The organism is Bradyrhizobium sp. UFLA03-84 (assembly GCF_002289535.1).
Classification (GTDB): Bacteria; Pseudomonadota; Alphaproteobacteria; order Rhizobiales; family Xanthobacteraceae; genus Bradyrhizobium; species Bradyrhizobium viridifuturi.
This window is the reverse complement of record NZ_NSJY01000003.1, coordinates 109,175-221,495: the sequence shown is the minus strand read 5'-3', so window position 1 is coordinate 221,495 and position 112,321 is coordinate 109,175. Positions and strand designations below refer to the sequence as shown.

Annotated in this window: 103 protein-coding genes and 2 pseudogenes; 71 read left to right on the top strand and 34 right to left on the bottom strand. The window is 64.6% G+C overall.

Going from position 1 to position 112,321, the window contains the following annotated elements; all coding sequences use genetic code 11:
* Positions 1–94: 94 nt before the first annotated feature.
* The 4 genes from aspT to xylB all read left to right on the top strand — a co-directional run bounded on the left by aspT (position 95) and on the right by xylB (position 6,116).
* Positions 95–1,783, top strand: coding sequence for an aspartate-alanine antiporter (aspT, locus tag CK489_RS01130; RefSeq protein ID WP_095730993.1), 1,689 nt, complete (start codon positions 95–97; stop codon positions 1,781–1,783).
* Positions 1,784–1,822: 39 nt separating this feature from the next.
* Complete coding sequence (locus CK489_RS01125; protein ID WP_095730992.1) at positions 1,823–3,418, top strand: bifunctional aspartate transaminase/aspartate 4-decarboxylase; 1,596 nt, start codon at positions 1,823–1,825, stop codon at positions 3,416–3,418.
* A 93-nt stretch (positions 3,419–3,511) separates the two neighbouring features.
* A complete protein-coding gene (locus CK489_RS01120) occupies positions 3,512–4,615 on the top strand; it encodes an asparaginase (RefSeq protein WP_245350214.1) in 1,104 nt (367 codons plus the stop codon).
* 55 nt (positions 4,616–4,670) lie between these two features.
* Positions 4,671–6,116 (top strand): xylulokinase, encoded by a 1,446-nt coding sequence (xylB, locus tag CK489_RS01115; protein WP_095730991.1) that lies wholly within the window; start codon positions 4,671–4,673, stop codon positions 6,114–6,116.
* 38 nt (positions 6,117–6,154) lie between these two features.
* On the opposite strand, the gene CK489_RS01110 is transcribed toward xylB, so the two are convergent.
* The gene (locus CK489_RS01110; protein ID WP_095730990.1) at positions 6,155–6,769 is read right to left on the bottom strand and encodes a glutathione binding-like protein; all 615 of its coding nucleotides are present in this window, start codon (positions 6,767–6,769) and stop codon (positions 6,155–6,157) included.
* A 254-nt stretch (positions 6,770–7,023) separates the two neighbouring features.
* On the opposite strand from CK489_RS01110, the gene CK489_RS01105 reads away from it, so the two are divergent.
* From CK489_RS01105 to CK489_RS01095, 3 genes and pseudogenes are all read left to right on the top strand, one after another.
* Positions 7,024–8,547, top strand: coding sequence for a sugar ABC transporter ATP-binding protein (locus tag CK489_RS01105; protein ID WP_095730989.1), 1,524 nt, complete (start codon positions 7,024–7,026; stop codon positions 8,545–8,547).
* Positions 8,540–9,577, top strand: a complete 1,038-nt coding sequence (locus tag CK489_RS01100) for an ABC transporter permease subunit (protein ID WP_095730988.1) — start codon at positions 8,540–8,542, stop codon at positions 9,575–9,577. The genes CK489_RS01105 and CK489_RS01100 overlap by 8 nt, the downstream gene beginning before the upstream one ends.
* 70 nt (positions 9,578–9,647) lie before the next feature.
* Positions 9,648–10,596, top strand: a pseudogene (locus tag CK489_RS01095) (ABC transporter substrate-binding protein).
* Between the two features lie 8 nt (positions 10,597–10,604).
* Here the strand turns inward: CK489_RS01095 and CK489_RS01090 are convergent.
* Positions 10,605–11,156: a sigma factor-like helix-turn-helix DNA-binding protein gene (locus CK489_RS01090; protein WP_095730987.1), complete on the bottom strand. Its 552-nt coding sequence runs from the start codon at positions 11,154–11,156 to the stop codon at positions 10,605–10,607.
* A 174-nt stretch (positions 11,157–11,330) separates the two neighbouring features.
* Here CK489_RS01090 and CK489_RS01085 point away from each other — a divergent pair, with 174 nt between their 5' ends.
* The 3 genes from CK489_RS01085 (at position 11,331) to htpG (ending at position 15,128) form a co-directional block, all read left to right on the top strand.
* A complete protein-coding gene (locus CK489_RS01085; RefSeq protein ID WP_245350213.1) occupies positions 11,331–12,311 on the top strand; it encodes an AraC family transcriptional regulator in 981 nt (326 codons plus the stop codon).
* A gap of 60 nt (positions 12,312–12,371) precedes the next feature.
* Positions 12,372–13,178, top strand: coding sequence for an MBL fold metallo-hydrolase (locus CK489_RS01080; protein WP_095730986.1), 807 nt, complete (start codon positions 12,372–12,374; stop codon positions 13,176–13,178).
* 84 nt (positions 13,179–13,262) lie between these two features.
* A complete protein-coding gene (gene htpG / locus CK489_RS01075; protein WP_095730985.1) occupies positions 13,263–15,128 on the top strand; it encodes a molecular chaperone HtpG in 1,866 nt (621 codons plus the stop codon).
* A gap of 55 nt (positions 15,129–15,183) precedes the next feature.
* On the opposite strand, the gene CK489_RS01070 is transcribed toward htpG, so the two are convergent.
* A complete protein-coding gene (locus CK489_RS01070; RefSeq protein WP_095730984.1) occupies positions 15,184–15,849 on the bottom strand; it encodes a DUF2278 family protein in 666 nt (221 codons plus the stop codon).
* Positions 15,850–16,104: 255 nt separating this feature from the next.
* Between CK489_RS01070 and zigA the strand changes: the two genes are divergently transcribed.
* Positions 16,105–17,310 (top strand): zinc metallochaperone GTPase ZigA, encoded by a 1,206-nt coding sequence (gene zigA, locus CK489_RS01065; RefSeq protein WP_095730983.1) that lies wholly within the window; start codon positions 16,105–16,107, stop codon positions 17,308–17,310.
* 140 nt (positions 17,311–17,450) lie between these two features.
* Entirely contained in the window at positions 17,451–18,599 is a 1,149-nt protein-coding gene (locus CK489_RS01060; protein ID WP_095730982.1) for a DUF3095 domain-containing protein, read from the top strand.
* 60 nt (positions 18,600–18,659) lie between these two features.
* Here CK489_RS01060 and CK489_RS01055 read toward each other — a convergent pair whose 3' ends face one another.
* From CK489_RS01055 to CK489_RS01045, 3 genes are all read right to left on the bottom strand, one after another.
* A complete protein-coding gene (locus tag CK489_RS01055) occupies positions 18,660–19,103 on the bottom strand; it encodes a DUF2147 domain-containing protein (RefSeq protein ID WP_095730981.1) in 444 nt (147 codons plus the stop codon).
* Positions 19,104–19,239: 136 nt separating this feature from the next.
* On the bottom strand, positions 19,240–20,625 hold the full coding sequence (locus CK489_RS01050; protein ID WP_095730980.1) for an MATE family efflux transporter: 1,386 nt from the start codon (positions 20,623–20,625) through the stop codon (positions 19,240–19,242).
* Between the two features lie 249 nt (positions 20,626–20,874).
* On the bottom strand, positions 20,875–21,405 hold the full coding sequence (locus CK489_RS01045; RefSeq protein WP_095730979.1) for a GNAT family N-acetyltransferase: 531 nt from the start codon (positions 21,403–21,405) through the stop codon (positions 20,875–20,877).
* 138 nt (positions 21,406–21,543) lie between these two features.
* On the opposite strand from CK489_RS01045, the gene CK489_RS01040 reads away from it, so the two are divergent.
* The 14 genes and pseudogenes from CK489_RS01040 (at position 21,544) to CK489_RS00975 (ending at position 37,399) form a co-directional block, all read left to right on the top strand.
* The gene (locus tag CK489_RS01040; protein ID WP_021078629.1) at positions 21,544–22,143 is read left to right on the top strand and encodes a superoxide dismutase; all 600 of its coding nucleotides are present in this window, start codon (positions 21,544–21,546) and stop codon (positions 22,141–22,143) included.
* Between the two features lie 163 nt (positions 22,144–22,306).
* A complete protein-coding gene (crcB, locus tag CK489_RS01035; RefSeq protein WP_050626116.1) occupies positions 22,307–22,693 on the top strand; it encodes a fluoride efflux transporter CrcB in 387 nt (128 codons plus the stop codon).
* 605 nt (positions 22,694–23,298) lie between these two features.
* The gene (gene tolQ / locus CK489_RS01030; RefSeq protein ID WP_016846954.1) at positions 23,299–24,012 is read left to right on the top strand and encodes a protein TolQ; all 714 of its coding nucleotides are present in this window, start codon (positions 23,299–23,301) and stop codon (positions 24,010–24,012) included.
* A 43-nt stretch (positions 24,013–24,055) separates the two neighbouring features.
* Positions 24,056–24,523, top strand: a complete 468-nt coding sequence (locus CK489_RS01025; RefSeq protein ID WP_016846953.1) for a biopolymer transporter ExbD — start codon at positions 24,056–24,058, stop codon at positions 24,521–24,523.
* Positions 24,524–24,553: 30 nt separating this feature from the next.
* The gene (tolA, locus tag CK489_RS01020) at positions 24,554–25,489 is read left to right on the top strand and encodes a cell envelope integrity protein TolA (protein WP_095730978.1); all 936 of its coding nucleotides are present in this window, start codon (positions 24,554–24,556) and stop codon (positions 25,487–25,489) included.
* 100 nt (positions 25,490–25,589) lie between these two features.
* A complete protein-coding gene (gene tolB, locus CK489_RS01015; protein WP_245350212.1) occupies positions 25,590–26,885 on the top strand; it encodes a Tol-Pal system beta propeller repeat protein TolB in 1,296 nt (431 codons plus the stop codon).
* Positions 26,886–27,072: 187 nt separating this feature from the next.
* Positions 27,073–29,403, top strand: a complete 2,331-nt coding sequence (locus CK489_RS01010; protein ID WP_050626064.1) for a putative bifunctional diguanylate cyclase/phosphodiesterase — start codon at positions 27,073–27,075, stop codon at positions 29,401–29,403.
* Between the two features lie 172 nt (positions 29,404–29,575).
* Positions 29,576–30,307: an N-acyl amino acid synthase FeeM domain-containing protein gene (locus tag CK489_RS01005; RefSeq protein WP_095730976.1), complete on the top strand. Its 732-nt coding sequence runs from the start codon at positions 29,576–29,578 to the stop codon at positions 30,305–30,307.
* 310 nt (positions 30,308–30,617) lie between these two features.
* Complete coding sequence (gene pal, locus CK489_RS01000; RefSeq protein WP_016846948.1) at positions 30,618–31,100, top strand: peptidoglycan-associated lipoprotein Pal; 483 nt, start codon at positions 30,618–30,620, stop codon at positions 31,098–31,100.
* 249 nt (positions 31,101–31,349) lie between these two features.
* On the top strand, positions 31,350–32,393 hold the full coding sequence (gene ybgF, locus CK489_RS00995) for a tol-pal system protein YbgF (protein ID WP_198960796.1): 1,044 nt from the start codon (positions 31,350–31,352) through the stop codon (positions 32,391–32,393).
* Between the two features lie 51 nt (positions 32,394–32,444).
* Positions 32,445–33,479 (top strand): tRNA lysidine(34) synthetase TilS, encoded by a 1,035-nt coding sequence (gene tilS, locus CK489_RS00990; RefSeq protein WP_095730974.1) that lies wholly within the window; start codon positions 32,445–32,447, stop codon positions 33,477–33,479.
* A 258-nt stretch (positions 33,480–33,737) separates the two neighbouring features.
* On the top strand, positions 33,738–35,660 hold the full coding sequence (gene ftsH / locus CK489_RS00985; protein ID WP_050626061.1) for an ATP-dependent zinc metalloprotease FtsH: 1,923 nt from the start codon (positions 33,738–33,740) through the stop codon (positions 35,658–35,660).
* A gap of 3 nt (positions 35,661–35,663) precedes the next feature.
* On the top strand, positions 35,664–36,077 hold the full coding sequence (locus CK489_RS00980) for a DUF3052 domain-containing protein (protein ID WP_095730973.1): 414 nt from the start codon (positions 35,664–35,666) through the stop codon (positions 36,075–36,077).
* 121 nt (positions 36,078–36,198) lie between these two features.
* Positions 36,199–37,399 (top strand): annotated as a pseudogene (locus tag CK489_RS00975) (ABC transporter substrate-binding protein).
* A gap of 137 nt (positions 37,400–37,536) precedes the next feature.
* On the opposite strand, the gene CK489_RS00970 reads toward CK489_RS00975, so the two are convergent.
* Positions 37,537–39,024, bottom strand: a complete 1,488-nt coding sequence (locus tag CK489_RS00970) for a hypothetical protein (RefSeq protein ID WP_095730972.1) — start codon at positions 39,022–39,024, stop codon at positions 37,537–37,539.
* A 443-nt stretch (positions 39,025–39,467) separates the two neighbouring features.
* Here CK489_RS00970 and CK489_RS00965 point away from each other — a divergent pair, with 443 nt between their 5' ends.
* Together CK489_RS00965 and CK489_RS00960 are read left to right on the top strand one after the other, a co-directional pair.
* A complete protein-coding gene (locus CK489_RS00965) occupies positions 39,468–40,142 on the top strand; it encodes a TetR/AcrR family transcriptional regulator (RefSeq protein ID WP_021078615.1) in 675 nt (224 codons plus the stop codon).
* 146 nt (positions 40,143–40,288) lie between these two features.
* Entirely contained in the window at positions 40,289–40,717 is a 429-nt protein-coding gene (locus CK489_RS00960; protein WP_050626058.1) for an OsmC family protein, read from the top strand.
* A 52-nt stretch (positions 40,718–40,769) separates the two neighbouring features.
* Here CK489_RS00960 and pyk read toward each other — a convergent pair whose 3' ends face one another.
* The gene (gene pyk / locus CK489_RS00955) at positions 40,770–42,206 is read right to left on the bottom strand and encodes a pyruvate kinase (RefSeq protein WP_050626057.1); all 1,437 of its coding nucleotides are present in this window, start codon (positions 42,204–42,206) and stop codon (positions 40,770–40,772) included.
* The gene (locus CK489_RS00950) at positions 42,203–42,817 is read right to left on the bottom strand and encodes a DUF1036 domain-containing protein (protein ID WP_095730971.1); all 615 of its coding nucleotides are present in this window, start codon (positions 42,815–42,817) and stop codon (positions 42,203–42,205) included. The genes pyk and CK489_RS00950 overlap by 4 nt, the downstream gene beginning before the upstream one ends.
* 197 nt (positions 42,818–43,014) lie before the next feature.
* On the opposite strand from CK489_RS00950, the gene CK489_RS00945 reads away from it, so the two are divergent.
* From CK489_RS00945 to CK489_RS00925, 5 genes are all read left to right on the top strand, one after another.
* Complete coding sequence (locus tag CK489_RS00945; protein WP_050626055.1) at positions 43,015–43,317, top strand: DUF1244 domain-containing protein; 303 nt, start codon at positions 43,015–43,017, stop codon at positions 43,315–43,317.
* A 174-nt stretch (positions 43,318–43,491) separates the two neighbouring features.
* Positions 43,492–43,764 (top strand): DUF2312 domain-containing protein, encoded by a 273-nt coding sequence (locus CK489_RS00940; protein WP_050422683.1) that lies wholly within the window; start codon positions 43,492–43,494, stop codon positions 43,762–43,764.
* 793 nt (positions 43,765–44,557) lie between these two features.
* Positions 44,558–45,082, top strand: a complete 525-nt coding sequence (locus tag CK489_RS00935; RefSeq protein WP_245350211.1) for a c-type cytochrome — start codon at positions 44,558–44,560, stop codon at positions 45,080–45,082.
* A gap of 170 nt (positions 45,083–45,252) precedes the next feature.
* Positions 45,253–45,753 carry a hypothetical protein gene (locus CK489_RS00930; RefSeq protein ID WP_095730969.1) on the top strand — a complete coding sequence of 167 codons (501 nt, stop codon included), beginning with the start codon at positions 45,253–45,255 and terminating at the stop codon, positions 45,751–45,753.
* 17 nt (positions 45,754–45,770) lie between these two features.
* The gene (locus tag CK489_RS00925) at positions 45,771–46,532 is read left to right on the top strand and encodes a S1C family serine protease (RefSeq protein ID WP_245350210.1); all 762 of its coding nucleotides are present in this window, start codon (positions 45,771–45,773) and stop codon (positions 46,530–46,532) included.
* An 89-nt stretch (positions 46,533–46,621) separates the two neighbouring features.
* Here the strand turns inward: CK489_RS00925 and CK489_RS00920 are convergent, their stop codons facing one another.
* On the bottom strand, positions 46,622–47,308 hold the full coding sequence (locus CK489_RS00920; RefSeq protein ID WP_095730968.1) for a CBS domain-containing protein: 687 nt from the start codon (positions 47,306–47,308) through the stop codon (positions 46,622–46,624).
* Positions 47,309–47,539: 231 nt separating this feature from the next.
* Here CK489_RS00920 and CK489_RS00915 point away from each other — a divergent pair, with 231 nt between their 5' ends.
* From CK489_RS00915 to CK489_RS00905, 3 genes are all read left to right on the top strand, one after another.
* Positions 47,540–48,187, top strand: a complete 648-nt coding sequence (locus tag CK489_RS00915) for a BON domain-containing protein (protein WP_050626114.1) — start codon at positions 47,540–47,542, stop codon at positions 48,185–48,187.
* Between the two features lie 65 nt (positions 48,188–48,252).
* Positions 48,253–48,903: a BON domain-containing protein gene (locus tag CK489_RS00910; protein WP_050626050.1), complete on the top strand. Its 651-nt coding sequence runs from the start codon at positions 48,253–48,255 to the stop codon at positions 48,901–48,903.
* A gap of 166 nt (positions 48,904–49,069) precedes the next feature.
* Complete coding sequence (locus CK489_RS00905; protein ID WP_095731176.1) at positions 49,070–49,546, top strand: nitroreductase family protein; 477 nt, start codon at positions 49,070–49,072, stop codon at positions 49,544–49,546.
* A gap of 153 nt (positions 49,547–49,699) precedes the next feature.
* Here CK489_RS00905 and CK489_RS40495 read toward each other — a convergent pair whose 3' ends face one another.
* Positions 49,700–49,903, bottom strand: a complete 204-nt coding sequence (locus tag CK489_RS40495) for a hypothetical protein (RefSeq protein WP_143278064.1) — start codon at positions 49,901–49,903, stop codon at positions 49,700–49,702.
* A 221-nt stretch (positions 49,904–50,124) separates the two neighbouring features.
* On the opposite strand from CK489_RS40495, the gene CK489_RS00900 reads away from it, so the two are divergent.
* Both CK489_RS00900 and CK489_RS00895 read left to right on the top strand, forming a co-directional pair.
* A complete protein-coding gene (locus CK489_RS00900; protein ID WP_095730967.1) occupies positions 50,125–50,586 on the top strand; it encodes a CBS domain-containing protein in 462 nt (153 codons plus the stop codon).
* Between the two features lie 116 nt (positions 50,587–50,702).
* Positions 50,703–51,488, top strand: a complete 786-nt coding sequence (locus CK489_RS00895) for a 3'(2'),5'-bisphosphate nucleotidase CysQ family protein (RefSeq protein ID WP_245350232.1) — start codon at positions 50,703–50,705, stop codon at positions 51,486–51,488.
* A 289-nt stretch (positions 51,489–51,777) separates the two neighbouring features.
* Here CK489_RS00895 and CK489_RS00885 read toward each other — a convergent pair whose 3' ends face one another.
* Positions 51,778–53,070, bottom strand: coding sequence for an MFS transporter (locus CK489_RS00885; RefSeq protein ID WP_095730964.1), 1,293 nt, complete (start codon positions 53,068–53,070; stop codon positions 51,778–51,780).
* A 257-nt stretch (positions 53,071–53,327) separates the two neighbouring features.
* On the opposite strand from CK489_RS00885, the gene CK489_RS40490 reads away from it, so the two are divergent.
* Genes CK489_RS40490 through CK489_RS00875 form a run of 3 tightly spaced genes read left to right on the top strand, consistent with a single transcriptional unit; the run spans position 53,328 to position 55,911 of the window.
* Positions 53,328–53,513 (top strand): hypothetical protein, encoded by a 186-nt coding sequence (locus CK489_RS40490; RefSeq protein WP_050626045.1) that lies wholly within the window; start codon positions 53,328–53,330, stop codon positions 53,511–53,513.
* Positions 53,510–54,526 (top strand): LOG family protein, encoded by a 1,017-nt coding sequence (locus tag CK489_RS00880; protein WP_095730963.1) that lies wholly within the window; start codon positions 53,510–53,512, stop codon positions 54,524–54,526. Before CK489_RS40490 ends, CK489_RS00880 begins: the two co-directional genes overlap by 4 nt.
* Positions 54,439–55,911: an MBL fold metallo-hydrolase gene (locus CK489_RS00875; protein WP_349626909.1), complete on the top strand. Its 1,473-nt coding sequence runs from the start codon at positions 54,439–54,441 to the stop codon at positions 55,909–55,911. Before CK489_RS00880 ends, CK489_RS00875 begins: the two co-directional genes overlap by 88 nt.
* Positions 55,912–55,972: 61 nt before the next feature.
* Here CK489_RS00875 and CK489_RS00870 read toward each other — a convergent pair whose 3' ends face one another.
* On the bottom strand, positions 55,973–56,692 hold the full coding sequence (locus CK489_RS00870) for a CBS domain-containing protein (protein WP_050626112.1): 720 nt from the start codon (positions 56,690–56,692) through the stop codon (positions 55,973–55,975).
* 183 nt (positions 56,693–56,875) lie between these two features.
* Between CK489_RS00870 and CK489_RS41190 the strand changes: the two genes are divergently transcribed.
* From CK489_RS41190 to ftsH (CK489_RS00855), 4 genes are all read left to right on the top strand, one after another.
* A complete protein-coding gene (locus CK489_RS41190) occupies positions 56,876–57,367 on the top strand; it encodes a hypothetical protein (RefSeq protein WP_157860858.1) in 492 nt (163 codons plus the stop codon).
* On the top strand, positions 57,343–57,642 hold the full coding sequence (locus CK489_RS00865) for a hypothetical protein (RefSeq protein WP_095730961.1): 300 nt from the start codon (positions 57,343–57,345) through the stop codon (positions 57,640–57,642). Before CK489_RS41190 ends, CK489_RS00865 begins: the two co-directional genes overlap by 25 nt.
* A 73-nt stretch (positions 57,643–57,715) precedes the next feature.
* Positions 57,716–58,063 carry a c-type cytochrome gene (locus CK489_RS00860; RefSeq protein ID WP_095730960.1) on the top strand — a complete coding sequence of 116 codons (348 nt, stop codon included), beginning with the start codon at positions 57,716–57,718 and terminating at the stop codon, positions 58,061–58,063.
* Positions 58,064–58,094: 31 nt separating this feature from the next.
* Positions 58,095–59,936: an ATP-dependent zinc metalloprotease FtsH gene (ftsH, locus tag CK489_RS00855; RefSeq protein ID WP_095730959.1), complete on the top strand. Its 1,842-nt coding sequence runs from the start codon at positions 58,095–58,097 to the stop codon at positions 59,934–59,936.
* 85 nt (positions 59,937–60,021) lie between these two features.
* Here ftsH (CK489_RS00855) and CK489_RS00850 read toward each other — a convergent pair whose 3' ends face one another.
* Entirely contained in the window at positions 60,022–60,756 is a 735-nt protein-coding gene (locus CK489_RS00850) for a CBS domain-containing protein (protein ID WP_095730958.1), read from the bottom strand.
* 478 nt (positions 60,757–61,234) lie between these two features.
* Here CK489_RS00850 and CK489_RS00840 point away from each other — a divergent pair, with 478 nt between their 5' ends.
* From CK489_RS00840 to CK489_RS00830, 3 genes are all read left to right on the top strand, one after another.
* On the top strand, positions 61,235–62,056 hold the full coding sequence (locus CK489_RS00840) for a universal stress protein (RefSeq protein ID WP_095730956.1): 822 nt from the start codon (positions 61,235–61,237) through the stop codon (positions 62,054–62,056).
* 242 nt (positions 62,057–62,298) lie between these two features.
* Positions 62,299–62,511, top strand: a complete 213-nt coding sequence (locus CK489_RS00835) for a YgaP family membrane protein (protein ID WP_050626111.1) — start codon at positions 62,299–62,301, stop codon at positions 62,509–62,511.
* A 16-nt stretch (positions 62,512–62,527) separates the two neighbouring features.
* Positions 62,528–62,788, top strand: a complete 261-nt coding sequence (locus CK489_RS00830; RefSeq protein WP_095730954.1) for a hypothetical protein — start codon at positions 62,528–62,530, stop codon at positions 62,786–62,788.
* Positions 62,789–62,806: 18 nt separating this feature from the next.
* On the opposite strand, the gene CK489_RS00825 is transcribed toward CK489_RS00830, so the two are convergent.
* Positions 62,807–63,037: a hypothetical protein gene (locus tag CK489_RS00825; protein WP_143278063.1), complete on the bottom strand. Its 231-nt coding sequence runs from the start codon at positions 63,035–63,037 to the stop codon at positions 62,807–62,809.
* 103 nt (positions 63,038–63,140) lie between these two features.
* Complete coding sequence (mgtA, locus tag CK489_RS00820; RefSeq protein ID WP_095730952.1) at positions 63,141–65,750, bottom strand: magnesium-translocating P-type ATPase; 2,610 nt, start codon at positions 65,748–65,750, stop codon at positions 63,141–63,143.
* 373 nt (positions 65,751–66,123) lie between these two features.
* Here mgtA and CK489_RS00815 point away from each other — a divergent pair, with 373 nt between their 5' ends.
* Complete coding sequence (locus tag CK489_RS00815) at positions 66,124–67,887, top strand: adenylate/guanylate cyclase domain-containing protein (protein WP_095730951.1); 1,764 nt, start codon at positions 66,124–66,126, stop codon at positions 67,885–67,887.
* Positions 67,888–67,908: 21 nt separating this feature from the next.
* On the opposite strand, the gene CK489_RS00810 is transcribed toward CK489_RS00815, so the two are convergent.
* The 3 genes from CK489_RS00810 to CK489_RS00800 form a co-directional block, all read right to left on the bottom strand.
* Entirely contained in the window at positions 67,909–69,519 is a 1,611-nt protein-coding gene (locus tag CK489_RS00810; protein ID WP_095730950.1) for a peptidoglycan L,D-endopeptidase MepK, read from the bottom strand.
* A gap of 265 nt (positions 69,520–69,784) precedes the next feature.
* Positions 69,785–72,064: a L,D-transpeptidase scaffold domain-containing protein gene (locus CK489_RS00805; RefSeq protein ID WP_095730949.1), complete on the bottom strand. Its 2,280-nt coding sequence runs from the start codon at positions 72,062–72,064 to the stop codon at positions 69,785–69,787.
* A gap of 307 nt (positions 72,065–72,371) precedes the next feature.
* Positions 72,372–73,862, bottom strand: a complete 1,491-nt coding sequence (locus CK489_RS00800) for a sigma-54-dependent transcriptional regulator (RefSeq protein WP_050626033.1) — start codon at positions 73,860–73,862, stop codon at positions 72,372–72,374.
* 142 nt (positions 73,863–74,004) lie between these two features.
* Here CK489_RS00800 and CK489_RS00795 point away from each other — a divergent pair, with 142 nt between their 5' ends.
* The 9 genes from CK489_RS00795 to CK489_RS41185 all read left to right on the top strand — a co-directional run bounded on the left by CK489_RS00795 (position 74,005) and on the right by CK489_RS41185 (position 83,115).
* The gene (locus tag CK489_RS00795) at positions 74,005–75,921 is read left to right on the top strand and encodes a M3 family oligoendopeptidase (RefSeq protein ID WP_095730948.1); all 1,917 of its coding nucleotides are present in this window, start codon (positions 74,005–74,007) and stop codon (positions 75,919–75,921) included.
* Positions 75,922–76,171: 250 nt separating this feature from the next.
* Complete coding sequence (locus tag CK489_RS00790; RefSeq protein ID WP_050626031.1) at positions 76,172–76,324, top strand: aa3-type cytochrome c oxidase subunit IV; 153 nt, start codon at positions 76,172–76,174, stop codon at positions 76,322–76,324.
* 143 nt (positions 76,325–76,467) lie between these two features.
* The gene (locus CK489_RS00785; protein WP_095730947.1) at positions 76,468–77,592 is read left to right on the top strand and encodes a Re/Si-specific NAD(P)(+) transhydrogenase subunit alpha; all 1,125 of its coding nucleotides are present in this window, start codon (positions 76,468–76,470) and stop codon (positions 77,590–77,592) included.
* 11 nt (positions 77,593–77,603) lie between these two features.
* The gene (locus tag CK489_RS00780; RefSeq protein WP_016841609.1) at positions 77,604–77,921 is read left to right on the top strand and encodes a proton-translocating transhydrogenase family protein; all 318 of its coding nucleotides are present in this window, start codon (positions 77,604–77,606) and stop codon (positions 77,919–77,921) included.
* Between the two features lie 44 nt (positions 77,922–77,965).
* Complete coding sequence (locus CK489_RS00775; RefSeq protein ID WP_095730946.1) at positions 77,966–79,363, top strand: NAD(P)(+) transhydrogenase (Re/Si-specific) subunit beta; 1,398 nt, start codon at positions 77,966–77,968, stop codon at positions 79,361–79,363.
* Between the two features lie 309 nt (positions 79,364–79,672).
* Complete coding sequence (locus tag CK489_RS00765) at positions 79,673–80,479, top strand: alpha/beta hydrolase (protein ID WP_095731175.1); 807 nt, start codon at positions 79,673–79,675, stop codon at positions 80,477–80,479.
* A gap of 54 nt (positions 80,480–80,533) precedes the next feature.
* Complete coding sequence (locus CK489_RS00760; RefSeq protein WP_095730944.1) at positions 80,534–81,631, top strand: calcium:cation antiporter; 1,098 nt, start codon at positions 80,534–80,536, stop codon at positions 81,629–81,631.
* 39 nt (positions 81,632–81,670) lie between these two features.
* Positions 81,671–81,955 (top strand): cupin domain-containing protein, encoded by a 285-nt coding sequence (locus CK489_RS00755; RefSeq protein ID WP_095731174.1) that lies wholly within the window; start codon positions 81,671–81,673, stop codon positions 81,953–81,955.
* Between the two features lie 251 nt (positions 81,956–82,206).
* Entirely contained in the window at positions 82,207–83,115 is a 909-nt protein-coding gene (locus CK489_RS41185) for a hypothetical protein (protein WP_095730943.1), read from the top strand.
* A gap of 27 nt (positions 83,116–83,142) precedes the next feature.
* Here CK489_RS41185 and CK489_RS00745 read toward each other — a convergent pair whose 3' ends face one another.
* Together CK489_RS00745 and rpsU are read right to left on the bottom strand one after the other, a co-directional pair.
* A complete protein-coding gene (locus tag CK489_RS00745; RefSeq protein WP_050626028.1) occupies positions 83,143–83,799 on the bottom strand; it encodes a tetratricopeptide repeat protein in 657 nt (218 codons plus the stop codon).
* A gap of 113 nt (positions 83,800–83,912) precedes the next feature.
* Positions 83,913–84,209: a 30S ribosomal protein S21 gene (gene rpsU / locus CK489_RS00740; protein WP_021078544.1), complete on the bottom strand. Its 297-nt coding sequence runs from the start codon at positions 84,207–84,209 to the stop codon at positions 83,913–83,915.
* 264 nt (positions 84,210–84,473) lie between these two features.
* On the opposite strand from rpsU, the gene aqpZ reads away from it, so the two are divergent.
* Positions 84,474–85,196, top strand: a complete 723-nt coding sequence (gene aqpZ / locus CK489_RS00735) for an aquaporin Z (protein WP_050626027.1) — start codon at positions 84,474–84,476, stop codon at positions 85,194–85,196.
* Between the two features lie 78 nt (positions 85,197–85,274).
* Here aqpZ and CK489_RS00730 read toward each other — a convergent pair whose 3' ends face one another.
* Together CK489_RS00730 and purE are read right to left on the bottom strand one after the other, a co-directional pair.
* Positions 85,275–86,381, bottom strand: coding sequence for a 5-(carboxyamino)imidazole ribonucleotide synthase (locus CK489_RS00730; protein ID WP_050626026.1), 1,107 nt, complete (start codon positions 86,379–86,381; stop codon positions 85,275–85,277).
* Entirely contained in the window at positions 86,378–86,866 is a 489-nt protein-coding gene (gene purE / locus CK489_RS00725; protein WP_095730942.1) for a 5-(carboxyamino)imidazole ribonucleotide mutase, read from the bottom strand. The genes CK489_RS00730 and purE overlap by 4 nt, the downstream gene beginning before the upstream one ends.
* A 145-nt stretch (positions 86,867–87,011) precedes the next feature.
* Here purE and CK489_RS00720 point away from each other — a divergent pair, with 145 nt between their 5' ends.
* Complete coding sequence (locus CK489_RS00720) at positions 87,012–87,728, top strand: GGDEF domain-containing protein (protein WP_050626024.1); 717 nt, start codon at positions 87,012–87,014, stop codon at positions 87,726–87,728.
* Between the two features lie 121 nt (positions 87,729–87,849).
* Here CK489_RS00720 and CK489_RS00715 read toward each other — a convergent pair whose 3' ends face one another.
* The 3 genes from CK489_RS00715 to CK489_RS00705 form a co-directional block, all read right to left on the bottom strand.
* Positions 87,850–88,101: a hypothetical protein gene (locus CK489_RS00715; RefSeq protein ID WP_050626023.1), complete on the bottom strand. Its 252-nt coding sequence runs from the start codon at positions 88,099–88,101 to the stop codon at positions 87,850–87,852.
* A gap of 18 nt (positions 88,102–88,119) precedes the next feature.
* Positions 88,120–88,341: a hypothetical protein gene (locus CK489_RS00710; protein WP_095730941.1), complete on the bottom strand. Its 222-nt coding sequence runs from the start codon at positions 88,339–88,341 to the stop codon at positions 88,120–88,122.
* 186 nt (positions 88,342–88,527) lie between these two features.
* Positions 88,528–88,734, bottom strand: a complete 207-nt coding sequence (locus CK489_RS00705; RefSeq protein WP_024583705.1) for a YdcH family protein — start codon at positions 88,732–88,734, stop codon at positions 88,528–88,530.
* Between the two features lie 240 nt (positions 88,735–88,974).
* Here CK489_RS00705 and CK489_RS00700 point away from each other — a divergent pair, with 240 nt between their 5' ends.
* Positions 88,975–89,160: a YdcH family protein gene (locus CK489_RS00700; RefSeq protein ID WP_050422666.1), complete on the top strand. Its 186-nt coding sequence runs from the start codon at positions 88,975–88,977 to the stop codon at positions 89,158–89,160.
* 92 nt (positions 89,161–89,252) lie between these two features.
* On the opposite strand, the gene CK489_RS00695 is transcribed toward CK489_RS00700, so the two are convergent.
* Complete coding sequence (locus tag CK489_RS00695; RefSeq protein ID WP_143278060.1) at positions 89,253–90,413, bottom strand: NAD(P)/FAD-dependent oxidoreductase; 1,161 nt, start codon at positions 90,411–90,413, stop codon at positions 89,253–89,255.
* 214 nt (positions 90,414–90,627) lie between these two features.
* Here CK489_RS00695 and CK489_RS00690 point away from each other — a divergent pair, with 214 nt between their 5' ends.
* From CK489_RS00690 to CK489_RS00680, 3 genes are all read left to right on the top strand, one after another.
* Entirely contained in the window at positions 90,628–93,315 is a 2,688-nt protein-coding gene (locus tag CK489_RS00690; protein WP_095730940.1) for a sensor domain-containing protein, read from the top strand.
* Positions 93,316–93,664: 349 nt separating this feature from the next.
* Positions 93,665–95,188: an ABC-F family ATP-binding cassette domain-containing protein gene (locus CK489_RS00685; RefSeq protein ID WP_198960795.1), complete on the top strand. Its 1,524-nt coding sequence runs from the start codon at positions 93,665–93,667 to the stop codon at positions 95,186–95,188.
* Positions 95,189–95,351: 163 nt separating this feature from the next.
* Positions 95,352–96,818 carry a glycerol-3-phosphate dehydrogenase gene (locus tag CK489_RS00680; protein WP_095730938.1) on the top strand — a complete coding sequence of 489 codons (1,467 nt, stop codon included), beginning with the start codon at positions 95,352–95,354 and terminating at the stop codon, positions 96,816–96,818.
* A gap of 7 nt (positions 96,819–96,825) precedes the next feature.
* On the opposite strand, the gene CK489_RS00675 is transcribed toward CK489_RS00680, so the two are convergent.
* The 3 genes from CK489_RS00675 to CK489_RS00665 form a co-directional block, all read right to left on the bottom strand.
* Positions 96,826–98,055, bottom strand: coding sequence for a tetratricopeptide repeat protein (locus CK489_RS00675; protein ID WP_095731173.1), 1,230 nt, complete (start codon positions 98,053–98,055; stop codon positions 96,826–96,828).
* A 293-nt stretch (positions 98,056–98,348) separates the two neighbouring features.
* Entirely contained in the window at positions 98,349–99,320 is a 972-nt protein-coding gene (locus CK489_RS00670; RefSeq protein ID WP_095730937.1) for an MBL fold metallo-hydrolase, read from the bottom strand.
* 54 nt (positions 99,321–99,374) lie between these two features.
* Positions 99,375–99,818: a nuclear transport factor 2 family protein gene (locus CK489_RS00665; RefSeq protein ID WP_198960794.1), complete on the bottom strand. Its 444-nt coding sequence runs from the start codon at positions 99,816–99,818 to the stop codon at positions 99,375–99,377.
* Between the two features lie 435 nt (positions 99,819–100,253).
* Between CK489_RS00665 and CK489_RS00660 the strand changes: the two genes are divergently transcribed.
* The 3 genes from CK489_RS00660 to CK489_RS00650 are packed head-to-tail and all read left to right on the top strand — an operon-like array spanning position 100,254 to position 103,080.
* On the top strand, positions 100,254–101,354 hold the full coding sequence (locus CK489_RS00660) for an ABC transporter ATP-binding protein (RefSeq protein ID WP_245350229.1): 1,101 nt from the start codon (positions 100,254–100,256) through the stop codon (positions 101,352–101,354).
* Complete coding sequence (locus tag CK489_RS00655; RefSeq protein ID WP_095730934.1) at positions 101,351–102,265, top strand: ABC transporter permease; 915 nt, start codon at positions 101,351–101,353, stop codon at positions 102,263–102,265. Before CK489_RS00660 ends, CK489_RS00655 begins: the two co-directional genes overlap by 4 nt.
* Positions 102,265–103,080: an ABC transporter permease gene (locus tag CK489_RS00650; protein ID WP_095730933.1), complete on the top strand. Its 816-nt coding sequence runs from the start codon at positions 102,265–102,267 to the stop codon at positions 103,078–103,080. Before CK489_RS00655 ends, CK489_RS00650 begins: the two co-directional genes overlap by 1 nt.
* Positions 103,081–103,147: 67 nt before the next feature.
* On the opposite strand, the gene CK489_RS00645 is transcribed toward CK489_RS00650, so the two are convergent.
* From CK489_RS00645 to CK489_RS00630, 4 genes are all read right to left on the bottom strand, one after another.
* On the bottom strand, positions 103,148–103,999 hold the full coding sequence (locus CK489_RS00645; RefSeq protein WP_050626015.1) for a carbohydrate ABC transporter permease: 852 nt from the start codon (positions 103,997–103,999) through the stop codon (positions 103,148–103,150).
* Entirely contained in the window at positions 103,996–104,865 is an 870-nt protein-coding gene (locus tag CK489_RS00640; protein WP_050422655.1) for a carbohydrate ABC transporter permease, read from the bottom strand. Before CK489_RS00640 ends, CK489_RS00645 begins: the two co-directional genes overlap by 4 nt.
* A 198-nt stretch (positions 104,866–105,063) precedes the next feature.
* Positions 105,064–106,449 (bottom strand): ABC transporter substrate-binding protein, encoded by a 1,386-nt coding sequence (locus CK489_RS00635; RefSeq protein WP_050626014.1) that lies wholly within the window; start codon positions 106,447–106,449, stop codon positions 105,064–105,066.
* Positions 106,450–106,651: 202 nt separating this feature from the next.
* On the bottom strand, positions 106,652–108,616 hold the full coding sequence (locus tag CK489_RS00630; RefSeq protein ID WP_245350208.1) for an AsmA family protein: 1,965 nt from the start codon (positions 108,614–108,616) through the stop codon (positions 106,652–106,654).
* A gap of 244 nt (positions 108,617–108,860) precedes the next feature.
* Here CK489_RS00630 and CK489_RS00625 point away from each other — a divergent pair, with 244 nt between their 5' ends.
* The 4 genes from CK489_RS00625 (at position 108,861) to CK489_RS00610 (ending at position 112,266) form a co-directional block, all read left to right on the top strand.
* Positions 108,861–109,568: a CoA transferase subunit A gene (locus tag CK489_RS00625; RefSeq protein ID WP_076861290.1), complete on the top strand. Its 708-nt coding sequence runs from the start codon at positions 108,861–108,863 to the stop codon at positions 109,566–109,568.
* 35 nt (positions 109,569–109,603) lie between these two features.
* Positions 109,604–110,254: a 3-oxoacid CoA-transferase subunit B gene (locus CK489_RS00620; RefSeq protein ID WP_021078521.1), complete on the top strand. Its 651-nt coding sequence runs from the start codon at positions 109,604–109,606 to the stop codon at positions 110,252–110,254.
* A 1-nt stretch (position 110,255) separates the two neighbouring features.
* Positions 110,256–110,900, top strand: a complete 645-nt coding sequence (locus tag CK489_RS00615; protein ID WP_050626013.1) for a GNAT family N-acetyltransferase — start codon at positions 110,256–110,258, stop codon at positions 110,898–110,900.
* A gap of 346 nt (positions 110,901–111,246) precedes the next feature.
* Entirely contained in the window at positions 111,247–112,266 is a 1,020-nt protein-coding gene (locus tag CK489_RS00610) for a GlxA family transcriptional regulator (protein WP_095730931.1), read from the top strand.
* Positions 112,267–112,321: the final 55 nt, after the last annotated feature.

Here is a 112,321-nt window from a genome sequence, read left to right as displayed (position 1 = left end):
GCGACGGGGCTGATGGTCGCGGCGAGCGATCCCCTCCGCAAACATGACCGACACCTTTGATCATGTCCGAACTTGAGTACCCCGGGAGGCGACGATGGAGTGGATACAAGAGAACCTGAAGCAGGCGCCGGAGATCCTGCTGTTCCTGTCGCTGGCGATCGGCTACTGGATCGGGCAAATCTACTACGGCAAGTTCCAGCTCGGCGGCGTCGCGGGATCGCTGCTGGCGGCGGTCGCGCTCAGCCTGTTCGGCGTCTCTGTCGACAATGGCGAGAAGGCGCTGCTGTTCGCGCTGTTCATCTATGCGGTCGGTTTTGAAAGCGGTCCGCAGTTCTTCAAATCGCTGGGCCGGCAATCGCTGCGCGAGATTTTCCTTGCGGTGTTCACGGCCGTCGCCGGGCTGCTCACCGTGATCGTGATGGCAAAGCTGTTCTCGCTCGACAAGGGTACGGCGGCGGGGCTTGCCGCCGGCGGTCTCACCCAGTCGGCGATCATCGGCACCGCGGGCGATGCACTGTCCCGCCTCGGACTCGATGCGGCGGAGGTGCAGAAACTGCAAGCCAATGTCGCGATCGGCTACGCGGTGTCCTACATCTTCGGCTCGCTCGGCGCGATCATCATCTGCGTCAACCTGTTGCCGCGCTTCATGGGCCGCGACATCCGCGACGATGCGCTGAAGGCCGAGGCCGAGCGGCTGAAGGGCGCCGTTGTGTTCGGGCCTGGTCAAGCGGCCGCGCTGCCGGAAGTCGTCGGGCGGCTGTACGAGCTCGGCAGCGGCGCCGGCAAGACGGTGGCCGCCATTGAAAGTGCGGCCGGCGATGCGACCATCACGGTCGAGCGCATCAAGCGCAATGATCAACTGATCCCGGTCACACCCGATGTCGCCTTGAAAGCGGGCGATATCGTGCTGGTGGTCGGCCGGAGGGCCGGCGTCGTTGCGGTCTCCGGCGGGCTCGGCGCCGAGCTCGAAAGCGTGCCGGGCATGGAGCTGGTGATGGATACGCAGGACGTGATCCTGCGCAATCCGGCCTATGACGGCAAATCGCTGGCCGAGATCAAGCGCTCCGCGACCGCGGCGCTCCGCCATGGCGTCTATCTGATCGGCATCGCCCGCGCCGGCGAGCCGCTTGCACTGAGTGACTCGACCGTTGTGAAGACAGGGGATGTGATCACCGCCTACGGCACCGACCAGGATCTCAAGCGCATGGTCGCCGAGGCCGGATCCCAGCTCTCGGTCGACATCAAGACCGACTTCGTGTTCCACGGCGCCGGCCTGGTGTTCGGCCTCCTGATCGGCTTGATCGTGATCCGCGCCGGATCGATTCCGCTGACGCTCGGCGCCGGCGGCGGCGCGCTGCTGTCCGGCCTGCTGTTCGGCTGGCTGCGCAGCCGGCACCAGACCATGGGCAACATGCCGGCGCCGGCCTCGCAGATCCTCAAGGATCTCGGCCTTGCCGGATTTGTCGCCGCGGTCGGCCTGCAATCCGGCCTCCAGGCGATCCACACCATCGCCAGCAGCGGTCTCACGCTGTTCCTGATCGGGGCCGTGGTGACGCTGGTGCCGCTGATCCTGGCCATGCTGTTTGGCCGCTACGTGCTGCGTTACGACAACGCCGCGGTGTTTGCCGGCGCATTGTCAGGGTCGCGCAGCGCCAATCCGGCGTTCGGCGGCGTGCTCGACAAAGCCGGCAATTCGATTCCGACAGCACCCTTCGCCATCACCTATGCGCTGGCGAATGTGTTCCTGACCTTGCTCGGCCCGTTGATCGTCGCGTTCGCGTGACGGCGCGCGCCGCGTTGCATCTGGAGAGGAGAACCGAAGATGGCCAAGATGGACTATTCGCAATACTCCAAGCTGAGCCCGTTCGAGCTCAAGGACAATCTGATCGCACTCGCATCGAGCCATGCCGATCGTCTGATGCTCAATGCCGGCCGCGGCAATCCCAACTTCCTGGCGACGGTGCCGCGCCGGGCCTTCTTCCAGCTCGGCCTGTTCGCGGTGTCGGAGGCGGAATTGTCCTTCTCCTACACGTCGGAAGGCATCGGCGGTCTGGCGCGGGCGGAAGGACTGGGCGCGCGCTTCCACACCTTCGTCGCCGCCAACACCGACAGACCGGGCGTGGTGTTTCTCGGCAAGGCGCTGTCCTATGTCCGCGACCAGCTCGGCCTGAACCCGGACGAGTTCCTGTTCGAAATGGTGGCCGGGGTGCTGGGCGCCAATTATCCGGAACCCGACCGGATGCTGAGGGTGAGCGAACGCATCGTCCGCGAATATGTCATTCGCGAGATGGGCGCCCGCAGCATGACCAATGATGAGGTCGATCTGTTCGCCGTCGAGGGCGGCACCGCGGCGATGGCCTACATCTTCAACTCAATGCGCGAGAACCGGCTGATCGCGCCGGGCGACAAGATCGCGATCGGGTCGCCGATCTTCACGCCCTATCTCGAAATCCCGGAGCTCAACGACTACCAGCTCAAGCAGGTGCTGATCGAGGCCGACCCGAAGGCCGGCTGGCAATATCCCGCCGCCGAACTCAGGAAGCTCGAGGATCCGGCGATCAAGGCGTTCTTCCTGGTCAATCCGAGCAACCCGCCGTCGGTCAAGCTCGACGATTCCGGCCTGAAAACGATCGCCGACATCGTCAGGAAGCGCCCTGACCTGATCATCCTGACCGACGACGTCTACGGCACCTTCGCCGACGATTTCAAATCGCTGTTTGCGATCTGCCCCCAGAACACCATCCTAGTCTACTCGTTCTCGAAATATTTCGGTGCAACCGGCTGGCGGCTCGGCGTCATCGCCATGACCCGCGACAATGTCATCGACCGGACCATCGCAGCCCTGCCGGAGGCGGCCAAGAAGGAGCTCGACACGCGCTATGCGTCGCTGACGACGGAGCCGCGCAAGGTCAAGTTCATCGACCGCCTGGTCGCCGACAGCCGCGCCGTCGCGCTCAATCACACCGCTGGGCTCTCGACCCCGCAGCAGGTGCAGATGGTGCTGTTCTCGCTGTTCAATCTGATGGATGCGCGCCAGGACTACAAGCAGGCGGTCAAGGCCCTGATCCGCCGCCGCGATGCCGCGCTGTACGACAAGCTCGGCGTTGCACAGAAGGACGACGCCGACAGCGTCGACTACTACACGCTGGTCAGCCTCGAGGACGTCGCGCGGGATCTGCATGGCGAGGAGTTCGCCGCCTGGGTGCTGAAGACCCAGAATCCGACCGAGATCCTGTTCCGCGTTGCCGACGAGACCGGCATCGTGCTGCTCCCGGGCAGCGGTTTCGGTGTCCAGCATCCGTCCGGCCGCGCCTCGCTCGCCAATCTGAACGAATATCAATACGCCGCGATCGGAACCGCGCTGCGCAAGCTTGCCGCCGAATATTACGACGACTACAAAAAGGCAGGCAAAGCGTAAGACGGCCGGCGGCACAGCTCACGTGACATCGTGACCGCCGGCGTTTCGCTTCGCGTCGGTGGTTTCGCTTCGACCTCAATGGAAGGACAAGAGATGATGCCGCGTTTGCTTCAATCAGGCCATTCCGTGCGCACGATCGTCGGCCTCGCCGCAGCCCTCGTGATCGGGCTGCTTGCGTCGCCGACATCAGCACAACAGGCGTCCAGCACCACGCTGGCCCGGGTGCTGGTGCTCGGCACCGGCGGCACGATCGCAGGGCAGGCCAATGCACGCGCCGGCAATGCCTATGATTCGGGCAAGGTCAGTGCCGCGAATCTAATCGCGGCCATTCCGGGCATCGACAAGCTCGCCCAGATCTCGGCCGAGCAGATCTCCTCGATCGGCTCGCAGGACATGAACGACAAGGTCTGGTTCGACCTCGTCAAGCGCATCCGCACGGCTATCGACAACAAGGAGGTCGACGGCGTCGTCATCACCCACGGCACCGACACGATGGAGGAGACCGCGTTCTTCCTGCAAAATGTGCTCGACACCGACACGCCGGTGGTGCTCGTCGGTTCGATGCGGCCCTCGACCGCGATCGGCGCCGATGGACCGGCCAATCTTTATGACGCGATGCGGGTCGCGTCGGCGCCGGAATCCCGTGGCCGCGGTGTGCTGGTGGTGCTCAACGACACCATCCACGGTGCGCGCTGGGTGCAGAAGACCAATACCACCAGCGTCCAGACCTTCCGTTCGCCCGATGCCGGACCGGTCGGCTATGTCGACACCGGTTCGCTTCGCTTCCTGCAACCGGCCGTTGCAACGAAGACTACGAAGCTGAAGCTGCCGGACGCGCCGCCGCTGCCGCGGGTCGACATCATCTATTCGCACGCCAACATGGATGCTGCGGAGGTCGAGGATGCGGTCAAGCGCGGCGCCAAGGGCATCGTGCTGGCCGGCGTCGGCGACGGCAACTCATCGAAGGGCGCGATCGATGCGCTGGCGGCCGCGGCCAAGCAGGACGTCGTGGTGGTGCGCTCGACCCGTGTCGGCTCGGGTTATGTCAACCGCAATGTCGAGGTCGAAGACGACAAGCTCGGCTTCGCGGTCTCGCTCGACCTCAACCCGCAGAAAGCGCGCGTCCTGCTCGAGCTCCTGATCGCCAACGGCATCACCGACCCCGGCGCGGTGCAGCAGGCGTTTGCGCGGCCTTGATCGAGCGGCGTCCGGTGAGCACACTCGTCGGACTCCCTCCTGGACACGAGGCACCATGTATCTCGGGATCGATCTCGGCACCTCGGCGGTCAAGACCGTTCTCGTCGACGAAGCGCAGCGCGTGGTGGCGAGCCGCAGCCGGTCGCTGACGGTGGTCGCGCCACGTCCGGGCCACAGCGAGCAGGATCCGGCGCAGTGGATCGATGCGACCTTCGCGACGCTGGACGCGCTGAAGGCAGATCATCCGGCCGAATTGGCTGCTGTCGAGGGCATTGGCCTGTCCGGCCAGATGCACGGCGCGACGCTGCTCGATGCCGACAGGAAGCCGTTGCGGCCGTGCATTCTCTGGAACGACGGACGCTCGGCTGCGGAATGCGGCGAGCTGGAGCAGCGCTGGCCGGCCTTGCGCGCGACGACCGGCAACAAGGCGATGCCCGGCTTCACGGCGCCGAAGCTGTTGTGGGTCGCCAGGCACGAGCCGGAGATCTTCGCGGCCACCAAACTGGTGTTGCTGCCGAAAGCCTATCTGCGCCTTGTGCTGACCGGCGAAGCGATCGAGGACATCTCGGACGCCTCGGGAACGCTGTGGCTTGATGCTGCGCGACGGGACTGGTCCGACGCGGCGCTCGACGCGACCGGCCTGTCGCGCCGCCAGATGCCGCGTTTAGTCGAGGGCTGCGCGCCGGCCGCGCGGCTCTCGCGAGAACTGACGCAGCGCTGGGGCATGCGCAAGCCGCCAATGATCGCGGGCGGCGCCGGCGACAATCCGGCGGGCGCCATCGGCATCGGCGCCATCGGCCACGGCTCGGCCTTCGTCTCGCTCGGAACCTCCGGTGCACTGCTGGCGCCGACCGGTACGATCGCCGCCAACCCCGAACGCGCCGTGCACACCTTCTGTCATGCGATTCCCGGGATGTGGATCCAGGCCGGCGCGATCCTCTCGGCGGCGTCTTGCCTCGCCTGGATTGCGCGGCTGCTGCGGACTCCCGAGGCCGAATTGCTGGCGCTGCTCGGAGAACGTCCGAAGGCGCCGTCGCCTGTCAGCTTCCTGCCCTATCTGTCCGGCGAGCGGACGCCGCATGACGATCCCGATGTGCGCGGCATGCTCGACGGCATCAGTCACGGCACCGATCGCGACGCCATCGTGCAGGCGGTGCTCGAAGGCGTCGCCTTCGCGCTGGCGGATTGCCGCGACGTACTCGCCGATAGCGGCATCGCGATCTCCGCGGTGGATGCCATCGGCGGCGGCTCGCGGTCGCGGTTCTGGCTTGCGGTGCTGGCGAGCGTCCTCGACATCCCGGTGCATCGCTTTGCCGATGGCGAAACCGGGGCCGCGTTCGGTGCCGCGCGGCTCGGGCGCCTCGCGGTCAGCGGCGAGGCGATCGAGGCTGTCTGCACGGCGCCTCACCGCGTCGAGACGTTCGAACCCGACCGCGCGCTGGTAGAGGCCTATGCTGAACGGCTGCCGAAATGGCGCAGCCTGTACCGGCCACGGCGCTGACGAAAGTCAGAGCGTCGTTGAAATTCAACGCCCGGAGGTTATGCCGGAACAGGTCCTTCGATCCTGTGAACTTCACGCACGGCGTCACGATTGGCGATCCGGGCGTGATGCGCAGCCAGGTTCGGGTAGGCGCCGATGTCGAAGCCGACGCGAGGCGTCCAGCCCGTCATCGCATAGAGGCCGACGTCGGCAATCGAGTAGCTCTCGCCCAACAGATAGGCACGCGTAGAGAGGTGCTGGTCAAGGAAGGCGAAGCGCGCCCTCAGCCGCTGGCGGAAAACGTCTTTCGCCCGTTCGTCCAGCGCGGTGTAGAACAACGGGCCGAGACCTCCCTTGTGCAACTCACTGGAGAGGAAGTTCAGCCAGGCCTGCAACCTGGCCCGCTCGACGGTTCCGTGCGATGGCGCGAGCTGTCCGGTCGGGCCGCGGTCCGCGATGTATTGGACGATCGCGGCTGCCTCGAGCAGGACGCTGCCATCATCGAGCACCAAAGCCGGTATGTATCCCAGCGGGTTTATGGTTCGATAGTCTCCGCCATCCGCCATCGTCTTGCTTGCTTCATCAACTCTGACGCCGACAAAGGAAAGACCGCTCTCGAGCAGGGCGACATGGGGCATCAGCGATATCGTCCCCGGCGCGTAGTACAGCTTCATGCCACCATCTTTCCTGCCTCCGGCGCCGCCGCATCAGGGGTACGGCGCGCCGTGCAAGGAGAATGGTCGAACGTTCGGCCGCGACGCAATCGCAAAAGATTCGCTTTGCCTTGCCGATCCGGTTCCCGGCTCGTGCCTCGGCCTGAACCTATTGCCCTGCGCCGCGGCCTTTTGTTTAATGCGCGCACGGGCGCGAGAAACCGAAAGCAACTTGCGGGTGCGACGCAACGCCGTCGGCGCGGTGGGGAGGCAAGATGATCGACCCGATCCTCGAGATGCGCCGGGTCTCGAAGTCCTTCTTCAGCATCAAGGCATTGCGCGGCGTCGACCTCACGGTCTATCCCGGCGAAATCCATGCGCTGATGGGCGAGAACGGCGCCGGCAAATCGACGCTGATGAAGATCCTGTCGGGTGCCTACCGGCCGGATCCAGGCGGCGAAATCCGCATCGAGGGCAAGCCCGTGCATTTCAACGGCCCGCATGCCGGCCGCGCGGCGGGCATCTCGATCATCTATCAGGAATTGTCGCTCGCGCCCAATCTCAGCGTCTCGCAGAACATCTATCTCGGTCGCGAGGTTTCGCGCTTCGGGATGCTGGCGCGCGAAGCGATGGAGGCAGGCGTCGGTCCGATCCTCGAACGGCTCGGCGCGGATTTCGCGCCGTCGACGCTGGTCGCAAGCCTGTCGATGGGCCAGCGCCAACTGGTCGAGATCGCCCGTGCGCTGCACGCCCGCTCCAAGATCCTGATCATGGACGAACCGACCACCGCGTTGTCGGCCGGTGAAAGCGAGCGGTTGTTCGGCTTGATCCGCCGGCTCCGCGCCGAGGGCCTTGCCATCATTTACATCTCGCATCGCATGGATGAGGTCTACGCGCTCGGCGACCGCGTCACGTTGCTGCGCGATGGCACGCTGGTCGGCTCGCTCGACAAGCCCGAGATCCGCGCCGATACTATCGTCCGCCTGATGGTGGGGCGCGATGTCTCGTCCTTCTACAAGAAGGAGCACGATCCCAACGCGGTGCCTGGTGCTCCGGTGCTCGCGGCCGTCGACCTCGCCGACGGACGGCGCGTCAAGGGTTGCTCGCTGGCCGTGCATGCCGGCGAGGTCGTTGGCCTCGCCGGGCTGGTCGGCGCCGGCCGTACCGAGCTGGCGCATCTGATCATCGGCGCCGCGGCAAAGATCGCCGGCCATGTCGAGATCGAAGGACGCACCGTCGATATCCGCAACCCCGGCGAAGCACTCGATGCGGGCATTGCTTACCTCACCGAGGACAGGAGGGCGCTCGGCCTGTTCCTCGACATGTCCTGCCTCGACAACATCAATCTCGCAGTGCTGGGCCGCGACGCGCGGCTTGGCGGAATCCTCGACCGCGACAAGGGGCGCGACCGGGCACGGAAGGCATTTGCAGCATTGGGCATCCGTGCCGCAGACGTCCGCGTTGCGGCAGGTAGCCTTTCCGGCGGCAACCAGCAGAAGGTGCTGCTGTCGCGCCTGCTTGCGACCACGCCGAAGGTGCTGATCCTCGACGAGCCGACGCGCGGCGTCGATGTCGGCGCCAAGTCCGAGATCTATTCGATCATCGACAACCTCGCGAAGTCCGGCACGGCGGTGCTGGTGATCTCGTCCGACCTGCCCGAGATCATCGGCATCTGCGACCGCGTCCTCGTGATGCGCGCCGGATCGATCGCCGGCGAGATCAGGCGGACGGCGACGGCGCCGCTCGACCAGGAGCAGATCATGGCGCTCGCAACCGGGATGGAGCAGCTCGATGCCTGACGACGGGGCTTCCGCCAAGGCCGCCGCCGCGCCCGGCCTCGTCGCCGCACACGAGACGAGGCGCCAGCGCACCCGGCTGTTGATCCGCTCGGCCGGCATGCTGCCGGTGCTGGTGTTGTTGTGCGTCGGCTTTCATCTGCTTTCGGACGGCCGATTCTTCACCGCGCAGAATCTCGGCATCGTGGTGCAGCAGGCCGCGGTCAACACCGTGCTGGCAGCCGGCATGACCTTCGTGATCCTGACCGGCGGCATCGATCTCTCGGTCGGCTCCATATTGGCGGCTTCGGCCATGGCCGGGCTGATCATCTCCAAACTTCCCGATCTCGGCGCGTTGTGGCTGCCGGCCGCGGTGCTCACCGGCGCGGCCTTCGGCATCCTCAATGGCGGCTTCATTGCGCTGCTGCGCCTGCCGCCCTTCATCGTGACACTGGGCTCGCTCACCGCGGTTCGCGGCGTCGCGCGCCTGCTGGGCGCCGACACCACGGTGTTCAATTCGGAGATTCCCTACGCCTTCATCGGCAACGGATCGCTGACGCTCATTCCCGGCGTGCTGTCGATCCCCTGGCTCTGGGTGATCGCGCTGCTGGTGATCTTTGCTGCGTGGCTGGTGCTGCGGCGGACCGTGCTGGGCGTGCATATCTACGCGGTCGGCGGCAATGAAAGCGCCGCGCGGCTCGCCGGCATCAAGGTCTGGGCCGTGCTGTTGTTCGTCTATGGCGTGTCGGGCCTGCTCGCGGGCCTCGGCGGCGCCATGCAGGCGGCGCGGCTTTATGCTGCCAACGGCCTGCAACTCGGCCAGTCCTACGAGCTCGACGCGATCACGGCCGTGATCCTCGGTGGCACCTCCTTTGTCGGCGGCATCGGCTCGATCTGGGGCACGTTGGTCGGCGCGCTGATCATCGCCGTGCTGTCGAACGGCCTCATCCTCACAGGCGTATCCGACGTCTGGCAGTACGTGATCAAGGGCCTCGTGATCATCGGCGCGGTGGCGCTCGACCGCTACCGGCTACAGGGCTCGGCGCGCACCTAAGCCACAGCAACAGTCCGTCGCGATCACTGGTCGACGTGGCGGAGCTTCAGATAGACCAGGGAGGAAGCCAATGTTGAAGTCGATCTCGCTTGCCGGTGCCGCTATCGCGCTCGTTCTGAGTTCCGCCCCGTCCTCGGCCAAGGAGTTAAAGTCGATCGGCATCTCGCTGGGCTCGCTCGGCAACCCGTTTTTCGTCGCCCTGTCGAAGGGCGCCGAGTTCGAGGCGAAGAAAACCAACCCCAATGTCAAGATCACGACGGTCGGCTTCGAATATGATCTCGGCAAGCAGGTGACCCAGATCGATAATTTCATCGCCGCCGGCGTCGATCTGATCCTGCTCAATCCCGGCGATCCCAAGGCGGTCGGGCCGGCGATCAAGAAGGCGCAGGCCGCCGGCATCATCGTGGTCGCGGTCGACACCGCGGCCGAAGGCGCCGATGCCACGGTCACCACCAACAACGTCCAGGCCGGTGAGATCTCCTGCCAGTACATCGTCGACAAATTGGGCGGCAAGGGCGATGTGATCATCGAGAACGGGCCGCAGGTTTCCGCAGTGATCGACCGCGTGGTCGGCTGCAAGAACGTGCTCGGCAAGAGCCCCGGCATCAAGGTGCTGTCCAGCGACCAGGACGGCAAGGGCTCGCGCGAAGGCGGCCTCACGGTGGCGCAAGGCTATCTGAACCCGCTTCGCCAAGATCGACGCGATCTTCGCCATCAACGACCCGCAGGCGATCGGCACCGATCTCGCTGCGCGCCAGCAGAACCGCAGCGGCATCGTCATCACCGCGGTCGACGGCGCGCCCGACATCGAGGCCGCGCTGAAGGATCCAGGCTCGCCGCAGATCCAGGCCTCCTCCTCGCAGGATCCGTTCTTCATGGCGCGCCGCGCGGTGCAGATCGGTGTCGGCCTGCTCAACGGCCAGAAGCCTGCCTCGACCGTCGAACTGTTGCCGTCAAAGCTGGTGACGCGCGACAACATCGCCGAGTACAAGGGCTGGACCTCGAACCGTTCGCAATAGCCGGCGGTTCAATGGGTGTTGGCGCGGGTGACCGTCGGTCTTGACGCGCCGCCAGTGGGTGGAACCTGGGACGCTTGTGCTGCTCGCCGCGCCGCGAGCAGCAGGCGGCGGGCCTCCGCGATCCGTGTCATCACCGTGGTGACGGGAACGCCGGTGACCTCGGCGATCTCCTTGTAGGAGAGATCGATCACTTCGCGCAGTACGATGACCTCGCCGAGCGGCGCGGGCAGGTCATCGACGAGTTGCCGGATTGTCGGGATGGCGCGTCGGCCGGACTGTTCCGTGCAGCCGACATCGTCCGTCGGGCGGCCGAGCGCTTCGCCAACCCTTTCCTGGCAGACAGTTTTGAGGATCGCGAGCAGCCACGGCCTGACGGCAGGACCGCGAAGGCCGTCGAACAGGCGCAGTGCGCGCTGGTAGCACTCCTGCACGGCCTGTTCGGCATCCGCCTCGGTCCGCATCAGGACCTGGGCGAACGCATAGGCATCGTCGAGCCAGGGCAGGGCCGCGTCACGAAACTGCTGCGCCGTTTTATTCCCGGCTTTCGCGCTTCGCATCATAGGGTTGCATCTCGTGAATAGCTTTACCGTCAAGCGGCGGAGTGGTATCAGGCTCCCCGCCGGAGTCGTGGACCGTCGCGCCAAGCGTAGGGACAGGAACGACATGCCAACGCCGGGCAGCAAGCGATCGATCGCGTCTGCGTCGTGATCGATCGGGCGTTCGGAGCACGGATCATGTCCGGGACACAGGTGCCCAACCGCTTCTCGATCTTCCATCACGGGCTGGCGAAAGGGCCGGCCTATGAGGCATGGCGCGAGGGCATTTGCCGCGGCTTCTGCCGGCTCGACGTCGGTCCGACCGACGACAACCGCATCGATTGCCACAACGAGTTCACGCTGCTGCACACGGTCGCCATTGCGACGCCGCGCGGCGGCTCGGCCCGCTTTGCGCGGACCCGCGCGCTTCTGGACGACGGTTGTGACGATCTGGTGCTGATCTTCGCAACCCGCGGCACGGTGCAGGTCACACAAGCAAGCAAGTCGATCGAGATTGCGCGCGGTCAGATGTGCCTCACCGAGATGAACATCGTCGGCACCGCCGATCTCACCCAATCCGGCAGCTTTACGACGACGCGGTTTCCGCGGCGGCTGCTGCTCCAGGTCGCGCCGTTGGCCGAGACGCAGCTGGCGCGCGCGCTCGGGCGCGATCCTGCCATGAGCGCGATGATCGAGCGTTATTCCGCGCTCTGCACCGAGCTCGCCGGCGATCTCGACGTGCCGGCCCAACAGGCGGCGGCGCAGCATCTGGCCGATCTGGTCGGTCTCGTGCTCGGCAGCGGTGCCGAGACGAAGGAATTGGCCGCAGGCGATGGCGTCGCGAAGGCGCGGCTCGATCTGATGAAGGCCGACGTCCTGAAGAATCTCGACAATGGCAAGCTCACGATCGAGACCGTGGCAAAGGCAAACGCACTGAGCACGCGGCAGGCGCAACGCCTGTTCGCGTCGGAAGGGACCACGTTCTCGGAATTCGTGCTCGAGCAGCGCCTGCTGCTGGCGCGCCGGCTTTTGCTGCACGGGCAGGGCGCCGGCCGCAAGGTCAGCGACATCGCCTATACGGTTGGCTTCAACGACCTGTCCTATTTCCACCGTTCGTTCCGCAGAAAGTTCGGTATCGCGCCCGCGGAGATGCAGGTGGAACTGGGGCGCCGGCATTGAACGGCTCCCGCTGCCGACGTAGAGCAGGAGTCCGGCTTCACTCCAACGCGTGTGCTCTCGATGCCCCTCTGGTCCTGCGAACAATGCGGCGCCCAATTTCCCGACACCGCGGCGCCGCCGCCGTCCTGCCCGATCTGCGAGGATGAACGGCAATATGTGAACTGGAACGGGCAGGCGTGGCTGACCCGCGAGCAACTCGCAGGGCGGCATAAGCTCGTCTGGCGCGACGATTTCGGCCTCGTCGGATTGGCGCTCGAGCCGTCGTTCGCGATCGGGCAGCGTGCGCTGCTGGTGCCGGATCGCGGCGGCTGCGTGATGTGGGACTGCGTGCCGCTGGCGACCGCGGAGGCGATTGCGCATGTCAGATCGCTTGGCGGGCTGAAGGCGATCGCGATCTCGCATCCGCATTACTATGGGGCGGTCGCCGACTGGAGCGCCGCGTTCGGCAACGCGCCGGTCTATCTGCATGGCGACGACGCGCAATGGGTGACGCGGCCCTGGCCTGCGATCGTGCCGTGGCAGGGCGACAGCCACCGCATCTCCGACGACATCCTGTTGCTGCGGGGCGGGGGGCATTTTGCCGGCGCCACCATGCTGCATTGGCGCAGGGGCGCGGACGGGCATGGTGCGCTGCTCACCGGCGACATCGCGATGGTCGCGATGGACCGCCGCTCGGTCAGCTTCATGTACTCGTATCCGAACTACATCCCGCTCAATGCATCAGCGGTTCGCCGCATCGCGCAAGTGGTCGCGCCGCTGGCGTTTGAGCGCATTTATGGCGCCTGGTGGGGCAAGAACATTGCCTCGGACGCCAAGGCGGCGTTCGACCGTTCGGTCGAGCGCTATATCGCGGCGATCTCGGGCTGACGGTTCCCCGGTTCGGCTTGCCAGCCGGCGCGATCGCGCTATATCAGGGCTTTCCCGCCACCTCAGGTTTGTCCGAGTTTCCGCATGACCACAACTGCCGCCGCCGAATCCCAGCCGTTCCAGGCCGAGGTTGCCGAATTGCTGCACCTGATGGTGCATTCGGTCTATTCCGAGACCGATATTTTCCTGCGCGAATTGATCTCGAACGCGTCGGATGCCTGCGACAAGCTGCGCTACGAGGCGATTGCCAATCCCGGCCTGATCACCGACGGCACGCCGCCGGAGATCAGGATCATCCCGAACAAGGCGGCCAACACGCTTGCCGTGGTCGATACCGGCATCGGCATGGAACGGGCCGAACTGATCGATAATCTCGGCACCATCGCGCGCTCCGGCACCAAATCGTTCCTGTCGAAGCTGACCGAGGCCAAGGACGGCGCCAATTTGATCGGCCAGTTCGGCGTCGGCTTCTACGCCGCCTTCATGGTCGCCGAAAAGATCGTCGTCACCAGCCGCCGCGCCGGCTCCGACGAGGTGTGGGTGTGGACGTCGGAAGGCGGCAGCGGCTTCGAGATCGCCCCCGCAAGCGAGGAGGCCGCTAGCCGCGTTGCGCGCGGCACCGAGATCGTGCTGCATCTGAAGAAGGACGCCGCCAAATATCTCGAGGCTTACGAGATCGAGCGCATCGTCCGCGAATATTCCGACAACATCCAGTTCCCGATCCTGCTGGTGCCGGAGGAGGGCGAGCCGCGCCAGATCAATTCGGCGAGCGCGCTGTGGCAGCGCTCGAAATCCGAGCTGAAACCGGGAGACTATGCGCAGGCCTACAAGCAGATCGCGGGCGCCTTCGACGGGCCGGCGATGACGCTGCACTACCGCGCCGAGGGCCGACAATCCTACGCCGTGCTGCTGTTCGCGCCGTCGCAAAAGCCGTTCGACCTGTTCCAGGTCGAGCGCAAGGGCAAGGTCAAGCTCTATGTCCGCCGCGTTTTCATCGCGGACGATGCCGAGCTGTTGCCCGCCTACCTGCGCTTCATCCGCGGCGTGATCGACAGCGAGGACCTGCCGCTCAACATCTCGCGCGAGATGCTGCAGAACAATCCGCAGCTCGCGCAGATCCGCAAGGCCGTCACCAGCCGCGTCGTCGGCGAGCTGGAGACGCTCGGCGAGAAGGAGCCCGAGACCTTCGCCAAGATCTGGGATGCGTTCGGCCCTGTCATCAAGGAAGGCCTGTGGGAGGATTTCGAGCGCCGCGAGAAACTCCTGGCGCTTTCGCGCTTCACCACGACGTCGGGCGAGAGCCGCTCGCTGAAGCAGATTGTCGACGACTTCAAGCCGAACCAGACAGAGATCTATTATCTGGTCGGCGACAGCGTCGAGCGGTTGAAGTCGAACCCGAAGCTGGAGTCGGCGCGCGCCCGCGGCATCGAGGTGCTGCTGCTCACCGATCCCGTTGATGCATTCTGGACCTCGGCGCCGATCGATTTCGGCGGCAAGCCGCTGAAGTCGCTGAGCCAGGGCGATGTCGATTTCGGCCTGATCCCGCTGGTCGGCGACAAGGCCGACGACAAGAAGGACGAGCCTGCGGCCGACGCCGCGACCACGATCGCCCTGATCAAGGATGCACTCGGCGAGCGCGTCTCCGACGTGCGCGCCTCGCAGCGGCTGACCTCGAGCGCATCGTGTCTGGTCGCCGGCGGCGATGCCCGCGACCGCGCGCTGGAGCGGCTGCTCGCGCAACAGAACCGCGGCGAGATCACCAAGCCGATCCTCGAGATCAATCTGCGCCATCCGCTGGTCGCGGCGCTCGCGACCGACGGGGCGCAGGCGAAAGATCTCTCGCTGCTGCTGTTCGAACAGGCGCAGATCCTCGACGGCGAGATGCCCGCTGATCCCGCCGCCTTCGCAAGCCGCATGAACCAGCTCGTGCTGCGCGGGTTGGGGAAGTAGCCGCACCGATAGCGCGGATGGAGCCAACGGGTCGCGCGAACGCGGGCCCGGCAGCTCAGCCGATCGTGGTCGCGTCCGGCTGCGCATTGCCGAGATCGTCGGTCGGCACCAGCTGCTGGGTGAAGGCCGAGACATAGGCTGCCCATTCCGGCTCGCCGAGATCGACCATGACCGCGCCGTCCTGCCAGATGTCGTTGTGGTCGTTGGAATCATCGCCCGGGCGATGGATGAAGCCTTTGCTCGAGCCCTGGTTGAGATGGACGTCGTGCAGGCCGTCGCCCTGCGCATAGAAGCGGCCGAAGATGTAGACGTCGCGGTTCTCCTGATGCGCGCGCGACAACAGCCGCTTCAGCGTCGCCGCCGGCTCGGTGTCGTCGGAGCCGTCCATCACGTCGCTGTCACGCCATCTGCCGGTATTGTCGAGCAGATTGCTGCGCAGAAAATCGAGGGCCGGCAATTTCCTTTGTCCGGTCAGATCCTGCGAACCACCCGCCGCGGCGGCAAGCGTCTGGATGATCGGATGGCGGAAGTCGAACACCAGCTTGTATTTCAGCAAATCATCCGCGTCATTGGTGCCGACATTGATGGCCACGTCCCATTGCTCGCCGTCGACGTCGAGGTTGCAGTGCAGGTGATATTGCGTCTCGTGCCCGTGGTGCGACGGCTTCAGCTTGGGCTCGGAGGTCACCTTGGTCTTGACGAATCCGTAGGCGAGGGTCACGGCGCGTTCCTTTCCGGTTCAGGCGGGCATTATCCGAAACCTACAACCTGAGATGAGACGCGCGCGTGAAGCGGCCCACATTGTGTGGCGCCTTTTCGTAACCGCGCCGGCGCGCGTGTGGAGGCCACCATCCCGGCTCAAGTCAGCCTCCATCTTGACAAGGCATCCGGTTGTTGATGTTATGTTATAACATTACATATAGGCGAATGCTGATGTCCCGCCGCCGCCCGTCCCTCCAGCAACTGTTTGATCTCGATGCAAAAACTCCCCGTCACCATCTTGTCCGGCTTCCTCGGGGCTGGAAAGACCACTTTGCTGAACCACGTCCTGAACAACCGCCACGGCCTGAAGGTTGCGGTGATTGTGAACGACATGAGCGAGGTGAACATCGACGCCGACCTCGTTCGCGATGGCGGTGCGAACCTGTCCAGGACTGACGAAAAACTGGTCGAGATGAGCAATGGCTGCATCTGCTGCACTCTGCGCGACGATCTCCTGAAGGAGGTGCGCGCGCTCGCCGAGAGCGGCCGGTTCGATTATCTGCTGATCGAGTCCACCGGGATTTCCGAGCCGCTGCCGGTCGCCGCGACCTTCGAGTTTCGCGACGAGGAAGGGCAAAGCCTGTCCGACGTCGCACGGCTCGACACCATGGTCACCGTGGTCGACGCCGCCAATCTGTTGAAGGATTACGCTTCGACGGATTTCCTCAGTGCGCGTGGCGAGGCGCTCGACGGCGATGAGCGTACGCTGGTCGATCTCTTGGTCGAGCAGATCGAGTTTGCCGACGTCATCGTGCTGAACAAGATCGATGCGGCGACGCCGGCGCAGCGCGAGGCCGCGGCCACCATCGTGCGCGCGCTCAACCCGGATGCCGACATCGTCGAGGCGAGTTTCGCGAACATTCCGTTCGACCGCGTGCTCGACACCGGCCGCTTCGACCATGAGCGCGCGCAGCAGCATCCGCTCTGGCACAAGGAGCTCTACGGCTTTGCCGAACACGTACCGGAGACCGAGGAGTATGGCGTCACGAGTTTCGTCTACCGCGCGCGGTGTCCGTTCGACCCGGTGCGCTTCCACGGCTTCCTGCGCGAGAGCTGGCAGGGCGTGATCCGCGCCAAGGGCCATTTCTGGATCGCGACGCGCCCCGATTGGTGCGGCGAGATGAGCCAGGCCGGTGCGATCGTGCGCACCGAAGGACTCGGCTCCTGGTGGGCGGCGATCCCGCGCGAGCGCTGGCCGGACCATCCGGACTGGCGCTTGATGATGCAGCGGAGCTGGAACGACCTCTACGGCGATCGCCGCCAAGAACTGGTCTTCATCGGCTCCGGGATGAGCGAAGACGACATTCGCCGCCGCCTTGATGCCTGCCTCGTCACCGGCAAGCCCGGCATGGACCCGCAGGCCTGGCAGAAGCTGCGCGATCCGTTTCCGCCGTGGCGGCGGGCGGGCGAGGCGGCGTGAGGCGGCGGCCGTAGCCTTCCATCTCCGTCATCCTGCCAGGATGACGGGACTTCGTCCGGCCTACGCTTCTAAAACCCGTCCCAATCGGCCGCGTATCTGCTAGAGAATCCTGCAGCAGGGGCGGAAACGGCGGCGTTGCGATGGCTGGCGGCAGCGAGATCTTCTACAGCGGCATTCCGGTGTTTCGCAGCTTCGCGCGCTTGATGGATCCGGCGCTGTATGCGCCGCTGCCCGATGACTGGACGGTCGGGGTCGCCGACATCGTCGAGTCGACCAAGGCGATCGCAGCGCAGCGCTACAAGGCGGTCAACATGGCTGGTGCCGCGGTGGTCGCTTCCGTCACCAATGCGCTGGATGGCCGCGAGTTTCCGTTCGTGTTCGGTGGCGACGGCGCAAGCTTCGCGGTCTCCCCCGCCGATCTTGATAAAGCGCGCGAGGCGCTCGCTGCGACCGCGCGTTGGGTGCGTGACGACCTCGATCTGGTGCTGCGGGTGGCGCTGGTGCCGATCACAGCGATCCGCGCCGCGGGCTTCGATGTGCGCGTCGCGCGTTTCGGGCCGTCGGCTAATCTCTCCTACGCGATGTTCGCCGGCGGCGGTCTGGCTTACGCCGATGCCGCGATGAAGCGCGGCGAGTTCGCGGTCGATCCGGCGCCGCCCGGTACGCAGCCCGATCTGTCGGGCCTGTCCTGCCGTTTCGAGGTGATGCCCTCAGCGCGCGGCGTAATCCTCTCGGTGCTGGTGCTGCCGGCGAAGGATGCCGATCCGGCTTCCTTCCGCAGGGTGATCGAGGACATCGTCGGACGCGTCGAGAAGAGTCCCGATGCCGGGCGGCCGGTGCCCGCCAATGGCCCGCCGCTGCGCTGGCCGCCGCAGGGGCTGGAATACGAAGCGCGCGCGCGGCGCGGCGGCTCGCTCGCGCTGCGACGAGCGGTCGTGCTCACTTTTACGCTGTGGGCCTACACGTTGATGCGGTTCAATATCCCGATCGGCAAATTCGTGCCGAAGGCCTATGTGCGGCAGCTGGTCGAGAATTCCGACTTCCGCAAGTTTGACGACGGCCTGCGCATGATCCTGGACTGCACGGCGGAGCTTGCTGCGGACATCGAGCAGCGCCTCGTCGCCGCAGCTGCGCAGGGCGTCGTGCGCTACGGCCTGCACGAACAGGATGCGGCGATGATGACCTGCTTTACCCCGTCGGTGATGCGCGCCGACCATGTTCACTTCATCGACGGCGCCCGCGGCGGTTACGCCTCGGCCGCTACCGTGCTGAAGGCACGCGCGGTTTAGCGTTGGTCTTGACCTCGCCCCGCAAGAACGGGGCGAGGAAGCGCAGTTCCTTGCGGCTACTTACTTCCCCACCCGCGTCCAGGTCTCGCCGCCGCACAGGGCGCCGACGCAGCCTTCGACGCGCAGTGTGCTCTCGCTGGTCACCGAGACGCTGCTCGCATAGGTGCCGCCGTCGTCGGCATTGTAGATCTGGCCGGACCATTTGCCTGCGGCAACCGGCTGCATGGCGGAGAACAGCGGCAGCCCGATGATCGGCCGGTTGGCCAGCGAGGGATTGGGATTCTTGTTGTCGACCTGCGGCTTGCCGGTCATCGGATCGATCGGATCGCGCAGGCTCACCACCACGCCGCAGATGCCGCCGCCGCATTTGCTGATCTTGACGCGAGCATCGCCCGCCTGGGTCTGCCAGACGCCGAAAGGCTCAGGCGCGCTCTGCGCATGCGCAGCCGGCGCGGCGAGTGCCGTCGCGATGATTGCGATCACGAGTCCGAGTTTGCAGGTCATTGGCAGTTCCCCAAAAGGTCGGCCTGCATAACAAGTCGAAAAATTTCTGCAACGTCATATTCGCGCGATCAGGCGCGTATGATTCAAAAAATCCTGTAGATTATTTCCAGGGTCGCCATGCTCACGCAAGGCGACGCTATCCCCAGCGGGTCAGCCGGATCGAGATGACGGTGGCGAGGCCGAAGGCCACCATCGCAGCTCCGACCAACGCAAACAGCGTCCATGCGGGGGCGCTCGCGGTCGCGAGCCACCAGCCGCCGATGCCGACCATGAGCAGACGGATGGTGCCGGCCAGCACGGGCCCGCCGACCTTGGCCGCGCCTTGCGAGGAGAAATAAAGACAAACGCCGACGCCGAAGAAGCCGAAACCCGGTCCGGCGAGCGCGAAATAGGAGGATGCGGCCGCGGTGACGCCGGGATCGCGGGTGAACAGCGCGATCCACAGCGTCGGCTTGATCGCGACCACCAGTCCGACCAATCCGACAACAAGTCCGGCGACCGTGCCGGCGGTCCACGCCACCTTGCGGGCCCGCGTGACAAGTCCCGCGCCGATCGCCATGCCGACCATCGGCACCGAGGCGACGCCGACCGCGAATGCGATCGGGATCAGCAGGAATTCGAGCCGCGAGCCCATGCCGTATCCGGCCAGCGTCTCGGTGCCGAAGCCGGCCAGGATCTTGGTGAAGATCAGGATGGTCAGCACGCTCTGCAGCGGCGACAGGCAGGAGATCGCGCCGACCTTGAGGATGTCGAGGAACATCGCGCGCTGGAAGCTGAAGGCCTTGAAGTCGAGCTCCAGGCGGCTACGGCCGGAGGCGAGATACCAGGCGAGGAAGATCGCGCCGCACGTGAAGGCCGTGAGCTGGCCTGCGGCGACGCCGCGCATGCCAAGGCTCGGTACCCCGAACAGGCCAAGACCCAGCACGCCGCCGACCGCGATCTGGACCATCGATACCGTGATCAGCGTCATCGAGGGGATCCGCATGTCGCCGGTGCCGCGCACGACGGAGGCGAGCGTGTTGACCAGCCAGATCGAGATCGCACCGGAAAACAGCACCTGCGAGTAATGCAAGGACTGATCGAGCACGCCGCCATGGCCGCCGAGCAGTGCATAGAAGCTGCGGCCGAAGCCCAGCATCATGGCGGTGAAGAACAGGCCGAGGCCGACCCCGATGATCGCCGCATGCAGCGCCAGGTCGGCCGCACGGTCACGGTCGCCGGCGCCGAGCGCGCGGCTGATCGCCGAGGAGACGCCGCCGCCCATCGCGCCCGCCGACATCATCTGGTTCAGCATCGCGAACGGAAACACCAGTGCGATGCCCGCCAGCGGCTCGGTGCCGAGCCGGCCGATATAGGAGGTCTCGGCGACCGCCACCAGCGTCGAGCCGAACATCGCGATGGTGTTGGGGACCGCGAGCTTGAGCAGCGTCGGCAGGATCGGTGCGGTGAGCAGATGATCGACCGGTACCGCGGGCGCGGCCGCAGCGGAGCGCGCGTCGTCGATCGAGGCTTCAATGGTCATGCGCTTGCTTCGCCTCTCCCGCTCGCGGGGGAGGCCGACGCGCGCGCAGCGCGTGGCGGGTGGGGGCTCTTTCCACGGAATGACTCGTGGATAGAGCCCCCCCCCCCAACCCTCCCCCGCAAGCGGGAGAGGGAGCCTGCTGCCGATGTGGCCACGACGGGACATCAACTGATCATCTCGGAATCAATAAATGATGACCGACATGCTAAAGCGCGCGGCCTGTTCAGGCCACCCGCGCCCGTGCAGGGGTCACCATGGCAGGCCGCATAGGTCGATCTTGCCCTGGCGCGGGGCGCGGACGATGTCGTTGACGAACGGCGCCATCGCCTCGAAGCGGATCTTCCCGGAGGACTGTTCGCACATGACTTCGCCGGTGAAGGGATGCCAGCCGCGCGCCTGGTAGAACGCGAAATTGTGCGGCTCGCAGAATAAGATTGCAAATTTCACCGCATCGTTGGCACGCATGGTGTGCACGGCGGCGTCGAGCGCGAGTGACGCATAGCCGCGCCCCCGGCAGTCCTCGCGGGTCGAGACCCCGCCGATGCCGCCGACATGCACCTTGTGGCCGTTCCAGGCGATGGTCCGGAAATAGATACCGACATGGCAGGCCAGCCCGCTGTCGTCGGGCGCGTCGAGCAGCACGCGCAGATCCGCGTGAGCCCATTTGATATCGGCCCAGCTCTTGTTCTGCATGACTTCAGGGCTCCAGACCGCGCGAAGCAGCGGCTCGGCGCGCTGCCATGACGCATCTCCGTTGAGAATGTCGATTTCGATGCTCATCGTCGCCGTCCTGGGTCTGCTTTGGGCTGTGCCGATCTGTCATACACGATCTGAAAATGCGGTGTTTCTCCGCCGTGGAACCTTCTATAAGGGGGACCCGTTAAGTGTAGTCTCCCACCCTCTGTTGGACATTACCCCATGACCTTCACGCTACCCGATCTGCCCTACGCCCACGACGCCCTTGCGCCCTACATGTCCAAGGAAACGCTGGAGTTTCACCACGACAAGCATCACCAGGCCTACGTCACCAACGGCAACAACGCGATCAAGGGGACCGAATTCGAAGGCAAGTCCCTCGAGGAGATCGTGAAGGGCTCGTTCGGCAAGAACGCGGCCGTCTTCAACAATGCCGGCCAGCATTACAACCACATCCATTTCTGGAAGTGGATGAAGCCGAATGGCGGCGGCAGCAAGCTGCCCGGCCGGCTCGAGAAGAAGATCAACGAAGACCTCGGGGGCTTCGAGAAGTTCAAGACCGACTTCGCCGCGGCTGGCGTCGGCCAGTTCGGCTCCGGCTGGGCCTGGCTGCAGGTCAAGGGCGGCAAGCTCGAGATCGCCAAGACCCCGAACGGCGAGAACCCGCTGGTCCACGGCGCGGTGCCGATCCTCGGCGTCGACGTCTGGGAGCACTCCTACTACATCGACTACCGCAACCGTCGTCCGGACTATCTGAAGGCGTTCGTCGACAGCCTCGTCAACTGGGACTACGTCGACGAGCTGTTCGGCAAGGCCGGCTAAGCCCGCACAATATCATTCCGGGCTCGGTCCTGCGGACCGCCCTCAGGTGCGCAATTGCGCACCGGGGAATGACGACGAGAGTGCTTTGGAAGAGGGCGGCAGGATCAACTGCTGCCCTTTTTGTTTCCTTGCAGCGGTTGCGGCCATGCGGCACAAAGCGCGCATGGGGCAACTGGCAAGCTATCTCCTCGTCTTCTTCGGCGGCGGTCTTGGCGCCACGCTGCGGCATCTGATCAACATCACCTGTGCGCGCTGCATCGGCACCGCGTTTCCCTGGGGCACTTTCATCATCAACATCACGGGATCGACCGTGATGGGGCTGATCGCAGGCTATCTCGCCTTCAAGGGCGAGGCCTCGCAGCCCTGGCGGCTGTTCCTGATGACCGGCGTCCTCGGTGGCTACACCACCTTCTCCGCCTTCTCGCTCGACGCCGCGCTGCTCTATGAGCGTGGCGAGCTCGGGCTGGCTGCGCTGTACGTCGCGGGATCGGTGGCGCTCTCGATCGCGGGATTGTTTGCCGGGCTCGCGCTCATCAGGCATTTGACGTGAGGCGACGTTAGCGAGGCGATCACTCTCCATCGTCATTGCAGGGCTCGCGAAGCGAGAGCCCGGGTCAAGCACCGCTGCCTCTGGAATACTGGGCGCGGGTGATGACGCCGGCGGTGTGTCAGTGGGATCGCGAACCATCCATCGCCGTCGTCCTGGCGAAAGCCAGGACCCATTACCCCTAAGTTCATTTGTTGCGCGACGCTGGGGCCACGATCCCGTTCGTCACCGGATTCGGTGGTTATGGGTCCCGGCTTTCGCCAGGACGACGCGGGGAGGGGGACCCGCGCTCTCTCCACCCGGCCGCAAACCGTTCATCCCGGGAACCCGCCAACCGGCTCGTCCGGCGGCATTTCCCGCCTCCAAATTTCCCTTTGGTAACCTCGCCTTAACCATGATTAGCGTTTGGTTAGGGTCGGAATGACGCGTGAAAAGCCCTCGTTTTGACATGTTGGCAGGGGAAGCAGGGCCCGGCTTTGGACGGGCCCCCCATGCGACAGATGTAAGAGGCTCTCGCGCAGTTTTGCCGCGCCGGGCGCGCGGCCGTGGAAGGGGTGCCGATTGGCGGCCCGCCGAATTGGGACACTTGCGTTGAGAGGATATTGCCGATGAATCCCGCCGATGTGGCTCAGTCGACGCTGCCACTGGCATCGAGCGATGTATCGCTGATCGCATTGTTTTGGCAGGCCCATTGGGTCGTCAAATGCGTGATGCTGGGACTTCTGTCCTGCTCGGTGTGGGTCTGGGCGATCGCAATCGACAAAATCCTGCTCTACGCCCGCACCAAGCGGGCAATGGACAAGTTCGAGCAGGCGTTCTGGTCCGGCCAGTCGATCGAGGAACTCTACCGGGCACTCTCGGCCAAGCCGACCCAGTCGATGGCGGCCTGTTTCGTGGCCGCAATGCGGGAGTGGAAGCGCTCCTTCGAGAGCCAGTCGCGGTCCTTTGCCGGGCTGCAGGCCCGGATCGAAAAGGTCATGAACGTCTCGATCGCCCGGGAAGTGGAGCGGCTGGAACGGCGCCTCCTGGTGCTCGCCACGGTGGGCTCGGCCGGCCCGTTTGTCGGCCTGTTCGGCACCGTCTGGGGCATCATGTCGAGCTTCCAGTCGATCGCGGCCTCGAAAAACACCTCATTGGCGGTGGTGGCCCCCGGTATCGCGGAAGCGCTGTTTGCGACCGCAATCGGCCTGATTGCCGCAATTCCGGCGACTATTTTCTACAATAAGTTCACCTCGGAGGTGAACCGGCAGGCCGCGCGCCTCGAGGGGTTCGCCGACGAGTTCTCGGCCATCCTGTCGCGTCAGATCGACGAGCGGGGCTGAGACTGATGATGGTCACGATGGTCACTCTTGTGAGCGCACGATCATGGCGATGAGCATGGCAGGGTCCGGCGGGGGCAGACGCCGCCGCGGCGGGCGCAAGCCGGTCATGGCCGAGATCAACGTCACGCCGATGGTCGACGTGATGCTGGTGCTCTTGATCATCTTCATGGTCGCGGCGCCGCTGATGACGTCGAACATCGATATCGATCTGCCGGTCGCGAGCGGCGGCAAGTCGATCTCGTCGAACCAGCCGCCGCTGACATTGTCGGTCAAGCGTACCGGCGGCGGCTGCAACTCGAATGTCGAACTCTATCTCGGCGACGCGCCGGTCACGGCCGCGGATTTTCCAGCCAAGATCAAGGCGATCGGCGATGCCCGGTCGGATGCCGAAAAAGTGGTCTATCTGCGTGGCGACAAGGACGTCTGTTACACGGATATGATGAAATTGCTCGGGGAAGTCCGGGCCGCGGGATTCAAGGCGAATATCGTCATCATCCCGGAAGGCGGATAACCACCATGCCAAGGCACGGGGAAGCCTGATTTGAAGGTCAAGGTCGACAAGACTCTGGCGGCATCGATTGTCCTGCACGTCCTCGTGATCGGGTGGGGCCTCGTGTCGTTTTCGACCAGGGCATACGTGATGCCTGAAGAGGAATCCGTTGCCGTCGACGTGATCTCCGCCGACCAGCTTTCGCACGTGATGACCGGCCAGAAAGACGGCAAGAAGGAAAATCCCAAGCCGCTGGTCGACAAGGTCGCCGAAGCCAAGCCGGTAGACGACACCGTCGGCAAGGTCGAAGAGAAGAAGCCGCCGGTCGTGACCGACACTGCGCCGGCGCCGACACCGAAGGTGGAGAAGCCGGAGGACAAGAAGCCGGATCCGCCGAAGAAGGTCGAGAACAAGCCGAAGGAAGAGCCGAAGCCGGTCGAGAAGAAGCCTGATCCGGTGAAGCCCGATCCGATCGCGGAAGCGATCAAGAAGGAAGAGAAGAAGCCACCGCCGAAGCCGGTTCAGCAGGCCGCCAAGCCGCCGCCGGAGCAGAAGCCAAAGGATCGCGTGTTCGACCAGAGCAAGATCGCAGCGCTGCTCGACAAGCGCGACCCGACCCGCGCGGCGGCGACCGGCGATGCGCTCAACGCCAACGCGGCGCTCGGTACCGCAAAGGGCAAGGCTGCCGACAACTCCGCGACCTGGGGCGCCATGTTCAGGCAGCAGGTGGAGCGCTGCTGGACGAACAAGCCTTACGGTGGCCTGGATGATCAGAGGCCGGAGGTCGCCTTCAATATTCGCCTGAAGCGCGACGGTGGACTGGAAGGCATGCCGGTGCCGGACGGCACGCCGCCAACCCCCTATGCCCGCGCCTATGCGGATAGCGCGTTGCGCGCGATCATTCAGTGCCAGCCGTATCGTCTGCCGGCGGCGTTCTTCGATGAATGGAAGTCCTTCACGCCGGTCTTCCAGGAAAAGCAACTTTGAACCCTATGCGCCATTATCAAAGCCAACGTGACCGATGACCAATCCAGATAAATTGCGCGATGTGCTGTTTCGCCCCAATCGCCGACAGATCATTTCCGGAATGGCTGCACTCACCGCTGCCACGACTATCGGCGCGCGCGGCACGTTTGCACAGTCAAAACGCATCGTCATTTCGGAAGGCGAGTTTGCCCCGGTCCCGATCGCAATCCCGAACTTCGCCGCCGGCACGCCCGGCGATGCCGAAGTCGGCGTCGGCGTCACGCAGGTGATCACCAACAATCTGAAGCGCAGCGGGTTGTTCGCGCCGATCGATCAGGCCGCCTACCTCGAGAAGCAGATCAACATCGACGCGGCGCCGAACTTCAACAACTGGAAGAGCATCAACGCGCAGGCGCTGGTGACCGGCCGGATGACGCGCCAGGGCAACGGCCGCGTGAAGGCGGAATTCCGGCTCTGGGACGTCAACACCGGCCAGCAGCTCGCCGGCCAGCAGTATGACACCTCGGCGGAATACTGGCGCCGTATCGCCCACATCATCTCCGACCAGATCTACGAGCGGATGACCGGCGAGAAGGGCTATTTCGATACCCGCGTCGTGTTCGTCGACGAGAGCGGCTCGGCTGATCGCCGCGTCAAGCGTCTTGCGCTGATGGACCAGGACGGCGCCAATGTGCGCTATCTGACCCGCGGCTCGGACCTCGTGCTGACGCCGCGCTTCTCGCCGTCGACCCAGGAAATCACCTACATGGAGTTCGGGCAGGGCGACCCGCGCGTCTATCTGCTCAACATCGAGACCGGTCAGCGCGAGATCGTCGGCAACTTCCCGGGCATGTCGTTCTCGCCGCGCTTCTCGCCTGACGGCCAGCGCGTCATCATGAGCCTGCAGCAGGGCGGCAACTCAAACCTGTTCGTGATGGATCTGCGCTCGAAGTCGATGACGCGGCTGACCGACACGCCGGCGATCGACACCTCGCCATCCTACGCGCCCGACGGCACGCGGCTGTGCTTCGAGTCCGATCGCGGCGGCAAGCCGCAGATCTATGTGATGCCGGCAACCGGCGGGCAGGCGCAGCGCATCTCGTTCGGTGACGGCACCTATTCGACGCCAGTGTGGTCGCCGCGCGGCGACTACATCGCCTTCACCAAGCAGGGCGGCGGGCAGTTCGCGATCGGCATCATGAAGCCGGACGGCTCCGGCGAGCGCATCCTGACCTCGGGCTTCCACAATGAAGGTCCGACCTTTGCGCCGAACGGACGCGTCGTGATGTTCTTCCGCGATCCCGGCGGCAACAGCGGCCCGTCGCTGTTCACGATCGACGTGTCCGGCCGCAACGAGCTGCGGGTTCCGACCCCCGGTTTTGCGTCCGATCCCGCCTGGTCGCCGCTGTTGTCCTGAGCTCGCGCGGGGCTGCTCCGGGGAACCCCGGAGCAGGTCGGCACTTCTTACCTAGCGCACTGAATTTGATGCCGAATTTCGGCCATCAATCATCCGTGGCAAGGACTCGCTAAGGATGTTCGCTCAGAAAGGCTTCACCTGCGGCCGCTAAAACTACGCTGCCGGAAAAGGACGCGTACGTCTGCAGATGCAGTTGGTGGATCAGAAACGACGAGGCAGCCAGGACGAGCTGGAGCCAGTGCTCTACGCTGCACTTGTGGATTCGATGCGCCAGAACTTCTGGGCGATGTTCCTCGGCAGCGTCGCCACCGCCTCCGCCGCGGTGATGACCGCGCTCAAGACCGGTAATGTGCTGCTGTGGCCGTTCGCCTTCCTGATCATCGCCATCGGCACCGCGCGCGCGGTCTGGATGCGCAAATACGACGAGGGGCAGGGCGGCGGGCTGACCTATGAGGAAGCCAAGGTCTGGGCGCCGCGCTACTCGATCGGTGCGATCGTCTACGCCATGGTGCTGGGCGCCTGGTGCTTCGTCACCATCCTCGGCAGCGATGATGCGATCGCCCACATGCTCTGCGTCGCGGTAACGGTCGGCTATACCGCAGGCGGCGCGGCCCGCAACTACGGGCGGCCGCGGCTGCTTCAGCTCCATGTGCTGGTCGCCTGCGGCCCGATGTCGCTCGCCTTGGCGCTGCATGGCGACTTCTACTATGTCGGCCTCGCGACCCTGCTGGTGCTGTTCTTCCTCGGCCTCAAGGGCATCAACCTCAGCCTGCATGCGATCTTCGTCAAGGCGCTGACCGCGAGCTTCCGCGAGGCGGCGCTGGCGCATCAGTTCGATACTGCGCTCAACAACATGCCGCATGGCCTGTGCATGTTCCGCGCCGACGGGCGCCTCGCGGTGATGAACCACCGCTTCATCGAGATGATGCAGCTGTCGGACGATTTCGTGCAGCGCGGCGCCAGCGCGGCCGATATCTGCAACGCCTGCGTCCTGTCCGGCGCGATCTCGGTCGCGGCCGCGCAGCAGATCCTGTTCGAGATCGAGAGCTCGCAGCGCGGCGACATCGTCACCAGCGACCCCGATCCGGCGCAGAACCGTTCGCTGGACTGGACGTTCCAGCCGATGGCCGGCGGCGGCACGGTCTTGCTGGTCGAGGACATCACCGAACGCAAGGACGCCGAGGCAAGGATCAGCCACCTCGCGCGCTACGACGAGCTGACCGCGCTGCCCAACCGGGTCAATTTCCGCGACGAGATCGGCCGCCTGCTCGCCATGCAGCACGGTGACCACCGTTCCGCATTGCTGTTCGTCGACCTCGACCAGTTCAAGCAGGTCAACGATACGCTCGGCCATCCCTGCGGCGATCAGCTGCTTTGTGCGGTCGCCGAGCGGCTGCGCGAGATGCTGCGTCCGGAAGATTTCGTCGCGCGGTTCGGTGGCGACGAATTCGTCGTGTTCCAGCAGAATATTAACTCGCATGAAGATGCCGCCGCACTGGCGCGGCGCATCGTCGACCGCCTCAGCGAGCGCTACAAGATCGACAACCATCTGGTCGAGATCGGCGCCAGTGTCGGCATCGCGATGACCGCGCCCGGCGTCGGCGCCGACACGCTGCTGAAGAACGCCGACATGGCGCTCTACCGCGCCAAGGCCGATGGCCGCGGCACCTTCTGCTTCTTCCGCGACGAGATGGCGCAAACTGTCGAGGCCCGACGCATCCTCGAGCTCGATCTGCGCAAGGCGCTGGCCAACGAGGAGTTCGAGCTGTTCTACCAGCCGCTGATCAATCTGAAGTCCGGCAAGGTTTCGACCTGCGAGGCGCTGCTGCGCTGGAACCACCCCGCGCGCGGCACGGTGTCTCCGGTCGACATCATTCCGGTCGCCGAGGACATGGGCCTGATCGTCGATCTCGGCCGCTGGATCCTGCGCAAGGCCTGCATGGAGTGCATGAAGTGGCCCGAAGCGGTCAGCGTCGCGGTCAACTTCTCGCCGCAGCAGTTCCATCAGCGCGACGTGTTGAGCGAGGTCCGCTACGCGCTCGAGGTCTCCGGTCTGCCCGCGCACCGGCTCGAGATCGAGATCACCGAATCCTCGCTGCTGCACAACACCGAGCTGACCCACGACGTGCTGTCGCAGCTGCGCTCGCTCGGCGTGCGGATCTCGCTGGATGATTTCGGCACCGGCTACTCGTCGCTCAGCTACCTGCACAATTTCCCGCTGCAGAAGGTCAAGATCGATCGTTCCTTCCTCGAGGGCATCGACAGCGATCGTCCGTTGACCCTGCTGCGCGGCGTGGCGCGGCTGTCGGCGGATCTCGGCATGTCGGTCGTGGTCGAGGGCATCGAGACCAATGAGCAGCTCGAACTGATCAGCGCCGATGGCGCGGTGACCGAAGCACAGGGATACCTGTTCAGCCGGCCAGTTCCCGCGGTGCGCATCCGCCAGTTGCTCAATGCTTCGCACGGCCGGCGGGCCGACGAGCAATTGCATGTGGTTCCCTCGCGCTCGATCGCGTGAGCCCGCCGAACGCCTTCAATCGATAGTTGTGATGATCCCCGGGTGCACCACCGGGAATGCACCCTTGCGGTCACAAGTTAACTGTATTGTCTCGATTGCTTTGACGAAAATTAAGAAGCTGTTAAGATTTTAGGCAGCTCGCAAAAGTTGTCGTGACAGTCCGGAGTAGTTCATGAGGTCCCCCGTCGTTGCGCCCCGCGCTTTTTCGCGAGGCCCGGAGCTGCTCGACCAAGTTGATTACCGCCTCGCCCAAACGCCCGCCGAAAAAGAAGAGATCTACAATCTGCGTTATCGCGCCTATCTGCGCGAAGGCGCGGTGAAGGAATCCGCTGAGCAGCGGGTCACGGATCAATACGATGATCTGGAGAACTCCTGGACCTTCGGCGTCTATCTCGACGGCCAGCTCAGCAGCTCGGTTCGCATCAGCGTGCTGACGAACGAGTGGCGCGAGTCGTGCTCTGCGGAGGCCTTCGGCGAAATCCTGCATCCGAGGCTCGATCGCCATCAAGTCATCATCGATCCCGCGCGGTTCGTTGCGGATCCCGATCGGGCCCGGCGCACGCCCGAGCTGCCCTATGTCACCGTTCGTCTCGCCTATATGGCCTGCGAATATTTCAGCGCCGATCTGGGACTGGCCATCGTCCGTCCGGAGCACCAGGCATTCTACCGCCGCGTCTTCTTCCACGAGACCATTGCCGAGCCTCGCCTGTTCCCGGGCCTGCTCAAGCCGGTCGGGCTGATGGCGGCGGATTTCCCCACCATGCGGGACAAGGTGTTCACGCGCTACCCGATGATGCGTTCGTCGGCGTTCGAGCGCCGCATGCTGTTCGAGCGTGAACACCATGTGCTCCAGCAGCCGACGATCGAGCGATTCGAGCGTCCGTCGATCGTGCCGCATTCCTGAGCGCGAACTACCCGGCTGCCGTTTCGTCGCTGCCGCCGTTCCAGCGTTCCAAATCTGCAACTTTCTGTCGCCGGTTGGCCACGGACGGCGCCAAAATTGCCGTCGAGCGATTTGGTTCCCGCGAAGCTTGCCTTCCCTTCACCATCGCGCCACATTTGCCACCCATTAACCATCGGGGGCGCTTTCCGGCATTGTCTGGCATTTGATGGGGTCCAGCAAGGTCTCGTCAAGGTTGACGGAACGTTCGCTTAACCATCGCCCTGTAGACCGATTGGGTAGTACGAAGAGCGTGAGCGTGGAGGCTCCGGGAATGAATTATCTCCAGGGTATGAAGCTGGTTGCGGTTCTGGCGGTGGCGCTGTCGATGGGCGCCTGCGCCAACAAGAACCCGTTGGACGCCAATGGCGCGATTGGGGGCGCCGCGACCCCGGGTAGCCAGCAGGACTTCGTGGTCAATGTCGGCGACCGCGTGTTCTTTGAGAGCGATCAGACCGATCTCAGCCCGCAGGCGACTGCGACCCTCGACAAGCAGGCGCAGTGGCTGCAGACCTACAACCGCTATTCCTTCACCATCGAAGGTCATGCGGACGAGCGCGGCACGCGCGAATACAACATCGCGCTTGGTGCCCGCCGTGCCCAGTCGGTGCGCGCCTACCTGGCCTCGCGCGGCATCGATCCGAGCCGCATGCGCACCATCTCCTACGGCAAGGAGCGCCCGGTCGCGGTCTGTAACGACATCTCCTGCTGGTCGCAGAACCGGCGCGCCGTCACCGTGCTGAACGCCAGCTCCTGACGCGATCCTGAATACGTTTCCAAGCCGGCGCCCTTCGGGCGCCGGTTTTGTTTTGACCGCATGGCGGGGCCGGGCGCCCTTCATCAAGATGAACGAAGCTGCGTGCAATTGGCCGCTTGCTTGTTCCAGCGCCCGTACTAAACCGGTATCCGTGGCGCTGTCCCGGATTTGAAGTGCCAGTCACAATTCCGGCGTACTCCGTCCCTCAATGTCGCTCGCTTTTCACGTCGATCTCGTCGTCAGGGCAAAATGTCATCCAGGCTTCATTTTCTTTCCTCCGCCGCGGCGATCGCGGCGCTATTCGCCGTTTCCGCACCAGTGTTTGCCCAGTCCGACGATTCCGATGCCGAGATGCGGATCGAGCGGCTCGAAAACCAGCTGCGGCAGCTAACCGGTCAGAACGAGGAGCTGCAGTACCGCAACCGCCAGCTCGAGGAGCGTCTGCGCCAGCTTGGCGGCCAGCCGCCCGGCGCGCCTGGACAGGCTCCGGCGGGCCAATCCAATGTCGCTGCGGTGCCGCCCGCCCAGCAGCCGCAGGCTTACCCGCAGGCCCAGCCGGGGTATGGCCAGCCGCAGCAGGGATACGGCCAGCCCCAGCAAGGCTATGGCCGGCAGCCGCAGGGCGGCTATGACCAGCAGCAGGTCGCAGCGCCCGCACCGATCGTGCAGGAGCCGGCGGCGCCTGCCACACCGGGCCGTCGCGGCCGCGGCGATGCCTTCGATCCGAACCAGAATCCGAATGCTCCGGGCGCGCCGCGTGCGCTCGGTGGCGGCCAGATGCCGATGCCCGGCGAGGCAGCAGTCGGTGCGCCCGGCGGCCGCGGGGCGGGCGAGCCGCTCGAGCTCGGCAACACCAGCCCGCAACGCGCGCCCGGCGCGAGCGCGGCCCTGACCACCTTGCCGCCGTCGGCCACGCCGAAGGACGAGTTCGACCTCGGCATCGGCTACATGCAGCGCAAGGACTATGCGCTCGCCGAAGAGACGATGAAGAACTTCGCCACGAAATATCCAACCGATCCGTTGGTGGCGGATTCGCAATACTGGCTCGGCGAAAGCTATTTCCAGCGCCAGCAATATCGCGACGCCGCGGAGACCTTCCTCGGCGTGACCACCAAGTTCGACAAATCAGCGAAGGCACCCGACGCGCTGCTGCGGCTCGGCCAGTCGCTGGCGGCGCTGAAGGAAAAGGAAGCCGCCTGCGCCGCGTTCGGCGAGATCGCACGGAAGTACCCGCGCGCCTCCGGCGGGGTTAAGGCTGCGGTTGACCGCGAGCAGAAGCGCGTGAAGTGCTAAACCGGCAAGGGGAGGCCGCTTCCGGCCTTTCCACGGCCTGCTGGTTCTGCGATGCCCGACGACCAATCCGCCATCCCGGCAAGGGACGCCAAGCGCCTGTTCGTAGATCTGGCGCGCGCGCCGGCGATCGTGCTTGCGGTGTCCGGTGGTCCGGATTCAGTCGCGCTGATGTGGCTGGCCGCACGCTGGCGCCGCGCGCTCGCGCAAGGGCCGCGGCTGGTGGCGGTCACCGTCGATCACGGTCTGCGTCCTGAGGCGGCTCGCGAGGCGCGCGACGTCAAGCGGCTGGCGCGAAGCCTCGACCTGCCGCATCAAATGCTGCGATGGAATGGGCCGAAACCCGGGACCGGCGTGCCGGCCGCCGCGCGCGAGGCGCGCTACCGTCTGCTCACGCAAGCCGCGCGCAAGCACGGCGCCACGCATATCCTGACCGCGCATACCCGTGACGACCAGGCCGAGACGCTGCTGATGCGGATGCTGCGCGGCAGTGGCGTTGCCGGCCTTTCGGCGATGGCGCGCGAGACCGAGCGCGACGGCGTTCTGCTGATGCGGCCGCTGCTCGATGTGTCGAAGGCGCAGCTGATCGCAACGCTGCGGAAGGCGCGCATCGGCTTTGCCGACGATCCGACCAACCGCGACCTGTCCTTCACGCGGCCACGGCTGCGCGCGCTGATGCCGCTATTGGCGGAGGAGGGCGGTGATGCGCGGATCCTGGCGCGGCTTGCCGCGCGGATCGCGCGGGCCAATTCCGCGCTGGAACTGCTGGTCGATGGTGCCGAGCGCTATCTTGCGTTGAAAAGCGAGGATAAGCTCGGCGCGGGCTTCGACGCCGCGCTGTTCGCGGTGATGCCGGACGAGATCCGCCTCCGCCTGCTGAAGCGCGCCATCGACCGTACCGGACATGAGGGGCCGGCCGAGCTCGGCAAGGTCGAAACCCTTCTCGCGGCGGTCGACCAGGCCCTGGATGGGGCCGCCGGTCAACGCGAATCCAAGCTGAAACAGACCCTCGCCGGAGCGGTCATCAGCGTCGCCTCCGGCCGTATCAGGATCAGCCCGGCACCGCCCCGCCGGGCACGTTCCGGCTAGGCCGGGTTCGATTGGTTCAATCGCTGCCATAATCCGGCAAGGTGGCTTAACCACCCCGGAAAAACACCGGATTCTGCGTCATTTTTTGACCGGGAATCGGGCTAGGATGCGGTAAATAGTCGTGCGCAGTTCCCTTGGCATCGACCCCTGCGGCACCTAGATTGTATGCCATCACGGGATGGATTCCCTGGGGATTCCCACAGAGCCTGCCCAAGGATAGAGAGAGGCCGCGATCCGCGCGACCACCGAAGGAAGACCATGAACGCCAATCTGCGGAATTTCGCCCTCTGGGTCATCATTGTCCTGCTGTTGCTGGCGTTGTTCACGCTTTTCCAGAATCCTGGCCAGCGCTCGTCGTCCTCGGACATCTCGTTCTCGCAGCTTCTCACCGAAGTCGATCAGGGTCATGTCCGCGATGTCGTGATCCAGGGGCCCGAGATTCACGGCACCTTCAACAACGGCACGAGCTTCCAGACCTACGCGCCGAGCGATCCGACGCTCGTGAAGCGGCTCTATGACGCCAAGGTGCAGATCACCGCGAAGGCGCCCGGCGACAACGTGCCGTGGTTCGTCTCGCTGCTCGTCTCATGGTTGCCGTTCATCGCGCTGATCGGCGTCTGGATCTTCCTGTCGCGGCAGATGCAGGGCGGCGCCGGCAAGGCGATGGGCTTCGGCAAGTCGCGCGCCAAGATGCTGACCGAGGCGCATGGCCGCGTCACCTTCGAGGACGTCGCGGGTGTCGACGAGGCCAAGCAGGATCTGCAGGAGATCGTCGAATTCCTCCGCGACCCCGGCAAATTCCAGCGGCTCGGCGGACGCATTCCGCGCGGCGTGCTGCTGGTCGGCCCTCCCGGCACCGGCAAGACGCTGATCGCGCGCGCGGTCGCCGGCGAAGCCAACGTGCCGTTCTTCACCATCTCCGGTTCTGACTTCGTCGAGATGTTCGTCGGCGTCGGCGCGAGCCGTGTCCGCGACATGTTCGAGCAGGCCAAGAAGAACGCGCCCTGCATCATCTTCATCGACGAAATCGACGCGGTCGGCCGTCATCGCGGCGCCGGCCTCGGCGGCGGCAATGACGAGCGCGAGCAGACGCTGAACCAGTTGCTGGTCGAGATGGACGGCTTCGAGGCCAATGAAGGCGTGATCCTGATCGCGGCGACCAACCGTCCCGACGTGCTCGATCCCGCGCTGCTGCGTCCGGGCCGCTTCGACCGTCAGGTCGTGGTGCCGAACCCGGACGTCGTCGGCCGCGAGCAGATCCTCAAGGTCCATGTCCGCAAGGTGCCGCTGGCGCCGGATATCAACCTCAAGACCATCGCGCGCGGCACCCCGGGCTTCTCCGGCGCCGACCTGATGAACCTCGTCAACGAGGCTGCGCTGACCGCCGCCCGCCGCAACAAGCGGATGGTGACGCAGGCCGAGTTCGAAGAGGCCAAGGACAAGGTGATGATGGGCGCCGAGCGCAAGTCGCTCGTCATGACCGAGGAAGAGAAATTGCTGACCGCCTATCACGAGGGCGGCCACGCCATCGTCGGCCTCAACGTCGTCGCGACCGATCCGATCCACAAGGCGACCATCATCCCGCGCGGCCGTGCGCTGGGCATGGTGATGCAGCTGCCGGAGCGCGACAAGCTGTCGATGTCGCTGGAGCAGATGACCTCGCGTCTCGCCATCATGATGGGTGGCCGTGTCGCGGAAGAGCTGATCTTCGGCCGCGAGAAGGTGACCTCGGGCGCCGCCTCCGACATCGAGCAGGCGACCCGCCTGGCCCGCATGATGGTGACGCGCTGGGGTCTCTCGGAAGAGCTCGGCACCGTCTCCTATGGCGAGAACCAGGACGAGGTGTTCCTCGGCATGTCGGTCTCGCGCACGCAGAACGCGTCCGAGGCGACAGTCCAGAAGATCGACTCCGAGATCAAGCGCCTGGTCGAGGAAGGCTACAAGGAAGCGACCCGCATCCTGACCGAGAAGCACGACGATCTCGAAACCCTCGCCAAGGGCCTGCTCGAGTTCGAGACGTTGACCGGCGACGAGATCACCGACCTGCTGAAGGGCAAGAAGCCCAACCGCGAGTCGGTGCTGGAGCCGTCGACGCCGCGCGCCTCCGCCGTGCCGCCGGCCGGCAAGCCGCGCCCGCGTCCCGATCCGGACACCGGCTTGGAGCCGCAGCCGCAGGCGTAAGCCATGGCCGGCCATACCGGCAAAGCGATTGTGCAAAAGCTCGGCCTAAAGCCGGGCTTTTGTATTTTTGTCGACGGGTTATCCGTTCCCTATGGAGACATCGTCGGAGAGTTGCCCGCCGGTGTGCAGCTCGCGAAGACCGCGCGGGCGCCGCTCAATGCCGTGCATCTGTTCACCGCCGAGGCCAAGGGCCTCTCGGTCAAGCTGCGCCGCTACCGGGGTGTGATCGCGCCTGACGGCATGATCTGGGTGTCGTGGCCGAAGAAGAGCTCGGGCGTCGCGACCGATCTCACGGATGTCGTGGTTCGCAACACCGGGCTCGTGTCGGGCCTGGTCGACGTCAAGGTGTGCGCCGTCGATGCGATATGGTCGGGGCTGAAATTCGTGATCCCGGTCAAGCAGCGCGGCACGCGCTGAGACCGCTGCGGCGAATAGGCTTGGCCTCCATCGGGCCGCCGTGGCATCCTCGCGCCAAGCCGCTGGACGGCACGGCCGCGCCGACTGAGAGCGCGGCAAGAAAAATGGGGAGGGGAGGCCGATGCGCAAGGCATTCGGCGCGCTTGGCGCCATTTCATTCCTGCTGCTGCCCGCCGTTTCATTTGCAGCCGAGATGCGCGGCGTCACATCAACTGAAATCAGGATCGGTCAGACCATGCCCTATAGCGGGCCGGTGTCGGCGTTCGGCGCGCTCGGCAAGGGCGAGGCCGGCTATTTCAGGATGCTGAACGAGCGCGGCGGCATCAACGGCCGCAAGATCAACTTCATCTCGCTGGACGATTCCTATGCACCGCCGAAGACGGTGGAGCAGACGCGCCGTCTCGTCGAAAGCGACGAGGTTGCGCTGATTTTCTCCTCGATCGGCACCGCGCACAACACGGCGATCGCAAAGTACCTGCAGGGCAAGAACATCCCGCAGCTGTTCCTCGCCTCCGGCGCCTCGAAGTTCGGCGACGTCACGCAATTCCCGCAGGCCACGATGGGCGTGCAGGCGCCGTTCCGCTACGAGAGCGCGGCTCTACGCGCGTTACGCACTGGCGAAGATTCCGAATGCGCGGTTCGCCGTGATCTCGCAGAACGACGATTACGGCCGCGACTATCTCGCCGGCCTCAAGGACGTGCTCGGCGAGAAATACGATTCGCTCGTCACCGTTGCGACCTACGAGATATCGGACCCCACGATCGACTCGCAGATCGTCAAGCTGAAGGCCACCAATGCCGACGTCTTCGTGATCGCGGCGACGCCGAAATTCGCGGCGCAGTCGATCCGCAAGGCCTTCGAGATCGGCTGGCGGCCGATGACGTTCCTCTCCAACACCGCGGTGTGGATTTCGACCGTGATGCAGCCGGCCGGCGTCGAGGCCGGCACCGGCATCATCTCCACGGCCTATGTGAAGGATCCGGACGATCCGGCCTGGAAGGACGATCCGGGCATGAAGGGTTGGCGCGACTTCATGACCAGATTCGTGCCCGAAGGCGATCAGCACGACACCAACTACGTCAACGCCTACAACAGCGCGATGGCGATGGAGGCTGTGCTGAAGGCCTGCGGCGACGATCTCTCGACCGAGAACATCCTGCGGCAGGCGTTCGCGATCAAGGACCTGGAATTGCCGATGCTGCTGCCGGGCATCAGGGTCAACACGTCGCCGGTCGACCATGTGCCGGTCGACCAGATGCAGCTGATGCGCTTCAACGGCAAGAGCTGGGATCGCTTCGGCGAGTTGCAGACGGGGAACTAAAGGCGGCCGGTGGCGTCTCGCCGTCATTGGAGGAGCGAAGCGACGAAGCAATCCATCGCTCCGCGCACGCGGCCCAATGGATTGCTTCGCTTCGCTCGCAATGACGGAAGAAGTCTGAGCCGTTTAGCCTTTGACGCTTAGTTCGAACTCGCGCCGGCCTTCGTCTCGTTCGACCGTACATGGATGACGGCGACGTCGTCCTTGTACAGCCGCTTCCAGCCCTTGAGGTGGTCCAGCACATTTCCTGCAGGAGAGTCCGAGCTCAGCAGCGTGGCGTCGATCCGGTATTTGTCGAGCAGGTCCAGCAGCTGTCCGGCATCGCGGGCGTCGAGCGCGGCGTAATAGTCGAGCACGAACTGCTCGCCATACAGCTCGGCGCGGCCGTCGATGAACACCTTGATGTCGCGGCTCACCAGATAGCCGCCGAACGGCGCGGTGTTGAACACGCGCTGCACCTTGTGCTGCTGGAGGACGTCGACCGCGGCGGCGGGCCAGAACACCGGCAGGAACTTGAACTGGTGCTGCGCGATGAAGGTCGTCGTGGTCACCCACGCGCCGATCACCATCGCGATCGAAGCCAGGATCGTGACGACGGGGAACGAGCGGCGTTCCTCGAAGCGGGCGGCGGCGACGGCCGCCATCCCCCATTGTTCCGATATCGGCTTGGCGAGCACCAGCGGTGCGATGAACGCGAACACCTCGATGTTGCGGATATGGCTCAGCGCCATCCAGACCAACCCGAGCAGCAGCAGGATCCGCGGCACCGACAGCGTCAGCCCACGATAGCAGATGAGGCCGATCAGGCCGAGCAGCGTGGCTTCGAAGAAGCTGGGCTTGCTGAAATCCGCGGGCATCCATTCGCCGATCAGCGTCAGCAGCTTGCCGAGGCTGAGGATCTTGGTCGCGCCGAGCAGGCTGTTCCAGCCGTAGGGCGTCACGCAGCTCGCGGCCAGCGCCGCGATACCGAACAGTCCCCATCGCACGACGAGTTGACGGCGGCGGTTGGGCTCTGCGCTCCAGACCGCCTCCAGTCCGATCGGCCCGATCAGCGCGAGGCCGAGCACGAAGCCGCCATGCAGATTGGCCCATAGCGCCATCAGCGGCAGCAGCCACCAAGATGGATACGTGCGGCGATCGGCGGCCGCCATCAGGCCGCCGATGAACGCCAGCAGGACCGGCAGCGCCAGCACATGTGGCCGCGCAAAGAAGTGGATCGTCGACAACAGCAGCGCCAGCGCGGCGATCAGGATCGCACGCGCCGGATCGAAATACGGGCTGAGCAGATGCAGGAAGATCCCAACCGTCGCGCCGATCGCGACCGACGTCAGGATTACCGGCCCGGCCCAATCGCCGCCATAGACGAGGGCGTACGCCACCTGCGACAGCCACGAGCTCGAGATCCATGGTTCGCCGAAACGGGTGAAGGAGAACACGTCCGATGTCGGCATCGCGCCGTGTTCGAGGATCCACTGTCCGACCTTGATCTGCCATTCGGTGTCGGAATCCCGCAGCAGGATCTCACCGGCGGAGAGATAAAACAGATAGGCGCCCACGGCGGCGCATAGCGGCACCAGCCCTCGCACAGAGCTGCGGCTGCTCACGCTGCTGGTGATGGAGAGTGACATGCGCTTTCTTGGTTCGGCGGATGGCATCGAGGCAACGCCACGCGTGACGTTGGGCGCACTCGACCACGGTCTCAGATAAATTCGGGTAAATGCGGCCGCGATGCGCGCGGGTCAGTGCGAGACCAGATGCCTCTATTTCGGGCGATGATCTTAGCTCGCGGTTTACCATCGAAGGCCCGATCCGACCCTGAGTGGTGCTCGCAGCCGCCGATCCGTCGCTGGATCGGGGCGGCCCAAGGGCATTCGCGGGCCGGAGCGGCCGTCAGCTCAATCGGAGGTGGCGTGTGGCCGTCGCAAAATCCTTACAATTCCAGCTTGTCATCCCCTCTGAATAGTTGTTCACTTCTTCGGGCGGTTGCGGGATCAATCGCGCAAAACATTGAAGACGCGTGTGTTCTGCCGGTGGGCGCCGGCCAGGTCATACGGTGGGGGGACGGAACGCCATGGTCTATCGGCGAACACATCAGGTCGTGAAGCGGCTGGCTGCCCGGCGCAGCGCCATCCTGTCGGCTGCGCGCGATGCTGCGGCCGCGGGCGGCATGGCGGCGGTCCAGATCGCACCCGTCGCGGTGCGGGCCAATGTCGCCGCCGGCACCGTCTACCGCTACTTCCCGTCCAAAGCCGAGCTGATTTCGGAATTGATCACTGAAGTCTCGCGCGACGAGCTGTCCGCGATCAGGCGCGCCGCGGACGCCGCGCCTGGCCCGTCATCGGCGCTGGCCGCCGCGGTGACGACGATCGCGGTCCATGTGCTGTCGCAGCGCAAGCTGGCCTGGGGCATCCTGGCCGAGCCGGTCGACGTCGACGTCACCGCCTCGCGCCTAGCCAGCCGCCGCGATATCTCCGGCGAGCTCGCCATGCGAATCGATGCCGCCGTGCGTGCCGGCCATCTGCCGGCGCAGGACACGGCGCTCGCCGCCACCGCCTTGCTCGGCGCGTTGCACGAGGCGCTGGTCGGCCCGCTGGCACCAAGCAATCTCGACGATCCGATCAAGCTGCGCGATGCGGTGCAGACCGTGACGCTGCTCGCGCTGCGCGCGGTCGGCGTGATGGATGCACGCGCCCGCGGTCTTGTGGTGCAGGCGACGACGCCGGCGAAGGCGCTGGTCGGCGCTTAGAGGTTTGTATTTTGACGCGTTTTCTTCACGCGAACCGGCGTCCACTTCGCTTGAAAACGCTTTGACGCCGAGAGCGCGGCGAACACTTCCGTCGCATTGGCGTTGTAAGCTTGTGGCTGGGTTCAACCAAGCTCAGGGAGCAACGCATGACGACGACTCATGGTTCGGCCAAATGGCAGGGCGGCATCAAGGACGGCAAGGGCGCGATTTCGACCAAGAGCGGCGCGCTCGCCGATTACCCCTACGGCTTCGCCAGCCGCTTCGAGGGCAAGCCCGGTTCTAACCCTGAAGAGCTGATCGGCGCGGCGCATGCCGCCTGCTTCACGATGGCATTGTCGCTGATCCTCGGCGAAGCCAAGCTCACCGCCGAGCACATGGAGACCAAGGCCGATGTGACGCTTGAGAAGGTCGCCGACGGCTTTGCCATCACCGCCGTGCACCTGACGCTGTCGGCGAAGATCCCGGGCACCGATAACGCGACGTTCCAGGAATTGGCGGGCAAAGCCAAGGCCGGGTGCCCGGTGTCGAAGCTGCTCAACACCAAGATCACGCTCGAGGCGTCGCTGCAGGGTTGATGGTCCGGAGTGCAGTATCGGGCCACGCTGATGCGTGGCCCGGCACGGTCCGTTACAGCTGCGCGTCGCCGTTCGGCCCGACCGAGGCGATGCGCAGCATGTTGGTGGTGCCCGGCGCGCGCAGCGGCACGCCGGCGACGATGATGACGCGCTGGCCAGCCCTGGCAAAACCGTCGCGGAATGCGATCGAGCCGGCGCGGTCGACCATGTCGTCGAGATCGTGTGCGTCTTCGGCGACCACGCAATGCACGCCCCACACCACCGACAGCTTGCGGCCGGTGGCGAGATTCGGCGTGATCGCGACCACCGGCACCTTGGGCCGCTCGCGCGCCACGCGGATGCCGGTCGAGCCTGATGACGTCCAGCAGATGATCGCCGACAGATCGAGCGTCTCGGCGATCTGCCGCGCGGCGTCGGCAATGGCGTCGCCCACCGTCGCCTCGGGATCGACGCGCTGCGCGTTGATCACGCTGCGATAGGTCGGGTCGCGCTCCACCTCCTCGCCGATCCGGTTCATGGTCGAGACCGCCTCGACCGGGAATTTGCCGGCGGCTGACTCCGCCGACAGCATGATGGCGTCGGCGCCTTCGTAGACCGCGGTGGCGACGTCGGAGACTTCGGCGCGGGTCGGCACCGGTGCCTGGATCATCGATTCCAGCATCTGGGTCGCGACCACCACCGGCCTGCCGGCGCGGCGCGCCATCCGGATCATCTGCTTCTGCAGGCTCGGCACCCGTTCCAATGGCAGCTCGACGCCGAGGTCGCCGCGCGCCACCATCAGCGCGTCCGCCGCATCGATGATGTCGGCAAGGCGGTCGATCGCCTGCGGCTTCTCGATCTTGGCCATCACGGCGGCGCGGCCGCGGATCATCTTCTTGGCCTCGATCACGTCCTCAGCCCGCTGCACGAAGGACAGCGCGACCCAGTCGATGCCTTCCGGCAGTGCGGCTTCCAGGTCGGCGCGATCCTTCGGCGTCATCGCGGAGACGGGCAGATCGGTGTCGGGCAGGCTGACGCCCTTGCGGTCCGACATCTTGCCGCCGATCACGACGCGCGTGACCGCACGCTCGGGCGAGGTTTCCTCGGCGATCAGCCGCACCTTGCCGTCGTCGAGCAGCAGTGCGTGGCCGGGTCGGAGCGCGGCGAGGATTTCCGGATGCGGCAGCTGGACGCGGCTGTTGTCGCCCGGCGTCTTGTCGGAATCCAGGATGAAGCTCTGGCCGTTCTTGAGCTGGGTCGATCCTTCGGCGAACGAGCCGAGCCGCAGCTTCGGCCCTTGCAGGTCGACCAGGATGCCGATCGGCCGGCCGTAGCTCGATTCGACATTGCGGATGGTCTTGACCAGCTCCCGCATCTTGTCATGCGGGGTATGGCTCATGTTGATGCGGAAGACGTCGGCGCCCGCCTCGAACAGCTTGCGGATCATCGCGCTGTCTGAGGAGGCCGGGCCGAGCGTTGCAAGGATCTTGATTCGACGCAGTCGTCTCATTGTTTGTTTCCGGGCGGCGTTGCGGCTGGCGGCAGACCCGGCGCGCCCGGCGGCGTTGCGCCCGGCGGCGGATTTGGCAGGCCCGGCATCGCCCCGGGGCTTCCCGGGGCCACGCCGCCCGGCATTCCCGGTACTTTCTGCGGCTGTTGTTCGTTGGCTTCGGTCAGCTGGACGGTCCATGCACGCTGCTCGCCGGTGTCGACCTCGAAGAAGCCGGTGCGGTCGAAGCCCCGCGCCAGGCAATTCTCGGTGCCCTTGATGGTGAATTCCTTGTCGCGCGAGCACATGAAGGCCTGGCCGGACCATTCGCCGCCGCGATCGTAGTCGAGAGCGTAGATGTAGTAGTAGCGCGCCACAAGATTGCCGCGGAGCAGGGTCTCGCAGGTCCGCGACGACACATTCCACCAGCCTTCGGTGGTCCAGCCCTCGGCGTCCTTGTAGCCGAGCGCGATCCCGACGCGGCTCGAGGTGTTGTTGCAGAGCCGGAAATCCGCCGCCGCCGGGCTCGTCCATAGGCAGGCCGCGACAACCGCCAGCACCGACAGGAGGCCGGCCAGGATCAGGCGAATGGTGCGGGGAGGAGCTGAGGCGAGAGAATCTGTTGGGCTCATGCGGCGAAGCTATATCAAATCATTGACGATTTCGCGTGCCCGGCCGGCACTGTCAACGGGCGGGCGCCCGTTTCCCGCGCTGTGGGACCGTGGCAAGTGTGGCCGGACAGCTCCGTATTGCGCGTCGATATGGCAAAATCTGTGACAATTCCCACCTGATATCAATATGGTGAGCGCCTCACACCGGGATCACGATCATGAGCATTGACGACAAAACCAGAACGGAACTTGAAGCCGCGGTGTTTCGGCGCCTCGTCAGCCATCTCCGAAGCCGGACCGATGTGCAGAACATCGACCTGATGAACCTTGCCGGCTTCTGCCGCAACTGCCTGTCCAACTGGATGAAGGAAGAGGCCGACGCCAAGGGCCTTGCGGTGAGCAAGGACGAGAGCCGTGAGGCGGTCTACGGCATGCCCTATGAGGAGTGGAAGGCGAAGTACCAGGGCAGCGCCACGCCGGAGCAGCTCGCGGCGATGAAGAAGGCCCAAAGCGGCCACTAATTCCCGATCTGTGTGACGTCAGTTCCGCGGCCCTCAGCATCTCCTGTGGGCGCGCTGTGGATGAGCGCGATGTTTCCTTGACGGAACGTGCTCCAAAATCGAGGGTCGCCCGCAACAAGCGGTGCGCGTGGCGCGTATTCGCGCGACATTTCATTGCCATTTCAGGAGTACGCGATGGCCACCACGTCTGCCGCCGTTCAGGACGAGCCCGCAACGCGATTTGCCAAGGACCAGCTCAGGTCCATCATCGAGCGCATCGAGCGGCTGGAAGAAGAAAAGAAGACGATCTCGGACGACATCCGAGACGTCTACGCCGAGGCCAAGGGCAACGGCTTCGACGTCAAGGCGTTGCGCACCATCGTGCGCCTGCGCAAGCAAGATGCCAACGAGCGCCAGGAGCAGGAGACCATCCTGGAGACCTATATGCAGGCGCTCGGGATGCTCTGATAAATTGTGTTCTTGCGGGCGGCAGGGTGCTGAACGCACAGCCCGCGGACCGAAGCTGCATGGCGCGTGCTCCCCTCGCGCCATCGGTTATCATGGTACAAAATAAGAACAAAGCGGCTTGTCGGTCTTGTCCGTTCGGACGACGGTTGCCGTCGGGCTTCGCAGGCCCTCGCGGATCGCGTTCAATTGATGGACCTGTCGAGGGCGGGAAACCCAACCGCGTCGCAACGCGCTTAGTCGGCAGCGCAAGTCGGTATCGCTGATGACCCCTAGCAAGGGTTAGTCATCCTGACTTCGCCAGGTTCGTGAAGAGAGCCAGCCGCACCCTGATTGCTCGCCGATCGCTGCATGCTTCGAGGGGATAGACGGGGGTACCGGCCACTCGCGGATCGCGTAAAAGACGCCCCGAGCTAACAGGCCGGCGAACCGAACCCGGTGTCCGCTCACCACCACACACCATCGTCGATCGAGAGCGAACGCAGGCTAAAGGCACGTGCGAGCCGCCTCGGTCGCTACGTTGGCGGAGCGCCAACCTGCGATTTTCCGCGATGTCATGCGCTGTATGGCAGCGCTTGTGCGTTGACTGAAACCCTCTCCGGCAATTAGCCTCTATGCCGTCCGGGCACCAAGGCAATTGGCCGCATCTCCACGGGTGACAAGCTCGTGCCGAAAGGACTGTCGAGGCGTGACGGGCCGAAACATCCGAGATCGTGCTGCATGAAGCGCACTACGCAATGCTTAGGTCGATCTCTGCTCTGCCGAGGCGTCAGCCAGCCGGCTGCGCCGCAAGGTGATGATTGATGTACCTCAAACCGAAGCAGATTCATCACCGCTTAGACTGATTCATCTGGAAGCCCGGGGGCGCGATATGATGAGCCATTGCATTAAGCCGCTAATGATTGCCGGTCTGACCGCTGTTTTCGCCGCGGTCGCCCACGCTGAAGACGCCGATGTCGGGAAGGCGGAGTTTCTGGCTTCGTGCGCGAGCTGCCATGGTGCGGATGGAAAGGGCAAAGGGCCGGTCAGCGTGCAGCTGAAGGTACCGCCTTCCGATTTGACGAGCCTGGCGAAGAACAACAACGGGGTCTTTCCCATCAACGACGTTTACGAATCCATAGATGGACGGAGAGCAATTTCCGCACACGGGACCCACGAAATGCCGATTTGGGGAGACCGGTTCAACCCCGTCAAGAGCCTGCCTCACATTGTTGATCCGACCTACGACGCGCTCGATCCTTCGCGGGACTTGCGGGAAGTCGTCGTGCGAACGCGCATTCTCGCCATTGTCGATTATCTGAACCGCATTCAGCAGAAGTAAGCGGCCACGAAGGCGTTCGGGATCGCGCTGCCGCCGACGCGGTGACGCGATCTGCCGCGTGGAAGAGCGGCCGCCTTATGCGCTTCAGAGCCGCCGCCGCATCATTGATCCTCATCAAGGCCCGCCGCGAGTAAAGTCGCTAGTGGTCACATGGAAAGTGAGGATCAACGATGACCAGCATACTGCTTGATGCCCAGCAAATCCAGAATGCCCCGGCTCCGGTCCGTCTGTGGCTTGAGCAGCAAGTATCGGTGGTTCTTGGCCCGAGGTCGGCACCCGGAGCATCGTTACCTCGCCTGGTTGCGTGCACGGAAGCTCAGGCTGCGAACCTGCTCAATCGAATCAGACAGGCGCCGTCTGCGGTCGAAGTGTTCTTCGGGCTCGCTCATCCCGAGATCTCGTTCGGCGAGCCACCCGTCGTGACGTTCCGGCTTCTCGATCTTCAGCGTCGCGCCGGCTTGGAGAACATCACGAAGCTCCTGGAATGTCTCGACCTCATCAACCGGGCGTTTGCGGAAATATGCGGCGATCCGGCAGCGCGGTTCTGTGATTTCGATGCCGCGGGGCATTGCTCGATCTTGCCGGCAACCCAGGGCAGTATCGCGGCAATGTGGAAGGCAATCATCGCGGCGGAGCGGCCCGGAGTAGTGCCAATCGCCGCAGCCGAATAGCGCGGGAGCGGGGCGAGATGAACGCGAAAAGACCCTGCAGCAGGTTGGCGCTGAAGTGGTCCGCCCCCTTGTCTTTACCCGTCATCGCGATCACGTGGATGCTCCTGCTCTGGCCCGGACAGGTTCAAGCAGGGGAAATCCGGGAGGTGCAAACACTTGCGCCATTGGTCGGAAAGGTCATCCAAAGTGTGGTCGGCATAACCGCCCGCACGGAGACTGCGGCAGTCACCGGTCCCGAGCCTTCGAATGGTCCGCCTCCCGCGACGAAGGATGTGTATGGCGCGGGCGTCATCATCAAGGCAGAAGCCGGATTGATCGTGACGAGCAGGCATGTGGTCAGCGGAGCCAAGGCACTCTCGGTCCGATTGTCGGATGGGCGCCAGCTTGACGCCAAGTTCGTGGTGGCCGACGAGCGGTATGACCTGGCGATGCTGAGGATCTCGGCCCCCGGCCTGACCGCAGCCCGCATCGGTCGATCAATCGACGCCGAGCCTGGGGATTTCGTCCTTGCGATCGGCGGCTCCTCGGGATCCGGTCCGAGCGTTAGCTTCGGCATTGTCAGCGCTCTGCATCGTTCGTGGCCCGGCATCTCCTGCCAGGATCTCATTCAGACCGACGCCTTGCTGGATCGCGGCAGTTCGGGCGGAGCGCTGTTCAATCTGCGGGGTGAAGTGATCGGCATTGTTGCCGCCGGCGCCGATGCGACTGAAGCCGGGCGCGCCTTTGGCCTCGCCATTCCCTCGGATGCGATTGATCGTCTCTACATCAGAATGAACTAGGGCGTTCCGGGATCGCGAAACATTTTGAGGTGCGACGTATCTGGTTTCGCCGGCTGATGGTGGCCGCCCAATGATCGTGCACCGAGATATCAGTAGACCATGACTGGCGTTTCCAGAAGATGATCGTTCACTGCAACGACACCGGGGATGCTCTCCGCGGCAACCCGGATTGCGGTGCGTTCGGCGGCGGATGGCGCATATCCCCACAGGTCGACGACGCCGTTCTGTACGGTCGCGGTCAGATTGAATGTGTGTGCCCACGGTTGCTCGCGAAGCTCGCCGAGCAATTTCTTCCTGATAACGGAATCGGCGGGTGATATCTCCAGCTTCGGGCGGGCGCTCGCGACAGCCTGGAGCAGGTTGGCCCGGCTGACAATGCCGACGAGGTGGCCGGTTGCATTCACGATGGGTATACGCTTGATGTCGTGCTTCTCGAGCAGCATCGCTATTTCGTACAGCGGCGTCTCCGGCGTCGCGGTCACGACCTTGCGGGTCATGATGTCTGCGATCTTGACAGCATGGGACTTCACGTAGTCGGACGCCATTTGCGCGTCTCCGACCAGAAGCCGCAGCCACCACGAATACGGGCGCTCGGTGCCCGATTCACTCCGATGCATCAAATCGCCTTCCGTGACGATCCCGACGAGTTCGCCGTCCTTGCCCACAACGGGGACGGCGCTGATGCGGTGCTCGAGCAGCAGGGAAGCAACCCGCCGGACCGTTGCGTTGGAGTCTACCGTGATGACGGGTGACACCATGACGTCGCGTGCTTGCATGATCGTGCTCTCTGTAGGTGGAAAGATGTTTCATTCTGCGGCATCACGCGCATGCCTGATTTGACCCCGATCAATCGATCTGGCGCTTCCGGGAGCCAGAGAAGGCGACGTGCGGCCAACGCTCCTGCCCGTGTTTGACGCGCTCTAGGCGCTGCGGCGCAGTTGATCCAGCGCAAGGCAATGTCAGTCCGCCGGCGTTTGATTAATCCTGATCAAACAATGGAGGTTGCCATGACTGCACTGCAGTTGCGTCAGGATGTGCTGGACGAGCTGGAGTTCGAGCCCAGTGTGGACGCTGCCCATATTGGCGTAATGGCGGAAAGCGGTGTCGTCACGCTGAGTGGCTACGTCAAGACCTATCTACAGAAGCTCTCGGCGATTTCGGCGGCACGGCGGGTCAGGGGCGTCAAGGCGATTGCGGACGAGATCGATGTTCGCGCGCCAGGCGACAAGAAGACCGCAGACGATGAAATTGCAAAGCGGGCGCTGGATATCCTTGCCTGGGACACGGTCGTACCGGCGAGCATCGCGGTCCTGGTTCGCGAGGGCTGGGTCACGCTGTCGGGAAACGTCGACTGGTATTTCCAGAAGCGAGCGGCGGAGCATGACGTGGGAATGCTGTCCGGCATTCGCGGTATCAGCAACAACATCCAGGTCGCGCCGCGCATCAAGGCCGAGAACGTCAAGGCCAAGATCGAGGGCGCATTGAAGCGGCGCGCCGAGACGCAGGCGAAGGCGGTCCGGGTCTCCATTCGCGACAACGACTGCGTTCTCCTCGAGGGCATGGTTGACAACTGGCAGGAACGTCGGGCGATCGAGAACGCCGCCTGGTCTGCACCTGGCGTTCAATCGGTTGAGGACAAGCTGACGGTCGGCTGAATCCCGCGGTGGCGGGTTGGCCGGAGACCGGCCTCCTGCGGCCGCAATCTCGCAAGGAGCGACACATGAGAGACAAGACATTGCGCCAGGACGTTATCGATGAGTTCGAGTTCGATCCGAGCTTCGATGGTGCGCACATAGGAATTGCGGCCGAGGACGGGGTCGTTACCCTGACTGGCCACGTGGGCAGCTACGGGCAGAAGCTCGCGGCTGTTGCCGCCACTCAGCGTGTCAAAGGTGTGCATGGCATCGCGGATGAGATCGAAGTTCGCTATCCCAACAACCCGAAGAAGGCCGACGACCAGATCGCAAGGCGTGCGCTGGATCTCCTGCACTGGGATTCCACAGTGTCGCAATACGAGATCAACGCGCTCGTGAGCGCCGGCTGGGTTACCCTCAGCGGCACCGTCAACTGGCAGTTCGAAAGGCGAGCGGCAGAATTGTGCGTTCGCAAGTTGGCCGGCGTGATCGGCGTTCTCAATCATATCAAGTTGAAGCAACGCGCGACGAGCGGCGACATCAAGGCAAAGATTGAGGCCGCGCTGATGCGGCACGCGACGGTCGAGGCAGGCGCCATTCGCGTCTCGGTGACGGGAGGGGATCACGTCGTGCTCGAGGGAGAGGTGGACAACTGGCGCGACCGGAGCGCAGCCGAACACGCAGCTTGGTCTGCTCCGGGCGTAATGTCGGTCGACGATCTGATTGTCGTTCGCTGACTGCCAGGGGGACCAAGAGCGTCGCGTCAATAATGAGCGATCTCCTCCTGCCGTGCGGGGAGCGTTACGGACCGCTTGATCCGTGCCAGCCCGGCTCGTGCGTCACGGCCGATTGATCCGGAGGGTTGCGGTGGGTCAAGGCGCGTGGCCGTTCCGTCGAGCCATCATGGCATGGTCGTCAGAAAGGAGAAGGGAGCCTTGGGCGTTCGTCGTCATCCAGGACAAGACGCGCTTGCGACAATATTCGAGCCGCGCCAAGGCGATGTTGCTTGGCCAGCAAGAGGCCACATCGCATTTCCAGAAATCAGAGCCTCGCGCGCTGGCGATGCTGTCCGATCCGGAGTTCAACATCTTCTATGATGCGGGCACGCTTGTCGTCGTCTGCTGCAAGGCGAAAGGTCCGTTCGTCGAAGCCGATTGCTGGCTCGCGGCTGAGAACCTCATGCTTGCGGCCACGGCACAAGGTCTCGGCACCTGCTGCATTGGCTTCGCTATTGGCATCCTGAACACCCCTGAGGTCAAGGCAGAGCTGGGGATTCCGGACGGCGGCGCGGCCGTTGCCCCGATCATCCTCGGCGTGCCGAGAGAGGCGCCATCTGCTGGAACGCGCAAGCCGCCCACGATATTGAAGTGGGTGCCGTAGCCAATGCCGGGAGATCGTTAAGCAAGAGTGCCGCTGCTGGTCGCAGAAGCGCTGCCGGCAAAAAAGTACCCCGGATGCAGGAGCTAGCCGGGGCAGTCGGGGAGTTCTGGAAGATCTGCGGCGATCTATTTCTCTGGGCCACCTGCGCCGTCGTCACCTCAGTTCGGCGACGGCAACCGGCCGCAGATCATCGTGTTCGACAGGGAGATGGATTCTGGCTCCAGAGCGTGAACCGTCGATTCCGGAGGCGCGATGAGTGTGTAACCCGATAATTGTCACCGCGATGCCGGCAATTAGAGCGAGCGCGACAATCCTGTGATGGGTCGCGCGGTTCGCTACGTAAAAGGTGTGGCTCATGGTCCGCTCCTGCACATAAAGCGTGCCTCAGAACCGCGTGATTGGAAATTCGGGATTGTTCCCTACGGGCATTTGCGGAGCTGACAGTTTGCCGGATGGCCGCGGAGCGCAGGACGAAGGCAAGGAGATGTATGGCGCAATTGATCCAGGTCAGCCCGGCCTCATCGCCCTTAGCGCATACTTGCTCACAATCGGGTACGTGAAGCTTCACGGAGTATGCCATGCTGGCTTTGGAAGTCATGCGCACGTCGTTCGCGACGATCAAGCCGGGCGCGCCATTGCTCGACGCCGTTCGATTATTGCTGGAAACTGGCCAGCGCGGCTTGCCTGTGCTCGATGGCTCAGGAACGCTGATCGGTGTTATCTCCGAGGGCGACTTCCTTCACCGTCGCGAACTCGGCGTACATTGGCCGGAGGGATTCTGGCTCGAATGGCTGCTGAGCAGGGAGGAGGGAAGGCTGGTCCGCGAGCGGACCCGGGCCCTGAGCGTCGACGCCGTGATGAGTCGCAAACCCGTTTGCGTCGGCGAACGCGCGACTGTGGACGAGATCGTTGCCGAAATGGACAAGCATCAGATCTCACAGGTCATCGTGCTCCGGGATACGCGGGTCGTTGGCATCGTTGGCCGCCTGCAGTTGATCACGGCACTTGAGCGAATACTCGCGCGATCCGAAGGCGACTGATGCGGAAGCTGCGGCGGGTAATCGTGCAGCGTGCGAGCGATCAGAGTGGGCTTCCGGCCGAGGGCAGCACCGACGAGAAGCAGTTGCGGCTCGATGCCCGCGCCGCAATCGCGTTGATGGAACCTCTCACGGAACTGGTGATCCGCGCGGGTGCGCGTATCCTGGCGGTGGATCGGGCGGCGGCACATGTGCAGGTCAAGCAGGATCGATCACCGGTCACCGAGGCGGATTTTGCCGCGAACAGCATTCTGGTCGACGGCCTGTCCCGGCTCGTTCCCAATGCGCTGGTGATCTCCGAGGAGTGCCCGCAAACGGTTGATCCCAGCCGTCATCAGAGTTTCTATCTTGTCGATCCGCTTGATGGAACCAAGGAGTTCATTGCAGGACGCAAGGAGTATACGGTGAACGTCGCGCTGGTGACCGGGGGCGTCCCTCTGCTCGGCGTCATCGGCGCACCGGCGCTAGGCATGCTCTGGCGTGGAATTGTCGGGCGAGGCGCCGAACGATTGACGCTGCGCGACGGCCTCAGGCAAGCCCCGCAAGCAATCCGGAGCCGGCGTCATCCGCCCGGCAAGCCCAGCTTGGTGGCAGTAAGCCGATCGCACAGCGACGAGAGAACGGCCGCGATGATCCGAGCGCGAGGCGATATAGTCCGGCGTCGGGTCGGATCGGCACTCAAGTTTGCCTGGGTCGCCGAGGGCAGGATAGATGCCTATCCAAGGCTGTCGCCGACCAGGGAATGGGATGTCGCCGCCGGCCATGCCATCGTGACCGCGGCAGGGGGTGCGGTCACGGACTCGAGCGGCGAGCCAATCAAGTTCGGGCAGATGCAAGCAGGGTTTGTCATTCCCGAATTCGTCGCTTGGGGTGATCCGGCCCCCATCCGCCGGAATCGTTCCTGAGCCGCACCCGACCCGAAGGATGCGCCAAGCCCGCGAAACATCCCAGGCCGGATTTGATTGAGATCAACGAAACGTTCCCCGTGAATCGATCTAATGCATCTGCGCAGGCGCTACTGCGCACCCCACCCGACGATGAAGCTGCCAGCTTCCCCCAAGCTGGCAGCTTTTTCGGGAATGGAGCGCAAGGGGCCGGCTGGGGCATGATCCGGAAGAGCGTGAAACGGCTTTCCGCAAAAGTCATGCTCCAGAGCCAATGCGTGACGATAATTCAATACAATCGCATCGCAATCTAGCAGCGCCGCGGCGTCGGCGACCGCGTCGACGGATGCGATGCAGCCTCTGACCCCGCGCGGAGCCATCGCCTGCCGAGGATCAATTGGGCGGTCACGGCCATGATGCCATTGGCCAATAGCGCATAGCGCACGCCGACCAGATCGGCAGAAAGTCCGGTCAAGAGGCCGCCAAACGAAAGGCCCCCGCGCATGGCCAGCATGTACAGGCTTATCGTCCTGCCACGCAGGCGGGCCGGCGCTGCGGCGTTGAGGAGGGCGTTGGCCGCCGTATTGCTGATCGACATGCAAAAGCCGGCCACGACCAGCAGAAGCGGAAGCACCGAAGTCCATGGGTTCACTGCCGCGATCGCGGTCATCGCGCCGTAAGCGGCGGCGAAAGCGGTGCTCAACTGGCGTTTGTCGCGGCCAGGTTCGACCCCGAGCATCACGACTGCTCCGAGCAGTCCTCCGATTCCGAATGCGCCAATGGCGAGGCTGAACTGGGTGGAATCGCCGTGCAAGATCTCCTTCACCAGGACCGGGCAGAAGACGATCAGTGGCCCGCACAAGGTGCTCGTGACCAGAACGGTGGTCAATGCGCCACGCATGTAGTCCGAGGCAACGATTCTGCGCAAGCCGAGAAGGAGCTGGTGACGGTCGAGTGAGCGGTCAGGGTCGGGGTTGGCCGAACCGGGCGGCAGAATCCAGATCGCGACTGCGATGAAGGGCAAATATGACGCGGCATTTGCAACGAAACAGCTGATCGCGCCGACGCTTGCGATCAACAACCCGCCGAGCGCCGGGCCCAGGATCCGCGAAAGGTTGAACTGTGTCGCGTTCAAGGCAATGGCGCTTCCAATCTGGTCCTGGCGGACGAGTGACGGCGCGATGGTCTGAAAGGAGGGCATCGACAAGGCGTCGGTGATGCCGACGATGAGTGAAAGGACGATCACCATCCATGGCTCGATGAGATGTGTCAGCATCAGGACCACCAGGGCGACTGGACATAGCATCTGGATGGCCTGAAACTTCGCGACGACCCAGCGACGATCTGCGTTGTCTGCGAGCATGCCGCCCGCCAGGATCAGCAGGAAGGCTGGCGCCGACTGCACGAAGCTGTCCAATCCGATCACGAATGAGGAAGCGCCCAGGCTGAGCAGCAACCATGGCTCAGCAACCTGCTGCGACCACATCCCGATATTGGACAGCAACGTGGCGGCAAAGTAGGTGCCGAATCGAGGCGCCCGCAGAAGCCGAAGCGATTGCCTGAACGTTTCGACATGTTTGGGCACGGCGAGCTGAAGTGACATGCTCTTCCACGCAAGAGATAGCCATGTTGGCTTCGGTGACCGATTGACGTAGTCCGATGCCCGGCCTGTGCCTCTCCGGAATCAAGGAAACGAGTAGACCCGTCGCTGGGCATGAACGTTGATCTGGCTCAATGCCGTGTCTGGTCGTCAAGGAGAACCATCGCCCGTCACACGGCTGAATTGACTTTGCTCAAGGCGTGCGCGCAAGCGGTCGCGGATGCTAGCTAACACCTATCGAATGTTGGCGAGGCCCTGCCATGATTGACCAAGTAAAGCCGCCTGCCGTCGAACAGCCCGCGAAGTACGGCACGGGTGTCGGTTGCGAAAAGCCGGGCGACCGCCACCGGCTTCTCGATCTGCTGGAGGACGACGAAGTTCGTGAGGCCCACAAGCACGACCCGGCGCTTGCTGTCTCCAAAACAGAGGGAAGGCCGGCGCCATGACTGACGAAGGGGGTCTGCGATCGGCCCGCCCGAGTTCGGTGCCGAAGCCGCTCCGTGCTGACAGGGGCGCGGCACTCCCGGGAGAGCAGCCCCAGGACGCCGAAGCGGACATTCGTGCGCCCGGCGCTCTGCGAAGCATCCTGCAATCGTCAAGCTATCAAGAGGCGGATCGGGACGAAAATTTTCTGCAGAGCGAAGCCACACGCGGCATTCGCCTCCAACTCGATTTTCTCAAGGCGGAGACCCTGCTCCGGGAACATCAGATCGCTCATACGATCGTCGTCTTCGGCAGCACGCGCATCTGCGAAGCGCAGGCGGCGCGCCGGGCCGTCGCCTCGATAGCTGATACGTTGGCATTGAATCCCGACGATGACGGCTTACAGCGCCGTCTCAAGTCGGCACGGCATATTGCGGCGAACAGCAAGTATTACAGAATCGCGCGCGAGTTCGGACGGATCGTCGGTGCCGCGAGCGAAAAGGCCATCGGCGGCCGCCTGATGATCATGACCGGTGGCGGCCCGGGCATCATGGAAGCAGCCAACCGGGGTGCGCACGACGTCGGGGCCCAGTCAATCGGACTGAACATTACGCTTCCGAAGGAGCAGGACCCGAACCCGTACGTCACGCCCGATCTCTGCTTCACGTTTCACTACTTCGCGATGCGAAAGCTGCATCTCCTGATGCGCGCGCGGGCGCTGGTGGCATTCCCTGGCGGGTTTGGCACGATGGACGAACTGTTCGAAGTGCTGTCATTGGCGCAGACCCGAAAGATTGCGCCGGTGCCGGTCGTGCTGGTCGGCGAGTCGTATTGGCGTCGCGCATTTGATCCGGACTTCCTCGTCGAGGAAGGTGTCATCGATCCGGAAGACAGGGACCTGTTTTGGTTTGCGGAGTCCGCCGAGGAAGCTTGGCAAGGCATTCTGCGGTGGTACGAGGCGTCCGGCCGGCCGCTTCTTCCGGTCGGAGAGGTCGCCTCACGAGGCAAGACGATCAGTCAAGAGGTCGGATCGTGAAATTATCCTTTCATGGCGCCGATCGAGCCGTGACCGGGTCCTGTCACCTGGTGGAATGCCTGAATCGACGCGTTCTGATCGACTGCGGTCTTTTTCAGGGAAGCCGCGACCTGGTGGAAGAGAACAGCGCCGCCTTCGGGTTCGATCCCGCGACCATCGACTATGTTCTGCTGACCCATGCCCACCTGGATCACTGCGGCAGGATTCCATTGCTTGCCAAGCGAGGGTTCAGGGGTGAGGTGATCACGACTGCGGCCAGTCGCGAGCTGGCTCGCCTCGTCCTGGTCGATGCCGCGCATCTCCAGGAAGAAGATGCACAGCGGAGATCCCGCCAATGGCGCAGGCGAGGGGAAGAGGAAGCGTTGCAGCCGCTCTTTAGCGTCGTCGATGCGCTCGATTGCTTCGATCGGTTTGGAAGGACGGCTGAATACGGGAAACCATTGCAGCTCGCAGAAGGACTTCGCGCGACCTACTTCGATGCGGGCCATATCTTGGGCTCAGCGAGCATCCTGATCGAGGCCGCCGAGCACGGCCGCACGCGTTCGGTGCTGTTCTCGGGGGATATCGGCAACGCGGGTCGCCCGCTGCTGCGGCTGCCGAGCCCTCCGGCTCGCGCCGACATTATCGTCATGGAATCGACGTATGGTGACAGGCGCCATCGGTCGCTGCAAGACTCCGTCGAAGAGCTCTACGGCGCGATCGGCAGCACACTGGCGCGCGGCGGCAACGTCATCATCCCGACCTTCGCGCTCGAGCGCGCCCAGGAGCTTCTCTATGCCTTGCGCGAGGGGGTGGAGTGCAGCCGGCTGCCGCCGGCCATGCAGATCTTCCTGGACTCGCCGATGGCGATCTCGGCGACCGAGATATTCAAGCGGCATCCCGAATGTCTCAGCTCCGAGGCCGCTTCCATGTTTCGTGAAGGCCGGGATCCGCTGCAGCCGGCAAATTTGCGTCTCGTCCGCGAGAGTGCCGATTCGGTCGCCGTCAACAGGATAACGGGCGGTGCCGTCATCATGGCCGGGTCCGGGATGTGCACGGGTGGGAGAATTCGCCATCATCTCCGGCACAATATCTGGCGCAAGGAATCGGCGGTCGTATTCGTCGGATACGCCGCCTCGGGAACGATTGCGCGGCAGATCATCGATGGGGCCAGGTCCGTGCGGATGTTCGGCGAGGACATTGCGGTTCGCAGCACGATCTACACGATCAACGGATTTTCAGCCCATGCCGATCAGCCGGAGCTGCTCGCATGGCGACGCGCGATCGGGGGATGCGAGGCAACATTCCTGGTCCATGGCGAAGAGCCCGCGATGCACGCACTCGCCGCGCGTTTGGAGGGACAGCGGGTCGAACTGCCGCGTCTGGGGGACGTATTTGATCTATAGGCGGTTCGCTATCGCGAGCCGCACCATTCCGGCCAGGCAATCATCGTGAGCTGTTGCCGTTTCAGCTCGCAGCCTTCATGTCCTCGGGAGACTCGACGTAGAAGCCGGTATAAGTATCCACGAAGCAGAGGTGATCATGCACCTTCCTGACGCCGGCGGTGTTCTCCGCGGCCACGATGGTTGCTTCGCGCGCATGGTCGCTGGTGACGATGCCGTGCAGATGGACAACGCCGTTGCGGACGGTCACCTCGAACCCGATCGGGCGCCAGCTCACGGCGTCGATCTGCCGGAGGATGCGATCACGGATATGATCGTCGTCTGCGGTCGGATCCGGAACCTCGTGCGCCAGGCTGGCCACGGCCTGGAGCAGATTTGACCGGGTCACGATGCCGACAAGGTCCTTGCCGCGCATCACGGGTAGTCGCTTGATGGCCTTTTTCTCCATCAGGTGCACCAACTCCTCGAGCGGCGTTTGTTCTTCGACCGTGACCGGATCCGGCGTCATCACATCCTCGATCCTGCGACCGCGCTCGTGGACGAAGTCCTCGGCTGCGCGGCCGGGTCCGAACAGGAACTGGAGAATCGCGGAACGCTTGCGTCCGGTTCCGAGCTCGCCGCGGCGCAAGAAGTCGCTTTCCGACACGATTCCTACCAATTTGCCGCCGTCGACGACCGGCAGGCCGCTGATGTGGTTTCGCAGCATGACGTTGGCGGCGTCTTCGATCGAGGTCCGGGACGTAACGGTGACGACATTCCTCGTCATGATCTGGTGCGCGCGCATCGATGCCTCCAATGAGCCTATTTTTGTCAGAATAGGAGCTGCCACGCTCCCTGCCTTGACCTGGCTCAACCGGCTCCGTTCGCCACGCCTTGACCCTCGTCAAGCCGCTGATGATGCCTGGATAGGGTGTGTGGACAGGGGAAAACGGCGCGCCCGTGACGTCGGCTATCGGAGGGAAAGCCGATGCCACAGCAGCCGCGCGCTTCGACAATTCGAGATTACAAGGCCGGTCAAATTGCTCCGCGAGAGGCGGCGCCTGGGATCACCAAACGGTCGATGCGTTTGCATCGAGCGCCGTCCTATCGATGTCGAGCGCGGCGTCGTGCCCGCAGTGCCGCTACCCTCAGCCGCTTCGTCGCACTGCTCTCTGAAACGTGGAGAGCAATTGCAATTGATCCGAAGAGGATAATCATCAAAAGGGCCTTGACCGTTTCACTCGTCATCGCAGAGCCTCCGGATGCACCGTTGTTTGAAGTTGAGCGCAATAGCAGCGGCGTGTTGTTGCTCTGGATCAACAAGCTGACGATCGATGCGTTGAAGGCCCGCGAGCCTTGCAGCGCTGAGGCCGGACGTCTTCTTGATATCGATCAATCCCGGACAAGTGAGGCGGTGGCAAAAAGGGAACCGATGAAACCGCTTGGAAGAACGCGATGTTCCTGCACTTGCCGATTGTAATGCTGGCTACGTTGCCGCCGACGGCTGCAGCGAACGCCATGCCCAAATTCGATATCGTGCGTGAGTGCAAGTCGGAAAGCGGGCCGGACGTATCCTTGGAGCGATGCACGCAGGACGAAGAGCAGGCACGCTCGCAGCTGCAGCCCCTGTGGACGCAATTTGCCGCCGCCGACAGGCTGACCTGCACGCGCGCGACAACCGCCGATGGTAGCGGCAGCTATGTCGAGCTGCTGATATGCTTGGAGATGGCACGTGACGCCAAGGCCCGCCGCTAGTGCGCCGTTCGGCCGTGCTGATGATCCAGCTCGCACCGTATCTGGCGGCGATTGAATCGAGATTGGATGTGCAATGCGGCAGTGGTTGTGTCGGGCCTTGGTCGTGATCGGCGCGTGCTGCGGTGGATCCCTGCACGCACAGTCCGACCTGGTGTCCCGCGGCCGCGATTTCGCGGATCTCGTATGCAGCGCATGTCACGTCGTGTCCGAACGCAAGCAAACCCCGATCCTGCGCGAGCCGGGGCCGGCCTTCGTGCAGATCGCCAGGCGCGCATCCACGACCGACGGCGGTCTGCGTGCCTATCTCGATACGAAGCACCCGGATATGGGGCCGTCCGGGCGCATGCCGAATCCACGGCTGGCGGATTATCAGATCGATGAGGTCGTCGCCTACATGCTGAGCTTGCGCGATCATCCCTGATCATGGCGCAGTGATCGGAGGGCCATAGGAGATGAGCGAAAAGTCACCGACGCGGAGGCAGGTCTCGTGGCTTGCGATACTGGCATTCGGCTGGTTCGGCATGTTCCTGATGCAGTGGTACCTGACCACGGGCAGCACGGTCGAAACCATTCCTTACAGCAGGTTCGAGGAGCTCGTCGCACAGGGCGCTGTTACCGACGTCGTGGTCGGGAAAGAGACGATCGAGGGGAAGCTCAAGGACAAGCTTGCCAATGGAAAGTCGGCCTTCGTTACGGCGCGGGTGGATTTGCCGCTGGCGGAGAAACTCGCTTCCAAGGGGATTTCCGTCACGGGAGCACCGTCAGATGGCTGGCTGGGAAATGTCGTTTCGTGGATCGTCCCGCTCATCGTGCTCTATGGATTCTGGTTCTTCATGGCCGGCCGTTTCGGTGACCGGCAGGGCGTGAGCGGCGTCATGGGAATCGGAAAGTCTCGTGCCAAAGTCTATGTCGAGAAGGACATCAAGGTGACGTTCGCGGACGTTGCAGGTGTCGACGAGGCGAAGTTCGAACTGCAGGAGGTGGTCTCGTTTCTCAGAGCGCCCGAGAGCTATGGTCGGCTGGGCGCGCATGTTCCCAAGGGAATATTGCTGGTAGGCCCGCCGGGAACGGGCAAGACGTTGCTTGCGCGTGCCGTTGCCGGCGAGGCGGGCGTGCCCTTCTTCTCGATCTCTGGATCGGAGTTCGTCGAGCTGTTCGTCGGCGTTGGTGCAGCCCGGGTGCGGGATTTGTTCGAACAGGCAAGGAAGGCGGCCCCCTGCATCATTTTCATCGACGAGCTTGACGCCCTTGGTCGTAGCCGGATGCCCAGTGCGCTCGGCGGCTATGACGAGAAGGAGCAGACGCTCAATCAGCTGCTGGCCGAGCTCGATGGATTTGATCCAAGCGCCGGCGTCATTCTCCTGGCGGCGACCAATCGACCGGAGATTCTCGACCCTGCGCTGCTGCGGGCGGGCCGCTTCGATCGTCAGGTACTGGTGGATCGTCCGGACAGGTCTGGACGTGTTGCCATCCTCAAGGTCCATATCAAGAAGATCAAGATCGGTCCTGATGTCGATATCGACCTGATCGCAGGAATGACGGCCGGCTTTACCGGCGCCGATCTTGCCAATCTGATCAACGAAGCTGCCATCGCAGCGACGCGACGGAACGCCGGCGAGGTCGCTTCCGTCGACTTCACGGCAGCGATCGAGCGGATCGTCGCCGGCATCGAGAAGAAGAGCAGGACGCTCAGCTCGAGCGAGCGCAGGCGGACCGCCTATCACGAGATGGGCCACGCCCTGGTCGCCGCCAGCCTTCCGGGCGTGGACCCCGTGCAAAAGGTGTCGATCATTCCGCGGGGTGTCGGCGCACTCGGGTACACGATGCAGCGTCCTACGGAGGACAGGTTTCTTCTCACAATCAGCGAGCTAAAGAACCGGATTGCGGTTTTGATGGGTGGTCGAGCGGCCGAACGTCTGATCTTCGATGGTGACGTATCGACCGGAGCTGCCGACGACCTCCAGCGCGCCACCGAGATTGCGATTGAAATGGTCACGAAGCATGGAATGGATGCGGGCGTCGGTCAACGAACCTACGCTCCCAAGCCGCAGGCGTTCATGCCTGCCATGCAGGACGTCGTCGTCAGTGCCGCTCAGGAAACGAGCCGCGAGATCGATCTTGCCGTTCGACAGCTGGTCGAGGCCGGTGAAGCCTGTGCGCAGGATATCCTGCGCAGTCGGCGAGGTGACCTGGAAGCCGGGGTAGAGCTCCTGATCAAGCAAGAAACGTTGACGGCGGAGCAATTTGCCCCGCTGTCCTCGGAGAGGTCGAAGGACATACGGGTTGTCGCATAGATTGCCGGTCGATCTCATCGGCAACGTTGCGCCCGGAAGGGAATAGGGCCTGAAGCCTACCTGTCGCGCCGGTGGCGAGCCACTTTCAGTGAGCCTGCTTCTCCAGCAGTTCCTGGTCTTCGGAAGATTTGAGGTAGAAGCCCGAGAAGCTATCACCCCAGCAGAGGTGATCATGCACCTCGACGACGCCGGGAACGTTCTCGGCCGCGACGATCGCGGCCTTGCGAAACCTGCTCTCGGTAATCACGCCGCTCAGATGGACGACGCCGTCTCGGACGATGACGCTGAGTCCCAACGGGCACCAGGCTTTCGGTTCGATCTCGTCCAGAATGCGCCGCCGGATCTGGTCGTCGTTCTCGGTCGGAGCGGGCAGCTCGCGTCCAAGGCTCGCCACCGTTCGCAGCAAGCTGCTGCGGGTGATGATACCGACAAGCTTGCCGCCGCGCACCACCGGCAACCGTTTGACGTTGTTCTTCTCCATCTGCTCGACGACCGTCGACAGCGGTGCATCTTCGGTCACGGTGACCGGCGTGCATGTCATGATCTCCGAGACCTTGCGTCCATGCTCGAATACGTAGTCGTCGGCCCATTGTCCCGGTCCGAGGATGAAGGTCGCCAGCCAATTGCGCTTTCTTTCGGTGCCGATCTCGCTGCGGTGAAGGAAATCGCCTTCGGTGATGATGCCGACGAGCGTGCCGTCGAGATCGACCACTGGAAGCCCGCTGACGCGGTGCCGAAGCATGATGTTTGCCGCGTCGAGGATGGTGCTGTCCGGTGTCGTCGAAAGCACCTTACGGGTCATGATCTGGTGCGCGTACATCCGAACTTCTCCCATCATACTGGAACGTAGATTCAGCCTAGTTCCTGATGCATCGGGCACATTGATCTGACGCAAGCGGTAAACTGCGTGCGGTTTGATCTGGCGCAATGTCGCGCAGGCTCCCCGCGGTATGAAATGCGGGTCCTTGCAGGCCCAACACGCACGTCCTTCACAGAGGCCAGATCGTGTTTCGGGCTGCGTTGGATGAAGGGCGGTGCTCGCCGTTGCATCCCCAGCGGCGGAGCCGCCCTTCCCCTGGATAGCTCCGGCGTCGCCGCAGGCGACACGCGATCACTTCATGAAGGTCGCGGCCGATATGGGGCGCTCGCCCGCTCGGCCCGCAGCGTCAAGCGGGACTCGGATCAGGCAGGCGCCGGACGAAGAGCTCAGGGGATCGAGGCGCGCTTGACTTGGCTCAATGTCGGCAGAGCCGCCATGCACGACAATGAACGATATTTCAGCGCGGTGGAGCAGGCACATGAATTTGGCCAATGTCATGGTTTACGTCGATCCTCAGCAACAAGACGAGGGACAGATTCGCATCGCCGAGGGCATTGCGGACAAGTTTCATGCGTCGATGATCGGCGTTTCAGCGTCCGCCATCGATCCGCCCATTGTCGCCGAAGGGGTGATCATCGAGCAGACCACTGAAGACGACATCAAGCGGATGCGGACCGATCTCGCGGCCAAGGGCGAGTGGTTCAGGAAGATCGTCGGACGGGACCGCCATCAGGTGGAATGGCGATGGGCACTGGAATCCCCGACTGCGTTCCTGGCGGAACAGGCCAGGGCGGCAGATCTGGTTGTCTTCAAGCGCCGGAAAGCCCAGTCCGATAATTTCCATTACCTCGACTCGGCCGAGGCCATCCTGCCGATGGGGCGTCCCACCCTATCGGTGCCGGAAGGCGTGACCGGCCTGTCGGCCGACCGCATCGTAGTCGGCTGGAAGGACACCCGCGAGGCACGTCTGGCGATCCGGGACGCCTTGCCCTTCCTGATCAGGGCTTCGAGGGTCACCGTCGCCGAAATCTGCTCGTCGGACGAGCAGGACGCGGCGACCCGCCGCTTGCGTGACGTTGCGAGCTATCTCGAAAGGCACAGCGTCAATTGCCAGTTCGATGTACGCGTCCACACCGCCGAGCCAGATGCAGGGTACCTCATCAGACTGGCAAGGAACGAAGACGCCGACCTCATCGTCACCGGAGGCTATGGGCACAGCCGGCTCGGAGAATGGATGTTCGGCGGCATGACGCGCAGCTTGCTGCAGCAAGCTCCGATCTGCCTGCTGATGTCGCACTAGATCGGACGTCGCCCGAGGGAGCAGTGACGGTGGCCTCCGCGGACGTCGGTCTTGCGATCGTCACGGCCGTGAGCGCCGCCCGGCGCGCGGTCGGAGCGTCCTTGGTCATCTGAGGTCTGACAAATCGACAATGGAGTGAAGTGCCGCTGGCTGATGACCCGCGTCGCATGAATTGATCACGATCAAGGGCTGTGGACTGGAGAGCGTTCAATATGGATTTGGATCGAAGGAGGTTCATTGCCATGACGCGCAACGTCGGACTTATTGATCAGTACGCCCGGATCATCATCGGTCTGGCTCTGATTGCATATACGTTGAAAGACGGCTCGCTTGGAGCAGGCTGGTTGGTCGCCGGTACTCTCGGAATCATCCTGATCGCGACTGCATTCTTCTCGTACTGCCCGCTCTACACGTTGCTGGGAATCAACACCCGGCGCAGGTCCAGCTCGGTCTAGAGATCTGGCAACAAAAATGCATAGAAACCTGATTCTTGCCGAGTTGCGATCGCGACTCGATCGTCTCGGCGGCGGCGCTGTCTTGGCAATCTCCGATCATGATTACGAGCGGTTGTTTGGGATCAACGAGGTTGCTGCGGCCAAGGCCGCGCAGTTTGCCAGCAAGCATCATTGCGTGAGCATTCCGGGAGAGGATGCGGTGTACTTTCGGAAATTGAACTCCGACGCGTATGGCTCGGTCGGGTTGGTTCAAGACGCGGCCGCAATGTCTCGCTGAACCGCAATCTGCGAAGCTTCAGTCGAGCGTGATGACGGTCAGAAGCAGCCGGAATATCTCCCAGCCGGCCGCCACCAGCAATGTTCCGACAATCAGCAGGCGGCCGTACCATGAAACGGTCGGACCGCTGCGAATACGCCGGCGTCGGACCGGTTGGCCGGCTATTGGCGTCGGCGCTGAAGTCGCGATGGCACGAGCATCGCTGTCGCGCACGTCGTCAAGTTTCTGCTGGTTTCGTGATCGATCCATTTGTCGTCAAGCCGCATATTGTTTCGGCGCAGGATCGCATTCGGAGGAAAAGCAGCCTTGATGCGGATCAACGCTGGTCCCGCTAATGGCTAGCGTTCGTGAATCATCCGTTCAGCGCGGCGTCGCTGGCGGGATAGCGTCGCTCCAACGCGGCGCGATTTGGCACATGTGCAGCGGCCGGGAGCGCAAGACGCTTTCCGGCCTCGGCCACGGCGAGGTAGCTGATCGTTATCAAAGTTATCGCACCCAGCAGCACCGGCGGCAGGGCCGCGAAACCGAACAGCGAATGGGCTGGTCCCAGTGCCAGGAAGATCCCCGAAGCAAGCGCGCCCAGCGAGCCGAATGCCAGGATGCGGTGCGGTCGGCTGGCGCGCCATGGCGGACGCCGCGAGCGGATCAGGAAGATCACGAGGATCTGGGTCGCGATCGATTCCAGGAACCAGCCGGTTTGGAATGCGGCCGCCTCAGCATGGAAGACCTTCAGGAGAATGACGAAAGTCGCAACGTCGAACAGCGACGAAATCGAGCCCATGACGAAGGTGAACCGCAGGATATCCGCCATGTTCCATGATTGGGGGCTCTCGGCATCTTCCTCGTCGATCTCGTCGAATGGAATGCCGGTCTCGGAGAGATCGTAGAGCAGATTGTTCAGGAGGATCTGCAGCGGCAACAGCGGCAGGAACGGCAGGGCAAGTGATGCCAGCGCCATCGATAGCATGTTGCCGAAATTCGAGCTGGTGCCCATGCGGACATATTTCAGGATGTTTGCGAATGTGCGCCGTCCCTCGATCACGCCCGCGCCCAGCACCGAGAGGTCCGGAGCCAGCAGGATCATGTCCGCCGCGGCTCGCGCCACTTCGGTCGCGCCGGCGACGGAGATGCCGACATGGGCGGCATGAATCGCCGGAGCGTCGTTGACGCCGTCACCCATGAAGCCGACGACGTGACCGCGCCGGCGCAAGGCGCGAATGATCCGTCTCTTCTGCTCCGGATCGATCCGAGCGAACAGGTCGACGTGCTCGATCTGGGTGGCGAGCGCCTGATCGGTCAAGCCGGCAATCTCGCCTCCGGTCAGGATGCGTCCCGAAGGCAGGCCGACAGCGTCGGCGACATGCGCGACGACCGCTGCGTGATCTCCGGAAAGCACCTTGATGCCGACGCCGCGTGACGTCAGATCCCGAACCGAGTCGGCCGCATCGCGCTTCGGAGGGTCCGCGAAGGCGCAGAATCCGACCACCGTAAGGACGGCCTCGTCCTCGGTCGTGACGTCGACTCGGTCCGGCGCCATGGTTCGGATCGCGACGCCGAGCAGTCGAAAGCCTTGCCGCGCTTGGTCGTCCTGCAGGCGAACGAGCTGGGCACGGTGGCTATCATCCAGCGGTCGGGCCAAGCCGTCGACCTCGACAGCGACCGCACGGGCCATGATCGCTTCCGGCGCGCCCTTGACGATCAGGAAGCGGTCATTGTCTCGCGCCGCAAGGACCGACAGGCAGCGCCGCTCAAAGTCAAACGGGATCTCGGCGAGCCGGGTCCAGGTGCTGCTTCCAGCCGGGCTTTCCGTGGCGAGCAGCGCCTCATCCAGCGGGCTGTGGATGCCGGTCTGGAAAGCGCTGTTCAATCGAGCCAGCTCGAGCACCCGATCACTGGAGTGCCCCGCGGGATCAAGATGTGCCGCGAGCGTGATCTTGGCTTCGGTCAGCGTGCCTGTCTTGTCGACGCATAGCGTGTCCATCGCGCCGAGATCGTGGATGGCAGACAGCCTTTTGACGATCACCTGCCGCTCCGCCATCCGCTGCGCTCCCCGCGCCAATGTCACCGTCATCACCATCGGCAGGAGCTCGGGGGTCAGGCCGACGGCGAGCGCGACGGCGAACAGGAATGATTCCATGGCCGGCCGATGTGCCACGAGATGGGCGAGCAGCACGAACAGCGTCAAAAACAGCGTCAGTTTGAGAATGAGCAGACCAAGCTTCTGGACGCCTTGCTCGAGCGCGCTTGGAGGATCGTTCGCCAACAGCTCGGCGCTGATCATGCCGAAGCGCGTACGACGCCCGGTCTCGACGACAAGCATTACCCCGCTGCCGCCGACGACGCTGGTGCCGGCGAACAGGGCATTGCTCGCTTCCGCAGGCAGGCTGGTGGCGCATGGCTCCGTGGTCTTGGCGGCGGGAAACGGTTCACCGGTCATGAGGGCTTCGTTCAGCTGGAAATCGCGTGCCACAAGCGCGACCCCATCGGCCGGCACGAGGTCGCCGGTCCGCAGCTCCACGACGTCTCCGGGGACGAGCTCGCTGACCGGCAGCGCGACGATCGCGCCATCGCGAATGACGTCAGCTTGGATGGCAACCGAGCGCCGCAACGCATCGGCGGCAACCTCCGCGCGGTGCTCCTGCACGATATCCAGCGTCAGCGACAGACCCACCACGAGCGTGATGATTGCAAAGCTCGCGAGGTCGCCGCTGAACCCCGACACGGCCGCCGCCGCGATCAGGATGGCAATCAGCGGATTGAGCAGTCGATGTACGGCCTTCTGCAGGATCGATCGCGTCGGCGACGGCTCGGCGAGGTTCGGGCCGACCTGGGCGAGCCGCTTCCTGGCCTCCTGTTGGCGCAGGCCGCGCCGTTGTGTGTTGAGACTCTGCAAGAGTGAATCGGTTGGCTCCCGCCAGAATGCTTCAACGGCTGGTCCATACGCGGACGGCTTGAGCGGCATGGGAATCCCGTGATGCTGGAAGGGCTCACAGAAATTGTAGTTCGGCCGTGCGGATTCGAGGTTGATGTGGCTCAAGCTGCCCGCGCCAGGGCAAGAGCCCTTGGCGGTAACCAATTGATTGGGAGTTCGAATCGCAATTCCGAACTGGCCCCGCGCGTAGCTCCGGCTGGCGCAGCCGGACGGCTCGTTTTCATGCAATGAGGGGATCAGGCCGCGGTCGCGTGACTTGTTGTCGCCGACCCGTTTCCAACCGCAGCGAATTGGCCGCCCGCCCAGGGTACTCCCGATGGCTCCTGCCGGGCCTCTGTCGAGGCTTGGGTGACATCCCGGGATTTGCTACACTTGGAGCGAGGTAACCGGGCAGATCGTTCAGATGGACGTGCCAGGACCAGAGCGCCGGCTCGCTGCGGTCCTCGCCGCCGACATGGTCGGCTTTAGCCGCCTGATGGAGGCTGACGAGACGGGCACCCTTGCGCGCCTCAAGACCCATCGGATCGAGCTGATCGATCCGGCGATAGCCAAGAATCGCGGCCGCATCATCAAGACCACCGGCGACGGCATGCTGGTCGAGTTTCACAGCGTCGTCGATGCGGTGCTGTGCGCGGCCGAGGTCCAGAGCCGGATGGCCAAGCGCAACACCGACGTTGCGCCGGCGCGGTGGATGCAGTTTCGCATCGGCATCAATCTCGGCGATGTGATCGTCGACGGCGCCGACATCTTCGGCGACGGCGTCAATATCGCGTCCCGCCTGGAGACGCTGGCCGAACCCGGCGGCATCTGCATTTCCGGCGCGGTCCGCGACCAGGTCGGTGATCGCCTGGAAGACCTGAGCTTCGAGGATCTCGGCGACCAGACCGTCAAGAACATCGCGCGTCCGATCCGGGTTTTCCGCGTCCATTTCGAATCGGGCGCCAAATCCGTGGCCGAGCAGTCGAGTGCCGTGGCCCGTCCTGTCGTTGCCAAGAAGCCCTCCATCGCCGTGCTGCCGCTCGTCAACATGAGCGGCGATCCCGAACAGGAATTCTTCGCCGACGGACTCACCGAGGACATCATCACCGAGCTATCGCGCTTCCACGATCTGCTGGTGATCTCACGCAATTCGACCTTCGTGTACAAGGGCAAGGCCGTGAAGGTGCAGGACGTCGCGAAGGAGTTCGCGGTCGACTATGTGCTGGAGGGCAGCGTGCGCAAGGCGGGCGGCCGGATCCGCGTCACGGTACAGCTGATCGACGCCGAGGCCGACCGGCACGTCTGGGCCGAACGCTACGATCGCGAGCTCGCCGACATCTTCGCCATCCAGGACGAGATGACGCGCGCGATCGTATCGACCCTGCCGGGACGCGTCGAGGCGGCGGCGCACGACCGCGTCAAGCGCAAGCCGACCGACAACATGGCGGCCTACGAGTGCGTGCTGGCCGCCAAGGTGCTGCATCATCGCTCGGCACGGGATGACAATGCGGAAGCGCAGCGCCTGCTCGAGCGGGCGATCGTGCTCGATCCCAACTACGCCCATGCGCACGCCTGGCGCGCCTGCGTGCTCGGCCAGACCTGGGTCTACAGCTGGTGCGACGACCGCGACGCGACCTTTGCGCAGGTGGCCGCCGAACTCGAGATCGCGCTGAAGCTCGACGACAACGACAGCGACGTGCATCGGATCCTCGCCGCGCTGAACCTCAACCGCGACGACCACGACAAGGCGGCCTTCCACCAGGAGCGCGCGCTGACGCTCAACCCGAACTACGACCTCGTCGTCGTACAGCAGGGCGAGCTGCTGACCTGGCTCGGACGGCCGGAGGAGGGCATCGACTGGATCAAGCGCGCGATGCGCCTCAATCCGTTCCATCCGGAGCGCTTCTGGAGCCACCTCGGCCGGGCCTGCTACTGCGCCGAGAAATACGCCGACGCGGCGGAGGCGTTCTCGCGCATCACGCGGCCCGACCATACCCATCACGCCTTCCTCGCCGCGACCCTGGCGCAGATGGGCAATGCGGTGGCGGCCACGGCCCATGCCGCCGAGGTACTGAAGCGCGAGCCGGGCTTCTCGGTTTCGGCCCATCTGGCAACCCAGCACTACAAGCGCGAGCCCGACCGCGCGCGCTACGAGGCCGGCCTGCTCAAGGCGGGACTGCCGGCTTGATCAAACGGCTTTGGGGATGAGCTAGCGCAGCGAGGCGGTGCGCAGCACGAAGGACTGGGTGGTCAGGGGAGCGGTCGCCGAGCCCGAGAAGTGATCGCAGGTCATGCCCATCATCGGATCTTCCGAGAAGGTCATGGCGACGGCGGCCTGCGGCTTTACGAAGTGAGCCCGCATCATGCTCATGTCGGTGTCGCCAAGCACCGTGGTCAGCATGGCATTGCTCGCGCTCGGCGCCAGCATCACGACGCGCATCCAGACGTCGTTGCCCTTGGCGGCCGAAATCCGCGCCGACGTGGTGATCACGCCCTGGCTAGGCGCGCCCTTCGCGACGATGGTGTTGATTTCGGTAGCCGGCGCTGCCGCACTGCGCGCCGGGCGCACATTGCGCGGGATCGGTGCGGTCGCTGCGACGATGTTGGCGCGATCGACCGGCGATGACGTCGCGGGCGCATAAGCGAGCGCCTTGTTGAAGTTCTCGGTCGCGCTGGCGGTGGTCTGCGGATCGGCGCCGCCGACCGCCTCACGGGCCTTCAGCGCGGCGATCTGCGCGGCCGATGCCTGCTTCGGTGCGGCCGACTCGTCGCCCCAGAAGCCGCGGGCATTGATGATGTCGGCGGGCGATTGCGGCGCGGTGTTCTCGGCGGTCTGCACCACCTGCATCGCCGGCTTGGCCTTTGGCGTCGGAACGAGCTGGGCGTCGGCGGCGGCGAGCTGGATCGCGGCGGCGAATTGCGGCTTGGCGCGCGGCAGCGGAACCGGATCGGCGGATTTGGTATCCGCAGGCTTGGCGGGAGCTGCGGCCGCAACCACCGTGTTCGCGGCGGGCTTGTCGTTCACGCTGGCCGCGCCTTCGTCTTCATCGTCGCTCGACTTGCCGCCACCGAACAGTTTCGCGAACAGGGTCGGCTTGCTGATGATGGCGGCATCGTCGCCATTGCCACGGCGTTCGATGTCGGCCTTGGCGAGCTCATAGCCCTTCAGCGGCGTACCATCGCTCGGGACATGGACGGTGCGGCCGTCGGGGAACACCCGGACCAGCTGCTCGCGGGTCATCCGCGGCCAGTGGCGGATGCCGCCGGTGTCGAGATGCACGAACGGCGAGCCGGAGGTCGGATAGAAGCCGACGCCGCCGCGCTGCAGGCGCAGGCCGGCGAAGCGGATCTGCTCCAGCGGCACGCCCGGAATGAAGAAGTCCATCGCATGCCCCAGCATGTGCTGGCTGTGGCGCGCGACGCCCGAGGAGCGGCGGCGCAGCATGGCGTTGGTGGCGGGGGCGCGATAGGCGGAGATGATCTGGATCGGCTGCTTGCCGCCGACGTCGCTGTAGACTTCCCAGAGGATGTCGAACAGATGACGGTCCATCACCGTCTCATCCTGGGAGCGCCAGTCGCGCAGGAAGTGATTGAGTTGCTTCAGCGCGGCTTCGTCGTAGCGGCCATCGCGCTTGAAGGTGATGGTGAGGTCTTCGCCGGAATGGGTGTGGTGGAACGAGAGCGTGCGGGTCTGGTTCAGCGCCGTCGCGTCGTGCACCGATCCCGCGCCGGCCAAAAGCAACAGCGCAGTCAGGCCGACTTGGTACCCGGCCTTAGGCAACGACAGCGGATTGTAGCGGCGTGCGAAGACAGCCAGCACTCTGAGCCCACCCAGTCGACGAGCGTTCGGTCGGCATCTTTCGCAGACCCCCTGCGGAAGACGGTGAACGCTTTCTTAAAGCGGGAGGGTTAACCGAGGTTTACCGACCCGCCCCCAAGTTAGGCTTAACTAACTGGGGGAGTGTGGCAAAAGATAGCCCAGTTCCCCGGCCGACAACGGAAATGGTTAACGTAAACGATCTCGCTTTCTGAGCGAGATCGTTGATTTTGCTTCAAAATTTATCGCAATCGGGCCGCGAAACAGACTAGCGGGTAATCACCCGGCGCTGCTGCTGGGCCTGGCCACGGCGGACCGGCTGCGGCTCCGGCTGGCCGAATCCTCCGAACAGACGCTCGAAGAAGTTCGGTCCGGAGGACCCGAAGCCGCTGTTGTCGCCGGCAACGTTGACGCCCGGAGGCAAGCTGCTGCTCGGCGGACGTGAATAGCTCGGCTGGGCGTGCGCCACCACCGTTTCGAGATCCTTGCCGCGGCTGTTCTTGAGCAGCGACAGCATGGTGGCGTCGCGGCCGTAGACGTCCCTGCGGATCTGCAGCTTGCCGGCGTCATCCACGAACGCGGTCTGATAGGTGATGTTGACCGGGATCGGCGTCGGGAATTTCAGATCGACTTCGCTCGAGCCGTACATGCTGCGGATACGCTCCGGCGTGTAGTGCTGGTTCGGCTCGGTGATGTTGAGCAGCACGGATGCGTACTGATCCGGGTTCTGCACCCGCATGCAGCCATGGCTGAAGGCGCGCTCATCCTTGGCGAACAGGTACTTGTCCGGCGTGTCGTGCTGATAGACCAGGAACTTGTTCGGGAAGTTGAAGCGGATGCGGCCGAGCGCGTTGGCTTCACCGGGTGGCTGCGAGATGTGGATCGAGCCGTCGCGGTTGCGCTCGAGCTTCAGGCCCATGCGCTGCAACACCGTCGGATCCTGCTGCAAGGCCGGCAGATACTCGTTGTAGATGATCGACGGCGGCACGTTCCAGGTCGGGTTGACCGTGATGTACTTCATCGTCTCGGTCAGGAGCGGCGTGGCGTGCTGGCCGGGCTTGCCGGTGACGACGCGCGTGGTCCAGACCTGCGCGCCGTTCTGCATCACCTTCAGCGTGTAGTCAGGAATGTTGAGGATCACATAGGCGTTGCCGACATTGGCGGCGCCGAGCTGGCGCGGCAGCCAGCGCCAGCGCTCCATGTTGACGATCACGGTGTCGATCTGGCGGTCGCGCTTCGGACTGTTCAGCGCCTTCACCGTGCGCTCGTCGAGCACGCCCGTCGGCTTGAGGTCGACGCTGCTCTGGAATCTCTCCACTGCCCGCGCGACGGTCGCATCATATTTCGTGCTGTCGGCATTCTCGCTGATGCCGAGCTTGCCCCGCAGCTCCGGTACGCGGGGGTCGTCCATCTCGACCGCGGCCTGCTTCTTGCGCGCCGGCACATATTTCAGCGCCGGGCCGTCCGCGATCGTGATGACAGGGCCGTCGCCCTGGCCACGCAGCTCGGCGAGCTTCTTCTTCAGCTCCTTGTAGAGCTTCTGCGGCGGGTTGTAGCCGTCGAGCGCGGCCGAGGCGTCCTTGGCAGAGGTCACATTGGTGAACACTTCCGCCGGATCGATCGGGTGCTCCGGATAGAGGATGTCAGCCGACACCTGCGACCAGTGCATGCGGCCGCTCTGGGCCTGGCGCGCGTAGTCCAGCATGCTGGCGGCGAGCTTCAGCTCGGCGTCGGCCAGCGCGTCGGGCGAGGTCGCCGCGGCGAAATCCGGCACCGGATAGTCTGCTGCATCGAGGCCGTCGGCGGCGGCGTCCTTCAGTCGTGCGATGACGCCCTTGCCGGCGTCGGTCAGCTTGCCGGCCTTGGTGAAGACAGGCGCGTATTCGCGGGCCGAATAGAATTTCTCGGCAGCCGCGCGCTCGTTCTTGCGATCGAAGGTGCGCAGCGACTTGCTGGCAAGCAGTTCGCGCAGCTTGTCGGCGACCGGCTGATCTTCGGCGGCAACATTGCTCGCGGCCTTCGCGGGTTCAGTCGCAGGGGCTGCGGCGGTCGCGGGAGCCGGAGCTGCGGCGGGCGCCGTTGCGGTGGCAGGCGCGGGTGCTGCCGCAGGCGGCGCAACCGCGGTATCGGTCTTCGGTGCATCGGCCTTCGGCGCATCAGCGGGCTTCGTCGCCGGCGCGGTGGCAACATCGGCGGGCTTCGGCTCGACGGCTTTTGCCGTTGCGCTCGGCTCTGCCGGCTTTGCATCGGCAGGCTTTGCGTCAGTGGGCTTGGCCTCGGTGGCCTGCACGTCGGCGGGCTTCACGTCGGCCGGCTTGGCTGCGTCGGGCAGCGCGGCGGTGGTGTCGGCCTTGAAATCGCTCGCGGTGGGCGGCGGCACGTTGGCCGGTTCGGGGCGCGGGATCGCAGCGTCGATCGCAAGTTCCGAGGCGCTGGAGCGAGGCGTGTCCTGCGCGAAGGCCGAGCTCGCGGACACCGTGAGGAAGGTCGCCGCGACGGCCATCAAGACGCGGTCAAATCCTCGACGGTTGTTCGAACAGTCACGCATTTTCTCACCCCCTGGGTGGAACTGCCCCCTTAGATTTTGGAACAGTTCAAATCGGTATTCGGTTTCATAGCTTGCGCGAAAGCGCCGGCTTCTCGATCGACTCGCACGCCTGCACGCAATTAACGCAGACGATACATTTGCCCCTCTTATGCAGCCAGCACCATGCGGGGCAACTCACGACAAACTGACCTCGAAGCGGCTGATTTCGCTCGGGCTGTGCGGTTTTGCCACGCGGCACAGCCTTTGTCTGTCACCGGCACGACACGGTTCAAAAGGTTCCCTGGTATGGCCTCGGCGGCCTCAGGGCTTAACCGGCGTCGCTGGTGCGCGCGCCGGCCGCAGCCTCGTCGAGCTTGCGATAGAGCGTCGAGCGGCCGATCTTGAGACGGCGCGCGACCTCCGACATCTGTCCGCGATAATGCGAAATCGCAAAGCGGATGATCTCGTTCTCGAGATCTTCCAGCGGGCGCATCTCGCCCGCGGCATTGAGCATCGAGAGGCCGCCGGCGGTCGGGAGGGCGGTTGCGACCGGTATTTCATTACCAGGGATCATGGCAGGTGCCGTGGACGGCGACACCACGAGCGGCTCGCCCTGCAGGGATTTGCCCTCCGGCACCGGATGCGCCGAGCCTTGCGGGAAGTCCGCGAGCCCAAGCTGGTCGCCGTCGCTCATGACCACGGCGCGATACACCGTATTCTCGAGCTGACGGATGTTGCCCGGCCAATCGAGCTGCGCCAGGTGCGCCATCGCATCGCCGCTGATGCCGGTGATGTTGCGGTTCTCCTCGGCGCAGAACCGCGCCAGGAAGTGCCGCAGCAGGTGCGGAATGTCCTCGCGCCGCTGCCGCAGCGCCGGGATCGTCAGCGGCAGCACATGCAGGCGATAGAACAGGTCCTCGCGGAACTGGCCGGCCTTCACGAGATCGAGCAGCTTGCGGTTGGTCGCCGAGATGATGCGGACATCGACCTTGACCGGCTTGCGTCCGCCGACCGCCTCGACGGTGCCTTCCTGCAGCGCGCGCAGCAGCTTCACCTGCGTCGCCAGCGGCAATTCGCCGACCTCGTCGAGGAACAGGGTGCCGCCATGGGCTTCGACGAACTTGCCCTGGTGGCGCTCGGTGGCGCCGGTGAAGGCGCCCTTCTCGTGGCCGAACAGGATCGATTCGACGAGATTGTCGGGGATCGCGCCGCAGTTCACCGCGACGAACGGCTTGGCCTTGCGCTCGCTGCTGCCGTGGATGGCGCGCGCGAATAGTTCCTTGCCGACGCCGGATTCGCCCTCGATCAGCACGGGAATCGTCGAGGATGCCGCTTTCTGCGCGGTGCGCAGCACCCCGGCCATCGCCTCGCTGCGGGTGATGATGTCGGAGAAGGTCAGCCGGCCCTCGCGGCTGTGGCGGATGCGCTGCAATTCGCCCTTCAGCGCCGAGGCGTTGAGGGCGTTGCGCAGGGAGACCTGCAACCGCTCGAAGCCGACCGGCTTGACGACGAAGTCCTGGGCACCGGCCCGCATCGCCGACACCACATTGTCGATCCCGCCATGCGCGGTCTGCACGATAACCGGGACGGTCAAACCAGCTTCACGAATCTTTGCGAGGACTCCGAGACCGTCGAGGCCCGGCATCACGAGGTCGAGCACGACGGCATCGATCGCCTGCGTCTCGGATGCGGTCAGGGCCGCTATCGCCGCGTCGCCACTGTCCACGACGAGGGGCTCATAGCCGCACTTCTGCACCATGTTTTCAACCAAACGACGCTGTACTGCGTCGTCATCGGCGATCAAAATGGTGGCAGCCATGGTTTTCCCCGCACGCTACGATTATTTGTCTCGAATCGGGGCACTGTCGCCGATGCCGATTAACGCACTCTTAAACGTTGCAAACCCGCCCTTATTCCGCCTCCGCCGACATCTTTCCGACTGAACTAAGGTTACGAACAAGATGACCTCGCGCTCAAAAACTGCTCCGAACAAGTCTGCTCTCAGCAAGGCCGCTCTCCGCAAGGAAGCCGCGTTGCGCAAGACGGGTGCCCAACGCAAATCTGCCACGGGCGGCCCGGCAGCAAAAACGGCAGCCAGCAAGGCCGGCAAGCTTCCGGAATGGAATCTGGCAGATCTCTACTCCGGTATCGACGCGCCGGAAGTGGCGCGCGACCTGCAGAAAATGGATGCAGATTGCGTCGCGTTTGAGACCGACTACAAGGGCAAGCTTGCTGAAAATACCGCCCGCGAAGGCGGCGGAAAGTGGCTCGCCGAGGCTATCAGCCGCTACGAGGCGATCGACGACCTGGCCGGTCGTCTCGGCTCCTATGCCGGCCTGGTCCATGCCGGCGACAGCGTCGACCCGGCGATCTCCAAATTCTACGGCGACGTCTCCGAGCGGTTGACGGCGGCGTCGGTGCACCTCTTGTTCTTCTCGCTCGAGCTCAATCGCGTTGACGATGATGTGATCGAGCGCGCGATGGCCGAGCCGGCGCTCGGCCACTACCGGCCGTGGATCGCGGATCTGCGCAAGGACAAGCCGTACCAGCTCGAGGATCGCGTCGAGCAGCTCTTCCACGAAAAGGCGCAGAGCGGCTACGCGGCCTGGAACCGGCTGTTCGACCAGACCATCTCCGGCCTGCGCTTCAAGGTCTCGGGCAAGGAGCTCGCGATCGAGCCGACGCTGAACCTGTTGCAGGACAAGGCGGGCGACAAGCGCAAGGCGGCGGCGCAGGCGCTGGCCAAGACCTTCAAGGACAATGAGCGCACCTTCGCGCTGATCACCAACACGCTCGCCAAGGACAAGGAAATCTCCGACCGCTGGCGCGGCTTCCAGGACGTCGCCGATTCCCGCCATCTCAACAACCGCGTCGAGCGAGAGGTGGTCGATGCGCTGGTCGCCTCGGTGCGCGCGGCCTATCCGAAGCTGTCGCATCGCTACTACGCGCTGAAGGCCGGCTGGTTCAAAAAGAAGAAGCTGCCGCACTGGGACCGCAACGCACCGCTGCCGTTCGCGGCGACCGGCACCATCGCCTGGCCCGAGGCGCGCAACATGGTGCTGTCGGCCTATAACGGTTTCTCGCCGAGGATGGCCGAGATCGCGGAGCGCTTCTTCGACGACCGCTGGATCGATGCGCCGGTCCGTCCCGGCAAGGCGCCCGGTGCGTTCTCGCATCCGACCACGCCGTCGGCGCATCCCTACGTGCTGATGAATTATCAGGGCAAGCCGCGCGACGTGATGACGCTGGCGCATGAGCTCGGCCACGGCGTGCACCAGGTGCTGGCGGCGAAGAACGGTGCGCTGATGGCGCCGACGCCGCTGACGCTGGCGGAAACCGCAAGCGTGTTCGGCGAGATGCTGACCTTCAAGCGGCTGCTGTCGCAGACCAAGAACGCCAAGCAGCGCCAGGCGCTGCTCGCGGGCAAGGTCGAGGACATGATCAACACCGTGGTGCGGCAGATCGCGTTCTATTCATTCGAGCGCGCGGTTCATACCGAGCGCAAGAATGGCGAGCTCACCGCCGAGCGGATCGCCCAGCTCTGGCTCAGTGTGCAGGGCGAGAGCCTCGGGCCGGCGATCGAGATCAAGCCGGGCTACGAGACGTTCTGGATGTACATCCCGCATTTCATCCACTCGCCGTTCTATGTCTACGCCTACGCGTTCGGCGATTGCCTGGTGAACTCGCTCTATGCGGTCTACGAGCATGCGTCCGAGGGGTTCGCCGAGCGCTATCTCGACATGCTCGCCGCCGGCGGCACCAAGCATTACTCCGAACTGCTGCGGCCGTTCGGCCTCGACGCCAAGGACCCGAAATTCTGGGACGGCGGCCTGTCCGTGATCGCCGGCATGATCGACGAACTGGAGGCGATGGGCTGAGGCCCATCGGCCTTCCGGCCCGCTCGGGCGAGATTCATTCGGCGCTTTTTGCGCCTCGCGGCATGATCATCCCATGATGTCTGCGTTTGGGAGATCAATCCTGCCCGAGCGGCGGCCGCAGGGCCGTCGCTCAAGGGGTGAATCGGGGACGATTTGCGCTCCAAATCACCCGATAGGGACCGCGCCGTTGCCCTGCCAATCCGTTTGCGGTAATGGCTCGCAGAACGCGAATTTCTGACTGGGGACAGCGATGGCAGACCATAGCGAAGTGGCCTATACGACCGCCGACGGCAATGATTACGTGGCGCATGAGCAGACCTATGAAGGGTTTCTCATGCTGGTCAAATGGGGCACGATCAGCGTCGCCATCCTCCTCATCCTGATGGCCTATTTCCTGGTCTGATCCTTCGATCGGCTAGCGGCGCCGCCGTCCCGCGGCGGTGCCGGAATTCCTGTTGAACCCGGCTGTAAAAACCGGGGTATCCAATCTGGCGAAAATAACGCTAGTTTGAAGACGCGTGCGCCGCTCGCGCCGCCGGAGGGCCCATGAAGATCGCCGTTGCCAAGGAAATCGATCCGTCCGAGCCGCGGGTTGCGGTTTCGCCGGACACCATCAAGAAGTTCAAGGCGCTCGGCGCCGAGGTCGCGGTCGAGCCCGGCGCGGGCATCAAGTCGGGCCTGCCTGATTCGGAGCTCACGGCTGCGGGCGCCACGGTGAGCGCCGATGCGCTCAAGGACGCCGACATCATCATCAAGGTGAAGCGGCCCGAGGCCTCCGAACTCTCCAAATACAAGCGCGGTGCGCTGGTCATCGCGATCATGGATCCCTACGGCAACGAGGCCGCGCTGAAGACGATGGCCGATGCCGGCGTTGCCGCCTTCGCGATGGAGTTGATGCCGCGCATCACCCGCGCGCAGGTGATGGACGTCTTGTCCTCGCAGGCCAATCTGGCCGGCTACCGCGCGGTGATCGAGGGTGCCGAAGCCTTCGGCCGCGCCTTCCCGATGATGATGACCGCCGCCGGCACCGTTCCGGCCGCCAAGGTGTTCGTGATGGGTGTCGGCGTCGCCGGCCTGCAGGCGATCGCGACCGCTCGGCGGCTCGGGGCCGTGGTCACCGCGACCGACGTGCGGCCCGCCACCAAGGAGCAGGTGGAATCGCTCGGCGCAAAATTCCTCGCCGTCGAGGACGAGGAGTTCAAGAACGCGCAGACTGCCGGCGGCTACGCCAAGGAAATGTCCAAGGAGTACCAGGCCAAGCAGGCCGCGCTGACCGCCGAGCACATCAAAAAGCAGGACATCGTCATCACCACCGCGCTGATCCCGGGCCGTCCGGCGCCGAAGCTGGTGTCGGGCGAGATGGTGAAGTCGATGAAGCCCGGTTCGGTGCTGGTCGATCTTGCGGTCGAGCGGGGCGGCAATGTCGAGGGCGCCAAGCCGGGCGAGGTGGTCGAGACCGACGGTATCAAGATCGTCGGCTACACCAATGTCGCCGGCCGCGTCGCCGCATCGGCCTCGAGCCTGTATGCGCGCAATTTGTTCTCGTTCATCGAGACGATGGTCGACAAGGCCAAGAAAGAGCTCGCGGTCAATTGGGACGACGAGCTGGTGAAGGCCACCGCGCTGACCAAGGACGGCGCCGTCATCCATCCCAACTTCCAGCCGAAGTAAGGAGAGAAGCCATGGAGCATCTCGCGCAGGCCGTTGATCCCTTCGTGTTCCGGCTGTCGATTTTCGTTCTCGCCGTGTTCGTCGGCTATTTCGTGGTGTGGTCGGTGACCCCGGCGCTGCACACGCCGCTGATGAGCGTGACCAACGCGATCTCCTCGGTGATCGTGGTCGGTGCGCTGCTCGCGGTCGGTGTCGGCATGGTGTCGAGCGGCTCGGGCTGGGCCCGCGGCTTCGGCTTCGTCGCGCTGATCTTCGCCTGCGTGAACATCTTCGGCGGCTTCCTCGTCACCCAGCGCATGCTGGCGATGTACAAGAAGAAAGCCAAGTAACGGCAACCACCTCGGGGTGATGTAAGAATTTGGGGGGACCTGAGATGAGCGCCAATCTCTCTGCACTATTGTATCTCGTGGCGGGGGTGCTGTTCATCCTGTCGCTGCGCGGCCTGTCGAGCCCGGCGTCGTCGCGCCAGGGCAACACGTTCGGCATGATCGGCATGGCGATTGCGGTCGCCACCACGCTGGCGAGCCATCCGCCGGCCGACGGCGTGGCCTGGCTGCTGGTCATCCTCGCGGTCGCGATCGGCGGCGGCATCGGCGCCGTGATCGCGCGCCGCGTGCCGATGACCTCGATGCCGGAACTGGTCGCCGCGTTCCACTCGCTGGTCGGCATGGCCGCGGTGCTGGTCGCCGCCGGTGCGTTCTATGCGCCCGAGGCGTTCGACATCGGCACGCCGGGGAACATCCATCCGCAGAGCCTGGTCGAGATGTCGCTCGGCGTTGCGATCGGCGCCCTGACCTTTACCGGCTCGGTGATCGCGTTCCTGAAGCTCTCGGCGCGGATGAGCGGCGCGCCGATCATCCTGCCGTTCCGCCACGTCATCAACATCGTGCTGGCGCTGGCGCTGGTGTTTTTCATCGTCGGCCTCGTGCTGTCCGGCAGCGCGTTCGACTTCTGGATGATCACGATCCTGGCGCTGGCGCTCGGCGTGCTGATGATCATCCCGATCGGCGGCGCCGACATGCCGGTCGTGATCTCGATGCTGAACTCCTACTCCGGCTGGGCCGCGGCCGGCATCGGCTTCACGCTCGGCAACTCGGCGCTGATCATCACCGGCGCGCTGGTCGGCTCGTCGGGCGCGATCCTGTCCTACATCATGTGCCACGCGATGAACCGCTCGTTCATCTCGGTGATCCTCGGCGGCTTCGGCGGCGAGACCGCGGCGGCCGGCGGCGGCAGTGGCGAGCAGAAGCCCGCCAAGCTCGGCTCCGCGGATGATGCGGCCTTCATCATGAAGAACGCTTCCAAGGTCATCATCGTGCCCGGCTACGGCATGGCGGTGGCGCAGGCCCAGCACGCGCTGCGCGAGATGGCCGACCTGCTGAAGAAGGAAGGCGTCGAGGTGAAGTACGCCATTCACCCGGTGGCGGGCCGCATGCCCGGCCACATGAACGTGCTGCTGGCGGAAGCCAACGTGCCCTATGACGAGGTGTTCGAGCTCGAGGACATCAACTCGGAGTTCGCCCAGGCCGACATCGCCTTCGTGATCGGCGCCAACGACGTCACCAACCCGGCGGCGGAAGAGGACAAGACCTCGCCGATCTACGGCATGCCGGTGCTGCAGGTCTGGAAGGCCGGTACCGTGATGTTCATCAAGCGCTCGCTGGCCTCGGGTTATGCCGGCATCGACAATCCGCTGTTCTACCGCGACAACACCATGATGTTGCTCGGCGACGCCAAGAAGGTCACCGAGAACATCGTCAAGGCGATGTAGGGCAAGCGGCGAATGGCGCTGAACCGGGAGTGGCATCGAGAACATCGCATGCCGCTCCCCGCCACGCACGAGCAGCGCATCAGGTGGCATGTGGCGCATGCGAATGTTTGCGCTCGCCGGCCTGTTCCCGACAGCATCAGGCTCGAGGTCGAAAAGCTGCTCAATTCCAGGCGCAGGCCTATCCCGGCGGCCGCTGAAGACCAAGGCCGGGACCAAAAACTGCAAAACAACCCCATGCAAAGTAGCGATGGGGTCTCACATCACCCTACACACCAAACCTAGAGCTGCAGGCGAGATTTGCGCGTGGTTCTGACGATCCTGAAATGGCTGCTGATCGTCGCGGTGGTCGTGTATCTCGGTGGCCTTGCGGTGCTCTACGTCAAGCAGCGCGAGCTGCTGTTTCCGGCTCCGCCAGTCGGGCGCACGGCGCCGGCAGCCGCCGGCCTTCCCGAAGCGGAGGAGCATGTCCTGACCTCCGCTGACGGCGAGAAGGTTATCGTCTGGCACGTGCCGGCCAAGCCGGGCCGGCCGGTCGTGCTGTTCTTTCCGGGCAATGGCGATTTCCTCGCCGGCCGCGTGGCGCGCTTCAAGGGCATCATCGCCGACGGGACCGGACTGGTGGCGCTGTCCTACCGCGGCTACGCCGGCTCGAGCGGATCTCCGAGCGAGCAGGGGCTGCTGCAGGACGCCGCAGCGGCCTACGCGTTTACCACCGCGCGGTACCGCGCCGAGCAGATCGTGGTCTGGGGCTTCTCGCTCGGAACCGGTGTTGCGGTCGCGCTCGCCGCCGAGCATCCGGTCGGCAGGCTGATCCTGGAAGCGCCCTATACCTCGACGGCCGACGTCGGCGGCGCACACTTCTGGTTTGTGCCGGTCAGCCTGCTGATGCGCGATCAATTCCACTCCGACCGGCGAATCACAGGCGTGACGGTGCCGCTCCTGATCATGCATGGCTCCGACGATCCGGTGATCCCGATCGCCTTCGGCGAGCGCCTGTTTGGCCTCGCCCATGAGCCGAAGCAGTTCGTGCGTCTGCCCGGCGGCGGGCACGACAATCTCGACGATTTCGGTGCGATGGAGACCGCGAGGCGGTTCATCAACGCCGCAAGAGGCTGACGGCGCCGATTGTCTATCGCATAATCGGGTCCAGCGAAGTGAGGGGACCCCACGATGAGCGCACACGGACCGATGCCGCGGTCGGCCTGGCTGTATCCTGTTCTGGCGGTGCTGTTGTTTGCCGCGGTCTCGGCCTCCGGCTACGGCTTCGCGCCATCGGCCGGGGGGTGGGGGTTCGCGGCCGTGCTGCTGGTGATTCTGTTCGGCACCGTGTTTGCGGCGGTCCACCATGCCGAGATGATTGCCGAGCGGATCGGCGAGCCGTTCGGCACGCTGCTGCTGACGCTGGCCGTGACCATCATCGAGGTGGCGCTGATCTCGACCATCATGCTGGGCGATACGCCGGCGCCGACGCTGGCGCGCGACACCGTGTTTGCGGTGGTGATGATCGTCTGCAACGGGCTGGTTGGGCTCTGCATCTTCATCGGCGGCATCCGCTACCGCGAGCAGGATTTCCAGATCACCGGCGCCAACCTTTACCTCAGCGTGCTGTTCGTGCTCGCGACCATCACGCTGGACATGCCGAATTTCACGCTGACCGCGCCCGGCCCGATCTATTCCACGGCCCAGCTCGCCGTGATCAGCGTCGTGACCCTGCTGCTCTATGCGGTGTTCCTCTACACCCAGACCATCCGCCACCGCGATTACTTCGTCAGCGGCGCCAATGAGGCGGCGGCGCATGGCGAGGTGATGTCGGACCGCGAGACCGCGATCAGCGTCGTCCTGCTGCTGGTGTCGCTGCTCGCGGTGGTGCTGCTGGCCAAGAAATTCTCGCTGGTGGTCGATGTCGTCACTGTCAAGATCGGTGCGCCGCCGGCCTTTGCCGGCCTGGTGGTGGCGGCCCTGATCCTGCTGCCGGAGAGCGTTGCGGCCGTGGCGGCGGCGCGCAAGAACGACCTGCAGAAGAGCATCAACCTCGCCCTCGGCTCCTCGATCGCGACCATCGGGCTCACGGTTCCCGCGGTCGCCATTGCCGCCTCGGTGCTCGACAAGCAGCTGGTGCTCGGGCTCAGCAACCAGCATATGTTGATCCTGCTGCTGACCTTCATGGTCAGCATGCTGACCTTCGGAACCGGCCGTACCAACATCCTGTTCGGGCTCGTTCACATGGTGGTGTTCGCGGTGTTCGTGTTCATGGTTTTCGTGCCGTAGGGCATGATCCGCTCAAGCAAGAAACTCGGAGAAAAGACGATGCTCAGCGCAAAATCGGATGTGCAGGTGGATACGGCGGAGGTTCGCGTCACCGAATGGCGGCTCGCGCCGGGCAGCGCCACCGGCCACCACACCCATGAGATGGATTACGTCATCGTCCCGATCACGACCGGGGAGATGACCATCGTGGCGCCGAACGGCGAGCGCTCGAAGGCGCAACTTGGGGCCGGCAAGTCCTATTTCCGCAAGGCCGGAGTCCAGCACGACGTGCTCAACGAGACCGCCAGCGAAATCGTGTTCCTGGAGGTCGAACTCAAGCCCTGACGCCGTGCTTAACCCTGCGCGCGTCGAATGGCAGGTGCGAGCCGTCGCGGCTGTGGAAATTCATAACCCGTTAACGGCTGCACGATGAATTAAGAGGTGGATGCGGCCTACGCAGGGGGCGCCTCCGGCTGAAACCAAAGTGACACCAAAGGTGACGTGGGAACGGGGGTTTGCCACCGATCCGTCGCAGTTGATCCCTGAATGTGCCTCAAAGTTCCAGCATGAAATAACGGGGCGGGGAGTGGCAGGTCATGCTGAGTTACCTGAAGAAATTTGTGATGGACATCTTACCCTCGGTGGCAGCGACCATCATCGGGGCGTACATCGTCAATCACTACATCGTGGCCAAGCCGGAAGCGCCGGCCACCGCAGCCTTGACCGCCGCCGTTGACCCCAAAGCCGACCCCAAAGCCGACCCGAAAGCCGCCGCCAAGCCCGCCACCGTGGTCAGCAGCCTCCCGGAAGCCGGCGTGAAGGCCAAGGGCATGTCCGAGCGTACGCTGATCGAGCGGTCGGCGTCGGAGAAGGCCACCGTCACCGAGAAGCCCGCCGAGAAATCCGCCGACCAGAAGTCTGACGCCCCGGCCGACACCGCCAGCATCCCCGCCGACGCCCGTCATCATCCGGCAGCGCCGAAGGCGGTCGCGAAGGTGACGCCGGCCCCGCCGCAGCCGGCCGCGCCCGCCACGTCAGCCGCACCGGCCGAGGCTGCCGCCACGCCGGAGGAGAACCGCGACGCCAACGATCTGGCGCGCGCTGCCATCGAGCGGCTGCGCAAGGAGCGCCCGCAGGAAGCGGCGCGTTCCCAGGATGCTGCGCGCTCCCAGGATGCGCAGCGCACCGATCTTGCCCGCCTGCCCGACGCGCAGCGCCCCACTGCTTCGTCGTCGATCCGGCCGTTGCCGCCGCCGATCATGGTGTCGAACCCGTCCAGCGACAATGCCGATCAATCCTCGCAGCCGCGTCCGCCCTACGCTGCCAACGCGCAGGATTCGAACCGGCTGACGCCGCCGGCCGACATTCCGGTCCCGGTGATCCAGGCGCCGCTCGACCTGCGCGCCGAGGCGGTCATGCCGGCGCCGAAGAATGAGCGCAGCTCGGTGACCGACGACATGTTCTCCGGCATGAAGTCGATGTTCCACGCCGTCCTGCCGAAGTAAGCGTCCTGCCGAAGCCAGCCTGAGCGACTATCCGCCGGTGCGCGCCAGCCCGCTGCGCGCATTGCCGTCATTCGGCCGCAGCGCCAGCACGCGATTGTAGGACGCCGCCGCCTTGGCCTTGTCGCCGAGCCGCTCGTAGGCCTGGCCCCGGGCGCTCCACGCCGCAACATTGTTGGGATCGGCCTGCACCGCCTCATCGAGGTCGGTGGCAGCCTGCTTGGCCTTGTCGAGCGCGAGGTAGCTGGTGGCGCGGCCGACCAGCGGCTCGGCCTTCTGCGGCGACAGCCCGCTCGCCGCCGTGAAATCGTCGATCGCCTGCTGATGTTGCCCGCGGCCCTGATAGATCAGGCCACGGCCGTACAGCGCCTGGATGTTGTAGGGGTCGGAGGTCAGCGCCTGCTCGAACTCCGCCTGCGCCTCGTCGACCTTGCCGGAATGCGCCAGCACCTGGCCGCGCGTGGCGTGATCCCTGGCGCTGTTGATGTCCTGTGGGGTGATGGTGTCGGCAGCCGGCTTGTCGGCGGTGGCGGCCGGTTTCGGCTTGTCGTCCGAACCCCATGACCCGAGGTCGAAGGAGCAGCCCGCAAGCGGCAGGCCGAGAATCACTGCGATGATGAGTTGCGCCGCGGGGCGGCGTCGCGTTGGTGCCGGAAGGAGGAGGCGGGGTGCCGGAGCATCCGTCATGCAAAATGCTCTTGCCGGTAATCTTGCATGGGTGCCCCGGAACGCGGCCTGCTTCAAAACGACAACGCGGGCCCGTGGCCCGCGCTGTTAGACTTCCAGATCGGCAAAACGGTTCAGCGGGGGCCGCGACCAGCGCCAGCACCACCGGGACGGCCGCCGCGGTCGCCACCGGGACCAGCGCCGAACACCGGCTTCGGCTTCATCGGCAGCAGGCCTTCACGCTGCAGCTTCTTGCGCGCCAGCTTGCGAGCGCGGCGCACGGCTTCAGCCTTTTCGCGAGCCTTCTTCTCAGAGGGCTTTTCGTAGTGACCGCGGAGCTTCATCTCGCGGAAAATGCCCTCGCGCTGCATCTTCTTCTTCAGCGCCTTCAGGGCTTGGTCGACATTGTTATCGCGGACGAGAACCTGCACGCGGCATCCTCTTTTGAATTGATCGGTTCGGAATTCTGGCGAGGTAAAGGGGCGGCAAAAGGCCTGCCTCTTAACCCTAGGCGCGCGCATGTATCAGACAAACGCGCAGATGTCCACCGGTCGAGTGACTTTCGGGCCTAGTAAAGCCACGAAATGGGGCGAAAATGCCATCGTGCGGCCCTGATTTGGGTGATTTGGCGCCCGGTTGAGGGCCGCTCCCGGCGTTTTGGATAACCCGGGCATTGGAAATAGGGGAGATGGCACATGGATATGAAGAAGTATGCAGCCGAGCTGATCGGTACGTTCTGGCTCACATTCGCGGGTTGCGGCAGCGCGGTCATCGCGGCCGGCTTTCCGCAGGTCGGAATCGGCCTGGTCGGCGTATCATTGGCGTTCGGGCTCAGCGTGGTGACCATGGCCTACGCGATCGGCCATATCTCGGGCTGCCACCTCAACCCAGCGGTGACGGTCGGGCTCGCTGCGGGCGGGCGTTTCCCTGGCGGCCAGGTGCTGCCCTACATCATTGCGCAGGTCGTGGGCGCGATCGTCGCGGCCTGGCTGCTCTATGTGATCGCGAGCGGCGCGCCCGGCTTCGATGTCAGCAAGGGCTTCGCCTCCAACGGCTATGACGCGCATTCACCGGGCCAGTACAGCATGGTGGTGTGCTTCATCATGGAGGTCGTGATGACCATGATGTTCCTGTTCGTCATCATGGGATCGACCCACGGCAAGGCGCCGGCCGGCTTCGCGCCGCTCGCCATCGGCCTCGCGCTGGTGATGATCCATCTCGTCAGCATTCCCGTCACCAACACTTCGGTGAACCCGGCGCGCAGCACCGGGCCGGCGCTGTTCGTCGGCGGCTGGGCGCTGGCGCAGCTCTGGATGTTCTGGGTCGCGCCCTTGATCGGCGGTGCGCTCGGCGGCGTGATCTATCGCTGGCTCAGCGACGAGCCGACCGGCGTCGTCGCCGGCGTCAAGACTGCGTGATCTGCGAGCGGGATCGTGGCTGCCACGATCCCGACGACGCTAGAGCGCAGTGAAGATCTCATCGCGCTCTAGCAGAGTTCACGGCTTGCGCGGCGGCGTCACTTCGGTGACGTGCCCCATCTTGCGGCCGGGACGCGGCGTGCCCTTGCCGTACAGATGGACGGTGGCGCCGGGGACGGTGAGCCACTGCTCGTAGCTCAGGATGTCGTCGCCGATCAGGTTGGTCATGGTGACCTCGCCATGGCGCACCGGCTTGCCCAGCGGCCAGCCGGCGATCGCGCGGATGTGCTGCTCGAACTGCGAGATCGAGGCGCCGTCGAGCGTCCAGTGACCGGAATTGTGCACGCGCGGTGCGATCTCGTTGACCAGCACCGTCGCCGCCTTGCCGTTGCCGGGCACCACGAACAATTCCACCGCGAGCACGCCGACATAGTCGAGCGCCGACGCGATCCTTTCCGCGATCGCGCGCGCCTGCGCGGCAAGCTCCGCGGGAATCGCGGCCGGCGCGCGGGATATCTTCAAAATGTGGTCGCGATGCTCGTTCTCGGTGACGTCGAAGCACTCGACCTCGCCGGACGCGGAGCGGGCTGCGATCACCGAGATCTCGCGCTCGAACGGCACGAAGGCCTCGAGGATCGCCGACTTGGTGCCGAGATCGTCCCAGACCTGCTCGAGGTCATCGCCGGCGCGGATGATGGCCTGACCCTTGCCGTCATAGCCGAAGCGGCGGGTCTTGATCACGGCAGGCAGCCCGATCCGCTCGATCGCGCTGCGCAGCGTGGCGACCGAGGAGACGTCGGCATAATCGGCCGTGCCGATGCCGAGCTTGCTGATGAAATCCTTCTCGATCAGCCGGTCCTGCGTGGTCTCGAGGATCTTGTACGCCGGCAGCACCGGGCGGCGCGCGGCGAGCACCATCGCGGTCGCGGCCGGGACGTTCTCGAATTCATAGGTGACGACGTCGACGTCGTTGGCGAACAGTTCGAGCGCCTCGACGTCGGCATATTCCGCGCAGGTCGCGTGCTGCACCACGTCGAACGCCGGCGAATCCGGATCCGGCGAGAACACCTGGCAGCGCAGCCCGAGGCGCGCTGCGGACATCGCCAGCATTCGGCCCAATTGTCCGCCGCCGAGGATTCCAATGGTGTCGCCCGGCTTCAGCTTCACGAGGTTTGAAGCCGTCACGCCGAGCCCTCCGGATTTTCGTTGACCGCATCGGTCTGCTGCTTGCGCCAGGCCGCAAGGCGAGCCGACAAAGCAGGATCGTTGAGCGCGAGCACGCTCGCCGCGAGCAGCGCGGCATTGATCGCGCCGGCCTTGCCGATGGCCAGCGTCCCGACCGGGATGCCGGCCGGCATCTGCACGATCGAGTACAGCGAATCGACGCCGGACAGCGCCTTCGACTCGACGGGAACTCCGAACACCGGAAGCTCCGTCAACGCGGCCGTCATGCCCGGCAGATGCGCGGCGCCGCCGGCGCCGGCAATGATCACCTTGTGCCCCGCAGCCTTGGCGCCCTTGGCAAAGGCATAGAGGCGATCCGGGGTGCGGTGCGCCGAAACGATGCGCGTTTCGCAGGCAACACCCAGTGCGGCCAGGGTCTCGGCGGCATGGCGCATGGTTTCCCAGTCGGACTGGCTTCCCATGATGATGGCGATCGGAGCGGTCATCTCTTCAATTCTGTGCAGGAATCCAAAAGCATAGGCCGATTATAGGGACGGCCCGGTTCTCATCCAAGGCGTGGCAAGGGAGTCAGAATGGACTATCCTGTCTTGGTGAATCCCGGCAAGCCTTCATAAGCAGGCCTCAACAAGGATGCGCATGAAGAAAAAGACGACGGCGGCCGCCTCAGGGGCCGCAAAACGACGGAAAGGCGCGCCCGCCGCGCGCAAACCGGGGCCGGGCAGAACTGGAACCAAGGGGACTGGCGAAAAAGCGGTTGGAACCGAAGCGCCCACGCGGGGCGCGGTCGCATCCGGCGACAAATCCACCATCCGCAGATTGCGGGCGCAACTGGCGCGGGCCCAGGCCCGGATCGAGGAGCTGCAGGCCTCGGCCGAGACCGACTTCCTGCTCGACATCTTCAATCGCCGCGGCTTCGAGCGCGAGCTCGCCCGATCGCTCTCCTTCATCAAGCGCTATCAGGCCTCCGGCGCGCTGATCGTGCTCGACGTCGACCGCCTCAAGCCGATCAACGATGCCTTCGGGCACGCGGCCGGCGACGAGGTGCTGAAGAGGATCGTTGCCGCGATATCCGACCAGGTGCGCGCCTCCGACGTGGTCGGTCGTCTCGGTGGCGACGAGTTCGCGGTGCTGCTGTGGAATCTCAGCGAAACCGATGCCCACGCCAAGGCAGCTGCGCTGGAAGATGCGATCGACCGCCTGACCTTCGTGTTCCGCGACAGCCAGGTCTCCGCAGGCGCCTCCGCAGGCGTTGCGATCCTCACCGCACATTCGGATCTCGATCGTGTTCTCGATGAGGCCGACCGCGCGATGTATGTGCGCAAGGCGCAGCGGCGCCACGAATCCTAGCGGGTAATCCTAGCGGTAATCCCAGGGGTTTTCCGTTCCGATCAATCGCCACGGCCTGGATTTCCTGACGCGTTTTCTTCACGCGAACCGGCCGCCGCTTCGCGCGAAAACGCCCTGGGATCTACAGCGCGCTGAGATCCTCGGGCACATTGCCGTAGGCCCGCAGCAGCTTGGCATCGCCGAATTCGCCGATCGCCGGATCGCCGGATCGGCTGAACGCGACGGCGCCGATGCTGCCGGGCATCCGCGACATCGTCTCCGCGCGGCGCAGCGCGATCGCCGAGCTCTGGCACTCCTCGGCGTTGCCGGCGACCGGCGTGCCGTCGTCGTCCTGCATGAAGGGCAGCGCCACGTAGTAGGTCACGTCAGCCATTGCTGTGCTCCTCGATGGTCAGGCGGCATTGCTCGCCACGTCGCTCGCCGACTGGGTCCGCGCCGGCACGCAGCCGGCGGTGATCGCGGCCTGCAATTCCTCGAGCTCGGCTTCCAGATATTCGTTGGCCATGATCAGCGCCTTGATGGTGCTGCGCAGGTTGCCGTCGCACATCGCGATCGCCTGATCGCAGGCCTTCTCGTAGTGGGTGTGCTCGGGCAGGGACGGCGGTGCGGACATGGCGAAACTCCCTCTGATGGCTTGCGGCTGGGCCGGCATGTTCTTATTTTGTTCTTTTGGAGTCAAGCGCCGAAAGCCTTGTGCGGGTTCGTTGCCGCGAACGTGAAGCCAGCGAGGCGCTGTGGATGACGGGGAAAACCTGCTGCCGGGCCTGAACCAGCCGGCCGCCGAAGCGAAGGGGCGCACTCAGGCGATGATGTCGGGCGTGATCTGATCTTCTATGAAGGCGATGCGGTCGCGCAGTTGCAGCTTCCGCTTCTTCAAGCGCTGCAACATCAGGAGATCCGGCGCTGGCGACTGATGCAACGCGTCGATCGCGGCATCGAGGTCGCGGTGCTCTTGTTGCAGACGCGCAAGCTCGGCGAGGAGTTCGCGCTCATCCTGATCGTTCATGGTTGTGTATTAACTGGTAAGCACGACGAGGTTGTCGCGGCCGAAGCAGCCGCTTACCGGAATATCCTCCCTGCGCGCGCGCCGCGCAAGCTGAACCGGTTCCATAGTCACGATTGGTTACAGATAAACCGAAATGCGTGTCTGCGGCATTTCGCGTCCCCTATCGACAGTGCCGCCCACTTGTGTACACTTGGGAGTCCGGATCGAACCTGAGGTTTAACGCACCGAGGAGAGTTCGCAATGGCAATCCAGGCCCATCTCGTTGAGCTGGAGCGTAAACACAAAATACTCGAGAACGAACTGCACGAAGCGCTCGTTCACCCCTCTGTAGACGACCTGCACATTTGCGAGCTGAAGCGCCGCAAGCTGATGGTCAAGGATCAAATCGAGCGGTTGCGACTTTCCGCCGACGACACGGTCCACTAAGCCAAGTCCCCGCAAATCAGCGAATAATCTGGCCTTTCACCGAGGGATCAACGCCCGACCGCGTTTCCCTCGGGAGGCTTCGCTGCGTTTGCTCAGAGTTCCGCGAGCGCGCCGACATGGTCGGCCAGCGCGAGCGATGACGTCAACCCGGGCGATTCAATCCCAAACAGGTTGATCAGACCGGCGACGCCGTGTTCGGCTGGCCCCTGGATCAGGAAATCCTGCGTCGCCACCGCCGGCGGCACGATCTTGGGCCGGATTCCCGAATAGCTCGGCATCAGCGCGCCATCCGGCAGGGTCGGCCAGTACTTCCGGATCGCCGGATAGAACCGTTGCGCCCGATCAGGATCGACGGCGTAATCGATGCGATCGATCCACTCGACGTCGGGGCCGAACCTCGCCTGTCCAGCCATGTCGAGCGTCAGGTGCACGCCGAGCCCGCCGGGCTCCGGCACCGGATAGATCAGGTGTGAGAACGGCGCCTTGGCGCTGCAGCTGAAGTAGTTGCCCTTGGCCAAATAGGCGGTTGGAATCAACGCGATGGGCATGCCCTCGACGCTGCGCGCGACCGCCGTCGCACCGAGGCCGGCAGCATTGACCAGAAGATCGCAGGCCAGCGTCATGGGCGCCGCGCCGCCGGCTTCGATCTCGAACCCGTTGGCCGTCGCCCTGGCGTGGAGCAGCGGCGTATGGAAAGCGAACGCCGCCCCGGCCGCCTCGGCGTCGCCGAGCAACGCCAGCATGTAAGCATGGCTGTCGATAATCCCGGTCGAGGGCGACAGCAGCGCCGCATCGCAGTTCAGCGCCGGTTCCAGCGCCCGCGCCGCCTCGCCGGACAACAGCTGCATGTCGTCGACGCCGTTGGCCGCGGCATGGGCCCGGATCGACTGCAGTTTCTCGGTCTCCGCCGGTGTGGTGGCGACGATCAGCTTGCCGCAATTCTTGTGCGGGATGCCGTGCTCGGCGCAGTAGCGGTACAGCGCCCGCTTGCCGCTGACGCACATCCGCGCCATCAGGCTGCCGGCCTTGTAGTAGATGCCGGCGTGGATCACCTCGCTGTTTCGCGACGAGGTCACCGTGCCGATCCCTTCGGCCTCCTCGATCACAATCACCTCGCGGCCGGCCTGTGCCAGCCGGCGCGCCACGGCGAGGCCGATCACCCCCGCGCCGACGATCACGCAATCAACCCTGTCCATCTTGTCCTTCAGGTCCGAACATTTCCGCGCAGCCACGCCTTCCGTTGCCGCCAACATCGTTCTGCCGATCCGATCGCATTCGGCAAGTGCTTATTAGACAAGTGCTTGGGCCATCTCAATTAGTTGGGGAGCCATGCCCTGTTAGTGGAGCATTAATCATGTCAGGGCAATTGCCGTATATTAAGTGGCATATTCCAGTTGCATCCGTACGCGTTTACCCGATCCAAACCGCCGGAGCCGGACACTCGCCCCGGAAATCCGCGGGTGATTAATGGCTGGCAGGAAGTGGCAGGCGGGCGGGAAGAATTCGATTCCGGCAAGGGCCCTCCTTTGCCTGATCGCCGCCGTCGTGCCGTTCAGCGTAGCCCGGGCCGCCACCGCCGCCTTCGCGCCGTCGACCTATCTGGGTGACCTCGATCCGGGTGTGGTCTGGGAGCTCCTGATCGGCAGCGTGGTGGTCGCATCCTTCCTCGGTGCGATCGGGCTCTGGGTGCTCTCGGCCCTGCGCAAGGCCAAGCGCGCGCAACTGCGACGCAACGCCTTCGTGTCGTCGGCGCTCAACCATCTGAACCAGGGCGTGGTGATGACCGATGCGCAGGAGCGCATCGTGTTCTGCAACGACCGCTATCTCGACATCTACGGCCTGTCGCGCGCCGACATCCGGCGCCACATGACCGGCACCGAGCTGCTGGAGCTGCGCCGCGACCGCGGCGTGCTCGACGTCAGCGCCGCGGATTTCTTCGCCAGGGCCGCAGCGCCCGAAGGGCTGGTCACCGAACTGCCCGGCGGCAGGTCGGTGCTGGTGAGATATTTTCCGCTGCCGAACGGCGGCTCGGTGGCGACCCATCTCGATTGTACCGACCAGCGCCAGCTGTCGCGCAAGCTGGCCTCGACCACGCAGTTCCTCGAATCCGTGCTCGACAACGTCCCGGTCTGCGTCGCGGCCAAGAACATCGAGGACGGCCGCTACATCTTCGCCAACCGCGCGTTCGAGCGCTTCTCGCGGTTCTCGCGCGATCACATCGTCGGCAAGCGCGCCGACGAGATCTTCCGCCCCGAGACCGCGCTCAGCATCGATGCTGCCGACCGCGCGGCGCTGGATGCGCCGGAGGGCTATCACCGCAGCGAGTTCTTCGTCGAACGCGGTGCGGAGAAGCGCATCCTGGCGTCGAACCGGGTGATCGCCCGCAATGAGGCCGGCGAGCCGGAATTCCTGATCGCGCTGTTCGAGGACGTCACCGACCGCCGCTCGCTGTCGCGCGAGCTCGAGAACAACAAGAAATTCCTCGAGCTCGTGGTCGACAACATCCCGGTCTCGCTGATCGTGCAGCGGGTCAGCGACGGCCGCTATCTGCTGGCCAACCGCAGCGCCGAGACGATCCTCAACCGCCGCCGCGAGGATGCCGCCGGCCTCACCGCGTCCGACATCTTCAACGCGCGCGAAGCCAAGCTGATCGTCGCCCGCGACGAGGCCGCGATCAGGAAGCGCAGCATGATCGCCGAGGAGCATCCGATCTCGACCAAGGACGGCCTGCGGCTGTTCCTGACCCGCCGCATGACCGTGCTCGACGATGCCGGCGAGCCGCAATATCTGATCAAGACCCATGAGGACGTCACCGACCGGCGCCAGACCGAGTCACGGATGGCGCACATGGCCTATCACGACGGCCTGACCGATCTGCCGAACCGCGCCGCCTTCCTGCAGGCGCTGACCCAGATGATCGAGGCCTGCGACGGCACCGACGAGGAATTCGCCGTGCTCTGCGTCGACCTCGACGGGCTGAAGGAGATCAACGACGTCTACGGCCATGCGATGGGCGACAAGGTGCTGATCGAGGTCGCGCAGCGCTTGCAGAACGTGGCGCGCGGCGGCGTGGTCGCGCGGCTGTCCGGCGACGAATTCGGCCTCATCATCGACGGCCAGCAGCCCGTCGCGGGCATCGCGCTGGCGGAGCAGGCCGCCGAGGCGCTCGGGCAGGATTTCCTGATCGACGGCAAGTCGGTGCGAACCGGGCTCACCGCTGGGATCGCCGTGTTCCCGCACAATGGGTCCGACGCGGCTTCGCTGCTGGCCAATTCGGGCGCGGCGCTGTTTCGCGCCAAGGCGAAGTCGCGCGGCACGATCTCGATCTTCGAGCCCGAGATGGACCAGCAGATCCGCGATCGCCGCGTGCTGCATCAGGAACTGTCGGTCGCGATCAAGAACGGCGAATTGTCGCTCTACTACCAGCCGCAGGCGGCTGCGGGCCCGAGCGTCGCGGGCAGCCAGATCATCGGCTTCGAGGCGCTGGCGCGCTGGCACCATCCGGTGCGCGGCTTCGTGCCGCCCAGCGACTTCATCCCGCTCGCGGAAGAAAGCGGCCTGATCGTCGAGATGGGCGAATGGATCCTGCGCGAAGCCTGCCGCGAGGCGGCCTCCTGGGCGGTGCCGATGCAGGTCGCCGTCAACCTATCGCCGGCGCAGTTCACCCATGGCGACCTCGTCGGCCTCGTCCATTCGATCCTGCTCGAGACCGGGCTGACGCCCGACCGCCTCGAGCTCGAAATCACCGAGGGCGTGCTGATCGAGGATTTCGACCGCGGCCTGTCGCTGCTGCGGCGGCTGAAGGCGCTCGGCGTGCGCATCTCGATGGACGATTTCGGCAGCGGCTATTCCTCGCTGAGCTACCTGCAGGCGTTTCCGTTCGACAAGATCAAGATCGACCGCGCCTTCGTCATCAATCTCGGCCGCAATCCGCAATCGGCCGCGATCGTGCGCGCGGTGATCGATCTCGGCCACGGCCTTGAAATGTCGATCGTCGCCGAAGGCGTCGAGACCGAGGCGCAGCTCGGCTTCCTTTCGGAAGAGGGCTGCGACGCGGTGCAGGGCTATTTGATCGGTCGGCCGGCCCCGATCGGTCAATTTGCCGCGCTGGTCGGCGGCGACCGGTTGGCCGAAACCGTGCGCAAAGCCGGGTAAACCGGCCTGAACCGTCAGGTCGGTCCCGCCGGCTGCGCTTGCCATCGGTTGCGCGTCCGGCTAAATCTCGGCGCACCACAACTTTTTGGCCGAGAAAGGAGGGCTGCGTCGTGGCGAGATCTAGCGATCCCCACCTCAAGCGTGGCCCCGTCAACGCCCTGCAAATGCGTTTGCAGGGCTGACCGGAAACTCGTCTAAAATCTCTTCCTGGTCTGCCCTTCGTGGCCGTGCGGCATCGAACGTTTGAGCGTTCGCGCCCGCACTCGAATCCCTCGCCGCGCTTCGACACGCACATCCGATGGCTGGATGCCCGGATGTCGTGATCGCCGGCAAGACCAGAGAATTGACCGTGTCCCTCATCAATGTACGCAATCTCGGCGTGACGCTGAACGCGCCGCTGTTTTCCGAACTGAATTTCGTCGTCAATGCCGGCGACCGGATCGGCCTCATAGCCGCCAACGGCCGCGGTAAATCCACGCTGCTGCGCTGTATCGCCGGCGCGATGGAGGCCAATGAGGGCGACATCACCCGCGCGCGCGGCCTGACCGTCGGCCATGTCGAGCAGGATGCGCCGCCAAGTCTGCTCGACACGGCGTTTCATGCCGCCGTCCTCGACGCGCTGCCCGCCGAGCAACGCGCCAGCGAGGGCTGGCGGGTCGACGTCGCCCTGCAATCGCTCGAGGTGCCCGAGGAGCTGTGGGTGCGGCCGCTCAAGCAATTGAGCGGCGGCTGGCTGCGGCTTGCGCTGCTCGCCCGCGTGCTGGTCACCGAGCCCGACGTGCTGCTGCTCGACGAGCCGACCAACCATCTCGATCTTGCCAAGATCGGCCGGCTCGAGGCCTGGCTGAATGCGTTGCCGCGCGAGATGCCGGTGGTGATCGCAAGCCACGATCGCGCCTTCCTCGATGCCGTCACCAACCGGACGCTGTTCCTGCGCCCGGAGCGCTCGCAGCTGTTCGCATTGCCCTACACCGCGGCGCGCGCGGCGGTCGACGAGTTCGATGCCTCCGACGAGCGGCGCTATCAGCGCGACATGAAGGCGGTCCGGCAGCTTCGGCAGCAGGCCGCGAAGCTCAACAATCTCGGCATCAATTCCGGCAGCGACCTCTTGCTGTCGAAGACCACGCAGTTGAAGCAGCGCGCCGAGAGGCTGGAGGAGACGGCGAAGCCTGCGCATATGGAGCGATCCGCCGGAACGATCCGGCTCGCCAATCGCGACACCCATGCCAAGGTCCTGGTCAGGCTGAACAATGCCGTGATCGCCACCCCGGACGGCCGGCCGCTGTTCAGGACCGGCCAGCAGTTCATCTGCAAGGGCGACCGGATTGCACTGCTCGGGCCGAACGGCGTGGGCAAGACCCGGTTCGTCGCCGCGCTGCGGCTGGCAATCGAGACCCCCGAGGCGGCGGCCGCCGAGATCCGGGCCACCGAGTCCCTGGTGCTCGGCTATTGCGACCAGGCGCTGGCCGATCTCAGGGATGGCGACACGCCGATGCGCATGCTGACGCGGCGCTTCGAGGTCGGCGATCAGCGCGCCCGCGGCCTGCTCGCCGGCGCCGGTCTTTCGATCGAGATGCAGGGCCGTCCGATCGGACGGCTGTCGGGCGGGCAGAAGGCCCGTCTCGGCATGCTGGTGCTGCGGCTGACCCAGCCGAATTTCTACCTGCTCGACGAGCCGACCAACCACCTCGACATCGAGGGCCAGGAAACCCTGGAGGAGGAACTGATGGAGCAGCAGGCCAGCTGCCTGTTGGTGTCGCACGACCGTCAGTTCGTGCGGACGGTGGCCAACCGGTTCTGGGTGATCGAAGGCAAGAAGCTGATCGAGGTCGATGGACCTGAACACTTCTTCGCCTCCGCTGGAGCGGGCTAAAGCGTTTTCGAGCGAAGTGGGTACCGGTTCGCGTGAAGAAAACGCGCCGAACTGGAATCCAGCGTCGCGTTCCGATTTCATCGGAACGCGCGCTCGACACGCCTGACGCATTTTTTCTGCGAGCACGTATTTCGTTCGCATTGAAATGCGATAGGCGTCGTGCATGGCGGACTATGACGTCGCGATCATCGGCGGTGGCCTGAACGGCACGAGCGTGGCTCGTGATGCGGCCGGCCGCGGCCTGCGCGTGATCCTGCTGGAGCAGGGCGATCTCGGCTCCGGCGCGTCGCAGGCCTCGCCGCGGCTGGTGCACGGCGACCTGGCCGGCCTGGAACGGCGCGAGTTCTTCCGCGTTCGCAGGGCGCTCAGGGAACGTGACGTCTGGCTGCGCATTGCGCCGCATCTGGTGCGGCCGGCGCGCTTCGTGATCCCGGCGCATGCCGACGAGCGGCCGCCGTGGCAGCTGCGGTCGTTGCTGCTGCTCTACGAGCGGCTGGCCTCGCGCAGCGGCCTGCCGCGCTCTGCGACGCTCGACGTCACCCATCATCCGGTCGGCAATGCACTGAAGCGGCCGTTCGGCACCGCGTTCGAATATTCCGACTGCGTCGTCGACGATTCCCGGCTGGTCGTGCTCACCGCGGTCGACGCCGCCGCACGCGGCGCCGAGATCCGCACCGGCGCGCGGGTGACCCGGGCCGAGCGCGGCGAGACCTGGCGGCTGGTCGCGATCGACCGCGGTTACCGGCGGGTGATCACGGCGCGATCGCTGGTCAACGCGACCGGCGCGTGGACCGCCTCCGTCGGCGATACCGTGTTGCGCGTGCCGGCGCCGCCGCTTGTGACCGTCCAGATCAGCCAGATCGTGGTGCGCCGCCTGTTCGATTGCGACAACGTCTATGTGTTCCAGAACGCCGACGGGCAGCTGATTTTCGCCAGTCCCTATGAGCGCGACTTCACCCTGATTGGCAGCGTCAGCCATGGCTTCAAGGGTGATGCGGCCATCGTCGCGATGGGCGTGCGGGAAGTGGCCTATCTCTGCGACGCAGCCAATCGCTATTTTCGCGAGCAGATCACCCCGGCCGATGTGCTGCGGACGATCTCCGGCGCCAATTCCGTCATCGCACCCGTGCGCCGGCACAGAAGCGATGGCGCTGCGTCGCTCGATTTCGGGCGCGGCAAGGCGCCGCTGCTCACGATCTTCGGTGGCGACGTGACTACCGCGCGGTGGCGTGCCGAGCGGGCAGTGTCGGAGTTCACGCGGTTCTATCCGATGACGCCGCGCTGGACCGCAACCGCGCCATTGCCGGGCGGCGAATTCGCCTGGCAGCGCTTCGAGACCGAGGTCGATATCGCGCGCGACCGCTGGCGCTTCCTCAGCGAGGCGCAGGCGCGGCGGCTGGTGGCCGCCTATGGGCGGAACGTCAAGGACATTCTGGGAGAGGCCCGGGAGAAGGTCGATCTTGGTCCCGCTTTTGGTGCTGAACTGACCGGCGCCGAGGTGCGTTACCTCATGCGCAAGGAATGGGCGCGCTTTCCCGACGATGTGCTGTGGCGCCGCTCGAAGCTCGGGTTGGCCATGCCGCAAGCCGACCGCGATGCGCTCGCGGCGTTCATGGCGAAGCCGGATTGAGGGTCGGCTATTGCCGCGCCGCCTCCTGCGACCAGGCGAGGTCGCGCTTGGATGGGCGGCGATGCAGTCGGTCTGCGATCAGGTTCGTTGCCTGCCGGCCCTGGCCGGCGCGCAGGCATGCGACGATGAAGGTGTCCTCCCACAATTCGCGTTGGGCATGGCTGCCGCCGATCCGCACCAGCTCGGGCATCAGCGGCGCCAGGATGCGCACGGCGTCGTCATGGTCACCCGCCGCGAAGGCGGCAATGCCGCGGCCGAGCCCGATCGCAGCAGGGCCGGGCGCCAGTTTGCCGTCGGCATCGCGTGCCGCCATCTCGGCGAGCCGCGCCTTGAGCGCATCGTTGTTGGTCGTGGCTGCGACCAAGGCGTGATGCACATCGGCGAAATGCGCGCCGGCTTTCGGGAAATAGCCGTCGCCATAGGCGGCGACGTCCTTCCAGTGCGCTTCGAGGTCGGTCTTGCCGGCGACCATGAGCCGCCACAGCAGCGAAGCCGTGTCGGTGTAGATATTGAGCGGCGGGTAGGGCCGGCCCGCCGGCTTGATGTGCTGCTCGTAGATGGCGAGCGCGCCGTCGGCGTCGCCTTCCTCGATCGCGATCAGGGCGAGGTGCCAGGCGAGATGTCCCTGCAGGAAGCTGGTGCGATCGTTCGCCGGCAGCCAGGCGGAGAGAAAGCTACGGCCTTCCGCCGCGTCGCCCTGCTCGAACAGCGCATGCGCCAGCGCGTGCGCGGCGCCGGCGTTTTCCGGCTTCAGCGCATAGCCCCGCTCGGTAATGGCGCGACCCGAGACGAGGTCGCCGGCCTCGGTCTTCGACCAGCCGAGATAGGTCAGGAACCACCAGTCGTCGCCATAGTCGCTGGCGTAGCGTTCGGAGATCGCGAGCCGTGCTGCGTCATGGTCGGACCGGCCGGAGAAGGCGTAGAGGCCGAAGGCCCCGAGCAACAGCGAGAGTATCTGCGCATCGCGCGGATATTCGGAAAGATGCTGTTCGGCCGCGGTCATCGCCTTCTTGCCCTGGCCCTCGATCACCGATGCGATGATCTCGATGTGCTGACGCTCGCGCGGGGTCGCGGCCGCCGCGAGCTGCCGCGCATCGCCGGCCTTGGCGCGGGCCGCGGCGCCTTCCATGTTGAGCTGATGGACGCGGGCGCGGCCGAGGTGGGCCAGCGCGAAATCCGGGTCCTCGGCGATCGCCGCCTCGAACGCCGCATCGGCGCCGTGCAATGCCGCCAGCATCCGATCGACGCCGTCGACATAATAGGCGGCGGCACGGTCCGAATCGGTGGTCAGCGGCAGGCCGTAGCGGTCGCAAATCATCGGTTGTCCTCCCGAGTTCGACTGCGAAGTCTAGGGCATGTACTCATAAAGGCAACGAGCCCCTTCTACGTCTGCTTAGTCCGTAACAGCATCGCAAGAGCAGACGTCGCCGGAGGTCCGAGTTGGGCCAAGAGCTGACTCAGATGCCAACCGATTCTCCGCTACGAGCAGCAGTCGTGTTCCAATTGCCAACAGATAGAGTCGCGGGAATATTACCCCTCGGCTACGAATACGTACCTGCTGCCATCCCTGGCCAGCGTGCCGACGTTCGGCATCAACCAGTGAGTCCCCGAAATGGTGAGCTTGTCGGCGACTGCGCGATCGAAGATCTTCCTTCGCGTTTCGACAGCCATTTGCGGATCCTGGTCGATAGCGAGCTGCCACTCGGGATTTGTTGAAATGTGTGGCGCAAGATTGACCACGTCAGCGCTGATCAGGAACTGCTCGCCGCCGGAGGTGACCAGATGCGCGACCATTCCCGGGCTATGGCCGGGTGCCTGAACGGCGTGCACACCGGGCAGGAGTTCTGGTTCTCCCTCAAAGGTCCTGACGTTTTTCCAGGTCGCCACCGTGGTCCGAATTCGTTGGGCTAGGCCTTTGCGCGTCGGTCCGAGATCGATCGATTCGACCCCCGGGCGCGTCCACCATTTCAATTCCGCGGCGGGCACCACGATGTCGGCATCCGGAAAGACCTGCGCATCGCTCTCATTGTTCATGAGGCCATAAATGTGGTCGCCGTGGAGATGGGAGATGAGAATCGTCTTGACTGCCTTGGGGTCAAGGCCCGCGGCCGCCATGCTCTCGAATAACCGGCCGTTCCCCTCACCATAAATCGGATGACCGCCCGTACCCGAGTCGATGAGGACCACTTGATCGCGCAGCTTGAGCGCCATGACGATAAACCGCAGAGGCGCCTGATTGTCGGGAAAACCGGCAGCACGCAACACGGTCTTGACCTGTTCGACACTGACATTCCTGACCATGCCCTCCCGCAGCGGAACGTCACGCATGCCATCGATCAGAGAGAAGATTTCAATGTCGCCGACCTTGTATTTGCGGAAAGGTTGAGTGACGGGCAGTTGAGCGTGAGCCGCGCCGACGAACGTGATCGGCTTGTCGAGTCCAAACGCGGCATAAGCACCGGCTGCGCCAAGTGTCACGTCCCGACGCGAGATATTGGACATCGTTCGGCACTCCCCGCTGACATTACCGCTGTGGACTTCGAAGAGTCGGTTCCTTCAAGTCGAGTCCGTCTTAGCTACCTGGGAATGCCACCAGATCCGAAAATGGCGGCACAAATCGTCCGGTCCGAGTTCGACGACCGCGATGCCTTCGAGCCTCAAGCGCGGTAGCGGGTCACCTGGCCGGCGGTTGATCATACCAGTTCCAGCGGACTTGGCCCACATCTCGAACATCTTTTCCGAGGTAACTTTGTATGTGACGCTCCATGTGGCAACGCCGCCATTGGCTGTCTCGGCGACGATTTTATAGTCGAGGCGAATGTCGTCCTGGAGCTTCACGCGGTCCCAGTACCTCGCAATCTCCAGGCGCCCAATCTGGGCATCAAACGGCGTGTTGTGATAGACGCCATCTGGGGCGAACAGTGCGCAGAGCAAGCTATCATCCCGCCCTTCCCAGGCTCGCTTGTATCCTTCCATAAATTTTCCGATCCGCGTATTCATTGAGCCCTCCACTGTAGCTGTTTTCGTCCTCGTTGGTCGGGGGAGAAGGTCAAACGGACATCTCGGAGTATGTCAGCGCGAGCATATCGGCGGAAGAGTCCAAGTTCGTTCTGCGGCGCGTTCGATGGGATGCCGCCCGAGCTGCAAGTGCTCAGGACCGCTCCGGGTCAAAAGCGGCAAGCTTCAGACTGAACAAATGTCTCCCGGTTTGTACCTCAAAGCCGATGCAAGGCGTTGAAGAGTACACGCCCTGGCAGGGGCGCGGACGCCGACAATATCGCGGGAGATGTCCGTGAGGCGGTTGAGCCGGTGGCGATCCGCCGCTAGCTTGCGGCCAGGATTGGACCTTGCGGGGAATCGGGGCTTCTTGACGTGACATCGGGCGAAGCGAGTGCGGAGGCGGCAAGGCCGTTGCCTGAACCGGCCGTCCCGGACATGCCGCTGCTGCGGATCGAGGGCGTCGCCAAGTCGTTCGGGAATTTCCGCGCGGTCGACAAGCTCTCGCTCGATATCCGCGCCGGTGAGTTCTTTGCGTTGCTCGGCCCGAGTGGTTGCGGCAAGACCACGCTGCTCCGGATGCTCGCCGGCTTCGAGACGCCGGACGAGGGCCGCATCCTGCTCGGCGGCAGCGACATCGCCCAGGTGCTGCCGCACGAGCGGCCCGTCAACATGATGTTCCAGAACTACGCGCTGTTTCCGCACCTGTCGGTGCGCGACAACATCGCATTCGGACTGAAGCGCGCCGGCATGGCGCGCAGGGATATCGCGACCCGCGTCGCGGAGATGGTGGCGCTGGTCAAGCTCGAGGGGCTCGAGAAGCGCAAGCCGGACCAGCTTTCCGGCGGACAGCGGCAGCGCGTGGCGCTGGCGCGCTCGCTGGCGCGCCGGCCGCAGGTGCTGCTGCTCGACGAGCCGCTCGCCGCACTCGACAAGAAGCTGCGCGAGAGCACGCAGGGCGAACTGATGGAGCTGCAGCGTCGGCTCGGCATGACCTTCATCATCGTCACCCACGACCAGGAGGAGGCGATGACGATGGCCGGGCGGATCGGCGTGATGGATGCCGGCCGCCTGGTCCAGGTCGCAACCCCGCGCAATCTCTACGAGGCGCCGGCCTCGCGCTGGATCGCCGAGTTCGTCGGCGACATCAATCTGTTCCACGGCCAGGTCGCCGCCCGCGCGAACGGCCGCCTGACGGTCGCGACCACGGAGGCCGGCACGCTCGCGGTGAGCGAACTGTGGCCGCCGGTGACCAAGGACGTCGTCAGCGTCGCGATCCGCCCCGAGAAGGTGAAGCTGTCGCGCCGCGCGCCTGCCACGGACGAGGGCGGCACGCATGCGATCAACCGGCTGGAGGGCGTCGTCACCGACGTCAACTATCTTGGCGGCGTGACGAGCTACCGGGTGAAGCTGGAGACCGGCGCGGTGCTGCGCGCGTCGATGGCCAATACCGCGCGGCTCGACGTCGATGCCTATCTCGCCGGCCAGCGGGTGGTGGCGTGGTTCACCGCCGACGACTGCCTGGTGCTGGAGCAATGAGCGCGCGCCGCATCTTCGCCCGGCCGGCGCGGCTTGCCGCGATCGCACCTTACCTTTGGATGGTGCTGTTCTTCCTGGTGCCGTTCGGCTTCGTGCTGAAAATCAGCCTGTCGCAGACCGCGATCGCTCAGCCGCCCTATACGCCGGTGTTCGATTTCGCCGCCGGCCGCGCGGCGCTGGCGGCTGCGTTCGCGCAGTTGTCGTTCGACAATTTCCGCCTGCTGCTTCAGGACAATCTCTACATCCTGTCCTATCTGCGCAGCCTCGTCGTCGCGGTGACCTCGACCTTGATCCTGCTTCTGATCGGCTACCCCATCGCCTATGGCATGGCGCGGCTGCCGCAACGCTGGCAGGGCGTGGCGATGATGCTGGTGATCGTGCCGTTCTGGACCTCGTTCCTGATCCGCATCTATGCCTGGATCAACATCCTGCAGCATGACGGCCTGCTCAACCAGATCCTGCTGGCGCTGCACATCGTGTCGGCGCCGGTGGTCTGGCTGTCGACCGACAGCGCGATGTATCTCGGCATCGTCTATTCCTATCTGCCGTTCATGATCCTGCCGCTCTACGCGACGCTGTCGAAGATGGATGCGTCGCTGCTGGAAGCCGCCGGCGATCTCGGCGCCTCGCCGCTGCAGGCGTTCTGGCTGGTGACGTTTCCGCTGTCGCTGCCCGGCGTCGGCGCCGGTGCGCTGCTTTGCTTCATCCCCATCGTCGGCGAGTTCGTGATCCCCGATCTGCTGGCCGGCTCCAACGCGCTGATGATCGGGCAGACGCTGTGGCTTGAGTTCTTCACCAACAAGGACTGGCCGGTGGCGTCCGCAGCCGCGGTTGCGCTGCTGCTCCTGCTGGTGCCGCCGCTCGTGCTCTACGACCGCCTGCAACGGCGTCAGCTTGAGGCAAACCGTTGATGGCGCGCACCGTCACCAGACTGACGCGCTTCAACATGACCTCGCTGGCGGCGGGGCTGGCTTTCCTCTATTTGCCGATCGTGATCCTGGTGATCTATTCCTTCAACGCCTCGCGGCTGGTGACGGTGTGGGGCGGTTGGTCGCTGCGCTGGTACCACGAGTTCTTCAACGACCGCGCCATGCTGGAGGCGGCGTGGATGAGCCTGTCGGTCGCTGCGGTGTCGGCGACGCTGGCGACCCTGCTGGGCGCGCTGGCGGCAGTCGGACTGGCGCGGGGCGAGCGGTTCCGCGGGCGGGCGCTGTTCTCCGGCATGCTGTATTCGCCGCTGGTCATGCCCGAGGTGATCTCCGGCCTGTCGCTGCTCCTGCTGTTCGTGGCGCTGAACGCCGAGCGCGGCTTCTGGACGGTGACGATCGCCCACACCACGCTGACGATGTGCTTCGTCACCGTCGTGGTGCAGTCGCGCCTGTCCGCGCTCGATCGCAGCCTGGAGGAGGCCGCGATGGATCTCGGCTGCGATCCGGTGCGCGCGTTCCTTTTGGTGACGCTGCCGCTGATCGTGCCGGCGATCGTGGCGGGGTGGATGCTCGCCTTCACGCTGTCGCTCGACGACGTCGTGATCGCGAGCTTCACCACCGGTCCCGGCTCGGCGACGCTGCCGATCCGGATCTATTCGGAAGTGCGGCTCGGCGTGAAGCCCGAGATCAACGCGATCTGCACGCTGGCGATCGCGCTGATCGCCGTCATCATCGTGGTGGCGTCTTTCGCCTCGAAGCTGTCGAACGCGCGCGGCGAGAGCGCCGCGCCGCTCTAGATTCTTGTTTGATGCGTTTTCTTCACGCGAACCGGTGTCCACTTCGCTCGAAAACGCTTTGGAGCCATCACGACTTGACGGCGCCGGCGGTCAGCCCGCCGACCATGTAGCGCTTGAAGGCGTAATAGACTGCGGCCGGCGGCAGCGCGTAGATGAAGCCGGTGGTCATCAACAGCTCCCACGGCGAATCGTCGGCGGCGAGGAAGTTGCCGAGCGCGACCGGCAGCGTGATGTCGGTGTCCTTTGACAGCAGCAGGAAGGCGTAGAGATATTCGTTCCAGGCGAGCAGGATCGCATAGGTGCCGACCGCGACCAGCGAGGGCATCATCAACGGCACGTAGACCAGGCGGAACAGCTGCAGCGTGGTGGCGCCGTCCATCGTCGCGGCCTCGTCGAGCTCGACCGGAAGCTTGTCGGAGGCCTGCTTCAGCACCCAGATCGCGTAGGGGGCGGCGATCGTCACCATCGCGAGAATCAGCGACCAGTGATTGTTCAAGAGGCCATAGGTGCCCATGGTGCGGTACATCGGCACGGCGAGGAACGCCGCCGGGATGAAGTAGGTGAACAGCGCCATGTTCATCACAGCGCGACCGCCCGGCACCCGCAGTCGCGAGATCGAGAACGCGGCGGCGGTGGCAACGAACAGCGTCAGCGCGCCGACGGCGAGCGCGATCACGGTCGAATTCCAGAACTGGATCCAGAAGTCGCGCAGGAAGTAATGCTGCTGGTGGAACACGATCGAGAAATTGTGGAACGTCGGATGCGTCGGCCACAGCTTGCCCGAGAACGCGTCCTCCTTCGGCGAGATCGCGAACACGAACATGTGGTAGATCGGAATCATGGTCCAGATGAAGACCGGGATGCCGATCAACAGCAGCTTGGCTTCGGTGCCGACTTCGCGGAGGGTGGGCAGCTTCATCGCGACAACCGTTTCATCATGAAATAGACCAGCGGCAGCACGAACGGCATCGCGCAGACGATCGAAGCCATCGCCAGCGACAGCTGGTCGAGCCTGAGATAGCGGATGCCCAGCGTCGAGAGCACGTGGGTGAGGTCGGCGGGTCCGCCGCCGGTGAGCAGATAGACGCTGTTGAAGTCGCCGAGCGTCCAGATCATCGAGAGCAGCGTGCAGGTGATGTAGAGCGTCTGCATCGACGGCCAGGTGATGTAGCGGAATTTCTGCCACCAATTGGCGCCGTCGACGTCGGAGGCCTCGTACAGGTCGTGCGAAATCGCGAGCCGCCCGGTCAGCAGGATCAGCGTCCAGAACGGCAGCGACTTCCAGATGTGGACGCCGATCGCCATCGCGAGCGCCACCGCCGGATCGTTCAGCCAGTTCGGGCCGTCGTCGCCGGTGAACTTGAAGATCAGCTGGTTGACCACGCCCCATTCGGGATTGAGCATGAAGCGCACCGACAGGATGGTCGGAATCGACGGCACCGCCCAGGGCAGGATGAAGATCACGGACAGCCACCTGATCCAGGGCCGCTGCTGGGCGAAGAAGCCGGACAGGAACAGCGCGATCAGCATCTTGATGTTGATGCCGATGACCAGGAAGATCAGCGTGTTGACCGCGGCGCGCGCGAAGATCGGGTCATTGTAGAGCGCGACATAGCTCGCTGGCTGGCGCGCCAGCCACAGGCCGTAGCCGACCGGATAGACCACGAAGGCGAGAAAGACGAGCAGGTAGGGCGCGAGCAGCACGATGCCCCAGACCTGCGGCGGCGACAGCCGCGCCGACAGTGGCGGCGAGGGGGCATCGGATGCGGAGAGTGTGATCGCCATTCGGTTACTCTTGGAAAGACATGCCGGTCGCTGCTACGTCGTCGTCCCGGCGAAAGCCGGGACCCATAACCACGGGTCCCGGATATTGCGCGAAAGCCGTCGACCAGCCTACTCCAAAACCGCTGCCGCGGCGTATGGGTCCCGGCTTTCGCCGGGACGACGCGGAGCAAGTATCAGCAGCGCTGGTCATCGCTTACATCACCCCGCGACCTGCTTGATGCGGGCGATCAGTTCGTCGACGGCCTTGTCCACCGGCACCTTCTCGCTGACCACGCGGTTCATGGCCTTGGCCCAGACGTTCTCGTTGTTCAGGATGGTGAACTTCCAGTTCTTGGTGAAGTCGAACGGCGTGGTGCCGCCGGTGAACTGATTCCAGACCGCCTTGCGATGCCGGTCGGCCTGCCAGAACGGGCTGGCCTGGCTGGCCTTGGTCACCGGGAACCAGCGGCCGAGCGCACCTTCGATATAGGGCCGGACGTTGTCTTCCTGCATCAGGAACGCGATGAACTGCTTGCCCTCGGCCTTGTTCTTGGCGTTGGCGAAGATCAGCCCGGTCTTGACGTCGGAGCGGTAGCGGATCGTCGAGCCGTCCGGCGCCTTCGGGAAGGACGCCGTGATGATGTCGTGCTCATAGGCCTGCTTGCCGGCGGCGCGCTGCGCGTCGGTCAGCGCCGGATTGGTGGAATCCTCGAACCACTTCGCCGCGATCGAGATCGTGAAATTGTGGGTCATCACGATCGTCTTGTTGTGGAAGGCGACGTTGTTGTCCGGATCCTTCCAGGTGGTGGAAGAGGGCGGCGTGCAGCCCTTGATGTAGGTGTCGGTGTAGTCCTTGAGCGCGTGGATCAGGCCGTCGCGCACCTTGGGATCGTCGACCAGGAGCTTGCCGTCGTCGTCGACCAGCTTGACGTGGTAGGCGTCCATGAAGGTGTAGAACGACTGGAAGGAGTCGGTGGATTCCACGCCCATCGGCTGGCCGACGCCATAGATGCGCTGGCCGGTCGCCTTGCGGATCGCCGGCTGCACCTTGTCGCACCAGAACGTCCAGTAGTCCTCCCACTTGGTCGGGATGTCGGCGGCCTTGAAGCCGGCCTTCTCCAGCATGTCGCCCCAGATCTGGACGTGCATGCTCTGCTGCTTCAGCGGGAAGCCGTAATAGGACTTCTTCTTGGTGACGTCGTTATAGAGCAGCGCCGCTTCCAGCGTGTTTGGCGCGAAGGCATCCTTCATCGGCAGCATGATGTCGGACAGATCCTCGAGCTTGCCCTCGAATGCCCACTTGCCCTGGGCCTGCACATCATAGGTGTCGGAATAGGCGACGTCGGGCACGGTGCCGGAATCGAGCGCGGCGACCGTCTTCGGAATCATGTCCTGGATCGCGTATTGCGACAGTTCGACCTTGATGCCGGTCTTGGCCTCGAATTTCTTGATGGTCTCGAGCAGCGCGTCGTCTTCGGATTTGTAAAACCCCTTGCCCCACCAGACGGTGATCGTCTTGCCCTGGGCCAGAGCGGGTGCAGTTGCGGCAAGCAGGCCGACCGCGGCGACCGCAATTGATAGTGCACCGATAACCTTGGATCTCACGTTGTTCTCCCTCTTGAGGCCGGCTTTTTAACCGGTTGGAGAAAACACTAGCGCATGCCCGTGACCCGATAAAGATGCCGGATCGACGACTTCTGTAGGGGTGTGCGGCGAGAGCGTGGATCAGTCCCGGTGCATCCATGCGGAAAGTGAATGGATCGATCAGTTCGACTTCGGTCAGGTCGACTTCTTCAATTCGACGTCGTCAGTTGGATTTGGCGTTCTCGGCCGCTGTCGCCGGTGCATTGCCGGGCGCGCCGGCGGCAGCATCGGGTGCGACCGCGGGGCGTGCCGCACCGCCAGTGAAGCGCTCGATCACCGAACGCACCGCATCGCGCGTCTTGCGATCCTTCACCGCATCGAGCAGCGGCGCGGATGCCGGCGAACGGCGGATCAGGCTTTCCGGATCGGGGAAGACCAGCGGATCGTCCCACGGGCCCTGGATCACGAAAGGCAGGTCGAACGCGTTGCCGCCGGCCGCCGCCGAGGTCAGGCTGGCGACGCCCTTGAGATCGTATTCGCGCGACGGCACCGAGGCGGTCCCGGTCAGCGTGATCTTCGCCGTGGGGCTCTCGACACGGATGTCGTCGGCGGTCGCGACACCGTCGGCGAATTTCACCGAGACGTTGAGATTGTCATAGGGCGTCGAGCCGGAGCGGAAATTGCCGCCGCCGGACAGCGGCCGCTTCTCCAGCCGCCTCAACAGCTGCTCGACATTGAAGCCCGCGATCGCGCCGTCATGCCCGTTCAGCGTGGCGGTGCCGTCCAGCGACGATGCCAGTCCGAACGGGCTCGAGCCGGAGGCGGTCAGCGAGACGTTGAGGTTGCCGCGGCCGGAGAGCTTGTTGATGCCGAACAGCTCGCTGGCGCAGGCCTGCAGATCGACATCGGTGAACTGGAATTGCGCCCGGACGTCGGCGACCGCATCCGAGCGCGCGATCGCAAACGACCCCTTGGCGATGCCGCCATACATCTGCGCCTCGCCGACGCTGAGCGCCAGCGCGCCGCCGCGCAGGTTGGCGCCGAACGCGGTGCGCCCGAGCTTGGACGGGCCGACCGTCACCTTGGCCGCCGACAGACGCATGTCGAGATCAGTCGACGACAGCGAGGAGAGGTCGAACAGCTGCCGGTTCCAGTCGCGCTGGCCGCTGGCCAGGAGCCGGAAGGTCGAGATGTAGGGCGTGAAATCGAGATTGCCGGCGGCAAGCGTCGCCTGCAGCGACTGCCGGCCGTTATTGGCGTAGGTCATCACGCCTTCGGCGACATTGCCGTCGAGCTCGACATTGACGTTGGTGAGCGCGACCGAGCCGCCGACCACATTGGCGCGGGCCTTCAGCGCGAAGCGGCCGAAGCCGCCACCGCCGCCGGGCGGCGCCTGGCCCATCCAGCGCAGCGCGTTGCGCAGCGACGGGGAGTCCATGGTGGCGGTGCCTTCCATCATCAGGCTGGTGCGGTTGGCGACGGTTCCGTCGAACGCAACCTTCAGCGGCGCGCTGGCCAGCCGTGCCTTGAGGCCGGAGCGGTCGCCCGACAGCAGCGCGACGAAATCGCTGGCGCTGATCGAGCCGTCGACGCGCTCGCCGCGCCAGTCGAACTGGCCGGTTGCGGCAAAGGAACGCGAGATCGACGGCCAGGCCAGCGACAGGTCGATATCGCCGAGCTTTTCGGAGATGCGGTTGATGCCGTCCTCGTAATTCAGCTCGCCGTCCTGGATCCGGATTTCGGAGAACGACACCTGGTTCTCGGCGCCCGGCGTCATCGCCTTGGCGATGGTCTCGACGAACGGGGTCCAGTTGCTCTCGCCGGCGCCGTCGCGGACCACATGGATATGCGGACGGAGCATCATGACGTCGGCAATCTCGAACCGCCGCAGCAGCAGCGGCAGCAGGCGCAGATTGGCGGTCAGCACGTCGACCTGCAGGGCCGGGTCGGTGGTATCGGCGCCCTTCAGCCCGACATTATGAAAGGAGACGTAGCTGCCCGGAAACACCGAAACATCGATCGGCCCGTTGACGACGAGCTCGAGCCCGGTCACGGCGCGAATCTGCGCTTCCACCGCGCGCTGCAGCGCGTCCCGGTTGAGGAACCACGACGTTCCGACCAGCCCGGCGAGCGCCAGGCCGAAAAGCGCCGCGATCGGCATCCCCAGGCGCTTAATTCCTTGGGCCATCGTCAATGACATATCCGGGTCGGGTTGAGTTTTGTCGGGTCGTCGTCGAACACAGCGGGCTCTCGCCGGAGGCCCCTGCCAACCCACGCAACTTGAAGGGTTTTCTTGACGCTTTCAAGGCCATGTTGCCGCCGCAGGCCGCCGCCCGTCGCCGCACGGGGCCGTGATTGACGCATTGCGAAGATTTCGCCTAATAATCCGCTTTGCCACAGCCGTTCCGCGCCCTCCATCAGGTATTTGCTGCATGAACAAAGTTTATCCCGACGCCAAATCGGCACTCGATGGTCTCCTCAAGGACGGCATCATGATCATGTCCGGCGGCTTCGGCCTCTGCGGCATCGCCGAGACCCTGTCGGACGCGATCCGCGATTCCGGCGTCAAGGGCCTGACGGTCGTGTCCAACAACGCCGGTGTTGACGGCATCGGCCTGAGCCGGCTCCTGGAGACGCGCCAGATCAAGAAGATGATCTCGTCCTATGTCGGCGAGAACAAGCTGTTCGCCCAGCAATATCTCGCCGGCGAGCTCGAGCTCGAGTTCAACCCGCAGGGCACGCTGGCCGAGCGTATCCGCGCCGGCGGCGCCGGCATCCCGGCCTTCTACACCAAGACCGGTGTCGGCACGCTGATCGCCGAAGGCAAGGAAGTGAAGGAATTCGACGGCGAGAAGTACATCATGGAGCGTGGTCTGTTCGCCGACGTCGCCATCGTGCACGCCTGGAAGGGCGACACCGCCGGCAACCTGGTCTACCGCAAGACCGCGCGCAACTTTAACCCGATGATGGCGACCGCCGCGAAGGTCACCGTCGCCGAGGTCGAGCATCTGGTGCCGGCCGGCGAGATCGACCCGGACCACATCCACACCCCCGGCATCTTCGTCAAGCGCATCATCGAGGTCGGCACGGCCAAGAAGCGGATCGAGTTCCGCAACACCCGTCCGCGGCCCGCCGCTTAACGCGCAACCCATAAGTAATTCCTCAGGAGAGCCTCATGGCCTGGACCCGTGAACAGATGGCCGCCCGCGCCGCCAAGGAGCTGCGCGACGGCTATTACGTCAATCTCGGCATCGGCATTCCGACGCTGGTCTCGAACTACATCCCCGACGGCGTGGACGTGAATCTGCAGAGCGAAAACGGCATGCTCGGCATGGGCCCGTTCCCCTATGAGGACGAGGTCGACGCCGACCTCATCAACGCCGGCAAGCAGACCGTGAGCGAGCTGCCCTCGACCAGCTATTTCTCCTCGGCCGAGTCCTTCGGCATGGTGCGCGGCGGCCATATCGACCTGTCGATCCTCGGTGCCATGCAGGTGGCGCAGAACGGCGACCTCGCCAACTGGATGATCCCCGGCAAGATGGTCAAGGGCATGGGCGGCGCCATGGACCTCGTCGCCGGTGTCAAGCGCGTCGTCGTCGTGATGGAGCATTCCGCCAAGGACGGCCCCAAGCTGCTCAAGCAGTGCAACCTGCCGCTGACCGGCGAGCGCGTGGTCGACATGGTGGTGACGGATCTGGCGGTGTTCACCATCGACAAGCACGGCAAGGACGGCATGGCGCTGATCGAGCTCGCCGACGGCGTCACGCTCGACGAGGTCAAGGCCAAGACCGAGGCGGAATTCCGCGTCGCGCTGAAGAACACCTGAGATGGACGGCGCGGGACGATCTTCGATCCGTCCCGCACGATCCGACGACGCCAGCTTCATCGCCCGTATCGTGCTGGCCGCGCAACGCGGCCCACTGCCGCGCGGCTGGTGCGACATTGCGCTCGACCGGCCGGAGGGCGAGTGCCTGGCGTTCATGACGCGGCTCGCCGTGGCGCGGGTGCGGTCATGGTACCACGTCGCCCATTTCCTGATCGCCGAGGTCGATAGTGTCCCGGCGGCCGCACTGTGCGCGATGCCGGCATCCGGAACGGTCGTTGCGGCCCGCGCGGCGATTGAGGAGGTGGCGGCACAGCTCGGCATGGATGCCGATACCATCGTGGCGCGCGGCGGCTACGCCCGCAATTGCTGGGTGCAAGGCGGTGAGGGCGACTGGCTGATCGAGCATGTCGCCCGGCAAGCATCGCAGCACGGCCGCGGCCTGGTGCAGGCCCTGATCGGCCGCGCGCTCGCCGACGGCAAGGCCGCAGGTTTTGCGCGGGCATCGATCTCGTTCCTGATCGGCAACGACGCCGCCGAACGCTGCTACACCAGGGCCGGCTTCGCCTTCGTCGAAGAGAAGCGCGATCCGGCATTCGAGGCCCTGACCGGCGCACCGGGCTTTCGCAGATTTGCGCGCGCGATTTGAGGGGGGCACAGCGCCCACAAACACCGCTGTCGTCCCTGCGAAAGTAGGGACCCATACTCCGCGGCTTGTGTAGTGGGAGGAACGCGTCGTCCCGGCATCGCGCAACAATGACCATCGGTGGTTATGGGTCCCTGCTTTCGCAGGGATGACGATGGGGATGATTCTCGATTCAAGACGTCAAATCCTCGGTGTCATCACCCGCGAAAGCGGGTGATCCAGTATTCCAGAGACGTTTGAGTTCAATCGGAGAAGCCGCGGCATACCGGAGCGACAGTTTTGATGTGGCTTGCCCGCCCACGCAAGCGATGACAGGATTGCCCCATCCTGGGCAAGATCGGACACGGCCATGCCACTCATCCGGATTTGGGTCTATGACGGCATCCTGGCTTCGGGCGTTGCCGGCATCGTCGACGTGTTCACCGCCGCCAATTCGGTCGTGGCGAGCCGGCCGAGGCGCGGCGACGGCAAGCCGTCGCAGCTGCGCTGGCGCGTCGAGTCGCTGAGTGGCCGGCCGATCCAGACCGCCTCTGGTCAAATCATCAGCGTCGACGGCCAGATCAGCGCGCGATCTTCGGCGGATGCGGTGGTGGTTCCCGGGCCGTTCGTCGGCGACATCGAGCGCTTCTTCGAGCGGCTCGATACGGTCGAGCCATTGCTGACGGCACTACGCCGCCAGCATGAGCGCGGCGCCCTGCTCGCATCCTATTGCACCGGCAGCTTCATCCTCGCCGAAGCCGGTCTGCTCGACGGCCGCGTCGCGACCACCCATTGGGCGAAGGGCCGGACTTTTGCGATGCGCTATCCGGACGTCGATCTGCGCGTCGCCGAGATCCTCACCGAGCAGAGCCGGATCATCTGCTCGGGCGCGGTGACCACGTCGCTCAATCTTGCGCTGCGGCTGGTCGAGACGTTCGCCGGCATCGACGTGGCGACCGAAACTGGCAAGCTGATGCTGATCGACGGCAATCGCGTTTCACAAGCGTCCTATGCCAGCCGCACGCGCGACGTGCAGCATTCCGATGCGCTGGTGGCGCGGGCGCAAAGCTTGATGGAAAAGTCGCTGCAACGGGGCTTCAGCCTCGCGAGGCTGGCCCGCGACCTTTCGGTCAGCGAGCGCACCCTGAACCGACGCTTCAAGCTGGCGGTCGGCGAGGCGCCGCTGCAATATCTGCAGGCGCTGCGCGTTGACGTGGCCAAGCGCCTGATCGAATCCAGGCGGCTGAAGCTCGACGCGGTCAGCGCGCGCGTCGGCTACACCGATCTGTCGACCTTTCGCCGCCTGTTCAAGCGCGAGACGGGGCTTTCGCCACGCGAGTACCAGCGCCGCTTTGCGCGTGTTGCCGCACGGGTTACGCCGGCTACCTGACCCTGTGTCCGAATCTGCCCTGAAAATGGCGATACTGCCACTGCTGCGGGAGATG

Bases quoted from the DNA above. Each gene is read 5' to 3' on its own strand.
- CK489_RS41185 (WP_095730943.1), top strand. From the start codon at position 82,207: ATGCTGAGTTACCTGAAGAAATTTGTGATGGACATCTTACCCTCGGTG.
- aspT (WP_095730993.1), top strand. From the start codon at position 95: ATGGAGTGGATACAAGAGAACCTGAAGCAGGCGCCGGAGATCCTGCTG.
- CK489_RS00980 (WP_095730973.1), top strand. From the start codon at position 35,664: ATGGCCGGCCATACCGGCAAAGCGATTGTGCAAAAGCTCGGCCTAAAG.
- CK489_RS00710 (WP_095730941.1), bottom strand. From the start codon at position 88,341: ATGTCCGCACCGCCGTCCCTGCCCGAGCACACCCACTACGAGAAGGCC.
- CK489_RS00715 (WP_050626023.1), bottom strand. From the start codon at position 88,101: ATGGCTGACGTGACCTACTACGTGGCGCTGCCCTTCATGCAGGACGAC.
- CK489_RS00660 (WP_245350229.1), top strand. From the start codon at position 100,254: ATGCCGCTGCTGCGGATCGAGGGCGTCGCCAAGTCGTTCGGGAATTTC.
- CK489_RS00865 (WP_095730961.1), top strand. From the start codon at position 57,343: ATGTTCCTGCACTTGCCGATTGTAATGCTGGCTACGTTGCCGCCGACG.
- CK489_RS00880 (WP_095730963.1), top strand. From the start codon at position 53,510: ATGACTGACGAAGGGGGTCTGCGATCGGCCCGCCCGAGTTCGGTGCCG.
- CK489_RS00640 (WP_050422655.1), bottom strand. From the start codon at position 104,865: ATGGCGATCACACTCTCCGCATCCGATGCCCCCTCGCCGCCACTGTCG.
- CK489_RS00950 (WP_095730971.1), bottom strand. From the start codon at position 42,817: ATGAGCCCAACAGATTCTCTCGCCTCAGCTCCTCCCCGCACCATTCGC.
- CK489_RS00695 (WP_143278060.1), bottom strand. From the start codon at position 90,413: ATGTTGGCGGCAACGGAAGGCGTGGCTGCGCGGAAATGTTCGGACCTG.
- CK489_RS00900 (WP_095730967.1), top strand. From the start codon at position 50,125: ATGCTGGCTTTGGAAGTCATGCGCACGTCGTTCGCGACGATCAAGCCG.
- CK489_RS00960 (WP_050626058.1), top strand. From the start codon at position 40,289: ATGACGACGACTCATGGTTCGGCCAAATGGCAGGGCGGCATCAAGGAC.
- CK489_RS01090 (WP_095730987.1), bottom strand. From the start codon at position 11,156: ATGATGCGAAGCGCGAAAGCCGGGAATAAAACGGCGCAGCAGTTTCGT.
- CK489_RS00720 (WP_050626024.1), top strand. From the start codon at position 87,012: ATGCGCATGAAGAAAAAGACGACGGCGGCCGCCTCAGGGGCCGCAAAA.
- ftsH (WP_095730959.1), top strand. From the start codon at position 58,095: ATGAGCGAAAAGTCACCGACGCGGAGGCAGGTCTCGTGGCTTGCGATA.
- tolB (WP_245350212.1), top strand. From the start codon at position 25,590: ATGGCTGCACTCACCGCTGCCACGACTATCGGCGCGCGCGGCACGTTT.
- CK489_RS00760 (WP_095730944.1), top strand. From the start codon at position 80,534: ATGAGCGCACACGGACCGATGCCGCGGTCGGCCTGGCTGTATCCTGTT.
- tolQ (WP_016846954.1), top strand. From the start codon at position 23,299: ATGAATCCCGCCGATGTGGCTCAGTCGACGCTGCCACTGGCATCGAGC.
- CK489_RS00930 (WP_095730969.1), top strand. From the start codon at position 45,253: ATGACCAGCATACTGCTTGATGCCCAGCAAATCCAGAATGCCCCGGCT.
- CK489_RS00815 (WP_095730951.1), top strand. From the start codon at position 66,124: ATGGACGTGCCAGGACCAGAGCGCCGGCTCGCTGCGGTCCTCGCCGCC.
- CK489_RS00680 (WP_095730938.1), top strand. From the start codon at position 95,352: ATGGCGGACTATGACGTCGCGATCATCGGCGGTGGCCTGAACGGCACG.
- CK489_RS00620 (WP_021078521.1), top strand. From the start codon at position 109,604: ATGGCCTGGACCCGTGAACAGATGGCCGCCCGCGCCGCCAAGGAGCTG.
- pyk (WP_050626057.1), bottom strand. From the start codon at position 42,206: ATGAGACGACTGCGTCGAATCAAGATCCTTGCAACGCTCGGCCCGGCC.
- CK489_RS01085 (WP_245350213.1), top strand. From the start codon at position 11,331: ATGTCCGGGACACAGGTGCCCAACCGCTTCTCGATCTTCCATCACGGG.
- CK489_RS01040 (WP_021078629.1), top strand. From the start codon at position 21,544: ATGACCTTCACGCTACCCGATCTGCCCTACGCCCACGACGCCCTTGCG.
- CK489_RS00675 (WP_095731173.1), bottom strand. From the start codon at position 98,055: ATGCTGGCGGCATTGCACGGCGCCGATGCGGCGTTCGAGGCGGCGATC.
- CK489_RS00825 (WP_143278063.1), bottom strand. From the start codon at position 63,037: ATGGATCGATCACGAAACCAGCAGAAACTTGACGACGTGCGCGACAGC.
- CK489_RS00795 (WP_095730948.1), top strand. From the start codon at position 74,005: ATGACCTCGCGCTCAAAAACTGCTCCGAACAAGTCTGCTCTCAGCAAG.
- CK489_RS00790 (WP_050626031.1), top strand. From the start codon at position 76,172: ATGGCAGACCATAGCGAAGTGGCCTATACGACCGCCGACGGCAATGAT.
- CK489_RS00870 (WP_050626112.1), bottom strand. From the start codon at position 56,692: ATGCGCGCGCACCAGATCATGACGAGGAATGTCGTCACCGTTACGTCC.
- CK489_RS00650 (WP_095730933.1), top strand. From the start codon at position 102,265: ATGGCGCGCACCGTCACCAGACTGACGCGCTTCAACATGACCTCGCTG.
- CK489_RS01050 (WP_095730980.1), bottom strand. From the start codon at position 20,625: ATGACCATTGAAGCCTCGATCGACGACGCGCGCTCCGCTGCGGCCGCG.
- CK489_RS00690 (WP_095730940.1), top strand. From the start codon at position 90,628: ATGGCTGGCAGGAAGTGGCAGGCGGGCGGGAAGAATTCGATTCCGGCA.
- CK489_RS00665 (WP_198960794.1), bottom strand. From the start codon at position 99,818: ATGAATACGCGGATCGGAAAATTTATGGAAGGATACAAGCGAGCCTGG.
- CK489_RS01080 (WP_095730986.1), top strand. From the start codon at position 12,372: ATGCCCCTCTGGTCCTGCGAACAATGCGGCGCCCAATTTCCCGACACC.
- CK489_RS40495 (WP_143278064.1), bottom strand. From the start codon at position 49,903: ATGAGCCACACCTTTTACGTAGCGAACCGCGCGACCCATCACAGGATT.
- CK489_RS00615 (WP_050626013.1), top strand. From the start codon at position 110,256: ATGGACGGCGCGGGACGATCTTCGATCCGTCCCGCACGATCCGACGAC.
- CK489_RS00645 (WP_050626015.1), bottom strand. From the start codon at position 103,999: ATGAAGCTGCCCACCCTCCGCGAAGTCGGCACCGAAGCCAAGCTGCTG.
- CK489_RS00940 (WP_050422683.1), top strand. From the start codon at position 43,492: ATGGCCACCACGTCTGCCGCCGTTCAGGACGAGCCCGCAACGCGATTT.
- CK489_RS01005 (WP_095730976.1), top strand. From the start codon at position 29,576: ATGAGGTCCCCCGTCGTTGCGCCCCGCGCTTTTTCGCGAGGCCCGGAG.
- CK489_RS00705 (WP_024583705.1), bottom strand. From the start codon at position 88,734: ATGAACGATCAGGATGAGCGCGAACTCCTCGCCGAGCTTGCGCGTCTG.
- CK489_RS00785 (WP_095730947.1), top strand. From the start codon at position 76,468: ATGAAGATCGCCGTTGCCAAGGAAATCGATCCGTCCGAGCCGCGGGTT.
- CK489_RS01110 (WP_095730990.1), bottom strand. From the start codon at position 6,769: ATGAAGCTGTACTACGCGCCGGGGACGATATCGCTGATGCCCCATGTC.
- aqpZ (WP_050626027.1), top strand. From the start codon at position 84,474: ATGGATATGAAGAAGTATGCAGCCGAGCTGATCGGTACGTTCTGGCTC.
- mgtA (WP_095730952.1), bottom strand. From the start codon at position 65,750: ATGCCGCTCAAGCCGTCCGCGTATGGACCAGCCGTTGAAGCATTCTGG.
- CK489_RS00800 (WP_050626033.1), bottom strand. From the start codon at position 73,862: ATGGCTGCCACCATTTTGATCGCCGATGACGACGCAGTACAGCGTCGT.
- htpG (WP_095730985.1), top strand. From the start codon at position 13,263: ATGACCACAACTGCCGCCGCCGAATCCCAGCCGTTCCAGGCCGAGGTT.
- CK489_RS00610 (WP_095730931.1), top strand. From the start codon at position 111,247: ATGCCACTCATCCGGATTTGGGTCTATGACGGCATCCTGGCTTCGGGC.
- CK489_RS01010 (WP_050626064.1), top strand. From the start codon at position 27,073: ATGCAGTTGGTGGATCAGAAACGACGAGGCAGCCAGGACGAGCTGGAG.
- CK489_RS00905 (WP_095731176.1), top strand. From the start codon at position 49,070: ATGGCATGGTCGTCAGAAAGGAGAAGGGAGCCTTGGGCGTTCGTCGTC.
- CK489_RS00745 (WP_050626028.1), bottom strand. From the start codon at position 83,799: ATGACGGATGCTCCGGCACCCCGCCTCCTCCTTCCGGCACCAACGCGA.
- CK489_RS00850 (WP_095730958.1), bottom strand. From the start codon at position 60,756: ATGTACGCGCACCAGATCATGACCCGTAAGGTGCTTTCGACGACACCG.
- CK489_RS01125 (WP_095730992.1), top strand. From the start codon at position 1,823: ATGGCCAAGATGGACTATTCGCAATACTCCAAGCTGAGCCCGTTCGAG.
- CK489_RS00830 (WP_095730954.1), top strand. From the start codon at position 62,528: ATGCATAGAAACCTGATTCTTGCCGAGTTGCGATCGCGACTCGATCGT.
- CK489_RS00835 (WP_050626111.1), top strand. From the start codon at position 62,299: ATGACGCGCAACGTCGGACTTATTGATCAGTACGCCCGGATCATCATC.
- CK489_RS01100 (WP_095730988.1), top strand. From the start codon at position 8,540: ATGCCTGACGACGGGGCTTCCGCCAAGGCCGCCGCCGCGCCCGGCCTC.
- CK489_RS40490 (WP_050626045.1), top strand. From the start codon at position 53,328: ATGATTGACCAAGTAAAGCCGCCTGCCGTCGAACAGCCCGCGAAGTAC.
- CK489_RS00775 (WP_095730946.1), top strand. From the start codon at position 77,966: ATGAGCGCCAATCTCTCTGCACTATTGTATCTCGTGGCGGGGGTGCTG.
- CK489_RS00655 (WP_095730934.1), top strand. From the start codon at position 101,351: ATGAGCGCGCGCCGCATCTTCGCCCGGCCGGCGCGGCTTGCCGCGATC.
- CK489_RS00860 (WP_095730960.1), top strand. From the start codon at position 57,716: ATGCGGCAGTGGTTGTGTCGGGCCTTGGTCGTGATCGGCGCGTGCTGC.
- CK489_RS00895 (WP_245350232.1), top strand. From the start codon at position 50,703: ATGGAACCTCTCACGGAACTGGTGATCCGCGCGGGTGCGCGTATCCTG.
- zigA (WP_095730983.1), top strand. From the start codon at position 16,105: ATGCAAAAACTCCCCGTCACCATCTTGTCCGGCTTCCTCGGGGCTGGA.
- CK489_RS00915 (WP_050626114.1), top strand. From the start codon at position 47,540: ATGACTGCACTGCAGTTGCGTCAGGATGTGCTGGACGAGCTGGAGTTC.
- CK489_RS01025 (WP_016846953.1), top strand. From the start codon at position 24,056: ATGGCGATGAGCATGGCAGGGTCCGGCGGGGGCAGACGCCGCCGCGGC.
- CK489_RS00910 (WP_050626050.1), top strand. From the start codon at position 48,253: ATGAGAGACAAGACATTGCGCCAGGACGTTATCGATGAGTTCGAGTTC.
- ybgF (WP_198960796.1), top strand. From the start codon at position 31,350: ATGTCATCCAGGCTTCATTTTCTTTCCTCCGCCGCGGCGATCGCGGCG.
- CK489_RS41190 (WP_157860858.1), top strand. From the start codon at position 56,876: ATGCCACAGCAGCCGCGCGCTTCGACAATTCGAGATTACAAGGCCGGT.
- CK489_RS00805 (WP_095730949.1), bottom strand. From the start codon at position 72,064: ATGCGTGACTGTTCGAACAACCGTCGAGGATTTGACCGCGTCTTGATG.
- CK489_RS01045 (WP_095730979.1), bottom strand. From the start codon at position 21,405: ATGAGCATCGAAATCGACATTCTCAACGGAGATGCGTCATGGCAGCGC.
- CK489_RS00965 (WP_021078615.1), top strand. From the start codon at position 39,468: ATGGTCTATCGGCGAACACATCAGGTCGTGAAGCGGCTGGCTGCCCGG.
- CK489_RS01055 (WP_095730981.1), bottom strand. From the start codon at position 19,103: ATGACCTGCAAACTCGGACTCGTGATCGCAATCATCGCGACGGCACTC.
- ftsH (WP_050626061.1), top strand. From the start codon at position 33,738: ATGAACGCCAATCTGCGGAATTTCGCCCTCTGGGTCATCATTGTCCTG.
- CK489_RS00840 (WP_095730956.1), top strand. From the start codon at position 61,235: ATGAATTTGGCCAATGTCATGGTTTACGTCGATCCTCAGCAACAAGAC.
- CK489_RS01105 (WP_095730989.1), top strand. From the start codon at position 7,024: ATGATCGACCCGATCCTCGAGATGCGCCGGGTCTCGAAGTCCTTCTTC.
- CK489_RS00630 (WP_245350208.1), bottom strand. From the start codon at position 108,616: ATGGCCCAAGGAATTAAGCGCCTGGGGATGCCGATCGCGGCGCTTTTC.
- CK489_RS00700 (WP_050422666.1), top strand. From the start codon at position 88,975: ATGGCAATCCAGGCCCATCTCGTTGAGCTGGAGCGTAAACACAAAATA.
- CK489_RS00885 (WP_095730964.1), bottom strand. From the start codon at position 53,070: ATGTCACTTCAGCTCGCCGTGCCCAAACATGTCGAAACGTTCAGGCAA.
- tilS (WP_095730974.1), top strand. From the start codon at position 32,445: ATGCCCGACGACCAATCCGCCATCCCGGCAAGGGACGCCAAGCGCCTG.
- CK489_RS00920 (WP_095730968.1), bottom strand. From the start codon at position 47,308: ATGCAAGCACGCGACGTCATGGTGTCACCCGTCATCACGGTAGACTCC.
- CK489_RS00935 (WP_245350211.1), top strand. From the start codon at position 44,558: ATGATTGATGTACCTCAAACCGAAGCAGATTCATCACCGCTTAGACTG.
- CK489_RS00945 (WP_050626055.1), top strand. From the start codon at position 43,015: ATGAGCATTGACGACAAAACCAGAACGGAACTTGAAGCCGCGGTGTTT.
- CK489_RS01060 (WP_095730982.1), top strand. From the start codon at position 17,451: ATGGCTGGCGGCAGCGAGATCTTCTACAGCGGCATTCCGGTGTTTCGC.
- CK489_RS00925 (WP_245350210.1), top strand. From the start codon at position 45,771: ATGAACGCGAAAAGACCCTGCAGCAGGTTGGCGCTGAAGTGGTCCGCC.
- purE (WP_095730942.1), bottom strand. From the start codon at position 86,866: ATGACCGCTCCGATCGCCATCATCATGGGAAGCCAGTCCGACTGGGAA.
- xylB (WP_095730991.1), top strand. From the start codon at position 4,671: ATGTATCTCGGGATCGATCTCGGCACCTCGGCGGTCAAGACCGTTCTC.
- CK489_RS00780 (WP_016841609.1), top strand. From the start codon at position 77,604: ATGGAGCATCTCGCGCAGGCCGTTGATCCCTTCGTGTTCCGGCTGTCG.
- CK489_RS00970 (WP_095730972.1), bottom strand. From the start codon at position 39,024: ATGTCACTCTCCATCACCAGCAGCGTGAGCAGCCGCAGCTCTGTGCGA.
- CK489_RS01120 (WP_245350214.1), top strand. From the start codon at position 3,512: ATGATGCCGCGTTTGCTTCAATCAGGCCATTCCGTGCGCACGATCGTC.
- pal (WP_016846948.1), top strand. From the start codon at position 30,618: ATGAATTATCTCCAGGGTATGAAGCTGGTTGCGGTTCTGGCGGTGGCG.
- CK489_RS00670 (WP_095730937.1), bottom strand. From the start codon at position 99,320: ATGTCCAATATCTCGCGTCGGGACGTGACACTTGGCGCAGCCGGTGCT.
- CK489_RS00755 (WP_095731174.1), top strand. From the start codon at position 81,671: ATGCTCAGCGCAAAATCGGATGTGCAGGTGGATACGGCGGAGGTTCGC.
- CK489_RS00625 (WP_076861290.1), top strand. From the start codon at position 108,861: ATGAACAAAGTTTATCCCGACGCCAAATCGGCACTCGATGGTCTCCTC.
- crcB (WP_050626116.1), top strand. From the start codon at position 22,307: ATGGGGCAACTGGCAAGCTATCTCCTCGTCTTCTTCGGCGGCGGTCTT.